General features: G+C 70.0%; 87 protein-coding genes, 3 tRNA genes and 3 pseudogenes (2 of these 93 running past the window's edge). 44 read left to right on the top strand and 49 right to left on the bottom strand.

The genetic code is table 11. The features are described from left to right. Window positions 1-695: the 3' portion of a tRNA dihydrouridine synthase DusB gene (gene dusB / locus RNB18_RS26255; RefSeq protein WP_311716580.1), read on the top strand. 460 nt of this gene lie to the left of the window's left edge; 695 of the gene's 1155 nt are visible here — the last part of the coding sequence; its start codon lies beyond the left edge, outside the window; it ends in the stop codon at window positions 693-695. A gap of 178 nt (window positions 696-873) precedes the next feature. Here the strand turns inward: dusB and RNB18_RS26250 are convergent, their stop codons facing one another. The 3 genes from RNB18_RS26250 to RNB18_RS26240 all read right to left on the bottom strand — a co-directional run bounded on the left by RNB18_RS26250 (window position 874) and on the right by RNB18_RS26240 (window position 6163). Then, entirely contained in the window at window positions 874-2625 is a 1752-nt protein-coding gene (locus RNB18_RS26250) for an alkaline phosphatase family protein (RefSeq protein WP_311716579.1), read from the bottom strand. A gap of 176 nt (window positions 2626-2801) precedes the next feature. Next, on the bottom strand, window positions 2802-4742 hold the full coding sequence (locus tag RNB18_RS26245) for an amylo-alpha-1,6-glucosidase (protein WP_311716578.1): 1941 nt from the start codon (window positions 4740-4742) through the stop codon (window positions 2802-2804). Further along, window positions 4739-6163, bottom strand: coding sequence for an MGH1-like glycoside hydrolase domain-containing protein (locus tag RNB18_RS26240; protein ID WP_311716577.1), 1425 nt, complete (start codon window positions 6161-6163; stop codon window positions 4739-4741). Before RNB18_RS26240 ends, RNB18_RS26245 begins: the two co-directional genes overlap by 4 nt. Before the next feature lie 119 nt (window positions 6164-6282). Between RNB18_RS26240 and RNB18_RS26235 the strand changes: the two genes are divergently transcribed. Both RNB18_RS26235 and ppdK read left to right on the top strand, forming a co-directional pair. Continuing rightward, a complete protein-coding gene (locus RNB18_RS26235; protein ID WP_311716576.1) occupies window positions 6283-7485 on the top strand; it encodes an ROK family transcriptional regulator in 1203 nt (400 codons plus the stop codon). Between the two features lie 418 nt (window positions 7486-7903). Beyond that, window positions 7904-10624 (top strand): pyruvate, phosphate dikinase, encoded by a 2721-nt coding sequence (ppdK, locus tag RNB18_RS26230; RefSeq protein WP_311716575.1) that lies wholly within the window; start codon window positions 7904-7906, stop codon window positions 10622-10624. Window positions 10625-10761: 137 nt separating this feature from the next. Here the strand turns inward: ppdK and RNB18_RS26225 are convergent, their stop codons facing one another. The 3 genes from RNB18_RS26225 to RNB18_RS26215 form a co-directional block, all read right to left on the bottom strand. After that, entirely contained in the window at window positions 10762-11625 is an 864-nt protein-coding gene (locus RNB18_RS26225; protein ID WP_311716574.1) for an NAD(P)H-binding protein, read from the bottom strand. A gap of 227 nt (window positions 11626-11852) precedes the next feature. Further along, the gene (locus RNB18_RS26220; RefSeq protein ID WP_311716573.1) at window positions 11853-12044 is read right to left on the bottom strand and encodes a hypothetical protein; all 192 of its coding nucleotides are present in this window, start codon (window positions 12042-12044) and stop codon (window positions 11853-11855) included. A 104-nt stretch (window positions 12045-12148) separates the two neighbouring features. After that, a complete protein-coding gene (locus RNB18_RS26215) occupies window positions 12149-12517 on the bottom strand; it encodes a MerR family transcriptional regulator (protein WP_311716572.1) in 369 nt (122 codons plus the stop codon). Between the two features lie 64 nt (window positions 12518-12581). On the opposite strand from RNB18_RS26215, the gene RNB18_RS26210 reads away from it, so the two are divergent. After that, window positions 12582-13283, top strand: coding sequence for an alpha/beta fold hydrolase (locus RNB18_RS26210; protein ID WP_311716571.1), 702 nt, complete (start codon window positions 12582-12584; stop codon window positions 13281-13283). After that, on the top strand, window positions 13280-14095 hold the full coding sequence (locus tag RNB18_RS26205; RefSeq protein ID WP_311716570.1) for a TIGR03619 family F420-dependent LLM class oxidoreductase: 816 nt from the start codon (window positions 13280-13282) through the stop codon (window positions 14093-14095). The genes RNB18_RS26210 and RNB18_RS26205 overlap by 4 nt, the downstream gene beginning before the upstream one ends. A gap of 24 nt (window positions 14096-14119) precedes the next feature. Here the strand turns inward: RNB18_RS26205 and RNB18_RS26200 are convergent. The 3 genes and pseudogenes from RNB18_RS26200 to RNB18_RS26190 all read right to left on the bottom strand — a co-directional run. Further along, window positions 14120-14215, bottom strand: a pseudogene (locus RNB18_RS26200) (excalibur calcium-binding domain-containing protein); the annotation flags it as partial. 103 nt (window positions 14216-14318) lie between these two features. Then, window positions 14319-15785, bottom strand: coding sequence for a sensor histidine kinase (locus RNB18_RS26195; protein ID WP_311716569.1), 1467 nt, complete (start codon window positions 15783-15785; stop codon window positions 14319-14321). Then, complete coding sequence (locus RNB18_RS26190; protein WP_311716568.1) at window positions 15782-16486, bottom strand: response regulator transcription factor; 705 nt, start codon at window positions 16484-16486, stop codon at window positions 15782-15784. The genes RNB18_RS26195 and RNB18_RS26190 overlap by 4 nt, the downstream gene beginning before the upstream one ends. Window positions 16487-16681: 195 nt before the next feature. On the opposite strand from RNB18_RS26190, the gene RNB18_RS26185 reads away from it, so the two are divergent. The 3 genes from RNB18_RS26185 to RNB18_RS26175 are packed head-to-tail and all read left to right on the top strand — an operon-like array spanning window position 16682 to window position 20389. Further along, window positions 16682-17287 (top strand): carbonic anhydrase, encoded by a 606-nt coding sequence (locus tag RNB18_RS26185; RefSeq protein ID WP_311716567.1) that lies wholly within the window; start codon window positions 16682-16684, stop codon window positions 17285-17287. After that, window positions 17284-19431: a SulP family inorganic anion transporter gene (locus tag RNB18_RS26180; protein ID WP_311716566.1), complete on the top strand. Its 2148-nt coding sequence runs from the start codon at window positions 17284-17286 to the stop codon at window positions 19429-19431. The genes RNB18_RS26185 and RNB18_RS26180 overlap by 4 nt, the downstream gene beginning before the upstream one ends. A gap of 31 nt (window positions 19432-19462) precedes the next feature. After that, complete coding sequence (locus RNB18_RS26175) at window positions 19463-20389, top strand: oxidoreductase (RefSeq protein ID WP_311716565.1); 927 nt, start codon at window positions 19463-19465, stop codon at window positions 20387-20389. Between the two features lie 21 nt (window positions 20390-20410). On the opposite strand, the gene RNB18_RS26170 is transcribed toward RNB18_RS26175, so the two are convergent. From RNB18_RS26170 to RNB18_RS26145, 6 genes are all read right to left on the bottom strand, one after another. Next, complete coding sequence (locus tag RNB18_RS26170; RefSeq protein WP_311716564.1) at window positions 20411-21061, bottom strand: LysE family translocator; 651 nt, start codon at window positions 21059-21061, stop codon at window positions 20411-20413. 70 nt (window positions 21062-21131) lie between these two features. Then, window positions 21132-21893, bottom strand: coding sequence for an SDR family NAD(P)-dependent oxidoreductase (locus RNB18_RS26165; protein ID WP_311716563.1), 762 nt, complete (start codon window positions 21891-21893; stop codon window positions 21132-21134). Between the two features lie 72 nt (window positions 21894-21965). Next, on the bottom strand, window positions 21966-22550 hold the full coding sequence (locus RNB18_RS26160) for a TetR/AcrR family transcriptional regulator (protein ID WP_311716562.1): 585 nt from the start codon (window positions 22548-22550) through the stop codon (window positions 21966-21968). 46 nt (window positions 22551-22596) lie between these two features. Beyond that, on the bottom strand, window positions 22597-22947 hold the full coding sequence (gene nirD / locus RNB18_RS26155) for a nitrite reductase small subunit NirD (protein ID WP_057615701.1): 351 nt from the start codon (window positions 22945-22947) through the stop codon (window positions 22597-22599). Beyond that, on the bottom strand, window positions 22944-25538 hold the full coding sequence (gene nirB, locus RNB18_RS26150) for a nitrite reductase large subunit NirB (protein WP_280866938.1): 2595 nt from the start codon (window positions 25536-25538) through the stop codon (window positions 22944-22946). Before nirB ends, nirD begins: the two co-directional genes overlap by 4 nt. A gap of 1 nt (window position 25539) precedes the next feature. Beyond that, entirely contained in the window at window positions 25540-26754 is a 1215-nt protein-coding gene (locus RNB18_RS26145) for an NAD(P)/FAD-dependent oxidoreductase (RefSeq protein WP_311716561.1), read from the bottom strand. Between the two features lie 305 nt (window positions 26755-27059). On the opposite strand from RNB18_RS26145, the gene RNB18_RS26140 reads away from it, so the two are divergent. Further along, entirely contained in the window at window positions 27060-27842 is a 783-nt protein-coding gene (locus RNB18_RS26140; RefSeq protein WP_311716560.1) for a sulfite exporter TauE/SafE family protein, read from the top strand. 15 nt (window positions 27843-27857) lie between these two features. Beyond that, complete coding sequence (gene cpt / locus RNB18_RS26135) at window positions 27858-28403, top strand: chloramphenicol phosphotransferase CPT (RefSeq protein WP_311716559.1); 546 nt, start codon at window positions 27858-27860, stop codon at window positions 28401-28403. Here cpt and RNB18_RS26130 read toward each other — a convergent pair. Together RNB18_RS26130 and RNB18_RS26125 are read right to left on the bottom strand one after the other, a co-directional pair. Continuing rightward, the gene (locus tag RNB18_RS26130; RefSeq protein WP_311716558.1) at window positions 28387-29025 is read right to left on the bottom strand and encodes a class F sortase; all 639 of its coding nucleotides are present in this window, start codon (window positions 29023-29025) and stop codon (window positions 28387-28389) included. The genes cpt and RNB18_RS26130 overlap by 17 nt on opposite strands. Before the next feature lie 111 nt (window positions 29026-29136). After that, entirely contained in the window at window positions 29137-29655 is a 519-nt protein-coding gene (locus RNB18_RS26125; RefSeq protein WP_311716557.1) for a hypothetical protein, read from the bottom strand. Window positions 29656-29932: 277 nt separating this feature from the next. Between RNB18_RS26125 and RNB18_RS26120 the strand changes: the two genes are divergently transcribed. Beyond that, a complete protein-coding gene (locus RNB18_RS26120) occupies window positions 29933-30514 on the top strand; it encodes an NADPH-dependent FMN reductase (RefSeq protein WP_311716556.1) in 582 nt (193 codons plus the stop codon). 63 nt (window positions 30515-30577) lie between these two features. Continuing rightward, window positions 30578-31006, top strand: a complete 429-nt coding sequence (locus RNB18_RS26115) for a VOC family protein (RefSeq protein ID WP_311716716.1) — start codon at window positions 30578-30580, stop codon at window positions 31004-31006. 274 nt (window positions 31007-31280) lie between these two features. Here the strand turns inward: RNB18_RS26115 and RNB18_RS26110 are convergent, their stop codons facing one another. From RNB18_RS26110 to RNB18_RS26100, 3 genes are all read right to left on the bottom strand, one after another. Further along, a complete protein-coding gene (locus RNB18_RS26110; protein WP_311716555.1) occupies window positions 31281-32180 on the bottom strand; it encodes an aminoglycoside phosphotransferase family protein in 900 nt (299 codons plus the stop codon). 76 nt (window positions 32181-32256) lie between these two features. Further along, window positions 32257-32601 carry a hypothetical protein gene (locus tag RNB18_RS26105; RefSeq protein ID WP_311716554.1) on the bottom strand — a complete coding sequence of 115 codons (345 nt, stop codon included), beginning with the start codon at window positions 32599-32601 and terminating at the stop codon, window positions 32257-32259. Between the two features lie 102 nt (window positions 32602-32703). Then, window positions 32704-34359: a M4 family metallopeptidase gene (locus RNB18_RS26100; RefSeq protein ID WP_311716553.1), complete on the bottom strand. Its 1656-nt coding sequence runs from the start codon at window positions 34357-34359 to the stop codon at window positions 32704-32706. A 130-nt stretch (window positions 34360-34489) separates the two neighbouring features. On the opposite strand from RNB18_RS26100, the gene RNB18_RS26095 reads away from it, so the two are divergent. After that, window positions 34490-34912 carry a gamma-glutamylcyclotransferase family protein gene (locus RNB18_RS26095; RefSeq protein ID WP_311716552.1) on the top strand — a complete coding sequence of 141 codons (423 nt, stop codon included), beginning with the start codon at window positions 34490-34492 and terminating at the stop codon, window positions 34910-34912. 49 nt (window positions 34913-34961) lie between these two features. Beyond that, a complete protein-coding gene (locus RNB18_RS26090; RefSeq protein ID WP_311716551.1) occupies window positions 34962-35159 on the top strand; it encodes a hypothetical protein in 198 nt (65 codons plus the stop codon). Window positions 35160-35516: 357 nt separating this feature from the next. On the opposite strand, the gene RNB18_RS26085 is transcribed toward RNB18_RS26090, so the two are convergent. Next, window positions 35517-37598, bottom strand: coding sequence for a molybdopterin oxidoreductase family protein (locus tag RNB18_RS26085; RefSeq protein WP_311716550.1), 2082 nt, complete (start codon window positions 37596-37598; stop codon window positions 35517-35519). Window positions 37599-37900: 302 nt separating this feature from the next. On the opposite strand from RNB18_RS26085, the gene RNB18_RS26080 reads away from it, so the two are divergent. From RNB18_RS26080 to RNB18_RS26070, 3 genes are read left to right on the top strand one after another with little or no spacing between them, the layout of a single operon-like run. Continuing rightward, window positions 37901-39421: an amino acid adenylation domain-containing protein gene (locus RNB18_RS26080; RefSeq protein ID WP_311716549.1), complete on the top strand. Its 1521-nt coding sequence runs from the start codon at window positions 37901-37903 to the stop codon at window positions 39419-39421. Further along, a complete protein-coding gene (locus RNB18_RS26075; RefSeq protein WP_311716548.1) occupies window positions 39418-40665 on the top strand; it encodes a ferredoxin reductase domain-containing protein in 1248 nt (415 codons plus the stop codon). Before RNB18_RS26080 ends, RNB18_RS26075 begins: the two co-directional genes overlap by 4 nt. 12 nt (window positions 40666-40677) lie before the next feature. After that, window positions 40678-41445, top strand: a complete 768-nt coding sequence (locus RNB18_RS26070; protein WP_311716547.1) for an enoyl-CoA hydratase-related protein — start codon at window positions 40678-40680, stop codon at window positions 41443-41445. Window positions 41446-41501: 56 nt separating this feature from the next. Here the strand turns inward: RNB18_RS26070 and RNB18_RS26065 are convergent, their stop codons facing one another. After that, a complete protein-coding gene (locus RNB18_RS26065) occupies window positions 41502-42191 on the bottom strand; it encodes a SanA/YdcF family protein (protein WP_311716546.1) in 690 nt (229 codons plus the stop codon). A 211-nt stretch (window positions 42192-42402) separates the two neighbouring features. On the opposite strand from RNB18_RS26065, the gene RNB18_RS26060 reads away from it, so the two are divergent. The 6 genes from RNB18_RS26060 (at window position 42403) to RNB18_RS26035 (ending at window position 50836) form a co-directional block, all read left to right on the top strand. Beyond that, a complete protein-coding gene (locus tag RNB18_RS26060) occupies window positions 42403-43233 on the top strand; it encodes a sirohydrochlorin chelatase (protein WP_311716545.1) in 831 nt (276 codons plus the stop codon). Window positions 43234-43296: 63 nt separating this feature from the next. Then, window positions 43297-44535 carry a deoxyguanosinetriphosphate triphosphohydrolase gene (locus RNB18_RS26055; RefSeq protein WP_311716544.1) on the top strand — a complete coding sequence of 413 codons (1239 nt, stop codon included), beginning with the start codon at window positions 43297-43299 and terminating at the stop codon, window positions 44533-44535. Between the two features lie 155 nt (window positions 44536-44690). Then, window positions 44691-45956 carry an NAD(P)/FAD-dependent oxidoreductase gene (locus RNB18_RS26050; RefSeq protein ID WP_311716543.1) on the top strand — a complete coding sequence of 422 codons (1266 nt, stop codon included), beginning with the start codon at window positions 44691-44693 and terminating at the stop codon, window positions 45954-45956. Between the two features lie 29 nt (window positions 45957-45985). Next, window positions 45986-47893, top strand: coding sequence for a DNA primase (gene dnaG / locus RNB18_RS26045; RefSeq protein WP_311716542.1), 1908 nt, complete (start codon window positions 45986-45988; stop codon window positions 47891-47893). Window positions 47894-48041: 148 nt separating this feature from the next. Next, on the top strand, window positions 48042-49331 hold the full coding sequence (locus RNB18_RS26040) for an RNA polymerase sigma factor (RefSeq protein WP_266382389.1): 1290 nt from the start codon (window positions 48042-48044) through the stop codon (window positions 49329-49331). A 38-nt stretch (window positions 49332-49369) separates the two neighbouring features. After that, window positions 49370-50836: a hypothetical protein gene (locus RNB18_RS26035; RefSeq protein ID WP_311716541.1), complete on the top strand. Its 1467-nt coding sequence runs from the start codon at window positions 49370-49372 to the stop codon at window positions 50834-50836. On the opposite strand, the gene RNB18_RS26030 is transcribed toward RNB18_RS26035, so the two are convergent. The 4 genes from RNB18_RS26030 to RNB18_RS26015 all read right to left on the bottom strand — a co-directional run bounded on the left by RNB18_RS26030 (window position 50833) and on the right by RNB18_RS26015 (window position 56553). Continuing rightward, window positions 50833-52761, bottom strand: coding sequence for an ABC transporter ATP-binding protein (locus RNB18_RS26030; RefSeq protein WP_311716540.1), 1929 nt, complete (start codon window positions 52759-52761; stop codon window positions 50833-50835). The genes RNB18_RS26035 and RNB18_RS26030 overlap by 4 nt on opposite strands. Further along, the gene (locus RNB18_RS26025) at window positions 52761-54494 is read right to left on the bottom strand and encodes an ABC transporter ATP-binding protein (RefSeq protein ID WP_311716539.1); all 1734 of its coding nucleotides are present in this window, start codon (window positions 54492-54494) and stop codon (window positions 52761-52763) included. The genes RNB18_RS26030 and RNB18_RS26025 overlap by 1 nt, the downstream gene beginning before the upstream one ends. Window positions 54495-54663: 169 nt before the next feature. Further along, window positions 54664-56106 carry a xylulokinase gene (locus RNB18_RS26020; protein WP_311716538.1) on the bottom strand — a complete coding sequence of 481 codons (1443 nt, stop codon included), beginning with the start codon at window positions 56104-56106 and terminating at the stop codon, window positions 54664-54666. Between the two features lie 141 nt (window positions 56107-56247). Then, window positions 56248-56553 (bottom strand): YtxH domain-containing protein, encoded by a 306-nt coding sequence (locus RNB18_RS26015; RefSeq protein ID WP_311716537.1) that lies wholly within the window; start codon window positions 56551-56553, stop codon window positions 56248-56250. A 158-nt stretch (window positions 56554-56711) separates the two neighbouring features. On the opposite strand from RNB18_RS26015, the gene RNB18_RS26010 reads away from it, so the two are divergent. From RNB18_RS26010 to RNB18_RS26000, 3 genes are all read left to right on the top strand, one after another. After that, window positions 56712-56784 (top strand) — tRNA-Asn (locus RNB18_RS26010). A 6-nt stretch (window positions 56785-56790) separates the two neighbouring features. Beyond that, a tRNA-Asn gene (locus tag RNB18_RS26005) sits at window positions 56791-56863 on the top strand. Window positions 56864-57031: 168 nt separating this feature from the next. Next, window positions 57032-57105 (top strand) — tRNA-Ile (locus RNB18_RS26000). A 610-nt stretch (window positions 57106-57715) separates the two neighbouring features. Here the strand turns inward: RNB18_RS26000 and RNB18_RS25995 are convergent. Both RNB18_RS25995 and RNB18_RS25990 read right to left on the bottom strand, forming a co-directional pair. Further along, window positions 57716-58900: a serpin family protein gene (locus tag RNB18_RS25995; RefSeq protein WP_311716536.1), complete on the bottom strand. Its 1185-nt coding sequence runs from the start codon at window positions 58898-58900 to the stop codon at window positions 57716-57718. A gap of 51 nt (window positions 58901-58951) precedes the next feature. Next, window positions 58952-59485 (bottom strand): hypothetical protein, encoded by a 534-nt coding sequence (locus RNB18_RS25990; protein ID WP_311716535.1) that lies wholly within the window; start codon window positions 59483-59485, stop codon window positions 58952-58954. Window positions 59486-59666: 181 nt separating this feature from the next. Here RNB18_RS25990 and RNB18_RS25985 point away from each other — a divergent pair, with 181 nt between their 5' ends. Then, window positions 59667-60434 carry a DUF6585 family protein gene (locus tag RNB18_RS25985; RefSeq protein ID WP_311716534.1) on the top strand — a complete coding sequence of 256 codons (768 nt, stop codon included), beginning with the start codon at window positions 59667-59669 and terminating at the stop codon, window positions 60432-60434. Between the two features lie 106 nt (window positions 60435-60540). On the opposite strand, the gene RNB18_RS25980 is transcribed toward RNB18_RS25985, so the two are convergent. From RNB18_RS25980 to RNB18_RS25970, 3 genes are all read right to left on the bottom strand, one after another. Beyond that, window positions 60541-61485 carry a fumarylacetoacetate hydrolase family protein gene (locus RNB18_RS25980; RefSeq protein WP_311716533.1) on the bottom strand — a complete coding sequence of 315 codons (945 nt, stop codon included), beginning with the start codon at window positions 61483-61485 and terminating at the stop codon, window positions 60541-60543. Further along, window positions 61482-63083 carry an MFS transporter gene (locus RNB18_RS25975; RefSeq protein ID WP_311716532.1) on the bottom strand — a complete coding sequence of 534 codons (1602 nt, stop codon included), beginning with the start codon at window positions 63081-63083 and terminating at the stop codon, window positions 61482-61484. Before RNB18_RS25975 ends, RNB18_RS25980 begins: the two co-directional genes overlap by 4 nt. Before the next feature lie 125 nt (window positions 63084-63208). Beyond that, window positions 63209-64147 carry an MBL fold metallo-hydrolase gene (locus RNB18_RS25970; RefSeq protein ID WP_311716531.1) on the bottom strand — a complete coding sequence of 313 codons (939 nt, stop codon included), beginning with the start codon at window positions 64145-64147 and terminating at the stop codon, window positions 63209-63211. Window positions 64148-64315: 168 nt separating this feature from the next. Here RNB18_RS25970 and RNB18_RS25965 point away from each other — a divergent pair, with 168 nt between their 5' ends. The 4 genes from RNB18_RS25965 (at window position 64316) to RNB18_RS25950 (ending at window position 69602) form a co-directional block, all read left to right on the top strand. Further along, on the top strand, window positions 64316-64930 hold the full coding sequence (locus RNB18_RS25965; protein WP_311716530.1) for a TetR/AcrR family transcriptional regulator: 615 nt from the start codon (window positions 64316-64318) through the stop codon (window positions 64928-64930). 569 nt (window positions 64931-65499) lie between these two features. Next, window positions 65500-67713, top strand: coding sequence for an MMPL family transporter (locus RNB18_RS25960; protein WP_311716529.1), 2214 nt, complete (start codon window positions 65500-65502; stop codon window positions 67711-67713). 4 nt (window positions 67714-67717) lie between these two features. Further along, entirely contained in the window at window positions 67718-68899 is a 1182-nt protein-coding gene (locus RNB18_RS25955) for a sensor histidine kinase (protein WP_311716528.1), read from the top strand. 1 nt (window position 68900) lies between these two features. Beyond that, on the top strand, window positions 68901-69602 hold the full coding sequence (locus RNB18_RS25950) for a response regulator transcription factor (protein ID WP_311716527.1): 702 nt from the start codon (window positions 68901-68903) through the stop codon (window positions 69600-69602). Between the two features lie 262 nt (window positions 69603-69864). Here RNB18_RS25950 and RNB18_RS25945 read toward each other — a convergent pair whose 3' ends face one another. Together RNB18_RS25945 and RNB18_RS25940 are read right to left on the bottom strand one after the other, a co-directional pair. Further along, a complete protein-coding gene (locus RNB18_RS25945) occupies window positions 69865-73122 on the bottom strand; it encodes an NPCBM/NEW2 domain-containing protein (protein ID WP_311716526.1) in 3258 nt (1085 codons plus the stop codon). Between the two features lie 117 nt (window positions 73123-73239). Beyond that, window positions 73240-75684, bottom strand: a complete 2445-nt coding sequence (locus tag RNB18_RS25940; protein ID WP_311716525.1) for a SpoIIE family protein phosphatase — start codon at window positions 75682-75684, stop codon at window positions 73240-73242. A 137-nt stretch (window positions 75685-75821) separates the two neighbouring features. Between RNB18_RS25940 and RNB18_RS25935 the strand changes: the two genes are divergently transcribed. Next, window positions 75822-77285, top strand: a complete 1464-nt coding sequence (locus RNB18_RS25935; protein WP_311716524.1) for a benzaldehyde dehydrogenase — start codon at window positions 75822-75824, stop codon at window positions 77283-77285. 61 nt (window positions 77286-77346) lie between these two features. Here RNB18_RS25935 and RNB18_RS25930 read toward each other — a convergent pair whose 3' ends face one another. Further along, window positions 77347-78327 (bottom strand): FAD-dependent oxidoreductase, encoded by a 981-nt coding sequence (locus RNB18_RS25930; RefSeq protein ID WP_311716523.1) that lies wholly within the window; start codon window positions 78325-78327, stop codon window positions 77347-77349. 111 nt (window positions 78328-78438) lie between these two features. Between RNB18_RS25930 and RNB18_RS25925 the strand changes: the two genes are divergently transcribed. Both RNB18_RS25925 and RNB18_RS25920 read left to right on the top strand, forming a co-directional pair. After that, window positions 78439-79332, top strand: coding sequence for a LysR family transcriptional regulator (locus RNB18_RS25925; RefSeq protein ID WP_311716522.1), 894 nt, complete (start codon window positions 78439-78441; stop codon window positions 79330-79332). Between the two features lie 180 nt (window positions 79333-79512). Then, complete coding sequence (locus tag RNB18_RS25920) at window positions 79513-80577, top strand: LacI family DNA-binding transcriptional regulator (protein ID WP_311716521.1); 1065 nt, start codon at window positions 79513-79515, stop codon at window positions 80575-80577. Here RNB18_RS25920 and RNB18_RS25915 read toward each other — a convergent pair. The 4 genes from RNB18_RS25915 to RNB18_RS25900 form a co-directional block, all read right to left on the bottom strand. Next, complete coding sequence (locus RNB18_RS25915) at window positions 80540-81940, bottom strand: glycoside hydrolase family 32 protein (RefSeq protein ID WP_311716715.1); 1401 nt, start codon at window positions 81938-81940, stop codon at window positions 80540-80542. The genes RNB18_RS25920 and RNB18_RS25915 overlap by 38 nt on opposite strands. A gap of 5 nt (window positions 81941-81945) precedes the next feature. Continuing rightward, entirely contained in the window at window positions 81946-82806 is an 861-nt protein-coding gene (locus tag RNB18_RS25910) for a carbohydrate ABC transporter permease (RefSeq protein ID WP_311716714.1), read from the bottom strand. Window positions 82807-82871: 65 nt separating this feature from the next. Continuing rightward, the gene (locus tag RNB18_RS25905) at window positions 82872-83876 is read right to left on the bottom strand and encodes a carbohydrate ABC transporter permease (protein ID WP_311716520.1); all 1005 of its coding nucleotides are present in this window, start codon (window positions 83874-83876) and stop codon (window positions 82872-82874) included. Beyond that, window positions 83873-85282 (bottom strand): ABC transporter substrate-binding protein, encoded by a 1410-nt coding sequence (locus tag RNB18_RS25900; RefSeq protein WP_311716519.1) that lies wholly within the window; start codon window positions 85280-85282, stop codon window positions 83873-83875. The genes RNB18_RS25905 and RNB18_RS25900 overlap by 4 nt, the downstream gene beginning before the upstream one ends. A gap of 209 nt (window positions 85283-85491) precedes the next feature. Here RNB18_RS25900 and RNB18_RS25895 point away from each other — a divergent pair, with 209 nt between their 5' ends. Further along, window positions 85492-87069, top strand: a complete 1578-nt coding sequence (locus RNB18_RS25895) for a glycoside hydrolase family 32 protein (protein WP_311716518.1) — start codon at window positions 85492-85494, stop codon at window positions 87067-87069. 279 nt (window positions 87070-87348) lie between these two features. On the opposite strand, the gene RNB18_RS25890 is transcribed toward RNB18_RS25895, so the two are convergent. Then, a complete protein-coding gene (locus RNB18_RS25890) occupies window positions 87349-87762 on the bottom strand; it encodes a PIN domain nuclease (protein WP_311716517.1) in 414 nt (137 codons plus the stop codon). After that, a complete protein-coding gene (locus tag RNB18_RS25885; protein WP_311716516.1) occupies window positions 87759-88013 on the bottom strand; it encodes a type II toxin-antitoxin system VapB family antitoxin in 255 nt (84 codons plus the stop codon). Before RNB18_RS25885 ends, RNB18_RS25890 begins: the two co-directional genes overlap by 4 nt. 568 nt (window positions 88014-88581) lie before the next feature. Between RNB18_RS25885 and RNB18_RS25880 the strand changes: the two genes are divergently transcribed. Together RNB18_RS25880 and RNB18_RS25875 are read left to right on the top strand one after the other, a co-directional pair. Further along, a complete protein-coding gene (locus RNB18_RS25880) occupies window positions 88582-89706 on the top strand; it encodes an enoyl-CoA hydratase/isomerase family protein (RefSeq protein ID WP_311716515.1) in 1125 nt (374 codons plus the stop codon). A gap of 286 nt (window positions 89707-89992) precedes the next feature. Further along, window positions 89993-90811 (top strand): oxidoreductase, encoded by an 819-nt coding sequence (locus RNB18_RS25875; protein WP_311716514.1) that lies wholly within the window; start codon window positions 89993-89995, stop codon window positions 90809-90811. Between the two features lie 80 nt (window positions 90812-90891). Here the strand turns inward: RNB18_RS25875 and RNB18_RS54105 are convergent. Continuing rightward, window positions 90892-91014: pseudogene (locus RNB18_RS54105) on the bottom strand (IS3 family transposase); the annotation flags it as partial. A 583-nt stretch (window positions 91015-91597) separates the two neighbouring features. Between RNB18_RS54105 and RNB18_RS25870 the strand changes: the two are divergent. Further along, the gene (locus RNB18_RS25870; protein WP_311716513.1) at window positions 91598-91771 is read left to right on the top strand and encodes a hypothetical protein; all 174 of its coding nucleotides are present in this window, start codon (window positions 91598-91600) and stop codon (window positions 91769-91771) included. Between the two features lie 125 nt (window positions 91772-91896). Here the strand turns inward: RNB18_RS25870 and RNB18_RS25865 are convergent, their stop codons facing one another. Continuing rightward, window positions 91897-92094 (bottom strand): hypothetical protein, encoded by a 198-nt coding sequence (locus tag RNB18_RS25865; protein WP_311716512.1) that lies wholly within the window; start codon window positions 92092-92094, stop codon window positions 91897-91899. A 96-nt stretch (window positions 92095-92190) separates the two neighbouring features. Next, window positions 92191-92823 carry a TetR/AcrR family transcriptional regulator gene (locus tag RNB18_RS25860; protein ID WP_311716511.1) on the bottom strand — a complete coding sequence of 211 codons (633 nt, stop codon included), beginning with the start codon at window positions 92821-92823 and terminating at the stop codon, window positions 92191-92193. A 175-nt stretch (window positions 92824-92998) separates the two neighbouring features. Between RNB18_RS25860 and RNB18_RS25855 the strand changes: the two genes are divergently transcribed. The 4 genes from RNB18_RS25855 to uidA are packed head-to-tail and all read left to right on the top strand — an operon-like array spanning window position 92999 to window position 97966. After that, entirely contained in the window at window positions 92999-94291 is a 1293-nt protein-coding gene (locus RNB18_RS25855; protein ID WP_311716510.1) for a sugar ABC transporter substrate-binding protein, read from the top strand. Then, a complete protein-coding gene (locus tag RNB18_RS25850; RefSeq protein ID WP_311716509.1) occupies window positions 94288-95241 on the top strand; it encodes a carbohydrate ABC transporter permease in 954 nt (317 codons plus the stop codon). The genes RNB18_RS25855 and RNB18_RS25850 overlap by 4 nt, the downstream gene beginning before the upstream one ends. 1 nt (window position 95242) lies before the next feature. Continuing rightward, window positions 95243-96118, top strand: coding sequence for a carbohydrate ABC transporter permease (locus tag RNB18_RS25845; protein ID WP_311716508.1), 876 nt, complete (start codon window positions 95243-95245; stop codon window positions 96116-96118). 42 nt (window positions 96119-96160) lie between these two features. Next, the gene (gene uidA, locus RNB18_RS25840; protein WP_311716507.1) at window positions 96161-97966 is read left to right on the top strand and encodes a beta-glucuronidase; all 1806 of its coding nucleotides are present in this window, start codon (window positions 96161-96163) and stop codon (window positions 97964-97966) included. Window positions 97967-98197: 231 nt separating this feature from the next. On the opposite strand, the gene RNB18_RS25835 is transcribed toward uidA, so the two are convergent. Beyond that, on the bottom strand, window positions 98198-104335 hold the full coding sequence (locus RNB18_RS25835) for a LamG-like jellyroll fold domain-containing protein (protein WP_311716506.1): 6138 nt from the start codon (window positions 104333-104335) through the stop codon (window positions 98198-98200). Between the two features lie 558 nt (window positions 104336-104893). On the opposite strand from RNB18_RS25835, the gene RNB18_RS25830 reads away from it, so the two are divergent. Both RNB18_RS25830 and RNB18_RS25825 read left to right on the top strand, forming a co-directional pair. Next, on the top strand, window positions 104894-111430 hold the full coding sequence (locus RNB18_RS25830; RefSeq protein WP_311716505.1) for an RHS repeat-associated core domain-containing protein: 6537 nt from the start codon (window positions 104894-104896) through the stop codon (window positions 111428-111430). A 37-nt stretch (window positions 111431-111467) separates the two neighbouring features. After that, window positions 111468-111836, top strand: coding sequence for a hypothetical protein (locus RNB18_RS25825; RefSeq protein ID WP_311716504.1), 369 nt, complete (start codon window positions 111468-111470; stop codon window positions 111834-111836). A 154-nt stretch (window positions 111837-111990) separates the two neighbouring features. On the opposite strand, the pseudogene RNB18_RS25820 reads toward RNB18_RS25825, so the two are convergent. The 5 genes and pseudogenes from RNB18_RS25820 to RNB18_RS25800 all read right to left on the bottom strand — a co-directional run. Beyond that, window positions 111991-112161 (bottom strand): annotated as a pseudogene (locus RNB18_RS25820) (IS5/IS1182 family transposase); the annotation flags it as partial. 52 nt (window positions 112162-112213) lie between these two features. Beyond that, window positions 112214-113272 (bottom strand): vWA domain-containing protein, encoded by a 1059-nt coding sequence (locus tag RNB18_RS25815; protein WP_311716713.1) that lies wholly within the window; start codon window positions 113270-113272, stop codon window positions 112214-112216. Between the two features lie 96 nt (window positions 113273-113368). Next, the gene (locus RNB18_RS25810) at window positions 113369-113791 is read right to left on the bottom strand and encodes an ester cyclase (RefSeq protein WP_311716503.1); all 423 of its coding nucleotides are present in this window, start codon (window positions 113789-113791) and stop codon (window positions 113369-113371) included. 44 nt (window positions 113792-113835) lie between these two features. Further along, on the bottom strand, window positions 113836-114789 hold the full coding sequence (locus tag RNB18_RS25805; RefSeq protein WP_311716502.1) for an alpha/beta fold hydrolase: 954 nt from the start codon (window positions 114787-114789) through the stop codon (window positions 113836-113838). Between the two features lie 83 nt (window positions 114790-114872). Then, a protein-coding gene (locus RNB18_RS25800; RefSeq protein ID WP_311716501.1) for a 3-oxoacyl-ACP reductase family protein crosses the window boundary here: on the bottom strand, window positions 114873-115343 show its 3' portion. Its footprint extends 294 nt past the window's final position; 471 of the gene's 765 nt are visible here — the last part of the coding sequence; the start codon falls outside the window, past its right edge; the stop codon is at window positions 114873-114875.

Genomic DNA, 115343 nt, shown 5'->3' with positions numbered 1-115343 from the left:
AGATGCGCAAGGGGATCGACGACGATCACATGACGTATCTGGACGCCGGGCGGATCGCGGTCGAGGAGGGGGTCACCTCCATCGCGCTGCACGGTCGTACCGCCGCCCAGCACTACGGCGGCACGGCGGACTGGGACGCGATCGCCCGCCTGAAGGAACATGTGCCGGAGATTCCCGTGCTCGGCAACGGGGACATCTGGTCGGCGTCGGACGCGTTGCGGATGGTGGCGTCCACCGGCTGCGACGGGGTGGTCGTCGGGCGGGGGTGTCTGGGGCGGCCGTGGCTGTTCGCGGACCTGGTGGCGGCGTTCGAGGGGCGTACGGAAGACATCGCCCGGCCTTCTTTGCGCGAGGTGGCCGATGTCATGGTCCGGCACGCCACGCTGCTGGGGGAGTGGATCGGCGACGAGTCCCGCGGGGTCATCGACTTCCGTAAGCACGTGGCCTGGTACCTGAAGGGCTTCGCGGTCGGCAGCGAGATGCGCAAGCGGCTCGCGATCACGTCGTCGTTGGCGGAACTCCGGTCGGGGCTGGACGAGTTGGAGCTGGACCAGCCCTGGCCGACGGGCGCCGACGGGCCGCGTGGCCGCACGTCCGGCAACAACCGGGTGGTCCTCCCGGACGGCTGGCTGAAGGACCCGTACGACTGCGCGGGGGTCGGGGAGGACGCGGAGCTGGACACGTCGGGGGGCTGACCGGTCGGGTGCGGGTGCGGGTCCGGTGGGTGGGTCGGGGCAACGGCCCGTCCTGGCGCGGGTGACTGCAGCTCCACAGGGGCGCGGGGAACTGCGCGACCAGCCCTCACTCACCCGCAGCCGCCCGACAACCCGACCCGGCGCCCCCGTAGGCGCCCCGCCCAAGCCCAGCGCAGCGTCACCCCTTCGAGGGGTGCCGAGTCGAGCCGTACGCCGTCAGGAAGCGGTCTCGGAAGGAGCTCATCTTCCAGACCGGGGCGTTGTGCGCCGGCTTCAGGCCGTCCGTCCAGTTCCAGGACGCGATCTTGTCGAGAACCTTCGGGTCCTTGGCGACGATCGAGATCGGCACGTCACGGCTGGCGTTCTCCCCGCTGACCCGGGCGATCGGCTGGTGGTCGCCGAGGAAGACGAGGACCGTGTCGTCGCTGCCGTAGCGCTCCAGCCACTGGGTCAGTGAAGTGACCGAGTACGAGATGGACTTGCCGTACTCCTGCTTGGAGCGGGTGGAGTCGGCGATGATCTCGGACGGCTTGGTGCCCGCCTTCTGGATGCCCTTGAAGATCGAGCCGTCGCCCAGGTCGTCCCAGTCGACCATCTTCGGGATGGGCGCCCAGGGCTGGTGGCTGGAGGTCAGGATGATCTCGGACATCAGCGGTTTGTCGCGCTTCTTGCCGTGGACCTGGCGCTGGTAGGCCTCCAGGGCGTACTGGTCGGGCATCGTCGACCAGCTGAACTTGGGTCCCTGGTAGCCGAGTTGGAAGGCGTTGTAGACCTTGTCGAGGTCGTAGTACTTCTGCTCGGGCCAGCCCTTCTGGATGCCCGGCATCACCCCGACCGTGTCCCAGGCGCCGGTCTTCTTGAAGGCCTTGGTGAGGCTGAGATGGTCGCTGGCCATGACCGTGCGGTAGCGCTGCTGGTTGTCGATCCAGAGGCCGGAGAGGGTCGTCGAGTGGCCCAGCCAGCTGCTGCCGCCGTACGTCGCCGAGGTCAGCCAGCCGCTCTTCGCGTGGAAGCCGGCCTTCGCGAGGGCCGCGGTGCTGGTGTCGAGGGTCTTGTCCACGCCGGGCGCGATGGCCGGGTCCTCGACGGCGCTGCGGCCGTAGCTCTCGATGAAGGTGAAGATCATGTCCTTGCCGCGCAGGTCGGGCACCAGCTGGGAGCCGGGTGTGTTCCCGAAGGCGTCGACCTTGGCCACCTTCTGGAACTCCGCCTCGTCCCGCATGGTGTACAGCACCCGCTTGGCCTGGGTGGTGGCGAGCGCGGCGGTGTGTTCGGAGGCCAGCGGAGTGCCGAAGATCTGCAGACCGAGCGCGGCGCAGGTGACCCAGACGGTGGCCGCGAGGAGGGTGCCCCGGGTGGCGGTCTGCCGGTCCAGGACCAGCAGACCGCTCAGCCGGACCATCGCCAGCGCCATGACGGCCAGCAGCAGAAGGACCAGGACCACCGCGCCGACCGCGGCACCGACCGCCACTCCCTTGCCCATCGAGTCCGCGACGTACGACTGCGCGTCGTCGAGCAACTCCCAGTCGAGGACGACATTGAAAGGCCGCCCGAGGTAGTCGTTGAATCCCATGTCGAGCAGGTTCAGGATCGTCATCACGCCGAGCCCCACCCCGGACACCACGGCCACCACCAGCCGCGGCCGACGCGGCAGCGCCAGCGCCACGGCCGCCCCAAGGATCGCCTCCGCCGGAAGCCGCACGAACGCCCGCAGGTGCAGATAGGCGACCTTGTTCGGCAGGAGCAGGGCGCCCAGGACGAGCAGGGCGGCGAGGATGTTGAGGGTCCAGCGCGTGTTGCGTACGGCGGTGGGGTGCGCGTCCCGCCAGTGGACCAGACGCGCGCGCAGGGACGGCTTCTCGGCCGGCGTACCGTCCGCACCCGTCGCCTCGGCCTCGGGTGACGTGCTCTCTGCAAGGGTCTCGGACACCCGAGGGTCCTTCCGTACGGGTCCTGGTAGGAGGCGGATCCGATATGGGGTCTCGGATCCGCCACATTCCCGTACGTCCCGCTTCCGGCAGCAGTTCACCGATGCGGGCAAACACCGGGCAAACGCGTGGTCAACGGTCAGGTGAGGGCCTTTCCCACGGCCTCACCCGCGGAGCACTACGCGCCCCCCACCGCCGTCAGCAGCGCGAGCGGCGCCGCAGCGGACCGCGCCTCCCGCACACACGCGTGCGGGTACGGCACCGGCTCCCCATGGGTCTCCCGCCCGTACCCCGCCAGAACCTCCGGCAAGCGGTGCCCGGCGGACGTCGCCGCGTCCACCAGCCCGTGCGCCACCGCCCGGGCCTCGTCGTGCAGCCCGTACCGGGCCAGCCCCAGCGTGATCAGCGCGTTGTCGTGCGGCCACACCGAGCCCCGGTGATACGAGAGCGGGTGATACGCCGCCTGCCCGGCCGCCAGGGTCCGCACCCCCCACCCGGAGAAGAAGTCCCGCTCCAGCAACCGCCGCCCCACCAGCTCTCCGTACTCCTTGTCGAGCAGCCCCGACCACAGCAGATGCCCGGCGTCGGAGGCCAGCGCGTCGACCTGCCGGCCCTCGCCGTCCAGCGCGAGTGCGGGGAAGGCACGGTCCGGCATCCAGAAGTCCCGCTGGAAGCGATCGCGTAGATCCGCCGCGGCCTGTTCGAGGAGTGCCGCGTAGGTCTCGTCCTTCCACACCGTGCGCGCGACCCACGCGGTCCGGCGCAGCGCGTCGTACGCGTAGCCCTGGGCGCCCGCGGCCATCACCGGTCCGCTCGCCCGTGCTCCGTCGGCGCCGCAGATCGCTCCGGGGGAGTCCTTCCAGTTCTGGTTGGCGAGTCCGCCCTGGTCGGCGCGGTAGACGAGGTAACCGCGCGAGGTGAGTCCGCCGTGGTCGAGCATCCAGCCGATCGCCGCACGGGCGTGGGGCTCCAGGCGCCGGGCGAGCGGGAGGTCCCCGGTGTGTTCCACGTATGCGCCGAGCAGGATGAGGAACAGGGGGGTGGCATCGACCGAGCCGTAGTAGCTGCCGTACGGCACCTGTCCGAAGTGGGCCAGTTCTCCGTGCCGCACCTCGTGCACGATCTTGCCGGGCTGGGCCACGGAGGCCGCGCCGGTCTCGGTCGCCTGGGTCGCGGCGAGCGCGGGGAGCGTCGCGGCGGCCAGCTGGGGGCGGTAGGGGAGGGCGAAGAGCGAGGTGAGGAGGGCGTCCCGGCCCAGCAGGGTCAGGAACCAGGGGGCTCCGGCGGCCGGGACGCGCAGTTCCTCGCCGTCGGGGCCGGTCGCCGGTACCTGGAGCGAGGCGAGGTCGGCGAGACCGCGGGCGCAGGCGGCGGCGAGCTCCGGCCAGCCGGTCGGGAAGGCGATGCCCTCCACGAACTCGCCTTCCAGTGCGAGGAGTTGGTCGTTCAGCGCGGCCGGAGAGCTCGGTACCCGCCGGGCCCGCTTGTCGCCGTGCGGGCGGGCCATCACCCGCAGTGTCAGTTCGGCCGTGCCGTGCGGCTCCAGGTCCAGCGTCCAGACCAGGCGCCTGGCTCCGGTGCCCGTCTCCTCGACGCCATCCGGGGCGGGGTCGGCCGTCACCGTCGTACAGGAACGCCATTCGGCGCGCTGGTAGGTGAACTCCACGCCGTCGTCGAGGATTTCGCGGCGCCGGATCGCGCCGGTCTTCGTGTAGGTGCGGTAGTCGGAGCGGAGTTCGAACTGGTCGGTGAAGTCGGCGTCCGCGGTGACCGCGAGGCGGACCGTCGTCGGCACCGGGCGGTTGCTGGTGACCCGGAGGGATTCGACGAACGAGCCGTCCCCCACTGCCTGTTCGCGGAAGAGTGTGCAGGCGGGCGGCTCCTGGCGGCCGCCGCGCGGGACGAGGACACAGCGCGCGGTGTCGCCGTCGGCCACCGGCGACAGGGCCTCCGGTACCGCGCCGTCGACCGTGAGCTGCCAGCGGCTCAGGTGCCGGGCGTCGCGTACGAACAGCCCGTCCGGGGAGCTGCCGCCGCCCCGGACGCCGCTGATGTCCCCGCCGTCACCCACGGCAGCGAACGTCCCGCCGTGCACAAGCAGATGATGCCGGTCCGTCATCGCCGGATCCCTCCCTTGAGTCCCATGTCCGCCGTGACTGTGGTGTCGCTGTGCAGCAGGTCGAGCGCGAGCGCGGCGGTCCAGCTGAAGCCGGTCGCTCCGCAGGACTCTCCGGTGTACGGGTCGACGTACTCCGCGAAGTCGGTGGTCGCGGCGAGTTCGAGGGCCGACTCCCGCAGTGCGTCGGCCCGTCGGTGCTCGTCGTGGGTGCGCAGCCCGCGCTCCAGCAGCCAGGCGGTGTTGAACCAGGCCGGGCCGCGCCAGTAGCGGTGCGGATCGAAGGCCTCGCCGAGGAGGTCGTAGCTGGGGAGGAGGCGGGTGCTGGTGCCGAGGCCGAAGTGGGGGCCGGAGGCGGTCCGCACGACCGCCGTGACGATGTCCCGCGGGAGGCCGGGGAGCAGCAGGGGGAGCAGGCCGGAGACTCCACGCTCGGGGATCAGGGCGCCGCGCCTGTCCTGGGCGGACCCTCGCAGATCCCGGCACAGGAACATCCCGCTCGCCGGATCCCACAGCCGGTCCACCAGCGCCGCCGTCAGCCGCTCCGCGCGCGCGTGCCGGGCAGTGCCGGGCGCCCCCAGTTCGTCGGCGATCCGGGCGAGGGCGTGTTCGGAGGCGATGAGCAGGGCGTTGAAGGCGGGGTCCTCGACGGCGAACTCTCCGCCGCCGTCGGCGTATCCGGCGTCCCGGTAGTCCGTCGCCAGCCGCACGTACCGTCCGTAGTCCAGATCCGTCGGCCGGTCCTCGGCGGCTCCGTGGTCGAGGTCGGCGCGGCGGAAGGAGCGGGCCGGGGCCGGTGTGACGCGGGAGAGCGGGAGGTCCCAGGCGGGGCTGTTGTCCATACCCTGTTCCCAGGGGTGCACGACGGACGCGAGGCCGCCTCCGCCCAGGTCGCGGCGGTGCAGGAGGTAGCGGTGCCAGGCGGCCAGGCGTGGGTACATCCTCGCGAGGAAGCCGCGCGCACGGGACAGACCGGGGTCGGCGCGGTGGACCAGCCACACCGCCAGGGCATGGACCGGTGGCTGCACGATGCCGGACGTCTGTACGGTGCGCGGGGCGCCCGCGGCGCGCCCCGCGGTCGAGGAGCGCCAGAAGTCGGGGCTCGGGAAGTACGCGTCGAGCGGTACGGAGGGGTTGAAGACGATGTGCGGGACGCGCCCGTCGCCCCACTGGGCCGCCAGCAGCGTCTCCAGCTCCGTCTGGGCCCGCAGCGGGGAGAGGTGGCGCAGGCCGATCGCGATGAACGCGGAGTCCCAGGACCACTGGTGCGGGTACAGACCGCGCGAGGGCACCGTGGAGGCGCCGGTCCAGTTGCTCTCCAGCACCCTCGCCGCCCTGACGTGCAGGGAATGTGACGAGCCCGGCGGATCGTATGCGATCGAGCGCGCCGCGGAAGGGGTGATGAGCTGGGCAGTGCGATCCACTCGGGGCTCCCCGAAGACGTGTGACCGACCGGTTCGGTCAGGGCTACCGTAGGGTTACGTCTATTTAACACGCAAAACTCAGAATGTAATGCAGAGTTGAGAAACACAAGGGGGTGCGCATGACCGGACGGAGTCAGACCGGCGCCGGAGATCTGCTCGAACTGGTCCGCAGCGGGCGAGCCGTCACGCGCGGGGCGCTCCAGCAGGCCACCGGACTGTCCCGGGCGACCGTCGGCCAGCGCCTCGACCGGCTCTTCCGCGCGGGCTGGCTGCGCGAGGGCGCCGGGGGCCCCGTCGACTCCCCGCTGGGCGGCCGCCCCTCCATCACCCTGGAGTTCGACGACGCCCATGCCGTCGTCCTCGCCGCCGACCTGGAGACCCGGCACGCGCGCGCGTGCGTGCTGTCCCTCGCCGGCGAGATCCTCGCCGAGCACAGCGGCACCCTGGTGATCGAGGACGGACCGGACGCCGTGCTCGGCGAGCTGGGCCGCTGGTTCGCCGAGCTGCTGGAGAAGGCCGGGCACCGGGCCGAGGAGGTCTGCGGGATCGGGCTCGCCGTGCCGGGCCCGGTCGACCTGGAGAGCGGCCGGGTGGTCCAGCCGCCGATCATGCCCGGCTGGGACGGCTACGACATAAGAGGCCGCCTGTCCGGAGCCTTCACCGAGCACACCGGGACCGGTCCGGTCCCCGTGCTCGTCGACAACGACGCCAACCTCATGGCGTACGGCGAACAGCGCACGGCCTACCCCGACTGCTCGGCGTTCGTGCTGGTCAAGGTCTCGACGGGCATCGGCGCCGGAGTCGTGGTCGACGGTTCGGTCTACCGGGGCATCGACGGCGGCGCGGGCGACCTCGGCCATATCCGGGTCCCCGCGGGCGCGGAGGCGCTGTGCCGGTGCGGTTCCTACGGCTGTCTCGCCGCCGTCGCGAGCGGTGGTGCCGTGGCGCGGCGGCTGGCGGCGACCGGGGTGCCGGCGGCCTCGGGCTCGGATGTGCGCGACCTGCTCGCGTCCGGGCATCCGGAGGCGGCGGCGCTCGCGCGCGAGGCGGGGCGGCAGGTCGGGGACGTTCTCGCGACCGTCGTGACCCTGCTGAACCCCGGAGTTCTGATGATCGCCGGAGATCTGGCCGGCACTCCCTTCCTCACGGGCGTCCGGGAGCTGCTGTATCAGCGGGCGCTGCCCCGCTCCACCGCCCGGCTGGAGGTCGTGACCTCGCGGCTGGGGGAGCGGGCCGGGCTGATCGGGGCGGGTGCGCTGGTCGTGGAGCATCTGTACGCGCCCGAGCGGATCGAGGAGAGGTTGCTGGCCATGGGCGTATGACGTCCGTGTTTCCGCCTCTGCTTCCGTCCGAATGCGCGTCCGCATGGTGAAATCCGGCACCCTGTGGCAGCGTGATTCTCGCCACCCTTGAGAAGGGTGCCGCTCGGATGAGCGGATCTTGGGCGACTGCACTTCTCCAAGGGGTGGCACTCAGTGCCACCCCTTGATCGTTCATCGATCGAAATCAGGCGTGCGAATAGGCGCTCGAATGAGCGGTTAGGAGGGCCTGTGGGGATTGCCGCGTTCAAGAAGTGAAAACATCCGCCGCTTGTCGCTTGCCAAGCTTTGACTTTCGATCCGCTGGCGGACGACTGGTTACGGGCGTATGACGCCCGAGTAGACGTACCCAGACGCCTTCGATCTGGGTATGTTCCTCGCCGTCAGGGCAGCCACCGCGTCCTCGAGGGAGTCGAGACCCGTGTCGGAAAACAAAGAACCCCACGTAGCGAAGTTCGTCTACGACTTCACCGAGGGAAACAAGGACCTCAAGGACCTCCTGGGTGGCAAGGGCGCGAACCTCGCCGAGATGACCAACCTGGGACTCCCCGTTCCCCCCGGCTTCACCATCACGACGGAAGCCTGCAAGGTCTACCTGGACAGCGGCGAGGAGCCCGCGGCACTGCGTGACGAGGTGAGTGCGCACCTCGATGCGCTGGAGCAGCGCATGGGCAAGAAGCTCGGCCAGGCCGACGACCCGCTGCTCGTCTCGGTCCGCTCCGGCGCGAAGTTCTCGATGCCGGGAATGATGGACACGGTCCTGAACATCGGTCTCTCCGACAAGTCGGTCCAGGGGCTCGCCAAGCAGGCCGGCGACGACCGTTTCGCCTGGGACTCCTACCGACGGCTCATCCAGATGTTCGGCAAGACCGTCCTCGGCGTCGACGGCGACCTCTTCGAGGAGGCCCTCGAGAAGGCCAAGGAGGCCAAGAAGGTCACGGTCGACACCGACCTGGAGGCCGCCGACCTCAAGAAGCTCGTCACCGCCTTCAAGAAGATCGTCAAGAAGGAGGCGGGCCGGGACTTCCCGCAGGACCCGCGCGAGCAGATGGACCTCGCCATCCACGCGGTCTTCGACTCCTGGAACACCGACCGCGCCAAGCTCTACCGCCGCCAGGAGCGCATCCCCGGCGACCTGGGCACCGCGGTCAACGTCTGCTCGATGGTCTTCGGCAACCTCGGCCCGGACTCCGGCACCGGCGTCGCGTTCACCCGTGACCCCGCCTCCGGCCACCAGGGCGTCTACGGCGACTACCTCCAGAACGCCCAGGGCGAGGACGTCGTCGCGGGCATCCGCAACACCGTCCCGCTCGCGGAGCTGGAGCAGATCGACAAGAAGTCGTACGACCAGCTGATGCAGATCATGGAGACGCTGGAGAACCACTACAAGGACCTCTGCGACATCGAGTTCACCATCGAGCGCGGTCAGCTGTGGATGCTCCAGACCCGGGTCGGCAAGCGCACGGCGGGTGCGGCCTTCCGGATCGCGACCCAGCTGGTGGACCAGGGCCTGATCGACGAGGCGGAGGCGCTGCAGCGCGTCACCGGCGCCCAGCTCGCCCAGCTGATGTTCCCGCGCTTCGACGAGAACACCAAGGTCGCGCAGGTCGGCCGGGGCATCGCGGCCTCGCCGGGCGCGGCCGTCGGCAAGGCGGTCTTCGACTCGTACACCGCGGTGAAGTGGTCGCGCTCGGGCGAGAAGGTCATCCTGGTCCGCCGGGAGACGAACCCCGACGACCTCGACGGCATGATCGCGGCCGAGGGCATCCTGACCTCGCGCGGCGGCAAGACCTCCCACGCGGCCGTGGTCGCGCGCGGCATGGGCAAGACCTGTGTCTGTGGCGCGGAGGAGCTGGAGGTCGACACCAAGCGGCGCCGGATGACGGTTCCGGGCGGACACGTCGTCGAGGAAGGCGACCTGATCTCCATCGACGGCTCGTCGGGCAAGGTCTACCTGGGCGAGGTCCCGGTCGTGCCGTCGCCGGTCGTCGAGTACTTCGAGGGCCGGATGCACGCGGGCGCCAACGACGCCGACGAGCTGGTCGAGGCCGTGCACCGGATCATGGCGTTCGCGGACCGCAAGCGGCGCCTGCGAGTGCGGGCCAACGCGGACAACGCCGAGGACGCGATGCGCGCCCGTCGCTTCGGTGCCCAGGGCATCGGCCTCTGCCGTACCGAGCACATGTTCCTCGGTGACCGCCGCGAACTGGTCGAGCGGCTGATCCTGGCCGACACGGAGACCGAGCGCGAGGAGTCGCTGAAGGCGCTGCTCCCGCTGCAGAAGCAGGACTTCGTGGAGCTGTTCTCGGCGATGGACGGGCTGCCGGTGACGGTACGGCTGCTGGACCCGCCGCTGCACGAGTTCCTGCCCGACATCACCGAACTGTCGGTCCGCGTGGCGTTGGCGGAGTCCCGTCAGGAGCCGCACGAGAACGAACTGCGGCTGCTCCAGGCCGTGCACCGGCTGCACGAGCAGAACCCGATGCTGGGCCTGCGTGGAGTGCGCCTCGGCCTGGTCATCCCCGGCCTGTTCACCATGCAGGTCCGCGCGATCGCGGAGGCGGCGGCGGAACGCAAGAACGCCAAGGGCGACCCGCGCGCGGAGATCATGATCCCGCTGGTGGGCACGGTCCAGGAGCTGGAGATCGTCCGCGAGGAGGCCGACCAGGTCGTCGCGGAGGTCGAGGCGGCGACGGGTGTGGAGCTGAAGCTGTCGATCGGCACGATGATCGAACTCCCGCGCGCCGCGCTGACCGCCGGTCAGATCGCGGAGGCCGCGGAGTTCTTCTCCTTCGGCACCAACGACCTCACCCAGACGGTGTGGGGCTTCAGCCGGGACGACGTGGAGGCGAGCTTCTTCACGGCCTACCTGGAGAAGGGCATCTTCGGTGTCTCCCCGTTCGAGACGATCGACAAGGACGGCGTGGGCTCCCTGGTGAAGCTGGCCGCCGAGGCGGGCCGCAAGACCCGCCCCGACCTCAAGCTCGGCGTCTGCGGTGAGCACGGCGGCGACCCGGAGTCGGTCCACTTCTTCCACGAGGTGGGTCTGGACTACGTCTCCTGCTCCCCGTTCCGCATCCCGGTGGCCCGCCTGGAGGCGGGGCGCGCGGCGATCACGGCGAACGGCAGCGGCCACCGGTAGGCCCCGGCCGGGCCACTGGACCCCGGATCCGCCGCCCGTCCCCGACCCTCATCCGATGGGCGGCGGCTCCGGATCACGAAGAGAGGGCGGCACCCTTGTGCGGGGGTGCCGCCCTCTCTCTTCGCGTGGCGTGCGATTCATATGGCGCGCAAGGCGGTCTCCAGGACCTCGTGGACGGTCCTCGCGGGGTGGCCGACGGTGGCTTCCAGGGTGGGGTCGGTGGTGTTGAACTCGCCGTTGCGGGACGCGGCGAACATCGTCAGGGCGAACTCCGCCACCGGCCGTGGCATCCCGCCGGCGACCGCCGCGGACGTCCACTCGTCGTCGTCCATGACGACTCGGGTGACGGTCCGGGCCGTGAGGTCGCCGAGGATGCCGGCGACATCGGCGAAGTCCAGCGTGCGGGGCGCTGTCAGCGATGGCGTGATTCCTTCGAGTACGCCGTCCTCGGCCAGGGCGACGGCCGCGGCTTCCGCCAGATCCTCGTGGGCCGTCCAGGACACCGGACCGTCCTGAGGCACGGCGAGTGTGCCGGTCTTGAGCGCCATGGCGAGGTACGGGCTCAGGGCGGAGGCGTAGAACCCGTTACGAAGAGCGGTGTAGGGGACTCCTTGCCGCTCCAGATGCTCCTCGGTGGCCGCGTGGACGCGCTGCGGCGGGAAGAGCGACGTGGGGGAGGCGGCCTGGTGGCTGGTGTACAGGATGTGCCGGGCGCCCGCTTCCCGTGCCGCGTCGACGGCGGCGCAGTTGGCGGTCAGCGCGCCGCCGCCGCGAATGGCCGCGGAGACGACCAGGAGCCGCTCGGCGCCCTCGAAGGCGTGCTTCAGCCCGCCGGGCTCGGTGAAGTCTCCCGCCCGGACCCGGACGCCGCGCTCGGCGAGATGGGCTGCCTTGCCCACGTCGCGGACGCTGACGCCGATCCGGTGGGCCGGTATCCGCTCCAGCAGGCGGTCGACGATCAGTGATCCGAGGTGGCCGGTGGCTCCCGTCACGATCAGCATGCGTGTCTCCAGTCCATGATGTTTCCAGCGGAATAAAAATAACGGTATCACTGATAATTCCGCTGGCTCCGTCGATTGCGGGTCCGGCGATACCATCGTCGACGCCCTGCTGGATGCCGCCGCGGAGCATGTCTTCGCCGAGCACGTGGCCCCTCGGACGACCCGGTGGAAGACCTCCGCGCCGGATGGCACACGCAGATCGACTTCGGTCCGGCGAACCCGTACGCCTACGGCCTGTTGCTCGACCCGGCTCGTGCGCGCAAGGGTGGCACCGTCGGCTCCGGTCTCGGCGAGGTCGCGCGGTTGTCCTTGCCGGTGTCCTCGGCGGTCGCCGCCTCGTCGTGGGCCACGCAGTCCGCGGGCGGTTGGTCGCAGCCGATGCCGTCGCCGTCCCGGTCGAGATCGGTGCCGTGGTGCACGTCTTGCCCGGCCGTGTAGGCCGCGCTGCAGTTCCCCGTGACGCGAACGTGACGTGACCGGAAGGTAGCCCTCCGCAAGGACTCCTCCAGGGTTCGCGACCGCCTCAGCGAACCCGCTCCTGCCGCGCCTCGGTCGCCTCACGGAACTCGGCCAGCGCGGCCCGTCGGCGGCGCAGGTCCTCGATGTCCGTGTCGAGACGTTCCAGGTGTACGGCCATCGTGCGCAGCACCTCCGGGCAGGGCTCGATCCCCGGCCCGGCGCCGGTGGCGCACGGCAGCATCTCGCGGATGGCGTCGGTGGTCAGTCCCGCCGCCAGCATGCCCCGGATGCGGGCGACGACGTACGGGGCGTCGGGTGCGTAGACGCGGTAGCCGCTGGTGTCACGGTCGGGGCACAGCAGGCCCTGCTCCTCGTAGTACCGCAGCAGTCGGTGGGCGACTCCGGTCTGCCGTGACAGCTCGCCTATCAGCACTGACTCTCCTCACTACGCCGGGGACTTGACCCTCACACCGATGTGATGGGTCAACGTACGGGGCATGCGCGATTCATTCCCCGCCCTCCCTTCCTCCGCCCTCCCTTCCCTCGCCACCACCGTCACCGGCACCGGCCCGGGGCTGCTGCTGGCCCATGGCGCCACCGGCAGCATCGAAGGCAACTTCGCGCCGGTGCTGCCCGCCCTCGCCGCCGCCCACACCGTTGTCGCCCCGGACTATCCCGGCTCGGGCGAAACCCCGGTCGCCGACGTCCCGCTGGACCTCGACGCGCTCGCGGACTCGGTCGTCGACGCCGCCGTACGGCACGGCGTCGAGCGGTTTGCGGTGCTCGGGTTCTCGCTCGGCACGCTGGTGGCGGTGCGTGCCGCCGTACGGCATCCCGAGCGGGTGACGGCGCTCGTGCTGACCGCCGGATTCGCCCGGCCCGACGACCACCTGCTCGGCCTGATCCCCGGTTGGCGGGCCGAGGAGCCTCCCGCACTCCAGCCGCACCTCGACATGGTCCACTCCCTCGACATCACCGCCGACCTGGCCGGGGTCACCGTCCCGACGCTCGTCGTCGCGACGACCGCCGACAGTCTGGTCCTGCCCGAGGGATCCCGCGCCCTGGCCGCCGGGATCCGGGGTGCGCGGTACGCGGAGATCGACAGCGACCACGTGGTCATGGTCGAGCGGCCAAAGGAGTGGCTGAAGCCGGTGCTCGGCTTTCTGGACTCGCTCTCGCAGGGCGGTGAGGGGGAGTGAAGCTCCAGGTCGTCCTTCCGAACGAGACCGCGGGCGCCGACCCGCGCCAACTCGCCGACCTGGCACGACAGGCCGAGGACCTCGGCTACGACACCGCATGGCTTCCCGATCACCTCCTGCCGCCCGGCGAGTACGGCCCCGTGTACGGCGGGGTCCTCGAACCGCTGGTGACGCTGGGGTGGCTGGCCGCCGCGACCGGCCGGATCAGGCTGGGCACCTCCGTGCTCGTCCTGCCCCTGCGCAGTCCTTTCGTGGTGGCCAAACAGGTCGCGACCCTTCACGCGCTGTCCGGTGGGCGGATCACCCTGGGGGTCGGAATCGGTTGGGACGAGCGGGAGTTCACCGCCCTCGGCGCCGACTTCGGCAGCCGGGCGGCCCGCACGGACGAGGCGATCGCGCTGCTCCGGCACCTGTTCGAGGTCGGCCGGGGTCCCTTCGAGGGGCGCTGGTACGGCTTCGAGGCGGGCGTCTTCGAGCCGCGCCCCGTGGGTCCGGTACCGGTCATGACCGGCGGTGTCACCGACGCAGCCCTGCGCCGGGCGGCCCGCTGTGCCGACGTCTGGCAGGGCGTGGGTCTGGACCCGAAGGCATTCGGTGAACGCCTGGCCTACCTACGGGCCCACATGTGCGACCGCACGGTCTCTCCCGGCACCCGCCTCGACTGGTCCGCCCCGAACCGCACGCCCGGCGAGGCCGCTCGCATCGCCGAGGCCTTCCGGGGCGCCGGAGCGGAGCACTTGGCGGTGCACTTCGGCGCCCCGGACGGATACGCCCACCGCATGGCCGCCTTCGCCCGAGCGGCCCGTCCCTGATGGGGTCGGGGTCACCTCATCGGCTCAACTGTCATCGGCCACCCCGTCGTTGTCCCGGTCCAGGTGGGAGGCGTGCCCCGGAACGCCTCGGTGGATCGGGGCGGCACCGGCGGCGCGGGCCTCGGTGCGCGCGAGAGCGGGTAGGACGTACCGCTACCGGCTCACTTGGGAGCGGGCCGAGAGGCGGACGGCGGAGCCGGTGGCTCCTCCCTGCCGATGCCCCCTACGCCCGCACCACCGGCGTCTCCCTGCGTCGCTCGCTTGCCCGGCCCGGAAACTGTCCGCCCGCCGGCGGCCCCTGTGCCGACGGCAGCCGGACCACCGCGTCCAGTCCGCCGGTCGCTGCCGCGCGCAGGCTCGCCTCGCCGCCGCTCGCGTGTGCCAGCCGCTGGACCAGGGCGAGTCCCAGACCGGTGCCGCCCTTGGGGGCGCCCGGTGCGCGCCAGAACCGGTCGAAGGCGCGGGCGCGCTCGTCGGCCGTCATGCCGCGACCCTCGTCGGTGACGTGCAGGTCCACCCAGCCGGGGCGGAGGGCGCGGCGGGACGGGGCGTACGGACGCAGTTCCACGGTCACCGTGCTGCCGGCCGGTGAGGCGCGCAGGGCGTTGGAGAGCAGGTTGTCCAGGATCTGCTCCACGGCGCCCGGGAGCGCGAGGACCGGACCCCCGCTGCCCGCGAACAGAACCAGCGAGACGCCCTGCCGGCCGTAGAGCGGCAGCCAGGTGCGGTGCCGCTCCGCGCAGACCTCGCCGACGTCCACCAGACCCCGCGTCGCCGCGTGTTCCTCCAGCCGGGCCATCGCGAGCAGCCCCTCCACCATCCGGGCCAGCCGGTCGGTCTCCGTCACGGCCGCGGTCAGGCTGCCCCGGCCGCGCGCGGACACGCTCGGCTCCAGGTTCTCCAGCCGCAGCCGCAGCGCGGCCAGCGGCGTCTTGAGCTGGTGCGAGGCCTCGCCCGCGAAGGCGCGCTGAGCGTCCAGAAGATGGGCGAGCCGGGCCGCCGTACGGTTGAACGCGGCGGCCAGACTGCGGACTTCGGGCGGGCCTTTGGTCACCGCCACCGGCGTCGCGCGGCCCCCGTCCGCCAACTCGTGTGTGGCCCGCTCCAGTTCACGGATGGGGCGGCCGGTCCAGCGGGCGATGCCGAAACCCACCAGGACGACGGCCGTGAGGACACCGAGCCCGCCGAGGGCGAGCAGCAGCCACACGTGGTGGACGCGCTCGTGCACCATCCGGGTGGGGACCGTCAGCCACACGGCACCCTGAGCGCCGTGGCCCATGGGTGCGGCGACCGACAGGTACTCGACCCCGCCGATCGTGGAGGTGCGCGCGTCCGCCGTCGACGCGCCCCGCAGGGCCGCCACGATGCCCGGTCGGGAGGCCAGCGCGGCGGACGCCCCCTCGGACAGCGGGTGCGAGGAGGCCAGCAGAGCGCCCGTCCCGTCCACGACGACCACCTTCCCGCCGATGCGCGCGGCACAGTGGACCACCCGCTGGGGCAGGTCCCGCTCGGCGCGACCCGTCTCCAGCGCCAGCGCCGCGTACGCGGAGACCGACTCGGCCTCGTCCCGCGCGGCGCCCACCACCCGCTCCCGCTCGCCGCGTGAATACACGAACCCCAGCGGGATCTCCAGGCAGAGCAGCACCAGAACGGCCAGAGTGAGATAGCTGAGCAGGATCCGGCGCGTCATGCCGGCCCGGCCGGTCCGGTGTGCACCGCCAGCCGGAAGCCGACCCCGCGCAGTGTCTGGATCCAGGCCGGATGTCCCAACTTCCTTCGCAGCGAGGCGACATGGACGTCCAGCGTCTTCGTCGGACCTTCGTAGAACGGGTCCCAGACCCGGTCCAGGATCTGCTGCCGGGAGTAGACCGCGCCCGGGTCCTCGGTGAGCAGCGCGAGCAGGTCGAACTCCTTCGGCGTGAGCGGTACTTGGGCCTCGCCGACCCAGACCTGCCGGGTACGGCGGTCCACGGCGAGCGGACCGGGTTCGGGCGCGGGCGCCGCCGCGGGCGGCGGGACGGCGGCCTCCTGCGTGCGCCGCGTCCGCCGGGTCACGGCCCGCACCCGGGCCACCAACTCCCGTACGCTGAACGGCTTCGGGAGATAGTCGTCGGCGCCCAGTTCCAGGCCCAGTACCCGGTCGGCCTCCTCCCCGCGCGCACTGAGGATGACGATCGGGACGTCGGAGACCTCACGGATGCCCCGGCAGACGTCGATGCCGTCCATGTCCGGCAGCCCCAGGTCCAGGAGCACGACATCGCCGTACGGCCCTCTCAGTCCCTCGGTGCCGGTGGTCACGTGATCGACCGTCAGGCCGAAGTGCCCGAGGCCCTCGGCCAGGGGTTCGGCGATCGTCTCGTCGTCCTCGATGAGCAGCACGCGCAGGCCCATACGTCTTATCTCTCCCACCCGAATTCATATTTTCCACCCTGTGCCCGACACGCTACAAGAAGCAGGCGCGTACCGGGAGTCGGGAAAAAGAATGTCCTGCTCCTGGCCGCACTCTGGCCCGCTTTTAACCTTCCTCTGTACATCGCCCCTCTACGGTGATGCGCACTGGTCGAACTCCCAGCTCAGGAGGCTGCTTTGAAGGCATTGCTGGATCGTGCGCGCTCGTTCAGGCGACGCGTGGATTTCGAGAGCGGCGAATACCGGAAACTGGCCGAGGGGCAATACCCGGAGGCGCTCTTCATTACCTGCTCGGACTCACGGGTCATCCCCGCGCTCATCACCGGAGCCCGGCCCGGTGAGATATTCGAGCTGCGCAATGCGGGCAATATCGTGCCGTCGTACGGACAACACGCGGCCGGTGGTGAGGCCGCCACCATCGAGTACGCACTGGAGGTGCTCGGGGTTCAGGACGTGGTCGTGTGCGGTCACTCACACTGCGGGGCGATGGGGGCGCTGCGCTCCGGCGACGACCTGACCGCGCTGCCCGGGGTGGACGCGTGGCTGGGCCTGGCCCGCCCGTCCCTGGCCTCCGTGCTCACCGGCGCCCCCGACGATCTCGAGCTCTCCGACGTCGTCCAGCGCAACGTCGTCAACCAGCTGGCCGCGCTGCGGAGTTACCCCGTGGTGCGGCAGCGGCTCGACACCGACCGGCTGCGGTTGCACGGCTGGTACTACGAGGTCGACACCGGCCAGGTGCACGAGCTCGACGAGGACGGCCGCTTCCGGGTGCACGCCGGATGAGCGGGGCACATGCGCGGGGGCGGGGGGACAGGGCCGCGCCGAAAGGCCGTAGGGAAACGAGCAGTTCGGGGCAACCGGCCGACTCGCGGGAGCCGAGGAGCCCCCAGACATCCGGGGGCCCACAGGCACCCCAGGGCTCACAGGCACCCCAGGGTCCACCGGCACCCAAGGGCCCGAAGGGTGACCTCGGCACCGAGATCACCGCCTCCCTCGTCGTGTTCCTCGTCGCCCTGCCGCTCTGCATCGGGGTGGCCGTCGCCTCCGGGGTCCCGGCCGAACTGGGCATCATCTCCGGGGTGATCGGCGGACTCGTGGTCGGCGCGGTCCGCGGCAGCACCCTGCAGGTCAGCGGTCCCGCCGCGGGGCTCGCCGCGCTGGTGGCGGAGACGGTCGCCGAGCACGGGGTGGCCATGCTCGGGGTGATCGTCCTGTGCTCGGGAATCCTCCAGGTCGTGCTCGGTGTCGTACGGCTCGGGCGGATGTTCCAGGCCATCTCGATCGCCGTCGTGCAGGGCATGCTCGCCGGGATCGGGCTGCCGCTGATGTTCAGCCAGGCCTATCCGATGGCCGACGACAAGGCGCCCGGCACGCCGATCGAGAACATGGCCGGGATCCCCGGGCTGCTCGCGAACGTCCTGACCGACCGGCAGGCGATGACCGCGCTGCTGCTCGGCATCGTCACCGTCGTCCTGAGCTTCGTGTGGAAGAAGGCGCCGGGGCCGGTCAGGAAGGTCCCGGCCGCGCTGGTCGCGGTGGGTATCGGGATCGCGGTCGCCGCGCTGCCCGGGGTCGAGGTGAAGACCCTCCAGGTCGGCAACCTGCTCGCGGCCGTACAGGTGCCGGGCGCCGAGCAGTTCGCGGGTCTCGCCGACGCGGCGATCATCACGTCGATCCTCACCTTCACGGTCATCGCCTCGGCGGAGAGCCTGTTCACGGCGGCGGCCGTGGACCGTATGCACAGCGGTCCGCGCACCCGCTACAACACCGAACTCGTGGCCCAGGGCGCCGGGAACACGGTGGCCGGCATCCTCGGCGCGCTGCCGATCACGGCCGTGGTCGCCCGCAGTTCGGCGAACGTCCAGGCGGGCGCGAAGACCCGGCTCTCCCGCACCCTGCACGGTCTATGGCTGCTGGCCTTCGCGCTGCTGCTCCCGCAGGTCCTCGCGCTGATCCCGATCTCCGTGCTGGCCGGGGTCCTGGTGCACAGTGGCTGGAAGCTGCTCGCGCCGGAGGAGTTCCCGAAGATGTGGCGCCAGGACCGGGGCGAGTTCGTGGTCATGACCGTCACCACGCTCGTCATCGTGGCGACCGCGCTGCTGGAGGGTGTGCTCGTGGGGCTCGCGGCCGGCATCGTGCTGGCCGCCCTGCGCATGTCGCAGACCGTGATCCGGCACCACATAGAGGACGACACCGCGAAGATCGTCATGGCCGGCAACGCGACCTTCCTGCGCCTGCCGAAGGTCATCGAGGCCCTGGAGTCCGCAGCCGCCTCCGGCAAGCCCCGCATCCGCCTCGACCTCACCGGCGTGACCCACCTGGACCACGCCTGCCGCAGCCAGGTGGAGGAGTTCACGGCCCAGCAGCGGGGGAGGGGGCTGCGGGTGGAACTGCTGATGCCAGGGCCGGGGGTGGTCGCGGCGGCCTCGGCGGCCACGACCTCGCCGCCCGACGCACGGACCGTCGGGACGGCGTCTGGGAGCGCTGGGATGGTGGGTGCGGGGGTGACGTCCGCGGGTGCGGGTGCTGGGGCGGCGTCCGCGGGTGCCGGGGCGCAGGGTGCCGGGGTGAGCGCGGTCGACGCCGGGGCACCGGGCGAGTGGGCCTTCGGGGGCAGGACCGTCGCCGAGCCGGCCCTCGGCGACCAGGTCTCCGACACGGCCGTCGGCGGCGAGGGGCACGCATTCGATACGGGGGCCGCCCGACCCGGAGCCGCCGCCTCCTGGCCTGACATTTCCGACGCCCACGACTTCTCCGCAGCCGGGGCTGACGAGGCGCCGGGCACCCGGCCCGACGGCTTCCGCACCCCGGCCTCCTCCGCAGCCGAGACGTTCGTGGGTGAGCCGGGACCCGGGGTCGAATGGTTCTACCTGGACACCAGGCCCGTACCGGAGGATTACGCGCCGCGCTCTCCGCTCATAGGCTGAGCCCCACCCCGTCGGCGGAGGGAGCTCGGTCATGTCCGGCTGGAACGAGAAGGCCATCCCCGATCAGAGCGGACGCGTGGCCGTCGTCACCGGGGCCAACAGCGGGATCGGGTACGTCACCGCGCGGGAGCTGGCCCGTAGGGGTGCCCGCGTGCTGCTCGCCTGCCGCAGCGAGGCGCGCGGTGCCGGGGCCGGGGAGCGGCTGGTCGCCGAAGTACCGGGCGCGGCGGTGCAGTTCGCCCGCCTGGATCTCGGAGACCTGTCCTCCGTACGGGAGTTCGCGGCGGCGTACCCCTACGACCGCCTCGACCTGCTGATCAACAACGCGGGCGTGATGGCGCTGCCGTACGGCACCACGGCGGACGGCTTCGAAACGCAGTTCGGCACGAACCACCTGGGCCACTTCGCGCTGACCGGCCTGCTGCTGCCCACGCTTCTCGAGACACCCGCCGCGCGCGTCGTGACCGTCTCCAGCACGGCGCACGCGCTGGCCAACATCGACATCGACGACCTCAACAGCGAGCGCCGCTACCGTCGTTGGGTCGCCTACGCCCGCTCCAAGACCGCCAACCTCCTCTTCGTCCACGAACTGGCCCGCAGGCTGGCGGCCCACGGCTCGGACGTGGTCGCGGCGGCGGCGCACCCCGGCTACGCGGCCACCAACCTCCAGACGGCGGGCCCGAAGATGGCGGGCCGCAGGGCGGCGGAACGCTTCATGCGGGTCGGCAACCGTTTCTTCGCCCAGTCCGCCGACGCCGGCGCCCTCCCGACCCTCTACGCGGCCACCGCCCCCGACGTACCGCCCGACTCCTTCACCGGCCCGTCCCTGGCAGGGTGGCGCGGTTCCCCGGCCCCCTCCTGGCGGGCCCCCTGGACCCGCGACGACCGGGCCGCCTCACTCCTCTGGGCCGCCTCGGAGGAGCTTACGGAGGTGACGTACGACGCCCTGAAGGTCTGAGCCCGCTGAGGCCCTGAGCCCTCAGTCCTTCCGGCCCGTCACCGCCACCGTCACACCGAGGCCGATCATGGTCAGTCCGCCGACCCCGCCCACCAGGGAGAGGCGGCGCGGCGAGCGGGCGAACCAGCCCCGCGCGGTCGCCGCGACCAGTCCCCACACGGCGTCGGAGACCAGCGCGATGACGTTGAACACCAGCCCGAGCAGCAGCATCTGCGCGGCCACATGGCCCTCGCCGCGGTCCACGAACTGCGGCAGTACGGCGGCGAAGAACACGATGGTCTTGGGGTTGGTCACGCCGACCGCGAACCCCTCCCAGAACGTCCGCAGACCGCCGTGTCCCGCCGCCGCAGCCGTCACGTCCTCGGCGAACGCCGCGCGCAGCGACCCGCGCCCGCGCCACGCCTTGACGCCCAGGTACACGAGGTAGGCGGCACCGGCGAGCTTGAGCGTGGTGAAGACCAGGACCGAGCGCTCCACGATCGAGCCGACCCCGAACGCGACGGCCAGCACCAGCACATAGGCGCCGACCGTGTTCCCCGCCACCGTGGTCAGGGCGGCACGCCGGCCCTGAGCGAGTGCCCGGCCGATCACGAACAGCACGCTGGGTCCGGGGACCACGATCAGCAGGAACGACATGGCCGCGAAGGCGAGGAGACGGTCGGTGGGCACCATGGCGCCATGCAAACACGGGGGACCCAAGCCCTCCAGCGGATTTTCTCCGGCCGATCTTCGCCAGTGGACGTCAGGCCGTCGCCCCGCTGTCCACCACCAGGTCGGTGCCCACCACCGACGAGGCGTCGTCCGAGGCCAGGTACAGGACGGCGGCGGCGATCTCGGACGTGGTCGAGACACGGCCCAGGGGGAGGGTGGCCTTCGCACGCTCGGCGCGGTCCGCTTCCGTCTCGCCGGGGCGCAGGGACATCGGGGTGTCCACCGCGCCGGGGCTGACCGCGTTGATGCGGACGCCCTCGTGGATGTGGTCCAGGGCCGCGCCCCGGGTGAGGGCGGAGACGGCCGCCTTGGTGGCGGCGTACGCGGCGGCGCCGGGGGCGCGGGTGTGGGCGCCGAAGGTGGAGGCGAGGTTCACGATCGCGCCGCCGGAGGGCTGCGAGCGCATCTGGCGGATCTCCGCCCGGAGCGCCAGGAACATCCCGGTGAGGTTGATGTCGAGCTGCTCCTGCCAGTCCGCCGACGACAGTTCGGCCAAGGGCTGCCCGCCCCGGAACACCCCCGCGTTGTTGACGGCCACGTCGAGCGAGCCGAAGCGGTCCACCGCGGCGTCCACGACGGCCTGGATCTCGGCGTCCCGCGCGACGTCCCCCGTCACCATGAGTGCCTTCCCGCCCGCCTCCTCGATCAGCCGGACCGTTTCCGTCAGCGGCTCCCGCCCGCGTCCGGCGACGACCACCTGCGCACCCTCCGCGGCGAACGCCAGGGCGATGGCCCGGCCGATTCCCGAGCCCGCGCCGGTGACGAGAGCGGTCCTGCCGATGAAGCGCGTCATGATCTCCCCTGATTCTTGACCGATCGGTTCAATATAGCGGCAAATAAGGGGCGCCGCCCGCCCTGAAAGGGTTCAGTCGAGCAGCGCCAACGCCTGTTCCGCCGCGTCCCGCACCCGTGCCGGGTCCGCCGACGCCTTGCCGACGACACGCAGCCCCTGGAGCAGCACCAGCAGCATCCTGGCGAGAGTCAACGGGTTGCGATCCGCAGGCAGTTCGCCCTGCGCCTGCGCGCGGACCAGTGCCGAGTGCAGCACGGTCTCCAGCTGGTCCCAGTTGCGCTCGACGTGCCGCGCGGCAGCCGGGTCGTGCGGGGCCAGTTCGGCCGCCGCGTTGGTGACCATGCAGCCGTTCCGGCGCAGTTGCTCGTCGGCGGCCTCCGTGGCGTACCGCCGTACGACCGCCCGCACGGCCGGCAGCGCGGGCCCCGGCTGGGACAGCTCCCGCACGATCGGCGGGAGTCCTGCCCGGTCGTAGCGGTCCAGGGCCCTCAGATACAGCTCGTGCTTGCTGCCGAAGGTGGCGTAGATGCTGGCCCGCCCGATGCCGAGGTGCTCCACGAGGTCGGACATCGACGTCGCCTCGTAGCCGCGCCGCCAGAACAGCTCCAGAGCTGCCTGCAGCGCGGCATCGGGATCGAACTCCTTGGTCCTGGCCACGTATCGCAGCCTAGACTTATCGAGAACGGTCGGTCAAGAAAGGTTCCTACGCCGCCCGCACCGCGTACGTCGTGATCCGCACCGACTCGTCGTCCAGGCACTGCCCGGTCTCCAGGTCGAAGCGCTGCTTCAGCAGCGGTGAGGCCACGAACGGCCGTCCCTGGTGGGTGCCGGTCAGGCCGCGGGAGAGGACCGCCGCGCCGCCGAAGGGGTCGCGGTTGTCGACGGCGTACAGGTTGCCGGCGCGGTCGCGGAACAGGGCGGCCTGACGGCCGTCGGGCAGCAGGGCCGCCACGCCCCGGCCGGGGAGCAGCCGGGCCAGCTCGCAGACCGCGAACCAGTCGTCGTTCAGCTGGAGTTCGACCTTCAGGTCGGTGGTCTCGGGTGCCAGAGTCATCGCTGGGCGCTTCCTTCCAGGGGGCGGTGGCCGATGGTCAGCAGCGGCAGGTCGGGCTTGATCTGGTCGCGCTCGGCGACGAAGCCGACGACCGGGTCGGGGGTGTCGGGGGCGTTCACGAAGGACACGAACCGGGCGAGCTTCTCGGGGTCGTTGATGGTGGTCGCCCACTCGTCGGCGTAGTGCGCCACGTGGGCCGTCATCAGGGACTCCAGCTCCTCGCAGATGCCGAGGGAGTCCTCCACGACCACGTCACGGACGTGGTCCAGGCCGCCGGGGATGCGCTCCAGCCAGGTCGAGGTGCGCTCCAGACGGTCCGCGGTGCGGATGTAGAACATCAGGAACCGGTCGATCAACTTGATCAGTTCGGCGTCCGAGAGGTCCTGGGCCAAGAGGTCCGCGTGGCGGGGGGTCGCGCCGCCGTTGCCGCCGACGTAGAGGTTCCAGCCGTTGGAGGTGGCGATGACGCCGAAGTCCTTCGACTGGGCCTCGGCGCACTCGCGGGCGCAGCCGGAGACCGCCGACTTGAGCTTGTGCGGCGACCTCAGGCCCCGGTAGCGCAGCTCCAGGTCGATCGCCATGCGGACCGAGTCCTGGACGCCGTAGCGGCACCAGGTCTGGCCGACGCAGGACTTCACCGTGCGCAGGGACTTGCCGTAGGCGTGGCCGGACTCGAAGCCGGCATCCACCAACCGGGTCCAGATCAGCGGGAGTTGCTCGACGCGGGCGCCGAACATGTCGATCCGCTGGCCACCGGTGATCTTCGTGTAGAGGCCGAAGTCGCGGGCGATCTCACCGATCACGATGAGGCCCTCCGGGGTGATCTCACCACCGGGGATGCGCGGGACGACCGAGTACGAGCCGTTCTTCTGGATGTTGGCGAGGAAGTGGTCGTTGGAGTCCTGCAGGGACGCCTGCTCGCCGTCCAGGACATAGCCGCTCGCGCCGATGGTCGGGGCGAGGGAGGCGATGATCGAGCCGACCGCCGGCTTGCAGATCTCGCAGCCGTCGCCGCCCTTGGCGCCGTCGCGGCCGTAGCGGTCCAGGAGGTCCTGGTAGGTGTTGATGCGCAGGGCGAGGACGATCTCGTAGAGCTCCTCGCGGGTCTGCGAGAAGCAGCCGCACAGGCCCTTGTCGACCTCGACGCCGGACGCCTCCAGCTCGGCGGTGACCAGCTGGCCGAGCACCTTGACGCAACTGCCGCACGTCGTACCGGCCTTGGTGCACTTCTTCACCTCGGGCACGGTCGTGCACTGGTGGTCGGTGACCGCGGCGCGGATCGTGCCCTTGCGGACGTTGTTGCAGGAGCAGATGATCGCGTCGTCCGGCAGCGCGGTCGGGCCGAGCTGGACCGACTCCCCGGCACCGGCGGGCAGCACCAGCGACTCGGGCTTGACCGGCGGGACCGAACCGGTGAACGCCTTCAGCGTGCCGTACGCCTCCGCGTCGCCGACCAGGATGCCGCCCAGCAGCGTGCCGTCGCGGCCGATGACCAGCTTCTTGTACAGGCCCGCACGCGAGTCGGAGTAGACGACGTCGAGGCAGTCCGCGGTCGCGCCGTGCGCGTCACCGAAGGAGGCGACGTCCACACCGAGCAGCTTCAGCTTGGTGGACAGGTCGGCGCCGAGGAAGGCGGCCTCGTCGGAGGCGATGGTCGCCGCGGCCGTCTCGGCCTGCTCGTAACCGGGCGCCACCAGGCCGTACACCCGGCCGTCGGCGGCCAGCGCGCACTCGCCGATCGCGAAGACGTGCGGGTCGGCGACCGTACGGCACTGCTCGTCGACCGTGATGCCGCCGCGCTCGCCGACCGTGAGGCCGCAGTCGCGGGCCAGCTGGTCGCGGGGGCGGACACCGGCGCTGAACACCACCAGGTCGGTGGCGAGTTCGCTGCCGTCGGAGAGCTTCATGCCGGTGACGGCACCCTCGGCGTCGACCACGATCTCCTGCGTGCCCACCCCGGTGTGGACGCTCAGGCCCATCTCCTCGATGGTGCGCAGCAGCGCCGCGCCACCGCCCTCGTCGACCTGCACCGGCATCAGCCGCGGCGCGAACTCCACGATGTGGGAGGTGAGTCCGAGACCCTTCAGCGCGCCGGCCGCCTCCAGACCGAGCAGACCGCCGCCGACCACGGCACCGGTGGTGCGGGTCTTCGCGTACTCCTCGATGGCGAGGAGGTCCTCGATCGTGCGGTAGACGAAACAGCCCGCGGCGTCCTTGTTGGGGACCGGCGGCACGAACGGGTAGGAGCCGGTGGCGAGGACGAGGGTCTCGTACGCGAAGACCTGCCCGGACTTCGCGGTGACCGTCTTCGCCTCGCGGTCGACGGCAACGGCGGGGTCGCCGACGTACAGCTCGATGCCGTGCGTCTCGATGAACTCCATGTCCGTCATGGAGAGGTCCTCGGGCGTCTTGCCCGAGAAGTACGAGGTGAGCGCGACGCGGTCGTACGCGGGACGCGGCTCCTCGCACAGCACGACCACGCGGTGGGTGGCAGTCATGCCGCGCTCGGCGAGTGCTTCGAGGAAGCGCTGGCCGACCATGCCGTGGCCGACGAGCACGATCGTGGGGGTGGGCCCCGGGGTGGCGGTCATCTCAGGAGCCTCCATCGTTGGTGAGCAGGTGGAGCAGCGGGCCGCCGTCGGAGGGGAGCGGCTCTGCTCCCTCCCAGGCGCGGGCGAGCGCGCCGACGGTGCCGAGTTCGCCGACGAGAACCCCGCCGACCAGGCGGTCGTCGCGCACGACGACCTTGCGATAGGTGCCGCGGGTGGCGTCCGCGAGCTGGACGACGTCGTCGCCCGGGAGCGCCTCGGTCTCGCCGAACGCCGCCAGGTCGAAGGCGGTCTGGCCGGGCAGTGTGAGCCGGGTCAGCGAACGGGTGCCGGTGTAGCGGGCGTTCACCCGACCGGCCAGCAACTCGGCGAGCACATCGGCCTGTTCGAGGGCCGGGGTGGCGAGGCCGTAGACATTGCCGTCGTGCTGGGCGCAGTCGCCGATGGCGTGGATGTACGGGTCGGACGTGCGCAGTTCGTCGTCGACGACGACTCCCTTGCGGACCTGAAGGCCCGCGGTCTGTGCGAGACCGACACGGGGGTGGACCCCGCAGGCCAGGACCACGATCTCGGCGTCGAGGGCGTATCCGTCGGCCATCTCGACCGAGCGGACCGCGCCGCCGACGCAGCGCACGTCACGGACGCGCAGATCGGTGTGGACCTCGACACCGAGGTCTCCGAGGTGGCGCCGGACCAGCTTGGACGCGCTCGGGTCGAGCTGGCGCTCCATCAGCCGCTCGGACTGCTGGGCCAGCATGACCTGGGCGCCACGCTGGGCGAGCGCGCGGGCCGCCGAGACCCCGAGGAGCCCGCCGCCGATCACGACCGCCTTCACTCCCGGCCGGACAGCCTTGGACAGACCCAGGCAGTCGTCCATGGTGCGGAAGGCGTGGACACCCTCCGGCAGCTCGTGGTCGGGGGTGAACAGACCGCGCAGCGGCGGCAGTACCGGGTTCGAGCCGGTGGCCAGAACCAGCCGGTCGTATGCGATCTTCGAACCGTCCGCGCACTCGACGGTCCGCGCCTCGCGGTCGATGCCCAGGACCCGGGCACGGGTCAGCGCGGCCGGCGCCGGAAGCGCGATCACGTCCGGGGTGTACCGTCCCGCCAGCACCTCGGCGAGGAGCACCCGGTTGTACGGGCGGTGCTCCTCCTCGCCGACGAGCGTCACGGGCGTGCCGAGCTCTCCGAGCCGCCGGGCGAGCCGGACGCCCGCGAGCCCGGCGCCGATCACCACCACACGCGTATTCGAGGTCATGTCTAGGAGCGTGCGTTGCGGGTGTTACCCGACCGCATCACGTCTGTTTCCCGCGGGGAACGCTGCCCTCAGCAGATGCCGGGACCGGATGTGAGGGTTCGGCACGGACAGCTGGTGCGCACTGTGAGGAGGGCCGCGGGGCGGGCGTCGGTGCCGGTGAGGGCGTACGCCGTGGTCTACGACCCGTCCTCTCTCGGCCCCCTGTGCAGCGGCCCCGTTCCACCGCCGTGTGACGGTACGCACGTTCCGCCGCCGCGATCACACGGCGGTCCAGGGTGTCCCCGGGGTCCCTTAGGGTCGCGATCATGCCCGACATATCGCTGACCATGATCGTCGTTTTGTGCGTAGCAGCCCTCGCCGCAGGCTGGATCGACGCCGTGGTCGGCGGTGGAGGGCTCCTTCTGCTGCCGGTCCTGCTGCTCGGCCTGCCGGCCGGCACCCCGGCCGCGTACGCGCTCGGCACCAACAAGGCGGTCGCCATCGTCGGCACCTCGGGGGCCGCGGTGACGTACGCCCGCAAGGCCCCCGTCGACGTACGGCTGGCCGTCCGCATCGGGATCGCCGCCGTCGCCGGCTCCTCGGCCGGCGCCTTCCTCGCGGCGGGGATGAGCACGGAGGTGCTCAAGCCGCTGATCATGGTCGTACTGCTGGGTGTCGCCGCCTTCGTCATCCTGCGCCCCGCCTTCGGCACCGCCCCCGCGACCGGCCCGGCCACCCGCCGCCAGATCCTCGCCGCGATCGGTCTCGCGGGCCTCGGCATCGGCTTCTACGACGGTCTGATCGGCCCCGGCACCGGCACGTTCCTCGTCCTCGCCCTCACCGCCGTCCTCCACCTCGACCTGGTGACCGCCTCCGCCACCGCCAAGATCGTCAACTGCTGCACCAATGCGGGCGCGCTGGCGACGTTCGCCTGGCAGGGCACCGTCCTGTGGCGGCTCGCCGCCCTGATGGCCCTCTTCAACCTCGCGGGCGGCATGCTGGGCGCGCATACGGCACTGAAGAAGGGCAGCGGGTTCGTGCGGGTCGTCCTGCTGACGGTCGTCTTCGCGCTGGTGGTGAATATTGCGTACGAACAGTGGCTCGCCTGAAGCTACCGTGGCGCCGTGACGACTCAGGTGATCGTGCTCAACGGCGGTTCCAGCTCGGGCAAGTCCGGGATCGTGCGCTGTCTGCAGGCGGTCCTGCCGGACCCGTGGCTGGCCTTCGGCATCGACGGGTTCGTCGAGTCGATGCCCGCCTCGCTCCAGTCCTCCGGCACGGGCATCGAGTTCGCGGCGGACGGCGGAGTGAGCGTGGGCGAGGAGTTCACGCGGCTGGAGGCGGCCTGGCGGGCCGGGGTCGCCGCGACGGCCTGGGCGGGCGCCCGGGTGATCGTCGACGACGTGTTCCTGGGCGGCGCGCACTCGCAGGACCGGTGGCGGAAGTCGCTGGACGGACTGGACGTGCTGTGGGTCGGTGTCCGGTGCGAAGCGGAGGTGGCCGCCGGGCGGGAGATCGTCCGGGGCGACCGGTCGCGGGGGATGGCCGAGAAGCAGGCGGAACTCGTCCACCAGGGCGTGGTCTACGACATCGAGGTCGACACCACCCACACCGAGGCCCTGGACTGCGCGCGCACCATCGCCGAGGCGGTCGTCAGCGGTCCCCCGTGAGATGCGCGAACACCACCACGTTCCCCCGGTAACCGGTCGAGCGCGAGTAGCCCCCGCCACAGGTGATCACCCGCAGTTCGGGCCTGTTCGCGGCGCCGTACACCTTCTCGTCGGGGAAGTCCTTCGCGTCGTACGCCTCGACCGCGTCCACCGTGAACACCGCGACGCTTCCGTCGCGCCGGTCCACCTCGATCGCGCTGCCCTTCCGGAGGGCGCCGAGGTCGTAGAAGACCGCGGGTCCTTCGGCGTTGTCGACATGCCCGGCGACGATGGCGGTGCCCGTCTCACCCGGGGTGGTGCCGGCCTCGTACCAGCCGGCGAGGTTCTTCCTGCCGGTCGGCGGGACGTCGAGGCTGCCGCTCCGGGTGAGGGCGAGGCCCATCAGCGGCGCGTCCACGCCGATCGCGGGGATGCGCACGCGGTCCGGCGGGGACGGCGGCAGGGCGGGCGCCGCGGCCCGACGGGTGTCCACACCCGAAACCCGTCCGGCGTGCGCCTGGGCCGCGGACGGCTGCGGCGGAGCATGTGTCTCGGCGCCGCTGCGCAGCAGCCACGCGCCGGTGCACAGGGCCACCACGGTGACGCCCGCTATGACGGTGTTGCCGAAGCTGCGCTTGCGCACGGGAACCTCCTCCTCGACGGCCTGCCCGTCCCCCTCCGGGCCGCGAGGGGCGTCGGGCCCGGAGGGGGAGGGGACATGCGGTACCGGCGGACGGACAGCGGAGGGTGTCCGTCAGATCCCGTCGCCTCTCGCCCGGCGATGCAGGAGCCAGGTACCGCCCGCGGCGGCGACGGCGAGAGCCGCCACACCGGCCGCGGTCTGCACGGGATCGGGGCCCAGAGCGCCACCGACCCCCGTCTTCACACTTCCTCTGGGATGCACCTGCTGACGCTGCGAGGTCAGCGTGACCACCAGGTCACCGGTCACCCGCCGGCCGCCCTCCGCACAGGTCGCGGCGATCTCGTACGTCCCCGGCTGCGCGCTCGGCGGCACCCGGAACTGTCCGATCGCGTCACCCTCGTGCGTGCTGGGCGCCATCGTGAAGGAGTCCGCGCCCACCGCGCTGGCGTCCCCCTGCGCGGTACCGCCGTCCCCGCACGCGGCCGTGTTCACCGTGACCTGACCGCCCGGCACCGCGGACGACGGGAACACGTCGAGACCGTCCGAGTCCCCCGCGTACGCGGGCGCACAGACGAGACCCGCGGCGACGACGAGCGCGCTGCCGGTCAGCAGCCGGGCGGTGGGGCGCATGATGCTCCTTCTGGCTCTCGAGGGGATCCCTGTGCCTTCGAGGTAAGTGGCAGTGGGCCGAGCCCGCTTCCTGAGAGTTCGTCAGAAATGTGGTGAATGGGTGTCAGATCGCTGTGCCCCGGGCCGGTCCGGCCGGAGTTTCAGCAGGTCATCGCCGTACGGCGGGCAGGTCGCCGAAGAGAACCCGAAGAGTGCCGGGCGCGCGTGTGAACGGGTGACCCGTCGTCCGTGATCCGCGCTTGACCTCAACTTTGGTCGAGGTATCAGGCTGTCCCTCATGCAGACAGACACCGCTCCTCTCCACGTCGCCCTGGTCATCGGCAGCAACCGCCACGGCCGCTTCGGCCCCGTCGTCGCCGACTGGCTCCTCGACCGCCTCCGCGACCGCGACGACCTCGTCCCCGAGATCGTGGACGTGGCCGAGACAGACCTGCCCATGACCATGGCGCCGAGCCCCGAGGCGACCGCCGCCCTCGCCTCGGTGACCCCGAAACTCGCGTCGGCGGACGCCTTCGTGGTCCTCACCCCCGAGTACAACCACTCGTACCCGGCCGGCCTGAAGAACCTGATCGACTGGCACTTCACGGAGTGGCAGGCCAAACCGGTGGCCCTCGTCTCGTACGGCGGCATCTCGGGCGGCCTGCGCGCGGTGGAACACCTCCGCCAGGTCTTCGCCGAACTCCACGCGGTGACGGTCAGGGACACGGTGAGCTTCCACAACGCCGGGGGTTCCTTCGCCGACGGTCGCCCGAAGGATCCGTCGGGCCCGGACGCCGCGGCGAAGACGATGCTGGACCAGCTGGTGTGGTGGGGACGGGTGCTGAGGGAGGGGAGGGCCGCCATGCCGTACGGAGGGTGAACGGCGGGCGGTCGGGGATGTCGCGCCGGGCTGCCGTATCGGCGCTACGGTGAGGCGATGGGCATGGAACAGCGCATCACCCTGATCACGCTGGGCGTCTCGGACCTGGCCCGTTCCAAGGCCTTCTACGAGGCTCTGGGCTGGCGGGGCCAGGAGGTCGCGGAGACCGTCTTCTTCCAGGCCGGGGGGCTGGGCCTGGTCCTGTGGAGCCGGGAGAAACTGGCGGCGGACTGCGGCCTCGAACCGGGCCCGGCGTACGGCTTCGGCGGTATCGCCCTCGCCCACAACGTCCGTTCGGAGTCCGAGGTCGACGCCCTCCTCGCGAAGGTGGCGGAGGCGGGTGGCACCATCACCAAACCGGCCGCGGTGAACGAGATCGGCTTCTACTCCAGCGCCTTCACGGACCCGGACGGCCACGCCTGGGAGGTGGCGCACAACCCGGGCTTCCCCCTGGCGGAGGACGGCACGATCACGCTTCCGGACTTCGGCTAGGGCCCCTGGAGGGCGCTCCGACGGCGTCGCCGCCGGTCCCCGCCGGTCGCCCGGCGAGCGACGTCGGCCTGGTCTGCCGGACAGGTCCCGGGCGGATCTGGCCTAGGCCGCGGCGAGCGCTTGCTCCACGGCCCGCATGCCGACCGCCGCGAGCACGGGGTTCTTCCCGCCCCGGTAGTAGTGCACCGCGCCCACCCCGAAGCGCAGGGCCAGCCGGGCCCCGGCCCCGGAGGCGTCGGCCTGGTCTGCCGGACAGGGCCCGGGCGGATCTGGCCTAGGCCGCGGCGAGCGCTTGCTCCACGGCCCGCATGCCGACCGCCGCGAGCACGGGGTTCTTCCCGCCCCGGTAGTAGTGCACCGCGCCCACCCCGAAGCGCAGGGCCCAGCCGCGTCCCCGCTCCCAGGTGGCGTCGTCGACTTCGGCCGCCGCGCGGAACAGCTCGCGGCTCTCGCCGTCGAACAGCGTCCACGCCGGCAGCATGTCCGCCGCCGGGTCCCCGCTCCCGAGGCAGCCGAAGTCGATGACCGCGGTGAGTCGGCCGTCCTCGGTGAGCAGGTTGCCGGGCAGGAGATCGGCGTGGAGCCAGACGGGTTCCCGTTCCCACTGGGGCAGTTGGAGGGTCTCGTCCCAGAGCCGGGTCGCGCGGTCGGCGTCCAGGATTCCGTCGGCGTCGAGTTCACGGATCGCGAGCCGGGCGTAGTCGTCACGCCCGGGGAGGGGCCCACCACGGAAGGACGTCGGCGCACCGGTGGCGTCGACCTCTCGCAGTGCGACGAGGAACCGCCCCAACTCGACGGCCGCCTCCGTGTGTTCGCGGATCGGTGAGTCGTAGGCGTTGTCCCCGGCCAGCCACCGGTACACGCCCCACGGAAGCCCGTACCCCCGTCCCGGCTCCCCCAGCGCCAACGGCTCCGGCACGGCCAGCGGCAGATGCGGTGCCAGCCCGGGCAGCCACAGGTGTTCCAAGGAGATCTGCCCCGCCCCACCGGGCAACCGGGGCAGCCGTACGACCAAGTCGTCCCCGAGCCGGTACATCGCGTTGTCGGTCCCGGAGGACTCGACCCGGCTCACGGAAAGTCCGTCCCACTCCGGAAACTGATCCGCGATCAGCCCCTCGACCAGCGCCGCGTCGATGTCGAGCTCGTCGGCGTGCATCTTCGTGGTGGCGGACATGCGGCTCCAGGGCAGGGAGGCGGGCATCGGCGGTGGAGCCTAACCGCGCGCCCACGCCCGATGCCATCGCTTTTCGTCAGCCCTCCCGGCCCGAGAACCCCTCCGCCAGCGCGCGATGCCGTGCCGCGACCTGCTGGGCCTCGGCGGGGGTGACGGACGAGCCCGGCAGCCGGCCGATACGCTCGATCTCGTCGGCGAAGCGCAGATGCTCCGACCGGGCGTGCTCCCGGCAGGGCAGGCACGTCACGTGGTCCGGTCGCGGCGAGGTCATGGCGTACTGCGCCCGCAGTCCGCACCCGGTGGCGACGACGCTCGGCAGGTCCCCGGCCAGGCCGAACGTGGCCGCGAGCATATTGCGGACGGCGGCCTCGCCACGGACCACCTTCACCTCGACATGGATGTGCGGGTCGTCCTCGCCCAACCGTCCTCCTCGCCCAACCGTCCTCCTCGCTCAACCGCCCACCTCAGCCGACGGGTACGGCCGCCCAGGATCCCGGGGCGGCCGTGTCACACGCAAGAGCTCTCAGTTCACGTTCACCGCGCTCCAGGCCGCCGCCACCGCGTTGTACTCCGTGGAGCCCGCGCCGTACAGGTCCTTCGCCGCGTTCAGTGTGGCGGTCCGTGCCCCCGCGTAGTTCGTGGAGGACGTCATGTAGACCGTCAGTGCCCGGTACCAGATGGCGCCCAGCTTGTCGCGGCCGATGCCGGTGACCGTGGAGCCGTTGGAGGTGGGGGAGTTGTAGCTGACGCCGTTGACGGTCTTGGCGCCGCTGCCCTCCGCCAGCAGATACGCGAAGTGGTTCGCGACGCCGGAGGAGTAGTGGACGTCGAGGTTGCCGACCGAACTGCTCCAGGAGTCGGCGGAGCTGCCGTCCTTGGAGGGCTTGTCCATGTAGCGCAGGGCGTCGCGTCCGAAGCCGGAGCGGACGATCTTCTCGCCGATCAGATAGTCGCCGGTGTCCGAGGCGTTGCCCGCGTAGAACTCCACCAGTGTGCCGAAGATGTCGGAGGTCGCCTCGTTGAGGCCGCCCGACTCGCCCGAGTACGTCAGCGCCGCCGTCTTCGAGGTCACGCCGTGGGACATCTCGTGGCCCGCCACGTCCAGCGACACCAGCGGACCGAGCTGCGTCCCGTCACCGTCGCCGTACGTCATGCAGAAGCAACTGTCGTCCCAGAAGGCGTTGTTGTAGTTCGTGCCGTAGTGGACGCGGTTGTAGGAGCCCTTGCCGTCCCCGCCGATGCCGTTCCTGCCGTGGACGTTCTTGTAGTAGTCCCAGGTGACGTCGGTGCCGTACTGCGCGTCCACCGCCGCCGTGGCCCGGTCCGCGGTCGCCCCCGTCCCCCAGTGGTTGTCGGCGTCGGTGAACACGGTCGACGGCGCCCGGCTGATGCAGATGTTCAGGAAGCACAGGTCGGTCTTGTTGGCCGCGTCGCCGGTGTAGGTGTTCCCGCGGGTCGCGTCCTTCAGCTGGTACGTCGACCCCGACTGTGTCGTCTGCAGCGAAACGGTCCCGCTGTACAGCGACTTGCCGTCGCCGGCCGCCTGCTCGATGCTGTCCCACGCGTCGATCTGCGCACCCGTCCGCGCGTCCGTCAGCACCGTCCGCGCCACCGGGTTGCCGAGAGAGTCCTGTGCGACGGCGTTCGTCTGCCAGACCAGCTTCGGCGCCCCGTGCAGGGCGTCGACGACCAGCTGCGGCTTGGCGGTCAGTCTCTTCAGCGTCTCGCCGAGGTTGGCGGCCTTGAGGGCGTTCGCCGCGAGGTCGGCCGCCTTCGGGGCGGACAGGACGGGCGTGACGCTGGAGAGGGATATCGCGCTTTTCGTGGCGCGCGAGGAGCTCTTGTACGCCCCGCCCGGAGTCAGGTGGACCACGAAATCGCCGCCCAGTACGGGCAGTTGGCGGTAGGTACGGTCGTAGCGGACGTGCTGTGTGCCGTCGGCGTCGACGATCACGTCACGGACCTTGGTGTCCTGGGCGGAGGTGAGGCCCAGCGCCGAGGCCCGGTCGGCCAGGACGGAGGCGGCGTTCTCGAGCGCGGTGGCCCTGGTCGGCCTGTCGGCCGCACCGGCGGCGGGGGAGAGGGCGGCGGCCAGCAGGGTGGCGGCGGTGGCGGCGACTCCGGCGGTGGCGAGACGGCGGGAACGGGCACCTCGGACGTACGGCCGTATCCGACTCATCGGTCTCCTCTGAAAGGCGCCAACGGGGCGCGTGGGGGTGGCGCGGACGTTGACGAAGATTTAAGAGGTCATGACAAGCCGTGTCCATACCGCGTCACGTGCAGGTTTGTGAGGGGAGAGAATCGTTTCTGTGACCCCTGCGAGACTCCCGTTCTTCGTCTACGGCACCCTCCGCCCCGGCGAGGCCAACCACGACCTCTTCCTGCGCGGCCGTATCCGCTCCGAGGAGCCGGGCCGACTCACCGGCGCGCTGCTCTACGACGGTCCCGGCTATCCGTACGCCGTCGAGGAGACCGGGGGAGAGGTCAAGGGGGAACTCGTCACCCCGCGGGCCGACGCCTACGCCGAACTGCTCGTTGCCCTCGACGAGTTGGAGGAGTACACCCCGGGAGACCCGCGCAACCTGTACGAACGGGTCGCGCGTGAGGTGACCAGGACCGCCGACGGCACGGCCGTGCACGCGTGGGTGTACGTGGCCGCGCCCTCCGTCACGGCCCGCCTGCGGGCGCGCGGCAAGCTGATCGAGAGCGGCGACTGGCTGTCCCGCCGCTGAGCGGCGCGAGCGGTGTGAGTGACCGTCCCGCAGGGGGCCGCTTCCGAGCTTGGCTGTCGCCGTCGACCCCGACGGGAAGGACACGCCCCGGCGCACCGGCACGGCGTCTGCCCTGGCACACCAGCCCTGGCGTATCGGCTCGGCGTCTGCGTTGGTCTACCGGCTGGGCGTCTGCCCCGGGCGGCGCGCCCTGGTGCACGGGCTGGGCGTCCGCCTCAGCGCACCTGTCCGGACGCACCGGCCCTGACGCACCGGCTCGGCTTCCGCTCCAGCGCACCTGTCCTGACCGCACCTGTCCTGACGCACCGGCCCTGGCGTACCAGCTCGGCGTCCGCTCCAGGCACCCGCCCTGGCGCATGGGCCGGGCTTCCGCCTTGGCGTACCGGCCGGGCGTCCGCCCTGGCGCCCCGGCCCTGGCGTACTGGCTCGACGTCCGCCCTCGGGCACCCGCCCTGGCGTACTCGGCGTCTGCGTTGGTCTACCGGCCGGGCGTCCGCTCCAGCGCACCGGCCGGGCGTCCGCCCCCGGCGCATCAGCCCCGCGCTCGCAGCGCGACGCCCCAGCGGCTCGTATCCATCCCCGCGAGCCAACAGCCGCACAGACCTTACGACTTGACCGCCTCCACCCGCACCGCGCACGCCTTGAACTCCGGCATCCGGGACGTCGGGTCCAGTGCCGGGTTGGTGAGGGTGTTGGCGCGGCCCTCGCCGTACCAGTGGAAGGGCATGAAGACGGTGTCCGGGCGGATGCCGAGCGTGATGCGGGCCGGTGCCACGGCCCGCCCGCGCCGCGAGACCACGGCGACCGGGTCGCCCTCGGCCGCTCCCAGCCGCTCCGCGAGCCGCGGGTGCAGCTCCACGAACGGCCCCGGCGCGGCGGCGTTCAGCTCGTCCACCCGGCGGGTCTGCGCGCCGGACTGGTACTGCGCCACGACCCGGCCGGTCGTCAGCAGCACCGGGTACTCCTCGTCGGGCTCCTCCGCGATCGCCCGGTGCGAGACGGGGACGAAGCGGGCCCGGCCGTCCGGGGTGGCGAAGCGGTCCAGGAAGAGGCGCGGGGTGCCGGCGTGCACCACCGTGTCCTCTGTCGGACACGGCCAGAACACCCCGTTCTCCTTCGCCAGCCGCCGGTAGGTGATCCCGGAGTAGTCGGCAGGGCCGCCCGCGCTCGCCCGGCGCAGCTCCTCGAAGACCTCCTCGGGGTCGGTCGGGAAGCCCTTCTCCACCCCGAGGCGGTCGGCGAGTTCGTGCATGACCTCCAGGTCGCTGCGGATGCCGTCCGGCGGTGTGATCGCCTGTCGGCGCAGCAGCACCCGCCCTTCCAGGTTGGTCGTCGTGCCCGTCTCCTCGGCCCACTGCGTGACCGGCAGGACCACGTCCGCGAGGGCGGCCGTCTCCGAGAGGACGACGTCACAGACGGCGAGGAAGTCCAGGGACTTGATGCGCTCCTCGATGTGCGCGGCGTGCGGTGCCGACACCACCGGGTTGGAACCCATCAGCAGCAGGGACTTGATGTCCGTGCCGAGCGCGTCGAGCAACTCGTAGGCGCTGCGCCCCGGTCCGGGGAGCGAGTCGGGGTCCACGCCCCACACCTCGGCGACATGCGCCCGTGCCGCCGGGTCGTCCAGCTTGCGGTAGCCGGGCAACTGGTCGGCCTTCTGGCCGTGTTCGCGCCCGCCCTGTCCGTTGCCCTGCCCGGTCAGACAGCCGTAGCCGCTGAACGGCCGCCCCGCCCGCCCGGTCGCCAGGCACAGGTTGATCCACGCGCTCACGGTGTCGGTGCCCTTGGACTGCTGCTCGGGCCCGCGCGCGGTGAGCACCATCGCGGACTCGGGCTCGCAGAACATCCGTACGGTCTCCCGGAGCTGCGGCACCGGAACCCCGGTGATCCGCTCCACGTACTCCGGCCAGTGGGCCATCGCGGCGGCCCGCGCGTCCTCCCAGCCGGCCGTGCGCTCACGGACGTACTCCTCGTCGACCAGCCCCTCGGCGACGACCAGGTGCAGCAGACCGAGCGCCAGCGCGAGGTCCGTCCCCGGCCGGGGCATCAGATGCAGGTCGGCCTGTTCTGCGGTCTTGGTGCGGCGGGGGTCGATGACGATCAACGTGCCGCCGTTCTCCTTCAGTTCGGTGAAGAACCGCAAGGACGGAGGCATGGTCTCGGCGAGGTTCGAGCCGACGAGGATCACACAGCCGGACTTCGGGATGTCCTCCAGCGGGAAGGGCAGCCCCCGGTCCAGTCCGAAGGCCTTCATGCCGCCGGCCGCCGCGGACGACATGCAGAAGCGCCCGTTGTAGTCGATCTGCGAGGTGCCAAGGACGACCCGCGCGAACTTGCCGAGCGTGTACGCCTTCTCGTTCGTCAGGCCGCCCCCGCCGAAGACCCCGCACGCGTCCGGGCCATGCTCCGCGCGCGTGCGGGACAGCCCCTCGGCGATCCGGTCCAGTGCCTCGTCCCAGGTGGCGGGCACGAGTGTGCCCCCGGAGCGCACCAACGGGGAGGTCAGGCGCACCCGGGACGAGAGCACCGCGGGTGCCGTACGGCCCTTGCCGCACAGCGCCCCCCGGTTCACCGGGAAGTCCGCGCGCTCGCTCACCTCGACGGTCCCGTCCGGAGCGGGGGTCAGGTTCATGCCGCACTGCAGGGCGCAGTACGGGCAGTGCGTGGGCGTCGCGGTGTTCTGCATGCCTTTCAGCGTGCTTCGGCCGTGTTACGCCGAGGACGGCTCCGTGTTACGCGGCCAAGACGGCGACCTCCCGATCGGAGCCCAGGAGCGGTGAGGCGCATACTCGCCCACCTGAGAGTCGTCGCAGGGCGGGACGGAAGTTGCCTGCGATGTGAAAGACGCCACATGTGGCGCATTCAGTTGCGTGTTTGGCCGAGCACGCATTGTTGAGAGTTGAAAAACCGCGGCTACAGTCGAGCGCGGATCCAGCTTGGCGCCAGGCAAACCGTCATGCGAGAAGCCAGCCAGGAGGTTCCCCCAGCATGTCTCTGCGCCATTTGGCCCCCCGCGACCGGCACCTCTTCCGGGTCTACGGCCACGGTCCCGCCGTCTGTGTCCCCGACCCGCTCGTCCACCGCGCCGTCGAGCGCCGCGCGGCCGCCACCCCGCACGCCGTGGCCGCCGAGCACGCGGGCGCGACGATCACCTACGGCGAGCTCGACCGGTACGCCGACGCCCTCGCCACCCGTCTGGTCCGCGAGGGCGTACGGCCCGGCGACCACGTCGGACTCTTCGTACGCCGCTCCATCCCGATGCTCGTCGGCCTGCTCGGCATCCTGAAGGCGGGCGCCGCCTACGTCCCCCAGGACATCGGCCTCGCGCCCCCGGCCCAGCTCGCCCATGTGATCCGCACCGCCCGCACCCGGATCGTCCTGACCGTCGCCGAGCACGCGTCCCGCGTCCCGCGGGGCCCTCACATGATCACCCTCGACGAACCGCTGCCGTACGAGCCGGCGAGCGCGCCCCCGCCGACCGTGCGCCCCGACGACGGCTGCTACGTCCTGTTCACCTCCGGCACCACCGGCCGCCCCAACGGCGTGAAGGTCACCCACCGCAACGTCGCGGGCCTCCTTCTCACCGAACCGGGCGGCCTCGGCATCCGCCCCGGCGACCGCGTGGCCCACCTGCTCAACGTGGCCTTCGACATGGCGGCCTGGGAGATCCTCGGCTGCCTCACCCACGGCGGCACCCTCGTCATCCGCGGCCGGGACATCACCGCGACGGCCCGTACGGCCGACGTCCTGATCGCCACCCCGACCGTCCTGTCCGGCATCGACCCGGCCGTCTGCCCGCGCGTCCGCACGGTCGCCGTCGCCGGAGAGCCCTGCCCGCGCCCCCTCGCCGACCGCTGGGCCCGCCAGGCCGCCTTCTACAACTGCTGCGGCCCGACCGAGACGACCATCGTCAACACGATGAGCCGCCACGACCCGGTGGCCCCCCGGCTGACCATCGGCCGCCCCACCCCCAACAACACGGTCTACGTCCTGGACGCCGACCGTCGCCCGCTGCCCATCGGGGCGGTCGGCGAGATGTGGGCGGGCGGCGACTGTGTCTCGGCGGGCTACCTGGACAACCCCGCGCTGAACGCCGAGCGCTATGCCCCCGACCCCTTTCTCGGCGGCGACCACCGAATGTTCCGCACCCGCGACCTCGGCCGCTGGACCCCCGACGGCGAGCTCGAACACCTCGGCCGCACCGACGACCAGGTCAAGGTCCGCGGCTTCCGGGTCGAACTCGACTCCGTCTCCTCGGTCCTGGAATCGGTCGAGGGCTGCGCCCGCGCGGTGACCCTGAAGCGGGATGCGCGGACCCTGGTGTCGTTCGTCTGCCCGGCGGACGTGGACCCCGACGTGGCGAGGCGGGCGGTGGCGGAGACGTTGCCGTACTACTGCGTGCCCGAGAGTGTCATGACCCTGACACACCTACCGGAGACCGACCGCGGCAAGATCGACAAGCAGGCCCTGCTGCGGATGGCCGACGAGCGGTTGGCGGTGGCCCGATGACGACCGCGCCCGTGCGCGAGACGACCCACCTCCCGCCTCTCACCTCCGCGGCGAGGCGGCTCCTGAAGCACCCGCGGCTGATGCACTACAACCGGCTGGCCGGACTGGTGATCGCGGCCAACCTGGCCTTCCTGTGGGCGGCTTGGCCTCTGTCGACGCGGACCCTCGGCCACGCGGCGCTGGCCAACCTCGCCCTCGCCGTGATCGTCCGCCAGCAGTACGTCGTCAACCTCTTCTTCCGGCTGGCCACTTGGCCCCCGACGACCTGGCCGCTGAAGATCCGCTGGACCCTCGGGAAGGTCTACCACTTCGGCGGACTGCACGTCGGCGGAGCACTGGCCGGGACGGCCTGGTTCCTGGCGCTGACGGTCATGACACCCAACGGCCCCCTGATGGCAGTTGGTTGGACCCTGCTGGCCCTCCTCGCGCTCATCATCGCCACCGCCCTGCCCCCGTTCCGCTCCCGCCACCACGACCACTTCGAGAAGGTCCACCGCTTCGGCGGCTGGACGGCCCTCGCCCTGTTCTGGACGCACACCCTGTTGTCGTCCGCGGGACCGCCGTCACTGGCGGTGCTCGCGCTGGTCACCTTCAGCGTGGCGCTGCCCTGGCTACGGCTGCGCAAGGTGGCCGTACGCCTCGAACGGCCCTCCTCCCACGTCGTGCTGGCCCGCTTCGACCACGGCGAGACCCCTTTCGCGGGCTCCTCCACCGCGATCAGCCGCAGCCCGCTGAGGGAATGGCACTCCTTCGCCAACGTCCCCGCACCCGGCGAGCCCGGTTTCCGGCTCACCATCTCCCGGGCCGGCGACTGGACGGGCGCCTTCATCGACGACCTGCCGGCGAAGGTCTGGGTGAAGGGCATCACCACGGCCGGAGTCGCCAACATCGAGACCCTGTTCACGAAGGTGGTCTACGTGGCGACCGGCAGCGGCATCGGCCCCTGCCTGCCCCACCTCCTCGCCGCCGAGGTCCCCTCCCGCCTGGTCTGGGCGACCCGCGACCCCCGCACCACCTACGGCGACGCCCTTGTCGACGAGATCCTCGCCGTCCAGCCGCACGCCCTGGTCTGGGACACCTCACGGCGCGGCAAGCCCGACATGGTGCGCCTCGCGTACGAGGCCTACCGGGACTTCGGCGCCGAGGCGGTCATCTGCATCTCGAACAAGAGGCTGACCTGGCAGGTGGTGCACGGCCTGGAGCGGCGGGGGATCCCGGCGTACGGCGCGATCTGGGACTCCTAGAAGGGGATGTCGATGAACAACCTGAAGCTCGAACGGCACGGCGGGGTCGTGACCGTACGTCTGCACCGCCCGCACGTCCGCAACGCGCTCAGCTCCGAGTTGCTGTCCGAACTCCTCGACGCCCTGCGCCCGTTGGACGAGGATCCCGAGGTCGGCTGTTACGTCGTCACCGGCTCGGAACGGGTCTTCGCGGCGGGAGCCGACATCAAGGAGATGGCCGGGAAATCGGCCGTGGACATGGCGGCCGACGACTACTTCGCCGCGTGGGAGGAGTTCGCGGATCTGCGCACCCCGAAGATCGCCGCCGTCAACGGCCATGCGCTGGGTGGAGGGTGCGAACTGGCGATGATGTGCGATCTCGTCATCGCGGGGGAGTCGGCCGTCTTCGGACAGCCGGAGATCAAGCTGGGCGTGATCCCGGGCATCGGCGGCACCCAGCGCCTGACCCGCCTGGTCGGCCACGCGAAGGCGATGGACCTGATCCTCACCGGCCGCACGATGGACGCGCGGGAGGCGGGACGCTGCGGTCTCGTCTCCCGGGTCGTACCGGACGACCGGGTCCTGCCGGAGGCCCTGGAGGCAGCCGCGACGATCGCCTCGTACGGGCGTACGGCGGTCAGGGCGGCCCGTGAGTGTGTGCACCAGGCCCTGGAGACCGGCCTGCGCGACGGCGTCCGCTTCGAACGCCGGGTCTTCCATGCCCTGTTCGCGACGGCCGACCAGAAGGAGGGCATGACCGCGTTCCTGGAGAAACGCGCTCCGCGCTTCACCGGTAGGTGATGGCCGGCCCGGGAGGCGGGGCGCCACGCCCCGCCTCCCGGGTCACCTCAGCGGCCTCAACGGTGGGCCGAGGCCAGCGCGTCCGAAACACCCGGCTCCTTCGGTCCCAGGAACCGCGGATCCGGCCGGACCACCACGTCCAGGGCCGCCTTGCCCGCCGCGAGGAGCTCCCGGGTGCCGCCGTAGTACCAGGTGGCGTCGTGCTTGGCGTCGACACCGATGCCGTACGACGTGACACCCGCCGCCTGGCAGAGCGCGACCGCGCGCCGGATGTGAAACCCCTGGCTGATGAGCACCGCCTTGTGGACGCCGAAGATCTTCCTGGCACGGACGCAGGAGTCCCAGGTGTCGAAACCGGCGTAGTCGCTGACGATCCGCGTGTCCGGAACGCCGTGGCGGGTCAGGTACGCGCGCATGGCGTCGGGCTCGTCGTAGTCCTCACGGCTGTTGTCGCCGGTGACGAGGACGACCTCGATCCGGTTCTCCCGGTACAGCTTCGCCGCCGCGTCGAGCCGGTGGGCGAGATACGGCGACGGCTCGCCGTCCCACAGCCCGGCACCGAAGACGACGGCCACCTCGGTGCGCGGCACGTCGGCCGTCGTCCGCAGCCGGTCACCCGTCACGACGTACATCCAGGTCGACGGCAGCAGCGCGAGCACACACCCCGCCATCACGGCCTGCACGAGCCTGCGCCGCCCGGCACGCGTGCGTGGCAGGCGGGGTCTGCGCACCCTCGGCAGTCGCATGGACGGTCCTTCCCCGGTCGGCCCTTCGACAACGAGAGACGTACCGTCAGGCCGATCGGTTCGCCCGCCGGTGCGTGACCAGCCTCACTGACCTACGAGAATGCGCAGGTCACACCGCCTCACACCGCAACGCCCCGCATGGTGAACCGTCGGAAAGCACGCGTTATTGCCGTGAAACGGGGTGGCAACCTCAGGCCGTCACCATCGTTCCATGAACCGGATCAGCAGCCCGCTCGGCCTCGTCTCCCTCGACGACAGGCGCCGCCCCGAGCCGCCCGCGCTCGTCCTGGTGGCCCACGGCAGCCGCGACCCGCGCACCCTGAACACGGTCCACAGGCTTCTGGACCAGGTCCGCGAGCAGCGCCCCGGCCTGCCGGTGCACCTGGGACACATCGAGCTGAACGAACCCCTGCTGCCGGACACGCTGGCGTCCCTGGGCACGGCGGAGGCGGTCCTGGTCCCCCTGTTGCTCAGCCGCGGCTACCACGTGAAGCGCGACATCCCGGAGATGGCGGCGGCCTCCGCGGCACGCACGCGCGTGGCCGCCCCGCTGGGCCCGCACCCGCTGCTCGTGGAGACCCTGCACGCCCGCCTGATCGAGGCAGGCTGGGGCACAGACGAGGAGACCCGCCGTACCGGTGCGGTGGTCCTCGCGGCGGCAGGCTCCCGCGACCCCGACTCGGCCGTGGACACCCGCCGCACGGCCCACCTTCTGTCGGACCGCCTGGGCGTCCCGGTCGTCCCGGCCTACGCCTCCGCTGCGACGCCGACGGTCGACACGGCGATCCGCGCACTGGCGGCGCGAGGTCGCGACAGGGTGGCGGTGGCGTCGTACTTCACGGCCCCGGGCCTGTTCGCCACGCAATGCGCGGAGAAGGCTCCGTGGATAGCGTCGGCCCCCTTGGGCACGCACCCGGCGATGGCCGACCTGATCCTGCATCGCTACGACCAGGTGGCCAACCTCAGGGGCGCGGGGCCGTGTCAGCTTGCGGCTCCGCCGCGGGGCGCGACCAGCCACGAACTGCCCGCACTCGCCGTATAACCGGCACCCGGCACCCGGCAGACTTACCGGCGAATTGTCAGTCCCTGCCCGTACTGTCGAGACATGCCGTACGACCTGCAGTCAACCGAACGCTGGGCCTCAGAACCCGACAAACGCCCCGGCCGCACCGCCTTCCAGCGCGACCGTGCCCGGATCCTCCACTCCGCCGCGCTCAGAAGGCTCGCCGGCAAGACGCAGGTCGTCACACCAGGAACCCGCAGCCACGCCTGGGACGCCAGCCCCCGCACCCGGCTCACCCACTCCCTGGAGTGCGCCCAGGTCGGCCGTGAGCTCGGCGCGGCGCTCGGCTGCGACCCCGACCTGGTCGAGGCCGCCTGTCTGGCCCACGACCTCGGCCACCCCCCGTTCGGCCACAACGGCGAACAGGCGCTGAACGAGTTCGCCGACGACTGCGGCGGCTTCGAGGGCAACGCCCAGTCCCTGAGGCTCCTGACCCGCATCGAACCCAAACGCTTCACCGACGAGGGATCGGTGGGACTGAACCTCACCAGAGCCACCCTCGACGCCGCCACCAAGTACCCCTGGCCCCGCGGAGCGCAGTCACGGAAGTTCGGCGTCTACGAGGACGACCGTCCCGTCTTCGACTGGATCCGCAAGGACGCCCCGGGCACCCGCACCACCTTCGAGGCCCAGGTGATGGACTGGGCCGACGACGTGGCCTACTCGGTCCACGACGTCGAGGACGGCCTGCACGCGGGCCACATCGACCCCAACTACCTGCACGCCGAACCGGAACGCCGGGCCGTCTTCGAGGTGGCCCTCGGCCGGTACGTCCCCGCGGACACCGACCCGGCGGAACTCGCGGAAGCCCTCGACCGCCTCCAGGACCAGCCCTGGTGGCCGCACGGCTACGACGGCTCGGCCGTCGCGCAGGCCCGCCTCAAGGACGCCACCAGCCAGCTCATCGGCCGTTTCTGCCTGTCCGCCGAAGCCGCGACACGCGAGCGGTACGGCACCGGGAGACTCACGAGATACGACGCCGAACTCGTCGTACCGCACGAGACCCGCCTGGAGTGCGCGGTCCTCAAGGCCGTCGCCGACCGGTACGTCATGCAGCGCGCCGAGCAGGAGCGGCTGCGGGCCGACCAGCGGATCGTCGTCGCCGAACTGGCCGAGGTGCTCACCGTCCGCGCCCCGGACGGCCTCGAGCCCCAGTTCCGCGCGCTGTTCGACGACGCGCCGGACGACCGGGCGCGCAAGCGGGTGATCGTCGACCAGATCGCGTCCCTCACCGACGCGTCCGCCCGTTCGCTTCACGCCCGTCTCACGGGACACCTGTGATGCTTGCGGGACACAAGTTGTGTGAAGGAGACGGGAGTGACGTGAATCGAGACCGAATGTGACCCTCCGTGGCCTGATCGGGCCACTCCCTCTTCCCCCATCACACTCCGTGCGGGACGCTCCCATGTGGCGGCACCCTTACGAGGAGGCATCAAGTGGTCGACGCGGATCAGACATTTGTCATCGTCGGAGGAGGTCTCGCCGGCGCGAAGGCGGCCGAGACACTCCGCACGGAGGGCTTCACGGGCCGCGTGATACTGATCTGTGACGAACGCGACCACCCCTACGAGCGCCCGCCGCTCTCCAAGGGCTACCTCCTCGGCAAGGAGGAGCGCGACAGCGTCTTCGTCCACGAACCCGCCTGGTACGCGCGCAACGACATCGAGCTGCACCTCGGCGAGACCGTTGACGCCATCGACCGTACGGCGAAGACGGTCCGCTTCGGCGAGGACGGCACCGTCGTCCGCTACGACAAGCTGCTGCTGGCGACGGGCGCGGAGCCGCGCCGTCTGGACATCCCGGGGACCGACCTCGCGGGCGTCCATCACCTGCGCCGCCTCGCCCACGCCGAGCGTCTCAAGGGCGTCCTGGCCACCCTGGGCAGGGACAACGGCCACATCGTGATCGCCGGCGCCGGCTGGATCGGCCTGGAGGTCGCGGCGGCGGCCCGGGAGTACGGCGCCGAGGTCACCGTCGTCGAGCCCCTGTCGACCCCCCTGTACTCGGTTCTCGGCCCCGAGCTCGGCAACCTCTTCGCCGAGCTGCACCGCGAGCGGGGCGTCCGCTTCCACTTCGGCGCGAGACTGACGGAGATCGTCGGGCAGGACGGCATGGTCCTCGCGGCCCGTACCGACGACGGCGAGGAGCATCCCGCGCACGACGTCCTCGCGGCGGTCGGCGCGGCCCCGCGCGTGGCTCTCGCGGAGGCGTCCGGGCTCGAACTGGCGGACCGGGCGCACGGCGGCGGTGTCTCCGTGGACGAACAACTGCGCACGTCCGACCCGGACATCTACGCGGCGGGCGACGTGGCCTCCTTCCACCACGCCCTCTTCGGCAACCGGCTGCGCGTCGAGCACTGGGCCAACGCGCTCAACGGCGGCCCGGCGGCGGCGCGAGCGATGCTGGGCCGCCAGGTGACGTACGACCGGGTGCCCTACTTCTTCTCCGACCAGTACGACCTGGGAATGGAGTACAGCGGCTGGGCGCCCCCGGGCTCGTACGACGAAGTGGTGATCCGGGGAGACGCCGGGAAGCGGGAGTTCATCGCCTTCTGGGTGAAGCAGGGCCGTGTGCTGGCCGGGATGAACGTCAACGTGTGGGACGTCACAGAGCCGATTCAGGGACTGATCCGATCCAGGGCTCAGGTGGACACGGAGGCGCTGGCGGACCCGCACGTTCCCCTCGTCAACCTCGTCCCGTAGGTGTCAGTACCTCCCCGTAGACTTCACGCGTGGCAGGACGGATCAACGACGAGGACGTGAAGGCGGTACGGGACGCGGTCCCGATCGACGCCGTGGTGTCCGAGTACCTCCAGCTGCGCAACGCGGGCGGTGGCAACCTCAAGGGCCTGTGCCCCTTCCATGACGAGAAGTCGCCGTCCTTCCAGGTCAGCCCGAGCAAGGGGTTCTTCCACTGCTTCGGCTGCCAGGAGGGCGGCGACACCATCACGTTCGTGATGAAGGTCGACCACCTCACCTTCTCCGAGGCGGTCGAGCGCCTGGCAGGCCAGGCCGGCATCACCCTGCGGTACGAGGAGGGCGGCTACAACCCCTCCCACCAGCGCGGCGAGCGCATCCGCCTGGTCGAGGCCCACAAGATCGCCGCCGACTGGTACATGGAGCAGCTGGCCACCGGCCCGGAGGCCGACACCGGCCGCCAGTTCCTCGCCGAGCGCGGCTTCGACCAGGCCGCGGCCGCGCACTTCTCCGTCGGCTACAGCCCCCAGGGCTGGGACCACCTCACCCGCTTCCTGCGCGGCAAGGGGTTCACCGACAAGGAGCTCCTGCTCTCCGGTCTCTCCCAGGAGGGCCGCCGCGGCCCCATCGACCGCTTCCGCGGCCGGCTGATGTGGCCCATCCGCGACATCGGCGGAGACGTCGTCGGCTTCGGCGCGCGCAAGCTCTACGAAGCGGACAACGGCCCGAAATACCTCAACACGCCCGACACGGCGATCTACAAGAAGTCCCAGGTCCTCTACGGCATCGACCTCGCCAAGAAGGACATCGCCAAGGTGTCCCGCGCGGTCGTCGTCGAGGGCTACACCGACGTGATGGCCTGCCACCTCGCCGGCGTGACGACGGCGATCGCGACCTGCGGCACGGCCTTCGGCAGCGACCACATCAAGATCCTGCGCCGGCTGCTCATGGACAACGGCTCGGCCCGCGTGATCTTCACCTTCGACGGCGACGCGGCCGGCCAGAAGGCGGCCCTGCGCGCCTTCGAGGACGACCAGAAGTTCGCCGCCGAGACCTACATCGCGATCGCCCCTGACGGCATGGACCCCTGCGAGCTGCGCCTCGCCAAGGGCGACGAGGCGGTCGCCGACCTGGCCGAACCCCGCACCCCGCTCTTCGAGTTCGCGCTGCGCCAGATCGTCGTCCGCTACGACCTCGACACCCCCGCCGGCCGCGCCGCGGCCCTCGACGAGGCCGCCCCGATCGTCGCCCGCATCAAGAACAGCGGCGCCCAGCACGAGGTCGCCGTCCAGCTCGCCGGCATGCTCGGCATCCTCGACACCCAGTTCGTGGTCAAGAGGGTGGCCCAGCTGGCCCGTTGGGCCCGCGACCGCGGCGGCAGGGGCCCGGCCCCGTCGGGACGCGGCCCGCAGCAGCCGTCGTACGACGGAGCCCACCGTCCCGCGGTCTCCGGCCCCGCCCTCACCCTGCGCAACCCCGTCTACGCCACCGAGCGCGAGCTGCTCAAACTCGCCCTCCAGCGCCCCGAGCTGGTCTCCCCGGCCTTCGACGCGTACGGCATCGACGAGTTCACCGCCCCGCCCTACGCCGCCGTACGCCAGGCCATCATGGACGCGGGCGGCGCGGAGTACGGCGTCCAGGACTCCCAGGACTACCTCGTCCGGGTCCGCGAGGCCGCCCCCGACGACGCGGTCCGGGCCATGGTCACGGAGCTGGCCGTCGAGGCGATCATGCGCAAGACGGTCGACGAGAACTACGCGGGCGACCAGCTCGTCACCGTCCGCCGCCGCGCCGTCGACCGCCGCATCCAGGAGATCCAGGGCACCCTGATCCGCCTCGGCTCCGGCGGCGACCCGGCCCACCTGGCCGCCGTACAGAACGAGGTGTGGGTCCTCCAGCAGTACGGCCAGGCACTGCGGGAGCAGGGCGCGGCCGCTCTGTAGCGCCGGTTCCCGTACGCCTTTCAAGTGGTTTCGCGGCCGTTGGTCTGCCTACTCGTAAGGCAAAGTAACCAGGCGGTCACGGACCGGACTCAAAAAGTCCCCGCACGCCCCTCGTGGCGGCGATGTGTCGTACTCCACACTGGGTCCGGTGCCTGAGTCCTCGGAGCGCGGCCGATCCGCCCCCAGCGGGTCCCAGACCCCCGCGGTTCCGCTCATCGCGTACGGGACGGACAGCGGCGAGGCCGCCGACTCCGCCCCCGAAGTACCGCTGCCGCACTCCTTGGCAGCGATCATCCTGGAGGTCGCCCCCGTGCAGACCCAGACCCTGACACAGACCGAGAACGGTACGGACGACACGACAGAACAGGACGCCGAGACCGACGTACTCGTCGCGGTGCCCCCGCAGAGCCGTGTCGCGCACCACCCCGAGGCGGAGCCGGACACGCCGCCCGCGGAAGCCCTCGAGAACGTGGAGACCGAGCCGGTCGAACCGCCCGAGCCGCCCCGCGGACGCGTCGACACCGGCGGCCCGTCCTCGGACCTGTTCCGCCAGTACCTGCGGGAGATCGGCCGTATCCCGCTGCTCACCGCGGCCGAGGAGGTCGACCTCGCCCGCCGGGTCGAGGCCGGACTGTTCGCCGAGGAGAAGCTGAGCAACGCCCCCGACCTGGACAGTCAGTTGGCGCTCGATCTGGACCGCCTGGTCGTGCTGGGCCGCATGGCCAAGCGCCGCCTCATCGAGGCGAACCTGCGTCTCGTCGTGTCCGTCGCGAAACGGTACGTCGGCCGCGGCCTGACCATGCTCGACCTGGTTCAGGAAGGAAACCTGGGCCTGATCCGGGCGGTCGAGAAGTTCGACTACGCCCGCGGCTACAAGTTCTCCACCTACGCCACCTGGTGGATCCGCCAGGCCATGTCCCGGGCCCTCGCCGACCAGGCCCGGACGATCCGAGTCCCGGTCCACGTCGTCGAGTTGATCAACCGGGTCGTCCGCGTCCAACGCCGCATGCTCCAGGAACGCGGCTACGAACCGACCCCGGAAGAGGTCGCGAACCAGCTCGACCTCGCCCCCGAGCGCGTCAGCGAGGTCCTGCGCCTGGCCCAGGAACCGGTGTCGTTGCACGCGCCGGTCGGTGAGGAGGACGACGTGGCCCTCGGCGACCTCATCGAGGACGGCGACGCCGCCTCGCCGGTCGAGTCGGCGGCGTTCCTGCTGCTCAGGGAGCACCTCGAGGCGGTGCTGTCGACCCTGGGCGAACGCGAGCGCAAGGTCGTCCAACTCCGGTACGGCCTGGCCGACGGCCGCGCCCGCACCCTGGAGGAGATCGGCCGCATCTTCGGAGTGACCCGGGAGCGGATACGCCAGATCGAGTCGAAGACCCTGAACAAGCTGCGGGATCACGCTTTTGCGGATCAGCTCCGGGGCTATCTGGACTAGGTCGGCCGCCCGCAGGGCGAACGGATGTTCTGGCTAAGGTGCACCACAGCCACGTCGACGGCGTACCCGTTCTGAGGTCCTCCCGGCCCGGACCGCTCCAGGCCACCCTGCGCTTCGGCGTCGGTGCCCGTGACGAGACGTGTCGCACGCGGGACGTCACTCGCCTGGTCGCCGCCCTCGCGGCGCACGAGACACGACGACGGCTCCCCGAAACAGCGGAGCCCGTCGTCGTGTCCACCGGAGTCGACGAAACCCGGTTCACCGTCTCGGGCACCCCTCAGGAAGTCGCCGACATACTGAGGACCCTCTGTCGTGCCCTGGGCGAGCCGCCCCCCGACCGGCCCGACGAGACGGCGTACAGCTGCGACGAGGCGGCCGTGTCCCTCCACCCGCTGGCTGCCGCCGCCCTCAACGCCCGGTACGGGGCGCAGGCCACCGGCCTGCTGGGGCAGGAATGGGCCTCCTGCCCACCGCCGACCCCGGACATGCTGCGGACGCACGCCGCGACCTGGTTCACCCGCGCCAACGCCGTCCTGACCCTGGCTGGGCCCGAACCCGTCGGCCTACGGCTACCGCTGCCGCCCGGCGAACGCCCGCACCACTCGGCACCCGAGGCCCGCTACCCGCGCGCCTCCTGGACCCACCGGACGATCGAGGGCGTCGCCGTCTCCGTGGAGGCCCCCGCCGGGTCCGCGGCCGTGGCGGTCGCCCACCGGATCCTCCGGGAACGAATGACCGCCGCCCTCGCCCGCCGCTCGACGTCCGCCGCTCCGGCCGAGGCGGCCACGGTGCCGCACGACACCGACGCCGACGTCCGGCTGCTCTTCACCCCGGCCACCACCGACGACGCCGAGGAGGTCGCCGCGACGGTGTGGTCGGAGGCGTTGCGCCTGGCCAGGATCGAACCCGCGCAGGACGAGGTGGATCGGTACCGCGGCGGCCCGGAGAGTGCCGGGGCCCAGCCGTGCACCCTCGATGCGGCCGCCCGCACCGAACTGTTCGGGACCCCTGGTCTCATGGAGGGCGTCACCCCCGGCGACGTGCGGGACGCCTGGCAGCGGGCCATGGCCGGGGCCCAGCTGGTCGTACCGGACGGCCTGCTCCTCGACCTGGCCGGACCGGACGGCCGCCGGCTGTGGTGCACGTCCTGCTGGACCTGGGACGAACTCCCGCCGTGGGGTGAGGCGTTCCGCGAGCCCCTGGTGAAACGAGCGTTCCGCCGTGCCGGAGAACGCCATTGGACGGTTCTGACGCCCGACTCGGTGGTGACATGCCGTACCGGCGCCTATCACGCGCTCCGATTCGACGATGTCGTCGCACTGGAACGGTGGGGCCCCGAGCGGGTCCTGATCGGCCGGTGCGGCTGTGACATCGGCAGCGACCCGGCCTGGTACCGGGGCGGACGGCGGCTGATCCACGCCCTGGACGAGGCCGTCCCGGCGGAGCTCGCCTTCGACGGCGCCGAAGGGGGCCGCTCACACGAGGAACGGCCCCCACGCGCCTAGTCCACCTCCGCCACCGCCTGCGCGAACTGTGCCTTGTACAGCCGTGCGTACGCCCCGTCCGCCTCCAACAGGTCCGTGTGCGTGCCCTGTTCGACGATCGAGCCGTTCTCCATCACCAGGATGGTGTCGGCGTCGCGGATCGTCGACAGGCGGTGCGCGATCACGAACGACGTGCGGCCGTGGGCCAGTTTGGCCATCGCCTTCTGGATCAGGACCTCCGTACGGGTGTCCACCGAGGACGTCGCCTCGTCCAGCACCAGGATCACCGGGTCGGACAGGAACGCCCGGGCGATGGTGATGAGCTGCTTCTCACCCGCGCTCACCCCGCTGCCCTCGTCGTCGATCACGGTGTCGTAGCCGTCGGGAAGGGTCCGGATGAACCGGTCCGCGTGGGCCGCCCGGGCCGCCTCCTCGATCTCGCCCGGAGTGACCTCCCGCGAGGCGCCGTACGCGATGTTCTCCGCGATCGTGCCCCCGAACAGCCAGGTGTCCTGGAGCACCATGCCGATCCCGGCGCGCAGGTCGTCCCGGGACATGCGGGCGATGTCCACGCCGTCGAGGGTGATCCGCCCGCCCGAGACGTCGTAGAACCGCATGAGGAGGTTGACCAGGGTGGTCTTGCCCGCACCCGTGGGGCCGACGATCGCGACCGTGTGTCCGGGTTCGACCTTCAGCGAAAGGTCCTCGATGAGCGGCTTCTCGGGGTCGTAGCGGAAGGAGACATGCTCCAGAGCGACCCGTCCGCGCAGTTCCTCGGGCTTCGCGCTCGACACCGGGTCCGCCTCCTGCTCCTCCGCGTCCAGGAGTTCGAAGATCCGCTCGGCCGAGGCGACACCCGACTGCACGAGGTTCGCCATCGACGCGACCTGCGTGAGCGGCATCGAGAACTGCCGGGAGTACTGGATGAAGGCCTGCACGTCACCGATGGACAGCGAGCCGGACGCGACCCGCAGCCCGCCCACGACCGCCACCAGCACGTAGTTGATGTTCGAGACGAACATCATCAGCGGCTGCATGACCCCGCTGTTGAACTGCGCCTTGAACCCGGCCTCGTACAGCGCCTCGTTCTGCTCGGCGAACTGCGCGGCCGACTCGTCCTGACGGCCGAACACCTTCACCAGGGTGTGCCCGGTGTACATCTCCTCGATGTGGGCGTTGAGCTTGCCCGTGGTGCGCCACTGCTGCACGAAGTGCGGCTGCGAGCGCTTGCCCACGCGCGTGGCGACGACGAACGACAGCGGCACGGTGACCAGCGCGACCAGGGCCAGCAGCCAGGACACCCAGAACATCATCGCGAGCACACCGATGATGGTGAGCAGCGAGTTGATGAGCTGGCCCATCGACTGCTGGAGGGTCTGCCCGATGTTGTCGATGTCGTTCGTCGCCCGGGACAGGACCTCGCCGCGCTGGCGCTTGTCGAAGTACGACAGCGGCAGCCGCGACAGCTTCGTCTGCACGTCCTCGCGCATCCGGAACATCGTGCGGTTGACGGTCCGGTTGACCAGCCGCGTCGCCACCGCCATCAGCAGCCCAGCGACGAGGAACACCCCGACCGCGAACAGCAGCACATGTCCTACGGCGGTGAAGTCGATGCCCTCGCCGGGCGTGAAGTCGGTGCTGCGGAGCATGTCGGCGACCTGACCGTCGCCGCGTTCCCGCATCGACGCGAGGACCTCCTCCTTGCTCGCGCCGGAAGGCATCTGCCGTCCGATGATGCCCGCGAAGACCAGGTCGGTGGCCTCGCCGAGGATCTTCGGCCCGACCACGTTGAGGCCGACGCTCAGCACGACGCAGAACAGCATCGCGTAAAGGGTCAGCCGCTCCGGCTTGAACTGGGCGAGCAGCCGCCTGCCCGACACCTTGAAGTCGATCGACCGGTTCTCGGGACCGGTGCCGGCCATCATGCGCCCCATGGGCCCGGCCATCAGGCAGCCTCCGCTTCCGTGAGCTGGGAGAGCACGATCTCCCGGTAGGTCTCGTTGTCCGCCATCAGCTCGCGGTGGGTGCCGGTGCCGACGACCCGGCCCTCGTCGAGGACGACGATCCGGTCGGCCTCGCGGATGGTGGCCACCCGCTGGGCGACGATCACGACGGTCGCCTCCGAGGTCTCCTCGGCGAGCGCCGCGCGAAGGGCCGCGTCGGTCGCGTAGTCGAGGGCGGAGAAGGAGTCGTCGAACAGGTAGATCTCCGGGCGCTGCACAAGCGTGCGCGCGATGGCGAGCCGCTGCCGCTGACCACCGGAGACGTTGGTGCCGCCCTGCGCGATGGGGGAGTCGAGGCCGTTCTCCAGCCCGGAGACGAAGTCCTTGGCCTGCGCCACCTCCAGCGCGTGCCACAGCTCCTCGTCCGTGGCGTCCGGATTGCCGTAGCGGAGGTTCGTGGCGACCGTGCCCGCGAAGAGATACGGCTTCTGCGGCACGAGCCCGACGGTCTCGGCCAGCAGCACGGGGTCGACCTCGGCGACGGCCACCCCGTCGACGAGCACCTCGCCGTCGGTCGCGTCGAACAGCCGGGGGACGAGCCCGAGCAGCGTGGACTTGCCGCTGCCGGTCGAGCCGATCACGGCGGTCACCTCGCCGGGCCGGGCGACCAGGTCGATCGACTTGAGCACCGGTTCCTCGGCGCCCGGGTAGCGGAAGCCCGCGCCCCGGATCTCCAGATGCCCGTGCCGCCGCAGCTCGCGGACGGGAGCCAGGGGAGGAACCACGCTGGAGGAGGTGTCGAGGACCTCCTGGACGCGCTCGGCGCACACCTCCGCGCGCGGCACCATCATGAACATGAAGGTGGCCATCATCACGGACATGACGATCTGCATCAGATAGGCGAGGAACGCGGTCAGATCACCGATCTGCATCCCGCCGCTGTCGATCCGGTGGGCACCGAACCACACCACCGCGATCGAGGACAGGTTCACCGTCGTCATGACCACGGGGAACATCAGCGCGAGCAGGTTGCCGGTCTTGAGGGAGATCTCCGTCAGATCGCTGTTCGCCTTCCGGAAACGGTCCTCCTCGTACGCGTCGCGCACGAACGCCCGAATGACCCGGTTGCCGGTGATCTGCTCGCGCAGCACCCGGTTCACCGTGTCGAGACGTACCTGCATGGACCGGAACAGGGGCCGCAGCCGCCGCACGATCAACGTCACGCAGATGCCCAGCGTCGGCACCACGGCCACCAGCACCCCGGACAGCGGCACGTCCAGGCCGAGCGCCAGCACGATGCCGCCCACGCACATGATGGGCGCCGACACCAGCAGGGTGAACGTCATCAGGGCCAGCATCTGGACCTGCTGCACGTCATTGGTCGTACGAGTGATCAGCGTGGGCGCACCGAACTGGCCGACCTCGCGCGCCGAGAACGACTGCACCCGGTCGAAGACCGCCGCCCGCAGGTCCCGGCCGAGCGCGGCGGCGGTCCGGGCGCCGTAGAACACGGCCCCGATGTTGCACACCACCTGCACCAGCGAGATGCCGATCATCAGGGCGCCGAAGCTCAGGATGTAGCCGGTGTCTCCGTTCACGACGCCGTGGTCGATGATGTCCGCGTTCAGCGTGGGCAGGTAGAGAGTGGCGCAGGTCTGCAGGAACTGCAGCAGCACCAGGATGGTGATGGGTTTCTTGTAGGGCCTGAGATAGGTCCGCAGAAGTCGTATGAGCACGCTACGTCTCTCGGAGTCGGCGACGGGGCGAGTGGTTGCCCCTGGCCCCTATCGTCGGACACCCCACCCGTGTTACCTCAACCGATTAAGCCGACAGCAGTGCCTCGTACGGCCTTACGGGTCCTCGTGGGCCCGGACTCCTACCGGACTCTTACGTTCCGCCACTTGCCTACCGGAACGCTCCCGGGTAGGTCTGCTCCCGCACCGACACGTACTGCTGCCGCACCGCCTGCCCCACCGCCAGCTCCTCGCCGGGCTCCAGGACCTGCGCGGCCGGGCCCTGCCACATCGGCGGAGTACGCGGATCGAGCGTGCCCTGCGAGACCCCGAGCGCCCAGGCCGCCTGCCGGGCGGCACCGATCGCCGCGTAGTCCGCCGGCTGCGGCACGACGACCTGCGCGCCGAACAGCGCGGGCGCGGCGGCCTGTACGGCGGACAGCTCGGCGGCGGCCCCCAGCAGGAAGACCCGCCGCACCTCGACACCCCGCCCGCGCAGCACGTCGAGCGCGTCGGCGAGCCCGCACAGCATGCCCTCGAACGCGGCCCGCGCCAGATGCTCCGGCTTCATCGACTCCCGCCGCAGCCCGCTCAGCGTCCCCGCGGTGTGCGGCAGGTTCGGCGTCCGCTCACCTTCCAGATAGGGCAGCAGTACGAGGCCGTGGGAGCCCGGTGTCGACTTCATCGCCAGGTCGGACAGGCTCTCCAGATCACTGAGGCCGAGCATCTCGGCGGCCCCGCGCAGGGTCCGTACGGCGTTCAGGGTGGTGACGACGGGCAGGTGCATGCCGGTCGCGTCGGCCAGGGAGGTGATCATCCCGCTGTTGTCGACGAGGGCCTCGGGGTGCACGGCCATCACGGACCCGGAGGCGCCCAGCGACACCACGGCGTCGCCCAGCCCGATCCCGAGCCCGAAGGCGGCGGCCATGGTCTCACCGGTCCCGGCGGAGATCAGCAGCCCCTCCGGGGTCGTACCGGCCGCGTCCGAGGGACCGATCACCTCGGGGAGCATCGCCTGGTGGCCGAGGGCCAGCTCGACGAGGTCGGCGCGGTAGGCGCCGGTGGCCGCGGACCAGTAGCCGGTGCCGGAGGCGCCGCCGCGGTCGGTGGTCCTTCTGACCGGACGGCCGAGGAGCTGCCACACCAGCCAGTCGTGCGCCTGGAGGAGCACGGCGGTGCGCAGGGCGGCGTCGGGCTCGGTCTTGTTCAGCCAGCGCAGCTTGGTGACGGGCTGCGCCGCCTGCGGCACACACCCCACCGCCTGGGCCCACGCCTCGCGCCCGCCGAGCGCGTCGACGAGGTCGGCCGCGGCGACCTGCGCGCGCTTGTCGCCGCCGGCCATGGCGGGACGGACGGTGTTGCCCTGGGCGTCGAGGGGTACGACGGCGTTCTGCTGCGACGACACGCCGATGGCCTGCACGCCCTCGAGGAGACCGCCGCCGGCGGCTTCACCGAGGGAGAGGAGCCATGCCTGGGGATCGACGTCGGATGCGCGGCCGCCGCCTTCCACCGGGTGCGGGGCATAGCCCTGCTTGAGCACGGCACCGGTGTCTGCGTCGCAGACGACGATGCGAGTGAAATCGGGTGAGCTGTCCAACCCGGCGACTATCCCCATGGCGCAAATTCTATGGGCGTAGCGTCGTAGGGGCGCGCACGGATTCGCGGGCGCGGGACCGCAGTGACCGGTCGCACCCCGCGGAGGAGCCGCGGGGCGGCACAGCCCCGCGGCTCTGGGTGGTGTGCGTCACTGTCGGCTTCAAGTGCTGCTGGTGCCCCAGTCGTCCTCCGGCGCACTGTTCGGGTTGCGGTCCCGGAGCGAGCGCACCCGCTGGGTCACGGACTCCGGCACCCGGTCGCCGACCTTGTCGCTGACCGCGTGGTAGGCCTTGCCGGCGAACTGGCGGCCCTGCTGCGCCGCCGTCTCCGCGGTGTTGCGGACGGCGGGGTTCTGGGAAACCTGGCGGGCGGACTTCTTCAGCTGTTCGTAGCGCTCGCGCCCGGCACGGGTGCCCAGCACGTAACCCAGAGTCAGTCCGACCACGAACGTGAGCTTGTAGCGCATGGCGGCCACCCTTCCCTTGTGTAGGTCTCCGGTGCGATGTCGGTGTCGGGGGAACCGATTGGCGGAGCACCCCCCTGCTTGCGCTAATGTATGTGTCGCAGCGAGCGCCCGCCCCCTGGCGAATACCCAGGGAGGTACGTTCGATGCAGACGAGGCAATCCTCCGTAGCTCAATTGGCAGAGCAGCCGGCTGTTAACCGGCAGGTTACTGGTTCGAGTCCAGTCGGGGGAGCTTCGATCTTCCGTAGCTCAATTGGCAGAGCAGCCGGCTGTTAACCGGCAGGTTACTGGTTCGAGTCCAGTCGGGAGAGCAGGAAGAAGGAGGACCCCGATGGGGTCCTTTTTCATGTCCGCCGCAACCGTGCAGGTCACGGCGTAGTCCTCAAGGGCATGCGAAGTCGCCCCTGCGAGGCAGGAGATCGTATGAGCGGCTATGCTGCGGCAGACGGCGCGCACGCATGTACGCGACACGCCGCTATGGGGCGGTAGCTCAGCCGGTTAGAGCAGCGGACTCATAATCCGTCGGCCGTGGGTTCGAGTCCCACCCGCCCCACCTGCGTAGGCTTCTGACCTGCGGAAACGTTCCTTGTGAGGTGTTGGAGCGTCAACTTTCGCCCAACGGACTGAATCCGCTGCTCACGACTTTGGAGTCCGGAGCCGCTCGGGGGAGCTTCAACCTCTCTGACCTGCGGCGGAGTGGGTGATCAAGGTTGTCGCCGGCCTCTGGGGTGGCTGCCCTGAGGCTCGATACCGAGATCCAGGGGCCAGGCAGGGGCCGGGGCGACGCCGACGTGTCCACGCCGACGGTGTCCCCGGGCCGGTTCGTTGTCCCATTTGTTTGTTGTTTGGGCATGGGGGTGCCATCCACGGCGCGGCCAGTCGAGTACCGAGCGGGCAGCGGAGGGGGCGCAGATGCCGGTACGTCTGGTGCGCAGGCAGGGGTAGGGCGACGCCGGCTGTTGGGCTCGGCTGCGGCCCGGGACGGCGGCGGCCGGGGCGGCCGGCACGAGCGTCGCGCCCAGCAGCCCCGCGAGCAGGACGGCGGCGGATCTCCAACTGCCCGAGCGTGCGCGTTTCTTCACCATGTGCGTCCCCTCTTCCCCAGGCGCACCTCTGTACGCCGACGTCACAGGCGAGGGTTGTAGGGCCCCGGCCCTTCAAAGTCATTCGAGTGGTGGGCCGGGGACCGGGGCCCCGGGACGGCCGGCCTGGTAACCGCCGAGCAGGGGGATCACGCCGCTCTCGTCCAGCACTGCGACGGCGAACGGCCGGTCGAGGCGCACCGGGACCGTCCGCAGCAGCTGTCCGGGGCCGTCTAGATAGTTCCGGTTCGCCCCGGACCGGTCCTCCGCCGGGCAGGCCGCGGTCCTGGAGGACATGCCCTCCTCGCCGAACCGTACGACGCAGCTCTGGACGACGCGTTCGCAGTGGACGGGCTCGGAGAACATCCCGGGAAGTTCGGATGCCGAGAAGACGCGGTCCACGCCCAGCGCGGTCAGATGGGGCGACGCATCGATGTCGCCGGACAGCCAGAGACGCGGCAGTTCCAGAAGCACCGCCTCGGGGCGTCCCGTAGCCCGACTCCCACGGAGTACCTTCCCGTGAGCGGCCGGGGCCCATGCTGCCGCCAGCACCTCCGCGGGCGGGACCTGCCGGTTCTCACCCAGTGCGAACCGGACCCTGACGGGTCCCGCGGCGGGCACCGCTCTCCCGCCCGCCGCACGGGCCCGCAGTTCGATCACCGTGACCCGGCCGCGCGGCCGCACGAGGGTCCAGGCGTCCTCGACCGGCACTTCCGCGACCATGGCGGGCACGGGGTGAGCCACTCCCCTCACATCGGTGAACAGGAGCTCACGCGTGAAGCACGGATCGAAGGGCCGCTCCCACTCGGCCTCCAGCGCGACCGTGCTGACGAGCAGGGCACAGCGCGCGGGATCAGCACGCTGCGGCGCCCAGCTGAGCGGGGCGTTCGTGCCGGGCGCCCACCGGTGCAGCCCACTCGGGCCGTCAAGGCCGGGCTGCCCGACCGTGATGCCGTACGAGCGCGTGTGAAATTCCGGCCGTGGCCGAACCTGGCTCAGCATCCTCGTCGCGGTGACGAACACATCGTTCCGACCGAGTTCGCGGACCGCTGTGCCCTGCGCACCGACCGGACCGACGACTCCACGCAGTTCGTCGCGAGTAGCCCCGTCCGCGCAGGCCTCCAAGGCTGTCAGTGCCAGCCACAGAGCGGCAGGCGAGCAGATCACATCACGCCCGCCGTGGGTCGCCGGGTCGTCGAAAAGCGATTCCAGCCACAGCTCGGCCAAGGCAGAGATCGCCTCCGTGCCGTTGTTCTCCGCTTGCACAACCCCCCCTCTCTCGCTCGCAGGCCCACGGGGGCGGTCTTGGACGCTCCGTCAGGTGTCGTTGTCCCGGGACGAATTCCCGGAACCACGCCTGAGCGCCTCGTGGTGCAGCCGCTCCATCTCGTCGGCGTGGGCGCGATCAGCTTCCTCCCCGGAGAAGGTGACGAGCACGCTGCCGTCCGGTGCCTTCACGATGTCCTGCGTTCCGTTGCGGAGGTACTCCCCGCTTCCGGACTGCCAGCTCCTGCTGGTGATGGAGACCTCGGACCAGCGAAAGGACCGCAGGACACCGCGGTGGGCCACCACCACGCCATCCTCGAAACAGTACAGACGAGGCACGGGACCACCCGGCCGCCGACGAAAGGGAAGCACCGCTGCGCCGCCGAAGCACAGCGCGGTGAGCACGAGCAGGTCGATGACGGGCAGCATGCCGGGCGATGCGTGACCGCCGGAAAGGAGGCGCTTGACTCCGACCGCCGAGAACGCTCCCATGAGGACGCCCATCGGCACGAGGGCGAAGACCGCGTTGGTGTAGGCGGGGCATGCGAACGTCACGTACCGGCCGTAGCCTGCGACCGTCCCCATCGTCATCGCCTTGTCACGTTCCCGCACAGAGCCTCCCCGAACGCCCCTCGACAGGCCGTACACTCCGCCCCTTGCGGACAGCCCGCGCGATCCGGGGCAGTGGCTGAAATACCGCCTGTGGCCCATAATTTGGACCCGTTGAGCCATTACGGCAAGGGGACGTTTCATGGGACCGAGAGCCATGGCGGTAGCTGCACAGGAACTGGGACTCGGCGCTTTCGGAAGTTTGGTGGAGAACAACCCCAAGCGTCCTGAATGGGCCGCGATCGTTCCCCTGTCGCTCGTCGGTCTGGGCGCGTTCGCCTTCGGCATCGCGATCGCTGCCGAAGGCGAGCGCCAGGACGGCACCTGGTACAACGGACTGCCCATGCTGGCGATGGCGGCGTTTGCGCTGGGGCTGGCCTGCTGGTTCCTGCTGCGTCGCAGGCCGCCGAAGACATGGGTCGCCTGGTACGAGCACGGCGTCCTGCGTCAAACTGCCGACGATGAGCCGGAGGCGTGGGGCTGGGACGAGATCGACCAGGTCGCCAGGCAGGACGTACAGGTGGTCAAGCAGTTCGGCAGCTATATGAAATACCGGCTGCTGGTGGTACCGGAGGCCGGTGGCCAGATCGTCGTGGACAACACGTACGGCGGCGTCCTCCCATTCACCGAGGGGCTGACCGACACATTCAGCCGCTCGCGGGTGAAGAAGGACGCGGGTCGGCTCAATGCGGGTGAGCGCGTGGACTTCGGTGGCATCATCGACATCAACACGGGAGGCCTCGGGAAGGGTAGTCGGCGGCTCGGATGGCGCGAGGTCGAGCGGATCGACCTGAAGAACGGCAGCTTGCACATCCATCGGCGTGGCGACGCGAGACCTTGGATGGCTCTGCCCGCGGTCGGCTTCCCCAACCTGTTGGTCTTCCTTACCCTCTGTGACGTGCTGCAGCGCCAGAACAGCGCATGACAACCGGACCCCGTCGAACACCCGCAAATTCCGGCACACCGCAGGGGGTGGAGGCATCAGGCGGGGGAGAGCCGTCACTCCGGCCCGCCCCCACGAGTACGGGTGGTCATCCCCTGCGGCGGGCAGATGGCAGACGGATTGGGGCGACGCCCTCGACGACGGTGTTGCTGATGGTGCCGATGCCCTCGACCGTCATGGTGACGATGTCGCCGGGGGCCAGCGGCGGGGGTTCGAAGGTGCCGTTGCGGCCCCAGAGTTCGGCCAGGCAGCCGCCGTTGCCGCAGGTGCCCGAGCCCAGGACATCGCCGGGGCGGATCCAGGTGCCGCGGGAGGCGTACGCCGCCATCTCCTCGAACGTCCAGGCCATGTTGGCCAGTCGGTCCTGGCCGACGGTCTCGCCGTTGACCTGGACGGTCAGTGCGAGGTCGAGGAAGCCTTCCGGGTTGCGGTGGGCTTCGAGTTCGTCGGCGGTGACGAGCCAGGGGCCGAGGGTGGTTGCGGTGTCCTTGCCCTTGGCCGGGCCGAGTTTGACCTTCATCTCGCGGCCTTGCAGGTCGCGGGCGGACCAGTCGTTGAGGATCGTGTAGCCGAGGATGTGGTCGCGTGCCTTCTCGGGGGTCAGGTCCCGGCCGGCCTTGCCGATGACGGCGGCTACTTCGAGTTCGAAGTCGAAGCGTGCGCAACCCGGCGGTACCGGCACGTCGTCGTGGGCGCCGATCACCGCGTACGGGTTGGTGAAGTAGAACGCGGGGGCTTTGTACCACTCATCGGGGACGGTGTCGCCGTATCCCTGGGCGATGCCCGAGACATGGCTCTCGAAGGTCATGTAGTCACGTACGGTCGGCGGTTGCAGCGGCGGCAGCAGCCGTACGTCGGCCAGGGGCAGCGGCAGGGAGCGGGTCAGGGCGCGTTCGCCCGCCCCGCGCAGGAACCGCTCGCCCTCCATGACCAGATCCAGCAGTTCGACGGGGTGTTCGAACGGGTGGACATGGTCGCCGGTGACGGCTCCCGGGTGCGGTTTCCCGTCGTGGACGAAGGTCGCGAACCTCATGCCGCGCTCCCTTCCGCCTCGGCCGGCCGCGTGCCGCTGGGCCCGAAGCCGACGAAGACGGCGGCGATCACAGCGGCGGCCGCACAGGCGACGGCGGTGAGGATCAGTCCGTTGTTGTAGCCGTGGGCCAGGGCGTCCGTGGTGTACGGGGCGAGCTTGGCGCTGAGCGGGCCGAGGTCGGCGCTGTGCAGGGCGAGCGGGCCGCCCTCGTGCAGGACGGCGGACGCGATGCCGTGCTCCTTGGGGGTCAGGCCTGCGTCGGCGAGGCTGCCGGTGAGCTGACGCGCGGCCATGCCGAGGGCGACGGCGCCGACGACCGCCGGGCCGAGGGTCTGGCCGAGGTCGCGGACCAGGCTGGTGGTGGCTCCCGCCATGCCGGTCAGCTTGGGCGGTACGACGTTGACGGCAGCGGCGGTGAGGGCGGCGACGACCAGACCGAAGCCGACACCGTTGAGCACGAGCGGCCCGAGCAGGGGGATCAGGCCGCTTTCGTGGATCGGCACCGCACGCAGCCACAGTTGCGCGCCGGCCAGCGAGACGAACCCGGTGACGAGCATGGGGCCGGGGCCCACCCGGTGCAGCAGCCGGACCAGCAGCGGCCAGATGAGCGGGGTGACGCCCTGGATGACCAGGAAGGGCACCGCGGCCGGGAAGGGGTTCTGGTGCTGGATGACGCCGAGGCGGATGCTCAGGTCGTACGCGCCGCCGAGGAAGCCGAACATGCCGATCACCGCCATGGCGGCCGACGCGGCGAAGGCCGGGATGCGGAACAGCTCCAGGCGCAACATCGGGGCCGCGCTGCAGCGCTCCACCAGCACGAACGCGACGATGAACACGGCGAAGGCGACGAAGGACGCGACGACGGGTGCCGAGCTCCAGCCGTCCGACGGGCCTTGGATGATGCCGTACAGGAGGGCGAGCATGGCCACGGCGATGGCGATCTGGCCCGGCCAGTCGAGCGAGCGGCCCTCGGGGGCACTGGACTCGGCGGCCAGCAGCCAGGCACCCACCGCGGTGATCACGGCGAGCACGCCGGTCACGCCGAACGCCCACTGGAAGGAGGCGTGCTCGACGATCCCGCCGGACATCAGCGGGGCGAGGAAGGCGCCGAGCGACAGGGCCGTGGTCCAGGAGGCCAGCCCCTTGGCTCGCGCGGCCGAGGTGGTCGTGATCGCGGTGATCATGGACAAGGAGGCGGGGAAGAGCGCGGCGGCTCCGATGCCGGAGATCGCCTGACCGGTGATCAACTGGGCTGCCGAGTGCGAGGTGGCGGACACCAGGTAGCCGACGGCGGACAGCAGCGTCGCGCCCACCACCAGTTTCTTACGGCCGTACAGGTCGCCCACGACGCCGAAGGTCAGCGCGAGGACGGCGGCGGGCACCAGGAAGGCGTCACTGATCCAGGTCAGTTCTCCGCCGGACGCGTGGAGGGTGCGCTGCATGACGCCGTTGATCGCGGCGGGCAGGACCAGTCCGATCTGGGCCAGGCAGACGGCCAGACAGGCGGCGATGATCGTGCCGGTGTGGCGTGCCGTAGCGGCCGGTGGGGTATCGGACGACGGGGCGGCGGGTGGGTCGTAGGCGGGGATGGAGACCATGTCTCCTCCTTGGCAGGGTTGGCGGGACGTACGGCCCGAGGGGACGGCGGGGAGTTGGGCGCATCGGGAGGGGCGGTGCGCCGGTCGCGGAGGGTGGGGCCTCGTCAGGGCAGGCGGGGGCGTCGTCAGACGCGTGGGCAGAGCTCGGCCATGCAGCCGAACAGCCCGGGGCCGTCGAGTGGGGGCAGGGTGGGGTCGAGCTCCCGGTAGACGGTGTGCACGTTGACGGCGAGGCGTTCGCTCTCGTGCAGGTCTGCGAAGCGGCCCAGGCGGATGTCGCGGGCCGCGTCCATGGCCGGCATTCCGGCGGTGAAGCGGGCGGTGGCCTGCTCATGGACGTGTTCGAGGTAGTCGCGGATCTCGCGGACGGCCTGTTTGGTGGTGACAGGGCCGTGGCCGGGAACGACGATGTCGGCGTCGAGGCCGAGCAGCAGGTCGCAGGCGGCGAGCCAACGGGTGAAGGGGCCGTGCCAGACGATCGGCGCCGCTCCGGCGAAGACGATGTCGCCGGTGTAGACCGTCCGGGCCTGCGGCACGTGCACGATCGTGTCTCCGGCGCTGTGTGCGGGGCCCACGTCGATGAGGCGGACCTCGGTGCCGCCGATGTCCAGGGTCGTCTCACCGTCGAAGATCCGGTTCGGGAGGGCGGGTTCGACGCCGGCGTAGTCGAAGCGGCCGAAGATCCGGTGGGCGAAGCGTCCGGCAGGGCTCTCCATGCTGGTCAGCGCCAGCATCTCGGCCGGACCCACCTGACGCATGTCCGCCACGGACCCGCGGGCCGCGATGATCTCGGCGTGAGCCACGAGCTGGTTGCCGAACCAGTGGTCGCCGTTGCCATGGGTGTTGACCACGGTGGCGATCGGCGCGGTGGCGGTCAGCGGCGTCAGCGCGTCGAGCATGGTCATGGTCAGCCGCAGATCGTAGAGGGTGTCGACGAGCAGTGACTCGCCCCGGCCGGTGATCAGCCCGGCGTTGCTCATGCCCCATCCGGACTCGCCCGCGATCCAGGCGTAACAGCCGTGTCCGAGCTCGACACAGCCTGTCCGGAATATCACGGAAGCCACGTTGCCTCCTGTTCTTGTCCCGTGTCAGATAGCGAGACTTAAGTACATTGATGGACTCGAGTCCATCGATGGCCGCTAATCTAAGAAGGTGGTGGGGCGGCGTCAATACCCGTGCGGCCATGTGCTGTACTGACGACCATGAAGATCCCGGAGGCAGGAGGCGAAGTGGTGTCCACGCCCGCAGCACCGCCCGCCGGACGCCGGGAACGCAAGCGACAGCAGGTGCGCGACCACCTCTACGCCGCGGCACTGCACTTGTTCGTCACCCAGGGGTACGAGGCGACGACCATGGACCAGATCGCCGAAACCGCCGACGTCGCCCGGGCCACCGTCTTCAACCACTTCTCACAGAAGGTCGGATTCCTCGAGGAATGGGGAGCCCGCCGCCGCGCCCGCGTCAACGAGATCCTCGGCTCCCAGCACGCCGAGGACCTGCCGGTCGGCGACGGACTGCGCCGCTACCTGAAGGAGATGGCCGACCTCAACGTCGCCTCCCGCGCCGAGACCACCGTCCTGATGGACGCCTCCGCGCGGTACGGCCGCCTCCTCCAGGACCCGTCTCTGGAGATCGAACTCGCCAGGATCGTCGAACAGGGTCAGCAGCGCAGGGAGATCAGGGCGGACGTCGACTGCGACCAGGCCGGACAACTGCTGGCTGCCTGCTACTTCACGACAATCCTGCGCTGGATCCGAGAGGAACCAGCCTCCTTCGACCTCCACCAGCGACTCGCCGGCGCGCTCGACATCGTCCTGCTGGGCCTCCTCGTCGGCGAAGCGGCCTGACGCGGCACATCACCCTCGCCCAGCCGCACGCGCAGAGTCGAACCAACCATTCAGTCAACCTGCGCCCTGGGCTTTCTGGTGGGCGGCCTGACTGCTCCTCGCCTTCCCCGCGTGCATCCTCGCCTCTCGGCACCTTTCTCCAGGCGGCTGCCGGGGAGGCGTCGTTGCCTACGTGCCGCTGTGTGTCGGAAGGAGAATCCGTTGCGGGTGAGTCCAAGACCCTTTTGCGAGCTGGCGGGAACGGCCCCCACGTTGCTTGAGGCCGTCCATCTTGGACGCGTTCGGGACGCGTTCGGAACACAAGGATAGGAACAGACCGACAAAGAGGAACGAGGGGTGCCGGAGCGTCAACTCCGGCTCGATGGAGAAAATCCGCTGCGCGCGTTGTTGGAACCGCGCGTACGTCCAGCCGCTCGGAAGTTCCGGACCCGTCGATCAAGGACCCTTCGGCCAGCGCGGAGGACAGCCGTTCGGGCGGCCCGGTCCGGCCGGGTCCACCAGTCGGTGGACCCGAGGTTCAACCTGTCGAGGCTGTCGGCGCGAACCCGCCGCCGACCAGCATGGACGACATGAGGAATCTCCCTGTACGCATGGCTCGTTGGAGCGCCGGACACCCGTGGCGCGCGATCGTCTGCTGGCTTCTGTTCGTGGTTCTCTGCCTGGGCGTGGGCATCACGGTCGGAGGCAACCCGGCCACCACGGAGGACTTCCGCATCGGTGAGGCGGGCCGGGCGGAGGCGATGGCCGCCGAGGGCGGACTGCAGCAGCGTCCCGTCGAACGCGTCCTGATCACCGCGCGCCCCGGGACCGGCCCGCTCGACCTGACCGCGGCCGACGCCGCCGCCAAGGACGTCGCCGAGCGGATGCGGGGGCTTCCTGAGGTGCGTTCGGTGGCCGCCCCGGTGCGTGCGGCGAACACAACCGCCGTACGGGTCGACGTCACCATGAAAGGCCCGGAGCTGGAGGGCAAGAAGCACGTCGACGCGCTGCTCGCCCAGACCGCCGAGGTCCAGAAGGCCAACCCCGGGCTGCGGGTGGAGGAGACCGGGTCCCCCTCGATCAGCAAGGGCGTCGACAAGCTGCGCGGCGACGACCTGTCCCGTACGGAGGTGATCGCGCTGCCGGTCACGCTGATCACCCTGCTGCTGGTCTTCAGCTCCGTCGTGATGGCGCTCGTACCGCTGCTGCTCGCGCTCTCCTCGATCGCGGCGGCCATCGGCCTGTCGATGCTGGCGTCACACGTCTTCCCGGACGCGGGCATCGGCACCAACGTGATCCTGCTGATCGGTCTGGCCGTCGGCGTCGACTACACCCTCTTCTACCTCAAGCGGGAACGGGAGGAGCGGGCCAGGTCGGGCGGCCGCCTCAGCCCGCAGGCCGTCGTGGAGCTGGCCGCAGCCACCTCGGGACGCGCGGTGGTGCTCTCCGGCCTCGCCGTCGCCGTCTCCAGCGCCACTCTGTTCCTCGCGGACGACGTGATCTTCTCCTCGATCGCCACCGGCGCGATCGTCGTCACCCTGGTCGCCGTGCTCAGCTCGCTGACCGTACTACCCGCCCTGCTCGCCACGCTCGGCCGGCGAGCGGAGCGCCGGGCGGTGCGCAAGGAGGCCCGGGCGGCGAAGCGCGGTCAGGCCGTACGGCCCACGAAGCAGCCCAAGACCGGCCCCGGCCGCCTCACCTCCGCGGTACTGCGCCCCGTCCGCAAGCACCCCGCCGCCGTCCTGACCGTCACCGTCCTCGCCATGCTCGCCCTGGCGGCCCCGGTGCTCGGCTTGAAGCTGACCGACATGGGTCGTGAGACACACTCGCGCTCCATTGTCGCCATGCAGACCTACGACCGTCTCAACGCGGCATTTCCCGAGCTGAAGTCCATGCACCAGATCGTCGTACGCGCGGACACCGACCGCTCGCCCGAGGTGACCGCCGCCCTGCGCGAACTCGCGGCGGACGTGAAGAACGACCCGCGGCTGAGCGGAACCTCCAAGCTGTCCACCTCGCCGGACCGGCGGATCAGCATGCTCCAGCTTCAGGTGCCGTACTACGTGAGCACCGACCAGGCCCAGTCGTCCCTCAGGGACATCCGCGACACCTTCGTACCGAAGACCGTCGGCAAGGTGGCCGGCGCCGAGACCGCGGTGACCGGAGACGTCGCCCGGTACACCGACTACCCCACGCACCAGGAGCAGAAGCTGCCGCTGATCATCGGTGCTCTGCTGCTCGTCACCTTCGTCATGACGGTGTGGGCGTTCCGCTCGCTGGTCCTCGGTGTGGTCGGCATCCTGCTCAACCTGCTCTCGGCCGCCGCCTCCCTCGGTGTGCTGGTCCTGGTCTTCCAGCACACGTGGGCCGAGGGGCTGCTCGACTTCGACTCCACCGGTTCGATCGGCTCCCGCGTCCCGCTGTTCCTGTTCGTCATCCTCTTCGGCCTGTCCATGGACTACCAGGTGTTCGTGATCAGCCGGGTGCGGGAGGCCGCCCTGAACGGGGTGCCCACCCGCAAGGCCGTGATCGACGGCATCGGCAGTTCGGCCGGCGTGGTCACCAGCGCGGCGGTCGTGATGGTGACCGTGTTCGCCAGTTTCGCCGCCCTGCACCTGATCGAGATGAAGCAGATCGGCTTCAGCCTGACGATCGCCGTACTGCTCGACGCCTTCGTCATCCGGATGCTGATCCTTCCGGCGCTCATGCTGCTGCTCGGTGAGGCCAACTGGTGGCCGTCACGCGGAATCCGCAAGGCCCAGAGCCCGATCCCGGCCTCCTCCGCCCTGCAAAAAGTAAGCTGAGCCAATGACCGAGCGGCCGCCCAACGACCCTTACCCGTCAGGCACGTTGCACCTCTGGAACACCATCTCCTGGGTCCTTCTCGGCCTGCTGCCCACGGCCGTCGCCGTACTGGACGCGCAGGAGGCGAAGAAGTACTGGTCGTTGGGCCTGCTGGTCCTGATCGCCCTTTGCTACGCGATCGTCCTCGCCCTGCCGCGCAACCCCGTGCTGCGCCCCAATATGTTCCTCGTACTGCTCTCGCTCGTCATGGGAGGCATCTCCTACCTGCTGGGAGGTGCCGCCGCCTTCTACGTCGTCTCCCTTCCGCACTTCTGGATCTTCGTACGCGGCCCGCGTCCCTCGATCGTCCTCAGCGGCCTCGGTGCGGCGACCACCGTGTTCGGCGGCACCCTGCGACAGGGCTGGAGCCCTCAATTCCTCACCGGGAACAACGTGTTCACGGTCGTCGCCTATGCGGCGGGCGTTGCCCTCGGCCTCTGGCTGCACCGCTTCATCGCACAGCACAACGCACGCACCGAGCAGCTGGCCGCCGAACTGGACAACGCGCAGCGGGAGTTGGCGGAGGCCCACCAGCGGCAGGGGGCGGCGGCCGAACGCGAACGCATCGCCCGCGAGATCCACGACACACTCGCCCAGGGATTCGCTTCCATCATCGTCCTCGCGGAAGCGGCCCGTTCCGCCATCGCCACGGACGCCGAGAAGTGTGACCAGCAGCTGCTTTCGATCGCGCAGACCGCACGCGAGAACTTCGCCGAGGCGCGGGTGCTCGTCGGATCGGCCCCGCAGAGCGGTGTCGCCGCGGGCTCGGTGGCCACGACGTTGCGCAGGACCGTGGACCGGTTCGCCCAGGACACCGGGCTCTCCGTCACCACTGAACTGGCGGACGTCGACTGCGACCAGACGACGCGCATCGCGCTGTTGCGCTGCACCCAGGAATCCCTCGCCAATGTGCGCAAGCACGCGGCCGCCACCACGGTGGGGGTCGTCCTGACCCGCCACCCGCACGGCGTCGAACTCGAAATAACCGACGACGGCCGGGGCTTCGTGGTCGACGAAGCCAAAGGCTTCGGCCTCGTCGGAATGCGCAAACGGCTGGCCGAGCTCGACGGTGACCTGGCCGTCACCAGCTCCGTCGGCGACGGAACCCGCGTCCTCGCGATGATCCCCACGAACAGTCAGGACTGACATGGCCGAGCTGACCGACCAGGCCGCAGCCGATGAGACGACCGCGGCGGAGCAGGACAGAATCCGTGTGATCGTGGTGGACGACCACACGGTGATGCGCGCGGGAGTCGTCGCCCTCCTGGCCGACGAGCCCACCGTCGCCATCGTCGGCGAGGCGGGCAACGGCAGGGAGGCCGTCGAACTCGTCGAGGCTCTGGCTCCCGACCTGGCGCTCATCGACCTGCGGATGCCCGTCCTCGACGGCGTCGCCGCGACCGCGGAGATCGTGGCCGGCAAGGCGCCGACCCGGGTGCTCATCCTCACCACGTACGACACGGATGTGGAGATCGAGCGCGCCGTCGAGGCCGGCGCCATCGGCTACCTCCTCAAGGACACCACGCGCGAGCAACTCGTCGACGCGATCAGGTCCGCCGCCCGGGGCGAGACGGTGCTGGCCCCCAAGGTCGCCGAACGCCTCGTCGCACGCATACGGCGGCCCGCCCCCGTGTCCCTGACCGGCCGGGAACTGGACGTCCTGAACGCGGTCGCCGACGGCCTGTCCAACGCCGACATCGGCAAGCGCCTGGTCATCGGGGAGGCCACGGTGAAGACCCACCTCCTGCGCGTCTTCGCCAAGCTCGACGTCAGCGACCGTACGCACGCGGTGGTCGTGGCCCTGGAACGCGGGCTGCTGGTACGCCCGGACCGGGACAAGCGGACATAGGGCCCGCAGTGGTTCCAACGCTTCCGTGAAGAGGCGGAGCCTCGCACGGCCGGTAAAGCAAACGCTGCGCGCGGGGATTCAGGGGGTGGCAGGGACCACGCAGGGACCGCAAGGACAGGAACCAACCGACAAGGAGTGCCGAGCATGGAACCGACGGACAGATACGTCGGATCGCTTGCCGAGTATCTGCATACTCGGCAAGCGATCGACAAGAGCAGGCAGACGGACGGGGTCCCGTACGAGGACACCGTGCTGCCCCGCTCTACCCCGCGCAGTCGAGCCGGGCGTCGGCCCAGTCCGCGTGATCGTGGGCGTTGCCGTCGCCGCCGTCCGCGATCACGAGGTGCAGTTGCTGGGCACCGGTGACGTCGAGGTCCAGGGGCAGGGGCTGTGAGGTGCCGGTGAGCACGGGGGTCGTGGTCAGCGTCCGGCCGTCCGCGGTCACGGAGAAGGTGGCCGAGCCGTACGGGGCGACCTCGTCGTCGATGCCGACGGTGGCGGTGAACCGGCTGCAGTTGCCGCCGAGGAAGAACGCCACGTCGCTGTCGGTGTGGGTGCCCAGCCCCTTGGCGTGGACGGTGCCGCGGATCGTGATCGGCAGTCCGTCGCCTGCCGCCTGCTCGCCATTGGAGGAGTCGCGTTCCACCGGGCCCCAGCCGTTGCTGCTGGAGACGAACGACAGGTCGCTCAGGTAGGGGCTGCCGGTGGGCGGCGGGATCGGCACCTCGGTCTTCGCGGTGCCGTACGTCCAGTGCTGCACGCCGCCGCGGACGTAGGTGGCGAGCGGCGAGAAGGTGACCGAGACAGGGGTGGCGGCGGCCGTGGGGGCGGTGACGGTCCAGCTCGCGGTGACCGAGTGGCCCGGGGTGACCTTCGCGAAGGTCGTCGGTGTGGTGGCGGCGACCGTCCAGCCGTCCGGGGCACCGGGCCGCAGGGTGAGGCCGGTGGCGGCGTCGCCCGAGGCCGGGACGGTGAAGGTGGTCTTGAGGGTTGCCGACTCGCCCCGGTGGATGGTCGCCGGGAGGTCGGCGGCGAGTGTGGCCGGGGCTTCGGCGGCCTGCTTCACGGGGGTGATGCTGAGGTTGTCGAACTCGTCGGTCTGGTAGCCGACCACGCCGATGCCGACCTGCCCGGAGGCGTACGCGGAGTCGTCCACCGCGCCGACCTGCTTGCCGTCGACGCTCGCGGTGATCGTGGTGCCGCTGAAGCTCAGGGCCAGTTTGTGCCAGCTGCGGGTGCCCAGTGCCCGGGTGGTGCCGTCGGCGAGTGTGGCCAGCCGGCCGCTGGTGTCGCTCTTGACCACCGACCACTTACCGGTGTCGGCGACTCGCAGGAAGTAGCCCGCCTGGTGGGACTGCGGCCGCTGCTGGTCGCCCGCCCGGCCCATGAGTTCGACCGTGCCGGACTGCTCCAGGTAGACGTCCGAACTGACCGTGTAGTTCTTCCAGTCGACGTCGCCGAGGAGGGCGAACGCGTCGCTGTCGTCCTGCCACTCGATGGGCTGCTGCGCGGCCATCTGCCGGACACACTGGCCGGAGCGTCCGCCCTTGCACGGCGCGATCTCGAAGGAACCCTGCATGTCGGACAGGTACTTCGCCTCCCGCCCGGGGGTCTTCTGCTCGAACGAGTCGCTGTAGGGGAGCGCGAGGTGGCCCTGCTTCGGGCTGACGGCGCTGCCCTTGCCCTGGCCGGTGGTGGTGGTCAGGGAGTAGACGTAACCGGGCTTGAGGGTGACGCTGAAGTGCCCGTCCTTGGGGGTCACGTCACCGGTGTGCACGAAAGCGCCGGAGGTGCCGGCGGACTTGAGGTCGGTGGCCCAGATGTGCACCTTGCCGGTCGGCAGTCCGCCGCTGACCGTGAAGTCGGCGGTCTGGGAGGCGCTCGCGGTGGAGGTCTCCAGGATGGTGCTGTACGCCGAGTTGTCCGGCGCCTTCAGGGTGACGTAGCTGCCGTTGACGCGGTCCCCGCCGAGGTAGCCGCTCGCCTTGTCGACGAACTTCCAGCCGGGCTGGGTGACTTGGGTGACCTGGGCCGTCGTCCAGAGGCTGGTGCCGATGTCGTACGCCCCGGACCAGGGCTGGTTCGCCACCGCGAGGCCGACCGTGTCGTAGGGCAGGTTGGGGTAGATCGCGGCCAGCAGCGGCCAGTTGAGGTACGCGGTGAACTTGCCGTCGAGGTAGCCGCGGGTGATGGAGCGGATCAGGGCGCCGGCGCCGGTGTTCTCGTCCAGGGAGCCGTTCTCGCTGGCCCACAGGGGCTTGCCGGTCGCCTGGGCGGTGGCCGAGCTGGGGCAGGTGTTGGCGCTGCCGCCGTCGCCGCCCTCGCAGGGGTAGTGGACGCCGACGACGTCGACGGACTTGGCGAAGTCCGGGTTGGAGGCGATGTCGTCCGCGACGTCCAGGCCCGAGTCGGCCCCGACGATCTGTATCGGGAGGTGCTTGGCGGCGAGCGTCGCGTGCAGCTTCTCGTACCAGCCGATGTCGTAGCCGCGCTCGTTCCAGCCGCCCAGGTAGTCGATGTCCAGGCCGTGCTGGCGGGCGCAGCCCAGCCAGCTGGTCAGGTAGTCGATCATGTCCTGGGACCAGAAGTCGCCGCCGCCGGGGGAGTTGTCCGTGTTGCCGATCCAGCCGGGGGCGCCCCAGGCGAGGCCGTACAGCTTGATGTGCGGGTTGCGCTTCTTGGCCTGCTCCATCAGCCACCACTCGTAACCGCTGTCGCAGTGCACGGTTCCCTTCGTGTGCTCGATGCTGGGCTCGGACCCGTCGGTGGAGTTGGTGTCGCCGCCGATCTCCACCTTGAGCATCTGCAGGGCGGCGCCGTAGCCGGGCTTGAAGAGGTAGTCCAGGATCCGGCTGCGCTGCGGCTCGGGGTAGTTGATGAGCAGCCGTGAGTTGCCTCCGCCGCCGCTGATGGCGCCGATGCCGTCGAAGGTGCGGCCTGTGCCGGCACCGTCCACGGCGACGTCGGTCTTGCCCGGAACGGGTGCCTCACCGACGAAGTCGATCCGGTCGACGGCCAACGCGGTGCCGCTGGAAGCGGCGTTCTTCCGGCCGGTCGACGTGAGCGTGAAGGTGTGCGGGCCGTCGGGCAGCGTGGGGCTGGTCCACACGGGGACGTCACCGGTGCGGGTGGCGCTGTAGAGGTCGACGTCGACGGGGGTGCCGCCGTCGACGGAGACGGCGCCGATGCCATGGCCGGGGTCGGTGATCGCGCGGAAGGTGAGCTGGGTGCCGGTGAAGGCGAAGTCGACCGACTCGCCGGTGGTTTCGGTCCAACTGTTGGTGCCCTCGTAGGGATTGGCGGGTGCGCCCTCTCCGCTCGCATGCCCCCAGCCGGAGCCGTGGTAGTCGAACTGGTCCCGGCCGCTTCCCTGGACGGCGTCGTCCACCGTGACGGTGGTGGTGGCGGTGGTGGCCGTGTCGGCGGCCCCGGCCTTCGCCGTGGGGGACAGCAGGAGCGCAAGTGCGGTGAGGACCACGGCGCCCAGTCTGGGTGCACGGCTCCGTGTGGACTGGGACATACGTGCTCCCGGTGTTACAGGGGTGGCGGAGGGAACAACTCCGCACACCGTGCTACAGGCGCCCACGCGGTCGGGCAATGTTCCGGACAGAATTCAACAGAAGATTGCACGGTGCTTTCAGGCCGTGGGGAGGGCCTGTTCGGCCCAGATCGTCTTGCCGTCGTACGTCTGGCGGGTGCCCCAGCCCTGGGTGAGCTGGGCGACGAGGAGCAGGCCGCGGCCGCCTTCGTCGAAGGTGCGGGCACGGCGCAGGTGGGGGGTGGTGCTGCTGGCGTCGGAGACTTCGCAGATGAGGTTGCGGTCCCGGATGAGCCGGAGCTGGATGGGGGCGCCGCCGTAGCGGATGGCGTTGGTGACGAGTTCGCTGACGACCAGTTCGGTGACGAAGGCGGCCTCGTCCAGGCCCCAGGCGGCCAGCTGCCGACGGGTGTTCTTACGGGTGTCGGCGACCGCTGCGGGATCGGCCGGCACGTCCCAGGTGGCGACATGTGCCGCGTCCAGGGCGCGGGTGCGGGCTATCAGCAGCGCCACATCGTCGGCGGGGCGGTCGGGGAGAAGCGTCTGGATCACGGTGTCGCAGGTGGTCTCCAAGGACGCGGCCGGCCGGGCCAGCACCTCGCGCAGCGCGTCGAGGCCTTCGTCGATGTCGCGGCCACGGTCCTCGACGAGACCGTCGGTGTACAGCGCGAGGAGGCTGCCTTCGGGCAGTTCGATCTCGGTGGCTTCGAAGGGCAGGCCGCCGAGCCCCAGCGGCGGACCCGCGGGGATGTCGGGAAACTCCACGGCGCCGTCCGGGGTCGCCACCGCGGGTACGGGGTGGCCCGCGCGAGCCAGGGTGCAGCGCCGGGAGACCGGGTCGTAGACGGCGTACAGACAGGTCGCGCCGATGTCGCCGACGGTGCCGGCTGTGCTTTCGGCCTCGGCGGACAGATGGATGACCAGGTCGTCCAGGTGGGTCAGCAGCTCGTCGGGCGGGAGGTCGACATCGGCGAGGGTGCGTACGGCGGTGCGCAGCCGTCCCATGGTGGCCGAGGCCTGGATGCCGTGGCCGACGACGTCGCCGACGACGAGCGCGACCCGGGCGCCGGACAACGGGATCACGTCGAACCAGTCGCCGCCGACGCCGGCCTGCGCACTGGTGGGCAGGTAGCGGGAGGCGACGTCGACGGCGGCCTGCGGGGGCAGCCGTTGCGGCAGGAGACTGCTCTGCAGGGTGAGGGAGGTGCGGCGCTCACGGTCGTAGCGGCGGGCGTTGTCGATGCAGACGGCGGCCCTGGCGGTGATCTCTTCGCCGAGGAGCAGGTCGTCCCGCTCGAAGGGTTCCGGGCGCCGGTGGCGGGAGAACGTCGCCACGCCGAGGGTGATGCCGCGGGCGCGCATCGGCACGGCCAGCACCGAGTGGAAGCCGTAGCGCCGCATCCGCTCGGCTCGGTCCGGGGTCTGGCTCGCCACCCGGTCCATAGCGGAAGCGGTCACGTCCTCGATCAGCGGTCGGCCGGTGCTCAGGCACCTGGCCGCGGTCGACTCGTCCGGGTAGGCGGCCACTGTTCCGCGCTCCACCACGACCTCGGGGCAGCCCTCCAGGACCGACTGGTAGGCGACACGGCGCAGCATGACCGGGCTGGGCGGCGAGCTGGCGATTGGGTCGTCGCCGCCCTCGATGGCGGGAAGCAGGTCGACGGTGACGAAGTCCGCGAGGTGCGGGATGGCGACGTCGGCCAGTTCCTGCGCGGTCCGGGCCAGGTCCAGGGTGCTGCCGATGCGGATACTGGCCTCGTTGAGCAGGGCCAGACGCCGTCGGGCCAGGTGCTCCTCGGTCACGTCGTAGGCGGAAAGGAGCACGCCCCGTACCGTTCCGCCGGCGTCCTTCACGGGGGTGAGCGACGTCGACCAGATGCTCTCGCTCGCGTGGCCCGCCAGGCGCAGGACCTGCTGAAGATGCTGCTGTTCTCCGGTCTCCAGCGCCCGCCGCATGCACTGTTCCGTCCGGTCGCCCTCCGAGTCGACCACGATCTCCGACACCCGAAGCCCCTGCATCGCCGCTTCGGGCAGGCCGATCACCCGCTCCATGTCCGCGTTCGCCCGGCGCAGCCGCAGGCCGGTGTCGTAGAGCGCCGACGTGGCCGGGGACTGGGTGAACGCCCACCTCAGCAGCGCGTCGTCCTGGAGGGGCGGCGACGGCCGGGCCAGGGGGGAGACCAGGAGCCACTCGCCGCCCCCGTCGTCTTCGGAGTGGGGTTCCCGGCGGTGGGCCAGCAGGTTCACCGTGAGGTGGTGGCCGTCCGAGTGCAGGAGAGTCGCCGCCCCGTTCCACCTCGGCAGCGTGTGCAGGGAGCGCAGCGCCTCGGAGGGCGGCTCCCCGGCGAGCAACGGCGCCGCGGGCCGGCCGATGACCTCCGCGGACCGGTATCCGAGCAGCCGCCGTGCGCCCTCGCTCCACCCGGTCACGATGCCGTTCGGATCCACCGTGGCTCTGGCCGTGGCCGACTCGTCGACGGGGTCCTCCGGCTGCCGCGCCACCCGGTCGTCGTCGGCGGCTTCAGAACCCGTCATCACGTTCATCGGCCCTCACCTCGGTCTTTCCACCGTGCGTCCCGGACCGGCCGCGAGCAACCGACGGGGAAGTGGTTGAACATATAAGCTTAACGAGGTCATAAGTCCCAAAAGGCTACCAATGCATCGATGATGGGGGTCCTGCCATGACTGCCACCAGCGAGGGGACGTGGCCGGACGCGGCCGATTGGACCGGGAAGATCTACAGCGGCGGCTGGCGGCAGTCCGGGGGCGGGACTCAGCCGGTGAACGAACCCGCCACGGGAGAGCGGCTGGCGGAGGTGGGTGTGGCGGCGCCCGCGGATGTCGACCGGGCCGGGGCCCTGGCCGCCCGGGCTCAGCGGGCCTGGGCCGAGACGGCACCCCAGGAGCGCGCCGAGGTCCTGCTCCGCGCCGCTCGGGCACTGCGTGACCACAGCGGGGCCGTCCGCGAGTGGATCGTCAGGGAGTCCGGGGGCGTCCCGGCGAAGGGCGACTACGAGATCGCGGCCGGACTCAGCCAGCTGGCGCAGGCCGCCGGGCTCGCCTCGCTGCCTCGCGGCGAGATCCTGAGCCCGCCGACACCCGGCCCGGCCAGTTACGCGTGGCGGGTGCCGCTGGGCGTGGTCGGTGTCATCAACCCCTGGAACGCCCCCCTGCTGTTCGCCATGCGGGCCCTCGCGCCCGCCCTCGCGCTGGGCAACGCCGTCCTGCTCAAACCCGATCCCCACACACCGGTGTCCGGCGGCGTCGTCGTGGCGCGGCTGTTCGAGGAAGCCGGACTGCCCGAAGGGCTGCTCCACGTCCTGCCCGGAGGACCCGGCACCGGTGCGGCGGTCGTGGCCGATCCCCACGTCGCCATGGTCGTGTTCACCGGCTCCACCGAGGCGGGACGGGCGGTCGCCCGCGCCGCGGGCGACGGGCTCAAGCGGGTGGCCCTGGAACTGGGCGGCAAGAACTCGATCGTCGTGCTCGACGACGCGGACATCGACGCCGCCGCGGCGGCCGGGGCGATGAGTTCCTTCGGCTATCAGGGGCAGGCCTGCGTCGCCGCCGGACGTCATCTGGTGCACGCCGACATCGTGGAGCCGTACACCGAGGCACTGATCGGTCAGGCCAACGCGCTGCGGGTCGGCGACCCCCGCGAGGAGGGTGTGGCCCTCGGTCCTGTGATCAGCGAGCGCCAGGCCGCGAACATCGAACGCATCGTGGACGCGAGCGTGGCCGCCGGGGCACGGGTGCTGGCCGGCGGACGCCGCGACGGGCTGTTCTACCCGCCCACCGTCCTGGACCACGTCGAGCGGACCATGCCCGCCTTCACCGAGGAGATCTTCGGGCCGGTCGCCCCTGTCGTCGCCTTCCGTACCGACACGGAGGCCGTCGAGATCGCCAACGACACCGCATACGGCCTGACGGCGGCCGTGCACTCCCGCTCGGTGCCGCGGGCCGCGGTCATCGCCGAGCGGTTGCGCACCGGCATGGTGCACCTCAACGACGTCTCCGCCAAGGACGCCGCGAACGCCCCCTTCGGCGGGATGGGAGCATCGGGCAACGGCTCCCGCATCGGCGGCACCGCCAATCTGGAGCAGTTCACCCAGTGGCGCTGGATGACGGTGACCGAGGGGGTCTGACGGGCCGCGGTACCGGGGGTACGTGTGGGCCCGCACGAAGGGCAGCTGCGAGCGGCAGGGCTCATCCCGGCCGAACGGCCGCGCAGACAAGGGCGGTTGCGGCGTCCGCGCAGCCCCACGCAAGGGTGACTCCGGCGCCTCCATGGCCGTAGTTGTGCACCAGCCGCCGTACCTGGCCGTGAGGGTCCGGGTCGGCCTCCAGGCGGACGCCGCCCTCTCGATACGGCCGCAGGCCCACCCGGTGACCGAGGACCGGTACGCCGGCCAGTTCCGGCAGCAGTTCGGTGCAGCGGCGCAGGATGGCGGCGGCGGTGGCCGGGGACGGCGTGGTGTCCCACTCGCCGATCTCGAAGGTGCCGCCGAGGACGATGTCCGTGCTGCGAGGGTGGACGTAGGTGTAGCCGTCGGCGTTGTCCTCGTCGCGCACGGACGTGTGCAGACCGGGGTTGGCGACGAGGACCAACTGCCCTCGCACCGGCTGCACTTCGGTGTCACCGCACAGGGCGCGGGCGCCCAGGCCGGAGGCGTTCACCACCGTGGGAGCCCATACGCCCGCCTGTTCCAGGGCGTCGATACGGCGATGGATCAGCGTGCCGCCTGCCGAGCACAGGCTCTGCTGGAGCCAGGGCAGATAGCGGGACATCTCCACGGACGGAACGGTGAACGCCCAGCCTCCGGTGAAGGGGGCCTGGACTTCGTCCCTCCGCAGGGCCCGGAGGCCGGGAAGGGCCGCGGCCCACCAGGGGACGTCATGGGCCGGGTCACGCAGCAGCATCCGGGTGGGGCGCATGACCACGCCGGGCACCCCGTTCGCTGCCTGGCGGGCGAACTCGTCGTAGGTGTCAGTGGCCCACCCCAGGACGCGCGCCTCGAACCGTGTACGGGTCGGATACCAGACGGCCGCCGCGACGGAGGACGTCGTCACGATCGACGGCTCGGCCGCGACCACGGCGACGCGGGCACCGGTCTGCTGCAGGCGAAGTGCGGTGGTGAGCCCGATGATCCCGGCGCCGACAACGACCGCGTCGAACCTGTCGCTCATGCTTCCCCCCCCTTGATCGCCGAACCGCGTGTTTCCCACTGTCGGCGCGGAGTTGACGACCTGTCCAAGACCAGTCATGCGCAATGCCATAAGAACTGCTTATAGTTGAGGATGGACTTGCGGCGGCTGCGGTATTTCCTCGTGCTGGCCGAGGAGTTGAACTTCACGCGGGCCGCGCACCGGCTGCACATCGCCCAGCCTGCCCTGAGCCAGCAGATCAGAGCGCTGGAAAGGGACATCGGCGCCCAGCTACTCGAACGCAACAGCCGGGGCTGCCGGCTGACCGTCGTCGGGGAGGTCGTGGCCCGCGAAGCCGGCGAACTGCTGGCCCACGCGGCCGCGGCGCAGGAACGGATCCGTGCGGCCGTCGGCGGGCGGCAGGGGCAGCTGCGCCTGGCCCTCACCCGGTCCGCCCGCGGCGGGCACGTCGACGCCCTCATCGCCGCGTTCCGTGCCCTCCATCCGGACGTGGATCTCGTCATACGGACAGGGTGGACGGCGCACAACATCACCGAGCTGCTGGCCGGGAGGCTGGATGCCGCCTTCGTACGGCCCCCGCTGGACGATGCGGGCCTGGAGTTCCGGCACATCGCCCGCGAGGAACTCCTGGTGGCCGTCCCCGCGGGTCATCCGCTCGCCCGCGAACGCAGGCTCACCCGCGGGCGCATCGCCGCCGAACCCGTGATTCTCTGGCCGCGCGAGAACGCCCCCGGAATGCACGACCTGATCTCCCGGCAGCTGTGGCCCGACGGCGGGCCGCGCATCGTGCGGGAAGAACCCGACGACGAGCAACTCCTCCTCAGCGTCGCCGCGGGCACCGGCATCGCCCCGGTGCCCGAGGGACGTGCTCGTGCGCTGCGCATTCCAGGGGTGCGGCTCAAACACGTGACCGCACCCATGCCCACCGTGGACCTCGCCCTGGCCCACCGGTCGGCGAACGCCGCACCGGCATTGGGAGGGCTCCTCAGCCTCGTCGACGCCCTGGCCGGGCCGTCGGCCGACTGACGTCGGCTACCGACCGATCAGCACGTCCATGTGTGCCGGCAGCCGCGAGGGACGGCGGTCGGACGTCCACGGGCGCACGGCGACCTGCACCCCGGCGTGCCGAGGTCTGCGGCGGCGGGCTCCGCGACATCTCCCGCGGGTAGGCTGTGCCTGATCAGGCACAGGCGGCGGGGACGAGGCATGGGCGGGGTCGAGAAGACGCGGGGTGGCGGGGCCGAGCGGGCGACCTCGAGGGATGTCGCCCGGCTTGCCGGGGTGTCGCACACGGCCGTGTCCTTCGTCTTCAACGGCCGTGCCCAGGGCAACCTCTCCGCCGAGACGCAGGAGAAGATCCGCAAGGCGGCCGAACAGCTCGGCTACCGGCCGAACGCGGTCGCCCGTGGCCTGCGCCGGAGCCGTACCGCCGTGATCGGTCTGGTCACGGACGAGATCGCCACCTCACCGTTCGCCGGGCGGCTGCTGCGCGGGGCCATGGACATGGCGTGGAGCAGTGAGCACCTGGTGCTCACCGTCGACTCCGGTCAGGACCCGGTCGCCGAGGACGCGGCTGTCGCCGAACTGCTCGACCGGAGGGTCGACGGGATCATCTACGCGGCGCTGTCGTTGCGCCGCGCCCGAGTCCCGGAAGGGCTGCACCGCACGTTCGCCGTGCTCGCCAACTGTCTCCCCGAGGACGGCTCCCTCCCGGCCGTCATCCCCGCCGAGCGGGCCGGTGGCCGCAGCGCCGCGCGCGTCCTGATCGACGCGGGCCACCGCCGTGTCGCCCTGGTGGGCGGTCTGGACGACATCGCGACCGCGGAGCGGCTGCGCGGCTTCCGGGACGTGCTGCGGACGGTGGGGCTGACCGCCGAGAAGGACTGGATCCTGCGGACAGGAGGGGAGATCGCCGCCGGGTACCAGGGCGCGCTGCGGCTGCTGGACGGTGTTCCCGCCCACCGGCGGCCCACGGGGATCGTCTGTTACAACGACCGGGTCGCCGCGGGCGTCCTCCACGCCGCCGCGCGCCTGGGCCTCGACGTGCCCGCCGAGCTGTCCGTCGTCGGCTATGACGACCAGGAACACATGGCGGCTTTCCTCACCCCGCCCCTCACCACGGTCGCTCTGCCCCATCGCGCGATGGGAGAGACGGCCGTCCGCCTGCTCCTGGACGCCATCGACAGCGGGACCGCGCCGCCGGTCACCACCCGGCGGCTGGAGTGCCCCGTCGTCACGCGGGGTTCGGTGGGACCAGCTCCCAGCCCGTGACCTCGACGTCCGTCCCCGGCACGGTCAGCTCCGCGATGTCGTCGTCCCGTCGGTACACCCGTTCCGTCGCCGTCGCCCGGTCACCCGCGAACAGTTCCAGCAGGGAGCCGTCCACGAGGATCCGTACGGTGAGGGTCTCGCCCGGCGGGGTCGGCAGGACCAGCGGGGCCGTGCCGTCCGGGCGGGAGCGTGGCCAGGCCGTGCGGTCCAGGGTCACCGAGCCGGACGCCGGGTCGAGTCGCACGGTCAGTTCGGCCCCGGACGCGGCCCGCAGCAGACTCACGGTCGTCGCTGAACGGGCAGTCACCAGCAGGTCGTACGCGAGGGGGAGTGGCCGGTGCGTTCCTGGTGCGGCCGTGAACGGGACGGCCGCTCGCAGTAGTTCGAGCTCCGGAGCCGGTACGACCCGTAGCGTGCCGTCCTCGTGGGTGTCCATCACCCGGGGTGCCGTGAGGACGCCGGACCAGCCCGCGCGGTCCACCTCCTCGGGCGGGCGGGACTCCCAGGACCAGCCCCAGAGCAGGGCGCGGCCGGACTCCGTGTCCTGGAGGACGGAGGGGGCGTAGAAGTCACGGCCGAGGTCCAGCGGGCCGCCGCCCGTACCCGCCGCGAACCTCGGTCCACCGTCCGCCTGCTCCACCAGACGGCCCGTGGCGTACGCGGTGCTCAGCGGGTCGCCGTCCCACAGGGCCACCGCCAGCACCCAGTCGCCCCCGGGGGTCGCCCACAACTGCGGGCACTCCCAGCCGATCGCCCGCTTGCCGAAGGCGCGGGCCGCCGCCGGGTCCCGGCCGTCCAGCAGGACCCCGGCGAACCGCCAGTCGTACAGGTCCTCACAGTCGTACACCAGGACGGACGGCGTGCCGTCGGCGTGGCCGGCGCCCATCAGCGCCCAGCGGCGTCCGGCGAAGCGGAAGACGAAAGGGTCCCGGAACATCGTCACGTCCAGGCCGGGTGGTGGGCCGGCGACCACCGGCACCGGCAGTTGCTTCCACTTCTGGAGGCCGTCGTCCTCGGCCACGGCGAGACAGATCGCGCTCAGGCCCTGGTGGTCGTGGTCGATCCCGGAGTACACCGCTGTCGGTACACCACCGTCGTCCACCACGCAGCCGGACCAGCAGCCCGCCTCGTCCGGGCCGTCGGGCGTGGGGCGCAGGGCGATCCCGTGGTCGTCCCAGTGGGCGAGGTCGGGGCTGGAGGCGTGGCCCCAGTGAACGTTCGTGTGCACGGGGGCGTCGGGGTTGTGCTGGTAGAAGAGGTGGTATCGATCGCCCCAGCGGAACGGGCCGTTCGGGTCGTTCATCCAGTTGGCCGGCGGGCGGACCCTGAAACGCGGGCTGTCGGCGTCGGTCGACCGGCTCACGGAACTCAACGATTGACTCCTGCGGATGTGATGCCCTCGCGCAGAGGGCGCTGGCCGACGACGAACACGGCGACGGCGGGGATCATGGAGAGGACGACTCCGGCGAGGACGACGGAGATCGAGCCGGTGCCGAGGTTGCCCTGGAGGGAGACCAGGCCCAGGGGCAGCGTGAGGTTCTCGGTGGAGGTTTCGAGGATCAGCGGCCGGAAGAACTCGTTCCAGTGGTAGTTGAAGGCCAGCACGCCGACGATGGCGAGACCGGGGGCCGCCAAGGGGGCGTACACCGACCGGAAGACGCGCCACGGACCCGCGCCGTCGATCATCGCCGCCTCGCCCAGGTCCTTCGGCATGCCCAGGAAGTACTGGCGCATCAGGAAGGTGCCGAAGGCCGTCGGGAAGGCCGGGACGATGAGGCCGAGCAGGGTGTCGGTCAGACCCATCGTCTTCAGTTCCAGGAAGACCGGGACCATCGTGACCTGCAACGGCACCATCATCGTGGCCAGGACCAGCGCGAACAGCGACTTCTTGAAGCGGAATTCGAGACGGGCGAAGGCATAGCCGGCCAGGCCCGCGGTGATCATCTGGCCGGCCGCGATCAGCGCGGTCACCAGGGTGGAGTTCAGGGCGTACAGCCAGACGTCGATCTGGTCGAAGACCCCGCGGTAGGCGTCGACGGTGGGGTCCGTGGGGATGATCTTCGGCGGCAGGTCGAAGGACTCCGCCGGCGTGCGGAGTGACGTCGACACCGTCCAGATGACCGGGCCGAGCGTCAACAGGGCGCACAGCGCCAGGCCTGCGATCCGGCCCCAGGGCGCCAGGCCGTGCCGTACGCGTGACGCGGTGGGGCTCGTGCGGGGACCCGGCATCGAACCCGCTGCCGAACCCGATACCGAACCCGAGAGGGAACTCGTACTCATCTGACTCACCCGGCTCACTGGTAGTGGACGTAACGCCGGCTGAGCCGGAACTGGAGTGCGGTGACCGCCATGATCAGGGCGAAGAGCAGGACGCCCACGGCGGACGCCTCACCGAAGCGGAGCTGCTCGAAGGCCGTCTCGTAGATGACCATCACGACCGTGCGCGTCGAGTCGCCGGGACCGCCCGCCGTGAGGACGTACGGCTGCTCGAAGACCTGGAGGGCGTTGATGATGCCGACCACGGACGCCACCAGCAGCGTGGGCGACAGCAGCGGCAGGGTGATGGCGAGGTGTTTGCGCACCCCGCTCGCGCCGTCCAGCGAAGCCGCCTCGTGCACCTCTTTCGGGATGTTGTTCAGGCCGCCGACGAACAGCAGGAAGGAGAAGCCGAACTGCTGCCAGACGTACGCCAGGACCACGGCCGCCATCGCCCCGTTTTCCGAGGTCAGCCAGGGGACCGAGGGGATACCGACCGTGCCGAGGAGCCAGTTCACGGGGCCGAAGTCCTGGTTGAACAGGTACTTCATCACCACAGAGATGGACGCGGCGGACAGCACCAGCGGGAAGAAGAACGCCGAACGGAACACGGACCGCAGCCACTTGGGCATCCGGCCGTTCACCGCGATCGCCAGCACGAGTGCGATCAGCAACTGGAGTGCGACCGCGAGCACCATGAAGACGAGCGTGTTGCGGAAGGAGATGAGGACCGTCGAATCGGTCAGGATCTCACGGTAGTTGGCCCCTCCGGCCCACCGCGGGTCGTCGATCACGTCCCACTGGAAGAGGCTGAGGACGACCGAGCCGACGATCGGTACGACCGTGAAGACGACGATGCCGACGACGGTGGGCGCGAGGAACAGTACGGCGAGGAGGCGGGTGCCCCGGGTGCGGATGGTGGTGGCGGCCGTGGACCCGGATGCCCTACGGGTCTGACCGGTCCCGCGGTTCCTGCGGTTCCTGCGGTTCCTGCGGGTGCGGGCGGGCTCCGGCCCCACGGGCCTGATCTCGGTGTTCGTCACACTTCACGCTCCATGGCCTTCTCCAGGTCCCCCTGCAGCCGGCGCAGCGCGGGACGCACCGCGCCGGGGCTCGCAAGGGCGGTTCCGGTGTGCTTGATCAGCAGCTGCTCGACCTCGTTGACCTGCGGCGGGGCCGGGATCGGGCCGGTGGTGGGGATCTTGTCGAGGGTGTCGTAGAAGACCTGCCAGTGGGCCGGTCCTGTCTCCCGGTAGCGGGCCTCGTCGACCATGGAGCGGCGGGCCGGAGTGGTCTGGTTGGCCGCGAAGAGCTGGGTCATCACGTCCTTGCGGGCGGTGTACTTGATGAACTCCCAGGCCTCGTCCCGCATCTTCGACGTGCGCAGCATCGCGTACCCGGCGGCGCCGAACTGGTGACGGCGGGTACGCCAACGCGGGAAGTACCGCACGTCGTAGTCGGCCGGTTTCATGCCCGCCTGCTGCAGGCCGCCCGCCCAGAAGCCGCCCGCGGGCGTGACACCGACGCGGCCGGTGGAGAAGACGCCGACGAGGTTGCGGCCGTCGCCGCCCTCCGGCCGGGTGCACAGGTCCTCCTGGACGAGGGAGGAGAGGTAGTCGTAGACCTCCGCGACGCGGTCGGAGTCGGCCAGGGGTGTCGTCCACCGGTAGCCGCCGCCCCGGCCGCGCCGCTGTGCCTCGGGATAGAAGGAGTTCCAGAGCCAGTCGCCGCCGGGGGCCTTGGACTCGGTGAGGAGGTTGGTGTCGTTGGCGAAGAGCCAGGGGACCACTCCGCCCCACAGCCGGTTGGTCCAGAAGTACGGGGTGAACCGGTCGCCGTTGCTGCGTTTCATCGCGCGCAGCAGCGTGGTGAAGTCGTCGCGGGTCCAGTCGTCGTCGGGGAGGTCGGCACCCGCGCGTGCGAGGACCCGGCTGTTGAGGTACATGTCGGCCGCGTTGAACTCGACCGGCAGCTGGTGGAGGCTCCCCTCGTACATCATCGACTCGACCAGCGAGGGATGGACGTCGGCGAAGTACGTGCGCAGCTCGGCCGCGTCCCGCTTCGCCCACCTGTCCAGCGGTACGCCGAGCCGCTGGGCGAAGAGCTGCACGCCCTCGGTGGCGACGTACACGAGGTCGGGTGCCGTGCCCGCGGCGATCTGGGTGAGGATCTTGGAGAAGAAGTCCGACCAGTCATAGGCCTGTACGGGGTTGATGCGGATCCTGATGTCGGGGTGGACCTCGCGGAATCCGTCGCGCAGGGCGCGTTGTGCCTCGGGGTTGAAGGCGGAGCCCAGGGTCGCGATGACGAGCGAGCCGTCGTCGCGGCCGGGGATGTCGGCGCCGGTGAGGCGATCCCAGCCGGCCGCGACACCGGCGAGAGCGGCGGCTCCGGCGCCGTACGCGCCGTAGCGCATCAGGGCCCGTCGGGAGAGGAGCGAGTCGGTCATCGGCGAGCCTAACTCGTGTTAGCCGAAGTTGGATTCCATGATGATGAGAACCCCGCCGCGGCTCTGTCAAGGGATGCGCGCAGATGGGAAGTTACCGAATCGGCCGGTGCGCGAGGGCTTGACCTTTAACGAGTTAGGTATACGGTTCCGGTCCACAAGAGCCGCGTCCCGACGACGACGTCGGGGAAGGGAGCCGCACGATGCGTGGCATGAAGAGGAGTTCGCTCGGCCTGGGAGAGGCACTGTCCAGGCGGTCGCTGCTGACGGCCTCGGCCGTCGGCGCCGCCGGTGTTCTGCTGCCGGACCTCGTGAGACCGGCGGTGGCGGTGCCCCGCGCGGCGACGGCCGCGTGCCCGGGCAGCTATCGCGCCGAGTACCACTTCACGGTCCCCGACCAGTGGATGAACGACCCGCAGCGCCCGATCTGGATCGACGGCGAGTACCACTACTACTACCTCTACAACCCCGACTACTCGACGGGCGGCACGACGGCCGGCACCGCCTGGCGCCTGGCCACCAGCACCGACCTCGTCTCCTTCACCGACCGGGGCGTCGCCGTGCCGAAGGACACGACGCCCAACGGCGATGTCTGGTCCGGCTCGGCGGTGGTCGACACGGACGACACGGCGGGCTTCGGCGCCGGCGCGGTGATCGTCCTCGCCACCATGGCGGCCGACGATGTCACCCAGGCCCAGTACCTGTACTACTCGACGGACGGCGGCCGCACCTTCACGAACCACGGCACCGCCCCGGTCCTCGCCAACCCCGGCGTACGGGACTTCCGCGACCCCAAGGTGATCCGCGACGAGGAGCGCGGGCGGTGGGTGATGCTGCTCGCCGAGAACGACAAGGTCGGCTTCTACCACTCCGCCGACCTCAAGGCGTGGACGTACGTCGGCGGCTTCATCAAGGGCGGCATCGGCGTCCTGGAGTGCCCCGACCTGTTCCGGATCAGGGCGGACGACGGGACCTGGAAGTGGGTGCTGGGCGTCAGCGCCAACGGCAAGGGCTCCGGGCTGCCGAGCACGTTCGCGTACTGGACGGGTTCCTTCGACGGTACGACCTTCACCGCCGACGCGTCCGATCCCCAGTGGCTGGACCATGGCTGGGACTGGTACGCGGCGGTCACCTTCGACAAACGTGACGCGAGCGGGGTCCAGGACCCTGACGCGCGGTATGCGATCGGCTGGATGAACCACTGGGACTACGCGAACACCACGCCCACCATCGAGTGCGACGGCTTCAACGGCACCGACTCGATCGTCCGCGAGGTACGGCTGAACCACGCGTCGGGTACGTATTACCTGGCGTCCCAGCCGGTGGCGGCCCTGGACGACCATGTGTCGCGCACGGTGGACCTCGGCGACATCGCGGTCGACGGCACACGACCGCTCGACTACACGGGTACCGCGTACGAGCTGACCTGTGAGATCACCTGGGACCAACTGGTGGGCGCCGGCCTCCAGTTGCGGCGGTCGTCGGACGGTGGGCGGCACATCGACGCGGGCGTCTACGGCGACTACGCCTTCGTCAACCGCGGTTACACCGTGAGCCCCGACACCTCCGGCCGCTGGCAGGAGAGCCGCACGCCGTTCGACCTGTCCGCCGGCACGGTCCGCCTGCGGATCCTCGTCGACCGCACGTCCGTCGAGATGTTCGTCGACGACGGCCGGTACGTGCACTCGACCGAGGCCTTCCCCGACCCGTCCGACACGGCTCTGGCGCTGTTCACGATCGACGGGCAGGCGGTGTTCCGGAACGTGGTGATCCGGGAGTTCACGGTCTGAACCGTCGGGGAGGTGGTCGGGGCTGCCGACGAGCGGCGCGCCAGGGTAGTCGTTCTGACCTGTGCTGACGTGTTCGCTCGGCGCAGGGGTAGGGCTCTGCAGGTGGTTCGAGCGAAGGGCTGTGCCGCCTGGTGATCTCCGCGTCCACGCCCTGCTGGGGGTGGCAGGCGCCGTGCACGCGGTGGTCTATCAGGGGTGCGGGCCGTCGTCGGTGGCGTGCTGCCTCTGCGAGGGCGGTCGGTGAGAGGCTTGCCCGCAGTCCGTGCGGCCGTGCAGGCCTTACCGCCTGAGGTCGATCATGCGGACCGGCTGCCCTGTCGTGCGGGCGATGGTCTCGAAGTCGCGGTCGTAGTGGAGCAGGGTGAGTTCTGCTTCTTCCGCGGCGGCCGCCACCAGGAGGTCGACCGGGCCCGCGCTGCGGTGCTCCCCTTTGGCGGTCAGTTCTTCCTGGATGATGCGGGAACGGCGGTAGACGCCCTCGGGCATGGGGCACCAGGTGTAGTGGGTGTCGAGTGCAGCCTTCAAGCGGGCGCGGTCTGTGGCTGAACGGGCCGAGTACAGGACTTCCAGTTCGGTGAGGTCGCAGATCGCGACGAGGCCGGCGGCGATCCTGTCGTCCCATTCGGCCGTGTTCTGGCGGAGCAGGACGCGAGCGAGAGCGGAGGTGTCGATGAGGTAGTCGGCGACGCTCACTTCTCCGCTCCAGTGCCGTGGACGTCACCGGCACTCGTGGGGCGGTACGAGTGCTTGTTCAGCAGCAGGTCCATATCGAGGGCCCCGTCGGCCACGAGTTCGCGGGCCTCTTCGAGGGAGCGCAGACGCCGGAAGCGGGCCGTGACCTCTCGGAGGGCGGTGTTGATCGTGTCGCGCTTGGTGGTGGTGCCCAGTTCCTTGGCCGCTTCTTCCAGTGCCTCGTCGTCGAGATCGATGACAGTACGGCTCACGATGCGCCCTCCTCGCTCATGTATCAATTGAAGTGTATCAAGATACAAGATCCTTTATATAGTCCTGGAAGGGGGGCCGAGGCTGTTGTCCTGTGGAAGGCCTGCCGCATCGCGCTCACCCTGGGTCGGCTGGGCGCAGGTCCTCGGGGGTTCAGGTAGGGCTGCGCAGGGTTGAGGGCTGCAGCCGCTACCGACGATGATGTCGATGTCCACGCCGCGTCCGGCGCCGTCTCTTTCCCGGTATTCCAGCTGGTGGTTGGCACCGTCGACCAGCACGATCCGGCGCGGCCGGGCGTCGGGTCGCGCTTCTCGGCCTGGTCGAACAGCATGGTGACCATGGCGGCGGTGGAGTGCTCCAGGGAGGCATCAATCCGGCGGCCTGCTCCTGGCGCCGTCGGTAAAGCTCCCCTGCTTGAAAGCTTCATGGCGGCTGCCGCCGGAGTGCTCGTGCCACCTGCGTTCCACACTTCGCCATCTCGGTGACCGATACGATGACCGATTCGCTCACAGCTCGCTGTCCGTAGCGTCGGGCCTGGTCAGCGCACTCGCGCGCACCGCGGGAGACGGCATGGCGACCGCGATCATCGAAACCGGAAGCAAGGACCGGACCACCGCGTCGGCACGCCCCGTGCACACGGAATGCGTCGCCGTCTCAGGGGAGCGTGACCCGCGCGAGCGCCGGAGACCGTCGACCACAGCCGACTCACCGGAGGACCACATGGACACGTCGCGAAGTAGCTCGCAGCCCGCAGGACACATTGACGTCGAGGGCCACGCAGGGGTGCTTGTCGCTCGTCTCGACGGAGGCCCGCATGCGTTGTTCGATATCGAGATGTCCAAGCAGCTGAAAGAGCTGGTCGATCGTGCAGACCGCGATCCGGACATCCGCGCGGTCGTCTTCACCAGTAAGCATCCTGACCGCTTCTTGAGTCATTCTGATGTGCGCTGGCTACAAGGAGGTGGCACTGGATTCCCGCCGATCAACACGCGCCTGGCCAGGCTCGCAACGCGCACGGCGCGACTCATCAACCGAGTGCCGGTTGTCAGAACGCTCGTGGGGATGACTCGGCTCAAGACACTTCTGCAACTCGACGGCTTCCATGCCACCTTCCTGAAGATGCAGGCAAGCGGCACCATCTTCGTCGCGGCGCTCAACGGTTCGGCACTTGCCGTCGGCATGGAGATGGCACTTGCCTGTGATCTGCGCATCATGGCAGACGGGGAGCATGTCATCGGCCTGACAGAAGTCCTGCTCGCACTGACACCGGGTGGCGGCGGCTCTCAGCGACTGCCTCGTCTGATCGGTACTCAGCAGGCGTTGATCCCCATTCTCGAAGGCAGGCCGTTCACGCCTGCAGAGGCTCTCTCGCTCGGTGTGGTCGACGAAGTGGTGCCACAGGAACAGGTCCTCGCACGGTCGATCGAGCGCGCAGAGTATCTGAGCCTACGCTCGAAGAAGTCCCTCGGAGCCATCAAGCGATCCATCTACTTCGGCAGCACCCTGCCGATCGAGGACGGCTTGCAGTTCGAGCACGGCGAGTTCCTGGTCAGAGATCAATCGAAGGAAGGTCAGGGGCGGATGCTTGCGTACATCGCCACCACGGACGCCACTGGCGAGCTCCCTCTGATGAATCGTGAGGCATACGCGCGAGCACTCGCCGCCGGGGGGCTCCCAGGCAGCACCACCGAGTAGATCGGGCCGATGTGGTGACCTCATCCTGATCGGCGGTTCATCGCCTCGAGACGCGTGTCGAGGCGGCGACGACAGCGAAGCCGTACGAAATGTGGAGCGCCGCCACGGCCTGCGTGACCGGCCCGGCCGAAGGTCCGTCGGTCACGCCCCCGGTGATGCCATGAGCATGCAGATCCGCCAGCGGCAGTGCTGCACCTGTTGAAGCAGCACCCGGCAAGACCACTTGCCAACCGTCCGCCCCCATGTTTAGTATTACGGTCATACGACAATGGCTCTGGAGGCCACAATGACTACAACAAGCCGACCGGTGGCACTCGTGACAGGCGCGTCCACCGGTATCGGAAAGGCAGCCGCCCTCGCGCTCGCCGCAGCGGGTTTCGAGACGGTGGGAACGAGCCGGAAGACGTCGGGCGCCGACCGTCGCGACGGCGTGACGTTCCTCGCCCTCGACGTGGGCAGCGACGATTCGGTCGCTGCCGCGGTCAATCAGGTGATCGAGCGGTTCGGGCGGATCGACGTCCTGGTCAACAACGCGGGCATCGGCTCCTCGGGCGCCGCCGAGGAAAACTCTCTCGAGCAGGCCCAGCGCCTCTTCAACATCAACGTCTTCGGTGTGATGCGCATGGCCAAGGCCGTTCTCCCGCACATGCGCGCCCAGGGAGGCGGGCGCATCATCAACATCTCGTCCGTCCTCGGTTTCCTCCCCGCGCCGTACATGGCCACCTACTCGGCGTCCAAGCACGCGCTCGAGGGGTACACCGAGTCCCTGGACCACGAGATCCGCGAGTACGGGGTCCGGGCCCTCATCGTCCAGCCGGGCGGTACCAAATCCTCGTTCGAGGCGAACACCGTCGAGCCCGACATGCCCATGGAAATCTACGCGGAGCAGCGGCGCATCGCCGACAAGCTGGCGTTGGCGGTCAACGAGGAGGGCGACGACCCCGATGTCGTCGCGAAGGCGATCGTCGCGGCCGCCACCGACCCCAAGCCGAAGGTGCGGTACACCGCCGGCCGGCAAGCCCGGCTCGTCAGCGCGGCGCACCGTATCCTTCCCGCCGGGGTCTTCGACGGACAGATCCGCAAGACCAACAAGCTCGCCGGCTGAGATCTGCAGATAGTGAACCCGCCGACTCGTATATGCGGTAGTAGCGCGTGGTCGGGTTTGCTGCCCGTAGCGTGCCGCAGGGCGCCGGCCGGAGTGGTCATGACGGTTTCGAATTCGGCGGGTGTCGGTCGGCCGAGTGCGGCTTGTCTGCGGCGCCGGTGGTAGGTCCTCTCGATCCAGGCCGCGAACGCGATCCGCAGTTCTCACGGGTGGCTCAGGTCCGGCGGTCGAGGACGTTCTTCTACAGCGGGCTGAAGAAGGATTCCGTGGTCGAGGGTGGTCGGTGATATCGGTGAGCCACGGCCTTCTTGTTTCTGCCGCGCTTCTTGCGGCGAGGGTCGAACCACGCGTTCGCTCGTGTGGCCTGCTCGAACTGGCCATCGTTCACTGGCCGTTCAGGCCGGCAGTAGTAGGGCTGGCGGGCAGGTTTCAGGACCCTGCACGTGGCCGTGACGGGAATTCCGCCCGTGGCCGGCTCTTTCACGAGCGGGTAGCTCCTTTTCCCGGCAGATGAGCTTGCGACAGGTAGCCGCGGCCGACGCAGGACCTCATTCTCCTGCTCCAGCAGCTTGATCCGCCGACGCACTTTCCGTAGTGCGCTCCGAAGCCGGCGGCCACCTGCTCGACCGTCACGCCCGGGCCGCGGCTCCTGCAATCCGTACGGCATCCTCGCGGAATTCTTCGGGATACGCTCGGGCACAGCGACATCCTTCCCACCCGCCCCACAGGGCAAGCCAGTTCAGATGTCACCCGATCGTCCGTCCGACCCGGAAGTGACATTCGCACATGACTCGAAGCGAAATACGTGACGGGGGACTCCTCCTGTTCGTCGCGGTCCTGGAAGCGTCCCTGATCCTCGGCAGCAAGCTCCCCACGGCCTGGGTGATCGGAGTGACCGCCCTCTACCTGGCGGTCCTGCTGACCTACGTTCGAGCCCTCATGCGTCGTCAGCGGTCCTGACCAAGGGCCCGACACGGCACTTCGTCGAGTCGCTCCTCCCTCGGTTTGTCCGGCCGAGTCGGTGCAGGGGCCTTCGTATGCGCTGCCGGAGCGTTGGGCACCTCGGGTGAGGGGAGAAGCCCGGATCAGCCGTCGAGGCCGACCCGCCTGATCGCATTGACGTGGCCTTCGACCTCGGAGCGGTCGCGGCAGAGGGCGTCGACGAACCAGACCTGCCCGAGGTCGGGAGTCTCGGCCGGCCCGACCTCCCGCTGGAGTTCGAAGAGTCGGCCGAGTCGGCGTGATACGGCCGTCGACCGCGTGAAGTCGGGCGCCGGTCCCACCTGAGGCGCCTGACGCCTGACGCCGAACCGGACCCCCACAACGCACCGGGACGGGCGGGCGCGGCCATCTGGTCTCGAGGAGTAGAAGGTGTTGCTCTACGGGTGCCGGTCGCCGACGGCAGGATCGCCCAGCAGATCCTCCAAGCCGGCCGACATCCCGGCCAGGAGATCACGCCGCGGGTCGATGAGCCACTGGAGTTGGAGGCCGTCCCACATCGCGACAAGGGCCGCCGCGATCAGCTCGGGGTGCCTGCGGTTCGAGATACGTCCCAGGTCCTGGTCCCTGCCTACCGCGGTCGTGAAAGCGGTGACGACCCGCTCGTACCTGTCACGGAACCACTCGTGCGCCGGGTGATCGGGAGCCGAGGCCTCCGCGGCCATCAAGGCGAGGAGCCGCAGCATCTCCTGCCTTTCCAGGTTGCGGCGGACGTACCGCAGGACCGCGTAGGCCACACCCTTTCCCCGGCTGTCCGCCTCGAAGGACTCGATGCTCGCGGAGTCCGCGTTCTCGAGGACGGCCACGAGGAGCGCGCTCTTGCTCGGAAAGTGATGCACCACGCTGGTAAGGCTGAGGTCGAGCTGCTTGGCGATCTCCCTCAGGGACCCTCCACGGTAACCGCGAGCCGCGAACACGGCGGTCGCCGAGGCGACGATCTCGGCCCTGCGCTGTGCGCTCTTGGCATACGGGCCTCGGCGAGTGGCCGGACGGGCCGCCGTCTTCTCGGTCATACCCCCAACCCTAAGCGGGCGGTGCGGGGCGGTGTCCGGCCGATAATCCGCCAACATCACCCTCGCCGAAAGTGTGGCACCTGTTCGGTTTTCGCTGTACGGTCTCGCTGACCCACACCACGACGTGCGGTAGGGCCGCTCACGCATCCACCGGGTGGAGAGGAGACGGACAAGGATGTCCACCTCGCATTTGTCGAAAGCGATCATCGGCGGTCTGGCCGCCACACTGGTTCTGGCCGGTTGCGGCCGGTCCGACACACAAGGCGGCGGGGGCGCCAAGGGCGCTCCCATCAGCGACTCACCTGCCAAGGGCGAGATCAACGTCTGGGCCATGGGCACCGAGGGCGAGCGCCTGCCCGAGTTGGCCGCGCGCTTCCGGAAGGCCAACCCGGACGCGAAGGTGAAGGTCACGGCCATCCCGTGGCAGGACTACGCCAAGAAGGTCGAAACGGCGATCGCCTCCCAGGACACGCCGGACGCCACGCTCGTCGGATCCGCCGACCTGACGAACTTCGCCTCGACGGGCGGACTCGAGCAGGTGCCGGCCGGTCTCGTCGACACCTCGTCCTTCTACCGAGGCGCCGCTCAGAGCACCACTTACGACGGGGGCACGTACGGCGTCCCCTGGTATGTGGACACCCGCGTCCTGTTCTACCGCAAGGACCTGGCCCAGGCTGCCGGAGTCTCCGCGCCGAAGACCTGGAAGGAGTACGGCCCGTTCCTCAAGGCCCTCCAGAAGCAGGGCGCGAAGTGGGGCCTGGCGCTGCCCACCGGCGTGGCGGCGAGCTGGCAGGGCGTCCTGCCCTTCATGTGGCAGGCCGGCGCGCATCTCATGAACGAGAACAGCACCGAGTTCACCTTCGACACACCCGAGGCGCTCAAGGGGCTGGAGTACTACCAGTCGTTCTTCACGTCGAAGACCGCCACCCGCAACGGGGCGGTGAGTCTGGGGGAGATCGAGCCGCAGTTCGTCGCCGGTTCCACCGCCGCACTCGTCTCGGGCCCCTGGGAAACGGCACTGCTGAAGGGGGCGGGCGGAGCGGACTTCGTCAAGGACAAGGTGGGGGTCGCCACGCTCCCGAAGGGGTCGACGTCCAACGCCAGCTTCATCGGGGGAGGGCACTGGGCGGTGTTCAAGGACGCGAAGAACCGCGACGGTGCCTGGAAGTTCATCCGGTGGCTCTCCCGGCCCGACGTCCAGCAGGACTGGTACGAACAGTCCGGAGACCTTCCCGCCGTCCAGGCGGCCTGGGATGAGGGGAAGCTCAAGTCGGACCCGACGCTGGCCGTCTTCCGGTCCCAGCTCCAGACCGCGCTGCCCGGCCCGACCGTCACCACGTGGAAGCAGATCTCAGCGGTCCTCGATGCCGAGATCGAGAAGGTGGCCAAGGGGGTCTCGTCACCGAAGGCGGCCCTGGAACGGATCGAGGCGAAAGCGTCCGCGATCGGAACGGGGCAGCCCCGATGACCACGGCCACCTCCCTGAAACCCGCACGCGAGATGTCTTCCACCGGGCAGCCGACTCAGCGGTCGAGGCGGGGTTCCGGACGCCTGCGGCGCACCGTGGTCGCCTGGGCCTTCTGCTCACCCTTCGTCCTGCTGTTCGCCACGTTCGGCATCTGGCCGGTCTTCTCGTCACTGTCGATGAGCGTCACGGACATCACCAGCAGGGACGTGCAGACGCCCTTCAGCGTCAACTTCGTCGGCCTGGAGAACTACACCGCGCTCTTCGACGATCCCACCTTCGTACGCGCCGCATTGAACACGCTCTACTTCGTCGCCGTCGGCATACCGCTGACGATGGTGCTCTCCCTCGCCGTCGCCGTCGCACTCAACTCCGGGATCCAGCGTGCGAAGGGCTTCTTCCGGGTCGCCTACTTCGCCCCGGTCGTGACGAGCATCGTGGCGGTGGCGGTCGTGTGGAGGTACCTCTACAAGCCCGACGGGATGATCAACTCGGTTCTGTCCGTGGTGGGAATCTCGGGGCCGGACTGGCTGAACGATCCCCACTGGTCCATGCCCGCCCTCATAGTGATGGCGGTCTGGCGGCACTTCGGCATCCCCATGGTGATCTTCCTGGCGGGACTGCAGTCGATCCCGCCCGAACTGCACGAGGCGGCCGTGGTGGACGGCGCGTCCCGCTGGCGGGCCTTCCGCAGCGTGACCCTGCCGCTGCTCCGGCCCACCACGCTGGTGGTCGCCATCCTGCTCAGCATCAGCTACCTCCAGTTCTTCGAGGAACCGTTCGTCATGACGAGCGGCGGCCCCTTGGACAGCACGACCTCGATCAGCTACTACGCCTACCAGCAATTCGGCTTCGGGAACTACGGACTGGCATCGGCCGCGTCCTATGTGCTGGTCACCGCGATCGCCCTACTGAGCCTTCTTCAGTTCCGCATCTTCCGAGCGAGGGCCTGACATGACCGCCACCACGACAACGACAGGACCCGCCTTCCGGGACCGGCGCCCGCCCCGGCGGGTCCCCACCGCTCGTCTCGTTCTCTACGGCGCCCTCGTGCTCGGACTCCTCGCGACGCTGGCACCTTTTGCCTGGATGTTCCTCGGCTCGGTGAAACCGACCGGCGAGATCGTCGCCCATCCGAGTGCCTGGCTTCCCCGGTCCCCGACCTTCGTCAACTTCGAACAGCTGCTGTCGAAGCAGAACTTCGGACTGTACTTCCTGAACAGCACACTCGTCGCGGTGGCTTGTGTGCTGGGAAACCTGCTGTTCTGCTCGATGGCCGGATACGCCTTCGCGAAGATCGAGTTCGCGGGGAAGCGTCTGCTGTTCGGACTCGTCCTCACCATGCTGATCATCCCCGGCGTCACCACCTTCGTCCCCCTGTTCGTGCTCGTCAGCAACATGGGCCTGGGCAACTCCTACCTCGGGCTCATCCTGCCCTTCCTCGTGACACCGTTCGGCGTGTTCATCATGCGGCAGTTCATCCGGGACATCCCGGACGCCCTCGTCGAGGCGGCGCGCCTCGACGGTGCGGGCGAATCCCGGATCTTCCTCAGGGTGATCCTGCCGTTGACACGGCCGGCGCTGGCGACGCTGGCGATCCTCACCTTCCTCGCGCAGTGGAACAACTTCCTGTGGCCGCTCGTCATCGCGCAGACCGAGGACCACTACACGCTGCCCGTCGCCCTCGCCCTGTTCTCCACGGGAGCCAACGGCACCAACTACGGCCTGCTGCTGGCCGGGGCGGTCACGGTCGTCACACCGATCATCCTGCTCTTCCTCGCCCTGCAACGGCACTTCATCCAGGGCATCGCCAACACCGGCATCAAGTAGACCGTCGCGTCGACAGACGCACACAGAACAGGAGAACCAACCATGCTTCGTCCCCAGGACGGCCCCACTCGCGAACGCCGCTCTCTCGGCGGCCTGTGGAGCTTCCGCCTGGACGCGGAGGGTGCCGGCCGTGCCGAGGGCTGGTGGCGCTCGCAGCTCGCGAGCGCCGTGGACATCCCGGTGCCGGCCAGCTACAACGACATCTTCCCGGACAAGAACGTCCGTGACCATGTCGGGGACGTCTGGTATCAGACGCAGGTATGGGTTCCTGACCGGTGGGCGGGGGAACGGACGGTACTCCGCTTCGACGCCGCGACGCATCGCGCCGTCGCCTGGGTCAACGATGTCGAGGTCGCCCGGCACGAAGGCGGTTACACCCCCTTCGAGGCCGACGTCACGGCGCACTTGCGGCCGGGTGCCGAGAACCGTGTCACCGTCGTGGTCAACAACGAACTGACCTGGGAGTCGATACCGCCCGGCCGGGTGGAGGAACGAGCGGACGGCCGCCGGGTGCAGCACTACTTCCAGGACTTCTTCAACTACGCGGGCCTGCACCGGCCCGTGTGGCTGTACACCACGCCCCCCGTCCACATCACCGACATCACCGTGACCACCGGCCTGCAGGACGCGACCGGCCTCGTCGCCTACCGCGTGGACAGCACCGCACAAGCCGAAGAGCACGAGGTACGTGTCTCGCTGCGCGATGCCTCGGGGGTCGAGGTCCATGCCTCCACCGGCGCGGAGGGGACCCTCAGGATCGAAGACGTGCACCCCTGGGCGCCCGGAGACGGCTACCTCTACGAACTCGAGGCCACGCTGTGGAGCACCTCCGGCGACCTCGTCGACAGTTACCGGCAGTCCGTGGGCGTGCGCACCGTGGAGGTACGGGGCACGGAATTCCTGATCAACGGAACCCCGTTCTACTTCAAGGGTTTCGGCAAACACGAGGACGCCGCCGTACGCGGCAGGGCCCACGACGACACCCTGATGGTGCATGACTTCGCCCTGCTGGAGTGGACCGGCGCGAACTCGTTCCGCACCTCCCACTACCCCTATGCCGAGGAGGTGCTGGACTACGCCGACCGACAGGGGGTGGTGGTCATCGACGAGACGGCGGCCGTCGGCCTGAACCTGAACATCGCGGGAGGTGTTTTCGGCTCCGGCCGGAAGGCGTCGACGTTCTCGCCCGACACCGTGGGGGAGAGCACACAACGCACGCACCTGCAGGCGGTGAGGGAGCTCGTGGAGCGCGACAAGAACCATCCGAGTGTCGTGCTGTGGTCCATCGCCAACGAGCCGGACAACGTCCAACCGGAGGCGCGCGACTACTTCGCGCCACTGGCGGCCGAGGCACGCCGACTGGATCCCTCACGTCCCGTCGCCTACGTCAACGCGCTCATGGGCAAACCGGACCAGTGCGTGGTCACCGACCTGTTCGACGTCGTGCTCCTCAACCGCTACTACGGCTGGTACTTCGGCCCCGACGACCTGGCCACGGCCGAGACGGAGTTGGAGGCGGAACTGCGGCAGTGGGCCGCGCACGACAAGCCCATCGTCATCACCGAGTACGGATCGGACGCCTACCCGGGACTGCGCAGCGTCGTGCCCAGCCCGTGGACCGAGGAGTACCAGACCGAACTGCTCGACGTGTATCACCGGGTGTTCGACCGTGTCGACGCGGTCGTCGGCGAGCAGGTCTGGAACTTCGCCGACTTCGCCACGGCGCCCGGTGTCTTCCGCGTCGACGGCAACAAGAAGGGAGTGTTCACCCGAGAACGCCGGCCGAAGAGCGCGGCGTTCAGCCTGCGCGCCCGCTGGCGGAAGGCCGACGTCGACTCGGCGGACTGAACCCGGTACGCGGTCACGCCGACGCGGGCCCATCCGATGTACGACCGGATGGGCCCGTTCCCTGGTTCAGCACACTTGGCTCATTGCCTTCAGAACTCCTGAACATTGACTGACGCGAGCGCGTGCTTTTTGCGCGCTCGACTGGGAAACCCCAGCCGAGCGCCTCGCTGAACTACTGGACCTAGCCAGCTGACCAGCAGTGTTGCAACGCCCCTCGAATTGCGTCGTGACTCAGTGCAGGGCGCTGACCTCGGTCCCCGAGAGGGTCCGCGGGTAGACGTGGACGTCGGCGACGGAGCCGGGGAAGGCGAGGTACGGGGTCGTCGCGGAGGCGCTGTTGGCGCAGCCGCCGATGGTCAGGGGAAGACTGGAGTCGTACTGGGGGCTGAGGTTGGTGGCCGTGCCCATCAGAGTGCCGTTCTGGTAGAGGGACATGGTGCCGGTGTTCGGGTCGCCGGCGACCGGGGCGCGGTAGGTGGCGACGAGGTGGGTCCAGGCGCCGACGACGCCGGTGCCCGTGTCGCCCTCGGCGGTGGGGAAGTCGGAGTCGGGGGCGTTGCTGGTGGTGGTCTGGAACATCCAGCCCTGGTTGCTCTTGTCGTAGGCGATGTAGAACGCCTGGTGAGATGTGGTTCCCTGGCAGATGGCGGCCGTTCCCAGTGCCGAGTTGATCTTCACCCAGGCGGAGACGGTGTAGTCGCCGAGGGTGTCGACCGCGCTCTGCTTGCCCTTGAGGAAGCCGGTGCTGCCGTCGAAGGCCACGCTGCCGGACAGTCCGCTGGGTGCGTCGGTGCCGAAGGTGGCGCTGCCGGTGGAGGTGAACGGGTTGAGGGAGGCGGTGTCGGTGCCGTCGGTGCCGAGCTTCCACTCGTCCTCGGGCATGCCCTTGTCCCAGCCGGACGGCCCGATCACGCTGCTCGCGCCGGCCTGGCTCGGCGGCATCGCGTAGGGGTAGACCTGTACGTCGGAGACGGAGCCGGGGAAGGCGTTGTACGGCGAGGTCTGGTCCGGGCTGTTGATGCAGCCGCCGATGGTGAGGGGCATCGAAGAGTCGTACTGGGGCGTGAGGTTGGTGGCGGTGCCCATCAGGGTGCCGTTCTGGTAAATCGACATCATGCCGGTGCTGTCGTCACCGTCCACCGGTGCGGTGTAGGTGACCAGGAGGTGGGTCCAAGTGCCCAGGGCCCCGGTGCCCGTGTCTCCTTCCGCCGTGGGGAAGTCGGCGCTGTCGTCGTTGGTGGTCGTGGTCTGGAACATCCAGCCCTTGTTGCTCCGGTCGTAGCCGAGGTAGAAGGCCTGGTGCTGGCTGGTCCCCTCGCAGACGGCGGTGGCCGGATTGTCCGCCGAGTCGAGCTTCACCCACGCGGAGAGGGTGTAGTCGGCGAGGGTGTTGACCGCGGTGTGGTCGCTCTCCAGGAACCCGGTGCTGCCGTCGAAGGAGGACGCGGTGGCCGGGGCGTTGACGGCGTCGGGCCCGCTGGTGCCGAAGGTCGCTCCGCCGACCGCAGTGAAGGGGTTGTCCCCGCGGGCGTCGGTGCCGTCAGTGGCCAGCTCCCACTCGTTGTCGGGGGTGTCGCTGCCGGTGGACTGCGGGACGATCAGGTTCGGCGCGATGCTGACCGTACCGGTGTTGGTGGCGTCCAGGTACAGGCCGGCGAGGTCGTCGTAGTACGCGTCCGCCGGGTTGCCGTCCCAGAGGTCCGCCGCCTTGACGGTCGACGAGGTGGCCGTGCCGTCCGTGGAGACCGCAGCGGCGAAGTCGATGACCTGGGAGGAGAAGGTGTCGAGCAGGTACTGGTTCACCTGCTCACGTGCGGACTCCTGGGTCGCAGTGCCCGGGTGGATGGCGGTGAACGGCGGGATGGTCGCGAGGTAGACGGTGATGTTGGAGTTCTGCGTGATCGGCTGGTTGTTGACGAAGGTCTGTCCGTCATCGGTGCAGTACGAGCTCAACTCGCTGTTGAGCACGGCCAGTCCGTTCTCGACACCGGTGGCGCAGGCGTCGGCGGTGCCGGTGCAGTTGAGCAGGTCGGCGGCGCCGGTGGAGACGAGCACGGTCCGCACGTTGCCCTGCGCCAGGACATTGCGGTCCAGCGGGTTGAGCGCGTTGGTCGGGCTGCCGCTGTACGTGCCTTGGGGCAGCAGGTTGCCGTTCAGGCCGTAGCTGTTGGTGCCCGCGTTGAGCACGCCGTAGTCCACCGAGGAGTCCCCGTTGGGGTCGCCCACGATGGCGTTGGTGATGGCGTCGCTGAGGTGGTGCTTGCCGTCGCCGCTCGCCGTGTCGCCGTTGACGCTCTGGTCGCCGTAGAGGACCAGGGAGCCGGTGGGGGTGGAGACGGGGGTGGTGACGTCGATGCCGGCCAGGTAGGGCAGACCGCCGTACGTGGTCTGGGTGAACTTGCCGGCCGCGGTGTCGCCGGTGCGGTTGGCCGCGTCGCTGACCCACACGGGGGTCTGGGCCGCGCCGTGGCCGGGCAGGGCGGACACCGAGCCATGCACCTGCAGGCTGACCAGAACCGTCGCCTGCTGGCCGAGGTGCAGGGTCACCGGGTCGCTGGTGATGTCGCCGCCCGCCGGGATGGTGACCGTGGAGGTGCCGCCGAAGGCCAGCGGCACCGGTGCCGCGGCTGCCGTGGCACCGCCCGCGGTGGTGTCCTGGAGGGCGACGGAGGCCGCGTCGAAGGTCACCGGGCTGCTGCCCAGGGCGTTGGACAGGTGGATGCGGACGCCGTTTCCGTCGTCGGTGCCGATGCTGATGTGGGCCGGGATGCGCAGCGTCTGCCCGTTGACGGTGGCCGCGCTGCCGCCGGACTGCGTCACCTTGGCGGTGTCCTCGACGGAGGACCAGGTGCCGGCCCAGTGCTGGGTGCCGTTGCCGGTGACGGTCAGCGGCCGTAGGCCGATGCCGAGGACGTGCAGGCTGGGCTGGCCGGCCTGGACGCCGTTGGTGAACAGCGGCAGGGAGATGCTGCTGACGACCGACCCGGGGCAGGTCAGCGGGACGCTGACGGCGTAGACCTTCGGCCCCGGACTCGGGCTGGTCTGGGTGTTGTTGGCATGGTTCTCGTGGACCAGGGTCAGCGAGGCGGCGGAGGCCGGACCGGCCAGCCAGTCGGGCACCGTGTCCAGTGTGTAGGGCTGGTCGGCGGGGTTGCCGTCGGGGTCGATGCAGTTGTTCTTGGCGTAGGTGATGGTGCCGGTGGCGTTCTTGGCCGCGCCGCCGGTGGCGAAGGCCAGGAACACCAGGGCGTCACCGGTGTTCACCACCCCGCTGCCCGGCACGGTGACCGTCTGGCCGGAGGCCAGCATGTTGTCGTAGGTGCCGGTGCCGAACTTCGGCAGCGTGATGTTCGCGCCGTCCACGCTCACCGACTTGCCGCTCTGCCAGCCCGAAGTGCCGGTCAGGTCAGCGGAGTTGATGCTGTTGCCGGAGCCGTCGGCGTCGGCCGTACTGGTCGTGGTGGTGAAGGTGCTGGTCGCGGTGTTGTTCAGGCAGCTGCTCGTGGTGTTGATCGCGCAGGTCAGCGCGGGTGCGAGGCGCAGCACGTCGAGGCCGGCCTGGTAGCCGGCGGAGCCGGGGTTCTTGCCGGTGAGGCTGAGGGTCAGGGTGTGCACGCCCTGCTTGAGGGTGAGCAGCTGGCCGTTGGTGTCCTTGGGGATGCCGAGGTTGAGGAACCGGGTGGTGGTGTAGGCGTTGTAGGCGTCCAGGCCGCTGATCAGGGTGGCCTGGGTGGGTTTGCCCGCGTCCAGGACCAGGTTGTAGATGCCGTAGTCCTTGCCCCTGGTCAGGTTGGCTCCGAAGCTCCAGGGGCCGTCCTTGGGGATGTCGAAACTGAAGGTCGCACTGTCGCCGCTGCTGACCTTCGAGGTGGTGCTCTTGTTGGCCAGCATGGCCTGGTAGCCGTCGGCGAACTCGTAGCCGCTGTAGGCGGGTTGGCTGATCAGCTGGCCGCCCTTGGAGGTGGTGGTCGCCTTGGGTACCGCCGTGGTGGTGCCGTCGGTGTTGGTCGCCGTCCAGCCAGTGATCATCTTGTCACCGTATGCGTACGTCGGGGTGCTGGTGCCGGCGTAGAAGGCGTAGGCCGTCTGGGTGATGGAGGTCGAGCCGGCCTGGTCCACGGCCTTGGCGTACAGCGTGTGCGGGCCCGCCTTGGCAGGGGCGAAGACGGGAGAGGCGCTGCCGTTGATGACCGAGGTACCGGTGCCGGGGCCGTTGTCGGAGGTGACGTAGTAGACCTTGCCCGGCGTGATCGTCGTGCTGGTGGTCCAGTGCGTGACGCTGCTGCTGTAGACGGTGTTGCCGAGCGTGGCGTCCAGGGCGAACAGATAGCCGGTGATGTTGTTGGTGTGGTTGTTGCCGAGCGTGAAGGTGCCTTTGTCGCCGAAGGCGGCACCGATCTGCTTGGCCGGGAACTGACTCGAGGTCACCGTCGGGGCCGGGGGCGCGCTGGTGTCCACGGTGAAGGTCTGCGTCTTGGTCCAGATGCCCGCGCCGGGCCCGGCCCAGTAGCCGGCCGCGTTCTGCGCGGTGGCCTTCCAGGTGTAGGTGCCGTCTGGCAGGCTCGGCGTGGTCCAGTCACTGCCGTTGGTGTTGTAGCGGGCGCGCTTCTTGGAGTCCGTACTGGGTCCGAAGCCCTGGTGGATCAGGGTGCCCGAGGAGTTGAAGACGTTGTAGTCGATGCGCAGCAGCTCACTGCCGCCGGCCAGGTCGGGGTCGACGGCGCGCGCCGAGAGCGTGGGCGTGTGGGTCGTGGTCATCGTCTTGCCCATGCTCACGGTGGACGGCTTGACGGCCGGGGTGCCGGTGCCGTTCTTCAGCTTGGGCCGGTAGCTGTAGGTGACCGACATGGTCGCGCCGCCGCCGTAGGCGAGCTGCTTCCACTGCGTCGCGTCGTTCATGTCGGGCGACTGCACCATCAGCGTCATGCTCTTCCAGCCGCCGGCCGCCGCGCTCTGGGCCCGGGAGGTCACGTCGAACTCCAGCGACGGCGGGCTGACCCAGGAGTGGGCGCCGTCGGTGACCGGACAGGTACCAGCCTCGTGGCTCTTGGGGTTGGTGCCCAGCGAGCCGGTGCGGCCGCCGGGCTCGTGGCCCCAGTACAGCGAGGATGAACTCCAGCCGGCGGGACGGTCGGTGCCGTAGACGGCGGCCGGGGTGTCGGAGCAGGAGGCGGCGGACAGCTGCTTCACGTACAGAGAGGCATGGCTGACCACGGCACCCTTGATGCCGCTGGTGTTCATCTGGTAGTAGGTGCGGGCCCGCTCACCGTTTCCGGGGGTGTTGTTGTCCCACCCCTCACGCGCGTTGGTCGCACCCGAGGTGGACGTCGAGTTGTAGACGTTCCACCCGTTGTCGGAGATGCGGGCCCAGTCCAGCTGGGAGGGCCTGCCGCTCCATTCGGGGTCGACGTAGACCGGGTAGGTGGTGCTCTTGGCGGTCAGCAACTTCTGGTCCAGGCCCAGCAGTTGCTTCCCGTGCTTCAAGCTCAGCCGGACCTGGGCGCGATGTCTGCCGACCTTGGCCGCTGCCGTGTGCTCGGCACGCGGCGAGGCGAGTGCCGCACCGCCGTTCTTCTGGACGGCGCTGTCCCACATCAGCGCGGTGTCGCTGTGGAACACCGTCTCGCCGGTGCGCGGGTCCCTGGCCTCGGTGCCACCGTCGCGCGTGGACGCCAGCTTCAGATGATCCGAGGCGGTGGCGAGCGAGAGAGTCCGCAGCCGTGGATCGGCCGCCGCCTTGCGGGACTTGACCACGAGAATCGAGGAGTAGCCGGAGGCGTCCGCGGTCAACTGCAGGTCCACCTGCGGCAACACGTCGGGGTATGTGGCGGTGGCGCCGGAGACCACCGGCTCGGGCAGCTTTTCCGGCCAGGAGAAGCCCAGCCGGTCACTGCCGTTGCGCATCGTGACCAGCGCGTCCGAACCGCCTCCGGAGAATGCCACGTCGGTGACCGCGGCCCTGGGGGCCCAGGTGCCGTCGGCCCGTCGCACGAGTTTCGTGTCGATCGGCACCCACTTCCCGTGCAGACGGGTGCGCTGCGGCATCGAGGAGTCGGTGCGGGTGAAGGTGCCGTTCGGGTTGGCCACCACCAGCGTTGCGGTGTCGGTGAGTTGATCGATCGTCACCGGCTCGCCGGTCCTCTTCGCCTGTGCGGACGCCGCCTCCGTGGGGTTGAGGTGCCGGGTGGCGGACGAAGAGTTCTTGCTGTGCGACGTGGGCCGGTGCGAGGTGCTCGACGTTTTTGCCACGGCGTGCGCGGATGTCGCGCCGGCCAGCGAAGCGGCCGTCAACGCGGTGACGACGGCGGTGGCGATCGGTCGCAACAGCCGGCGTCCGGACATGCGCAGGCGTCTGGGATGGACGGACATGAAGGTTCGGGCCCTCCGCTTTCAGGCGGTTCCCCCCGTGGGCCCCGCGCCGGAGTGCATTCTGTGGGGCTGATGCGAGCCCGGTCCATCGTCGATCGATCGTCCGGGGTCCGTACGAGGCCCGTTTTTGGTGGATAGAGGTCAGCTTGGGTTCCGTTCTGTGTGATCCCTTTGCCTTACATGTGAAGGTCCTTTGCTTGTCGTGTTCGGTTCAGGCTCTAGCGTGAAGCGTCACGGGGGGCTTGATCGACTGTGCCTCCCTTTGGCGTGCGCTCGATCGCCCGTGTACCAGGGCGACTTCTGGCGCACCGTACGGGGAGGGGGTCGCGCACCATGGTGCGGAGAACGAGGTGGGGACGCGCGCGGCGGGCGATACGCCAACGGGGTCTGCGCCGTACGGCATACGTTGCGATCGGCGCCCTGCTGGTGGCCGGTCTGTTGCCCGCCAGTACCGCCACGGCTGCCTCACCGGCGAGCCGTCATGTGTCCCCTCCGGCCGCGCCCCACGACAAGCGCATCCCCTTTGCTCGCGCCACTCCCCGTCACGTTGCTGGACACATGGGCTTCCGGCACTTCGATCCCACCACCCACGCCCGGCTTCCACAGCAGGGCAGCGCCGTCGTCACCCTGCCCGGCGCGGTCACCATGACCCACCTGGCCGGCAGGGCGTCCGAAGTACGCGCGGGCCGTACCCCCCTTCTGTTCGCTCCCGTCACCGCTGAGCGCCGGCAGGCCGGTTCCGCCACCGGGTCCCAGCGTGTGCGGGTCACCGTTCTGGACCAGAAAACCGCACGCGCGGCCGGCGTCCACGGTGTGCTCTTCACCCTGCGGCGCACCAGCCCGGGCACCGGACAGATCGCCCTGCGCGTGGACGACTCGTCGTTCCGCTACGCCTTCGGCGGAGACTTCGCCTCCCGCCTGCACCTGGTTCAACTGCCCCAGTGCGCGCTGACCACGCCGAAGCTGGCCAAGTGTCAGACCCAGACCAGTGTGCGCACCGCCCCCGGCCCGCGGCTGTCGGCGCGGGTCGCCGTACCCGCGCCGACAGCCGCCACTGCGGATTCCGGCTTCGCCGCCCGTTCGGCGACGGCGTCGTCCACCGGCACGGTGGTCATGGCGGCGACCTCCGGCACGTCGGGCTCCTCCGGCGACTACTCGGCGACCAGCCTGTCCCCCGGGGGTTCCTGGTCGACCTCGGGGAACACCGGCGCCTTCACCTACAGCTACCCCATCGCGGTGCCTCCGGCGATCGGTGGCGCGGCACCGAACGTCGGCCTGTCCTACAGCTCCTCCACCCAGGACGCGCGCACCGAAGGCACCAACAACCAGTCCTCCTGGCTGGGAGACGGCTGGAGCTCCACCGAGAACTACATCGAGCGCACCTACAAGTCCTGCAAGGACGACTCCTCCTCCGGAGCTCCGGACAACGACGGTGACCAGTGCTGGGCGGGACAGATCCTCACCCTCTCGCTCAACGGCAAGTCCACCGACATCGTCTACGACGACGCCACGAAGACCTTCCGCCCCGCCGACGACGACTCCTCCACCAAGATCGAGGACCTGACCGGTGCCACGAACGGCACGGACAACAAGGAGTACTTCAAGGTCACCGAGGGCGGGTCGCAGTACTTCTTCGGCCTGAACAGGCTGCCGGGCTGGTCCAGCGGCAAGGACGAGACCAAGTCCGTGTGGAATCAGCCCGTTTACCACGCGCACAGCGGGGTGTCGGCGTGCCCGGACAGCACGACCTTCGCCGCCACGGCCTGTTCGCTCGGATACCGGTTCAACCTGGACTACGTGGTGGACGCGCACGGCAACGCCACCGCCTGGTACTACAGCCCGGAGACCGGCTACTACGGCGCGGACACGAAAGACACCGCCGTCGCCTACACGCGCGGCGGCAGCCTGTCACGGATCGATTACGGCATGACGTCCTCGACGATCTACTCCGGCACCGCCCCCGAGCAGGTCCTCTTCGACACCGGCGAGCGCTGCATCCCCGGCACCCCGTCCGGGAACACCTGCGCGGACACGCAGTTCACCCCCGCCAACGCCGCATACTGGCCCGACGTACCCGTGGATCTGAACTGCACTTCGGGCTCCAGCTGCACCAACCACAGTCCCAGCTTCTGGTCCCGTAAGCGCCTGACCTCAATCACCACGCAGATCCAGACCGGCGGGGCCACCAAGCAGGTCGACAAGTACAGCTTCATCCAGTCCTTCCCCGACGGCGGCGACCACGCCCCCACGCTCTGGCTGGATTCGGTCCAGCACACCGGCCTTGACACCTTGGGCGGCGCGTCGGGCAGCGCTTCGACGCCGGCGGTGAGTTTCGACCCGCCGCTTCAGCTGCCCAACCGGGTCGGCACCATCCCGCAGATGCCGCTGATGTACCACGACCGGATCCAGACTGTCACCACCGAGACGGGCGCCGAGACGACGGTCACCTACGACCGCCCGAACTGCTCCAGCGCCCCGGCCGGCGACCCCGACGACCCGACCGACGCGGCAGCGAAGACCTTCGCCTCCACCAACACCCTGTCCTGCTTCCCGGTGTACTGGACCCCGGACGGACAGCCCGCGCCGTGGCTGGACTGGTTCTACAAGTACAAGGTGACCTCGGTCGTCACGACCGATCCGCACAACTCCTACCAGGACGGCACCCAGCCGGAGCTGGAGACGGACTACGCCTACAAGGGCAACCCCGGCTGGCACTACGACGACAACGAGGTCGTCAAGGCCAAGAACCGTACCTGGGGCCAGTTCCGCGGTTACCCGGAGGTGGATGTCACCACCGGAGACCCGAACGTCTTCCACTACACCGACGGCGTCAAGGTCCACGACCAGAAGACGCTCGCGAAGACGTACTACTTCCTGGGCATGAACGGCGACACGCTCCCCGGCGGCAAGACCCGTTCGGTGCCGGACCTGACCAGCCAGGACGGTGCCACCTCGGTCGCCGACGACGATGCCCTGGCGGGTCAGACGTTCGAGACCGACACGTACACCAGTGTCACTGGCACTCTGGACAATGCCGTGGTCAACGTGCCCACGATCATCGGGCCCACTGCCAGCCGCAACCGCGGCGCCCTGCCGGACCTGACGGCCCAGATGCTGCGCCCCGCCAAGACGCTGACCCGTCACGCCGTGTCGTACGGCTGGCGCAAGACCGAGACCGACACCTTCTACAACCGGACTCTGGGCAAGTCGACCACCGGTATGCCGGTGCAGGTCGACGACCGGGGTGAGCCCACCGACAGCGCCAACGTCTCCAAGTGCACCTACACCCGCTACCTCACCGGTACCCCGAGCACCCTGGTGCTGCCCGCCGAGGTCATCTCCACCTCCCAGGACTGCTCCGGCGCCGGTGCCACCGCCAGCGGTGCCCTGCTCTCCGATGTCCGTACCTCTTACGACCACAATGCCTTTGCCTACGACGGCGACGGCCAGCAGAACCCAGCACTCCCCAAGGTCGGCGACGCCACGCTGGACCAACAGGCCTCAGCCGCCGGCGGTGCCACAGCCACCGCGTTCGTGGACCAGACCGCCACCAGCTACGACTCGTACGGCCGCACGATCAAGGCCATCCGCACTCCCCACTCGGCCTCCCCCGACGGCAAGAGCCTCGACCAGTCCGTCTTCACCTCCTACACCCCCGCCACCGGCGCGCTCCCCACAAGCAACACGACCATCACCCAGGCCACGCCCGGTGTGGACTGCTCCGCGGCGACCGCGTCGTCCAAGGACTGCCGGCTCACGAGCAGCACTCTGGACCCGGCACGGGGCCTGCTCACGGCCAAGACGGACGCGGCCGGTCTGCTCACCTCGCTCACTTACGACGCACTCGGCCGCCTGACCGCCGTGTGGCTGCCCAACGAGAGCAAGGCCAACGGCGCCCCGGCGAACTCGACCTACGCCTACGCCCTGTCACAGTCGTCTCCCTCGGTCGTCTCCTCCAACACATTGCTGGACAGCGGCAGTTACAGCACCGGCGAGACGCTGTACGACGCGATGCTGCGTCCGCTCCAGCTACAGGCGACCGCGGAGAACTCCACCACCACGGTCTCCGACACCGCCTACGACTCGCACGGCTGGACGGTCGTCAACAACAACGCCTACAACGTGGCCGGCAGCCCCGGGCACAGCCTGATATCGGTCTCACAGGTCTCCATCCCCGACACCACCGTCACGGACTACGACGGACAGGGTCGGGCAGACCTGGTCACCGAGGAACACGACGGGGCCAAGGCCTGGACGACGACCACCGCCTACACCGGCGACAAGACCGTCGTGCTGCCGCCCAAGGGCGCGGTCGCCACCTCCACGGTCGTGAACGCACGCGGTCAGACCACCGAACTCGACCAGTACACCACCGCACCCACACTGAGCGGGTCCGCGGCGGCGGGCTTCACCGCCACCGGCGGCACCCCGTCACCCACCACCTACGGCTACAACGACGCCGGACAGCAAACCCGGGTCACCGGTCCCGACAAGGCGGTGTGGACCTTCGGCTACGACCTCCTGGGCCACAAGAAGTCCCAGACCGACCCGGACGCCGGCAGCAGCAGCTACGGCTACGACGACGCGGGCAACCTGACGTCCACCACGGATGCCAAGAAGGTCGAACTCGACTACACCTACGACCTGTTGGGGCGCAAGCTCACGGCCACCGACAAGTCCAGGTCGGACTTCGAATTCGCCTCCTGGACCTACGACACCCTCCGGATCGGCCTGCCGACCTCGTCGACCCGCTACGTCCAGGGCACGACCGGCGGGTACACGGTGGCCACCACCGGCTACACCAGCCTGGGCAAGCCGACCGGCACCAAGATCACGCTGCCGGCGTCGGAGGCGCCGCTGCCGTCGACGTACACCACGACCTACACCTACACCATCCGCGACCAGCTGCCGGCAACCCAGACGGATCCGCGCACCCAGGGCCTGAACAGCGAGACCATCACGTACGGCCGCGACGCGCTGGGACACCCGGCCACGACGAAGAGCAGCGCCGGCGACTACGTCGACGCGTCGGTCTACACCAACTACGGTGAGCCGTCGCGGCTGACGTTCGGTGCGTCCACCAACCCGGCGTGGGCCACCTACTCCTACGACGACCAGACCCGGCGGGTGACCGACCGCCTCGTCGAGCGGACCCAGGCCCCCGGCCCGGCGGTCGACGACACCTCCTACACCTACGACACCGCCGGCAACCCCACCTCCAGTACCGACCATCAGTCGGAGTCCGGCAACACGGTCACCGACCAGCAGTGCTACAGCTACGACACTCTCGACCGGCTGACCGACGCCTGGACCGCCAAGGACAACTGCGTGGCCAACCCGCCCACGAGCAGCACCCTGTCCACCGCCGCCGGCTCGTACTGGCAGTCCTTCAGCTACGACGCGGTCGGCGACCGCAAGCAGAGCGTCGAACACGCCGTCGGCGGATCGGGCCCCACGAGCACCACGACCTACGCCGACGGCTGCACCACCGGCTGCAACTCCACCGGCGCCCAGCCGCACACCCTGACCGCCACCACCGGTGGCACCAACCCGACCAGGTTCGGCTACGACGAAGTCGGCAACCTGCACACCCGCACCCCCACCACTGGATCGGCCCAGACCCTGAACTGGGACGACGAGGGCCACCTGACCGAGGTCGACACCGGCGGCGCCAACCCCACCAGCACCAAGTACCTCTACGACGCCGACGGCAGCCAGCTCATCCGCCGCGACCCCGGCCAGACCACCCTCTTCGCCGGCGACACCGAGATCGTCGTCAATACCGGTGTCACTCCCAACGTCCTGCTCGGCGCCGTGCGCACCTACGCCCACGGCGGCTCGGGCGCCCCCGTGGCGGTCCGCTCCAGCCTCCCGGGCGGGGGCGTGAAGTACCTCTTCAACGATCCGCAGGGCACCGCTTCCCTGGCGATGGACACCACCACCCAACAGGTCGCCCGTCAGCAGTACACCCCGTACGGCCAGCCCCGCTCCAGCACCAACACCACCGCCTGGCCCGACCCCACCCACTCCTACCTGGGCAAGCCCCAGGACACCTCCACCGGTTACACCGACGTCGGTGCCCGCAAGTACGACCCGACCCTCGGCAGCTTCATCAGCCTTGACCCGGTCTTCGAAGCCGCCAGCCCCCAGGAACTCGGCGGATACGCCTACGCTGCCGACAACCCCATCGCCGGCAGCGACCCCACCGGACTCGAGTCGTGCTATCCGTCCGCCTACTGCTCCGGCAGCAACGGTACGTACGGCGACTACCACTCCGAGAACGACCCGGAATCAGGCAACTACCAGGGCTCCAGCCACTACTGCGACTCGCACTCCTGCTCCAGCGGCAGCGGCAGCGGCCACTATTGCGACGGATGCCATGGGACCGGCGCGGCCCCTGTTCCGGTCCCACCCCTGAAAACCGTCCAGATGTTCCAGCGGAAATATCCGAGCGTGGCGCAGATGGCGAACCAGGGGGACTACAACCCGCTGTACACCTACGCGGTCAACGTCGAGCTCTACTTCCGCGGGAGGTGCAGTCAGGACATGACCCAGGGCGGGTGCCTGGAACTCTCGCACTTCTACCACACCTGGGCGGATGTCGATGACATCCCCGAGAACCCCTGCGCCGCGGGCTCGCTCTGCGACATGCTGCCGCTCGTCCTGCTCGGGGCCGGTGCCGCGGAGGAGGAAGCGCCTCCGGCGAGGACCGCGCCGGAGCCGGGCCTGCTGTCGGGGAACGGCGGACTGGGCATGCTGGTCGATTCGACCAAGCAGTTCGATCCGAACGCGCAATTGCTGGCGAACAAACTCGGCGGTCGCGCCCAAGCCGAGTTCCTGCAACTCAAGGATTACGAATTTGATGCGGTCAGTGACGAGTATGTCGCCTCCGCGAAACCCGGAAACTTCAAGATCGGTAAGGCTTTCCGAGATCAGGCGAAACGAATGTACGAGGTATCTGCGGCCTCGGGTAGAACGCCGTACTTCCAGTTCGACAGTGAACCCTCCAGGGATGTACTGAACGCGATCAGGCGGTACGATTCGCGATATGGAATGCAGGCGGTGATTGATATCGGTCCACTGTCCGGTCAGTGAGAGAATGCCGCCTGAAATGTAAGGGAGAGCGATCGTCGTGGGTGTCCTCGTCCGGATCAGAGGCTGGCTGGAGTGCGATGACCAGCAGCTCGCCCAGGTCAGAGAGATCGTAGAAGCGGACGATGCCGACCGAACGTACAGCGGTGGCTGGGCCTTTCCGCCGAGGCAGTACAACTTCACCAACTGGGTCTTCTTCGGGGCCGAGATGCGCGCTCAGTCCGTCGACTGGTTTCTTGAGCGACTGCGGCGCGTGGCCCGGATTCCTGCCTCGGACGACGACGGTGACCTGATCACCGGCCTGTTCTTCGTCAGCCATGAAGTCGACGGCATGAGCGAGTGGCAGGTCCGCGACAGCACGGTGGTGTTCCAGGCCGCGGGCCAGGAATATCAATTCCTCGACGAATAGGGCGTCAGTGCCCGTGCGGAACTGTTGAGAGCGGTCAACAAAGGATTGTTGGACAAGGCCTGCCCGGCGTGCGGCCGGGTGGCGGGTGCGCGCTGCCTATGTTGCGGGGATCGCGCTCGTGGCGGGGGCTCGGACATCGGTAGCCGGACAGTCAGGACGTCGTGCGCTCGATGGCCTTGTCCGCGTGGAGGCGCCGGGGCTTGGGTTAGTCGCCGCGGTGGGGGTCGTGTCTCGTTCGGTGACCCTCGATCATGGGCTTGAGCCCTTCGCTGTCGTGGGTGTTGCCGGCCGAGACGCCGAGGAGGACGGGCAGTCCGTTTGCGTTCCCCCATGGACACGGCCGGCAGGACCGAACCAGCTCATTGTGTTGGCCGCTGTTAGAGCATGATGAGCAGGCGCGTCTTCGGCTTGAGTTTCCTGTTCACCGAACGGCTTTGTACGTAGACCTCCAACTTGGGGTTGTTCCCCGCCTTCACGGAGACGGTCCCCTGTACATCCGTACCGAACAAAAGGCTGCGTGCCGCGTCGCCGGTATAGGCGCGGTCGGTGTCCTTCTCGACCACGATGACTTCCTTGTTCTGCTGAACTTGAGCCCGGGCGCCCAGCTGGTAGTAACAGGAGCCACGTTCGTACGTCACGCCCGGATGCGAGTTGACGAAGGGGCGAATCTCGACCTCCTTGTCGACTTTCAGGAGCCGGTATTTGTCGGCCGGAATCGGTTCGAGGTTCGCCCGCACGTCGTCGACCGATATGTCCTGGCCGACGGCGAACAGGTTCTTCGTGCCGCGCACACCCTGCTCTCGCCCGCGGAGGAAGCTGGTGGCGGCGGCGCGCACGGTGCCGATCGCCTCCTCGACGCCCTTCTGGGAGTCCGCATCCCAGATGGCGATGTTGCCGGCCGGGAACCCGTAGTTCTGGGCGGTGCGCTTGGCCAGGGAGTTCGGCACGAGGATCGCGGAGGTCCAGTGGCCCGGAAGCCCCCGCATCTTCGCCGTGATCTTGTCGAGCCAGGGGCCGAGGATGGCCATGTCTCCGTCGTGCCGCCTGTCGCCGCCGGAGGCGTTCTCCTCACCGTCCGTGACGACGATCTGGAGGAAGCTGTGCTCGCCGTATTCCTCCCAGATATGGCCCAGGTCGTCCAGGGACTTCAGAGAAGCCTCGATGAGGGCGGTAGCGCCATTGTTGACCTGGTACAGCCCCCGCATGGACGGCAGATGCTTCACGTCCATGTCCCAGACCAGGTTATCCACCCTGTGATCGAAGGAATAGAGGCTGATCCGTGTCTCGTGGCCGAGGCTGTCCGACTCGGCCTTCAGCCCCGCCACGAACTCGTCCACCACCTGAATGAGTTGGCTCTGGTGCGGACGCATCGAACCCGAACAGTCCACTACCAGCGCGACGTGATTCACCTTGTGCTGGATCTTGTTTGCGGACACGTTTGTGCTCCCCCTCCGAGGCTCCCCGAATGATGTCTTCATTTTATGAGGAGGCACTGACAACGGCCCTTGAGGAAGGGGGATGCTCACCGACGCTCAGCGCACGTCGCCGGTGATCTGCATCTGAAGTTGCAGCAGCTCCTCGACGTGCCGGATCTCGACGATCCGGCCGTCGACCACCCGCGCGAGATCGATGCCGGAGCAGGTCACCTCACGGCCGGTCGCGGGCAGTCCGAACCAAGGGCCGGTGTGGGTCGCTGTGATCACCCACTGGGAGACCACCCAGCCGTCGTCCGTCTCGGCCTGGTAGACGATCTCGTGGTGAGCGTTGGTGAACCCTTCGCGCATGGCAGCGACCATCCCCTTCATCCCCTCGATCGCCGAGGGAGCCCCTGGGGGCAGGTTGTGGTCGATGAGATCGGGCGAGACCAGGGTGTCCAGTGCAGCGATATCGCCCGCGTCGAAGGCGGCGAACACGCGGGTAGGGACATCGCGGGCGGAAGGGGGTTGGCTGTTCATCAGGGGTTTTCCTCTCACCTCGGTGTGCCGGCTTTCGCAGTTGGTCAGGGGGTGGGGTGGGGGTAGAAGGCGTTGATTTCGGCCAGGACGCGGTCGGGAGCTTCGTGGAGGAGGAAGTGTCCGGCGCCGGGGACGTCGGCGGAGGTGGCGTCGGGGGCGGCGTCCTGGAGGGGCGGCAGGACCATCTCGGCGAGACCTGCCTGGGTGAGCATGCGGACCGGGATGGTCAGCGGGGTCTCCTGGAGTTTGGTGTTGTCGGCCTCGTCCTGGGTCTCGGTCCGGTAGAGCTCGAAGCCGGCGTGCAGGACCTGGGGGCGGGAGAACAGCCGGACGAACTCGGCCAGTTCGTCGTCGGAGATGTTCTCGCCGACGCCGGTCCTCATCCCCTGGAAGAAGTGCGTGAGGAAGGTCTCGACCCGGCCGGTGACCAGTTCCTCCGCGAGGGGACGCTGCTTGTTGAAGGAGAAGTGCCAGAACATCGACTCGATGGCGGCGAACTTCAGGTTCTTGCCGGTCAGGCCGTAGTCCATGAGGAACAGCCCCGACACCTGCTCGCGGTACTGGGCGGCCAGCGGATAGGCGACGCTGACGCCGAAGTCGTGGGCAACGACCTGCACGTTCTCGCGGTGACCGAGGTGGACGAGCAGCTTGTGGACGTAGGTGGCCAGGACCGTCTTGGCCCTGGAGGGCGGGTTCCCGGTCGAGTCGCCCAGGCCCGGCAGGTCGATGGCGATGACGGTGCGGCCGGGCAGCAGCGAGGGCATGATCGGGCGGTACTCGTACCAGCTCTGCGGCCAGCCGTGCAGCAGCACCATGACCTGCGGGCCTTCGCCACCGATGACGTAGTGCATCTGTACGTCGTCGATGGTGGTGAAGCCGTGCCGGAAGTGCTCGTTGAACTCGGCGTCGTCCTTGGTCGCCGCGTCGTAGCCGGGGCTGAGCGGCTCCTCCGACTCGACGGGTGCGGCGGCCGTGGAGGCTGTGGTGGAAGCGTTCATGGTGGTACGTCCTTTGCCGTGGGTGTCTCGGCCGAGCGTGAGCGTCGGGGTGTTCAGGGGAGTGCGGCCGCCCGGGTGGGCGGTCAGACAGCGATGCCGCCGTCGACGTTCCAGCTGGTGCCGGTGACGAAGTGGGCTTCGGGGCCGGCGAGATAGGCGACGGCACTGGCGATGTCGGCGGGCTCGGCGAAGTGGTCGAGCGGCATGAGCTGCTTCAGGGACTCCGCGTACGGCCCGGAGACAGGGGTCATGTCCGTAGCGGTGGGGCCGGGCTGCACGTTGTTGACGGTGATGCCGCGCGGACCGAGTTCGCGGGCCAGGCCGCGGGTGAGACCGGCGACGGCGGCCTTGGTCAGGGCGTAGACGCCGGCGCCGGGGAAGGGGACGCGGTCGACGATGACGCTGCCGATGGTGATGATGCGACCGCCCTGGCCGAGGTGGGGAGCGGCGGCCTGGACGGCGCTGAACACGCCCCGGACGTTGACCGCGATCATCCGGTCGAACTCCTCCAGCGGGAAGTCCTCGATCGGCGCGCCGTGGAAGACGCCGGCGTT

This window comes from Streptomyces doebereineriae (assembly GCF_031845645.1).
Lineage (GTDB): Bacteria > Actinomycetota > Actinomycetes > Streptomycetales > Streptomycetaceae > Streptomyces > Streptomyces canus.
This window is presented reverse-complemented; position numbering and strand designations above follow the sequence as displayed.

Bases quoted from the DNA above. Each gene is read 5' to 3' on its own strand.
- RNB18_RS26245 (WP_311716578.1), bottom strand. From the start codon at position 4,742: ATGACGGACCGGCATCATCTGCTTGTGCACGGCGGGACGTTCGCTGCC.
- RNB18_RS26235 (WP_311716576.1), top strand. From the start codon at position 6,283: ATGACCGGACGGAGTCAGACCGGCGCCGGAGATCTGCTCGAACTGGTC.
- RNB18_RS26225 (WP_311716574.1), bottom strand. From the start codon at position 11,625: ATGCTGATCGTGACGGGAGCCACCGGCCACCTCGGATCACTGATCGTC.
- RNB18_RS26210 (WP_311716571.1), top strand. From the start codon at position 12,582: ATGCGCGATTCATTCCCCGCCCTCCCTTCCTCCGCCCTCCCTTCCCTC.
- RNB18_RS26195 (WP_311716569.1), bottom strand. From the start codon at position 15,785: ATGACGCGCCGGATCCTGCTCAGCTATCTCACTCTGGCCGTTCTGGTG.
- RNB18_RS26190 (WP_311716568.1), bottom strand. From the start codon at position 16,486: ATGGGCCTGCGCGTGCTGCTCATCGAGGACGACGAGACGATCGCCGAA.
- RNB18_RS26180 (WP_311716566.1), top strand. From the start codon at position 17,284: ATGAGCGGGGCACATGCGCGGGGGCGGGGGGACAGGGCCGCGCCGAAA.
- RNB18_RS26175 (WP_311716565.1), top strand. From the start codon at position 19,463: ATGTCCGGCTGGAACGAGAAGGCCATCCCCGATCAGAGCGGACGCGTG.
- RNB18_RS26170 (WP_311716564.1), bottom strand. From the start codon at position 21,061: ATGGTGCCCACCGACCGTCTCCTCGCCTTCGCGGCCATGTCGTTCCTG.
- RNB18_RS26165 (WP_311716563.1), bottom strand. From the start codon at position 21,893: ATGACGCGCTTCATCGGCAGGACCGCTCTCGTCACCGGCGCGGGCTCG.
- nirD (WP_057615701.1), bottom strand. From the start codon at position 22,947: ATGACTCTGGCACCCGAGACCACCGACCTGAAGGTCGAACTCCAGCTG.
- nirB (WP_280866938.1), bottom strand. From the start codon at position 25,538: ATGACCGCCACCCCGGGGCCCACCCCCACGATCGTGCTCGTCGGCCAC.
- RNB18_RS26145 (WP_311716561.1), bottom strand. From the start codon at position 26,754: ATGACCTCGAATACGCGTGTGGTGGTGATCGGCGCCGGGCTCGCGGGC.
- RNB18_RS26140 (WP_311716560.1), top strand. From the start codon at position 27,060: ATGCCCGACATATCGCTGACCATGATCGTCGTTTTGTGCGTAGCAGCC.
- RNB18_RS26125 (WP_311716557.1), bottom strand. From the start codon at position 29,655: ATGCGCCCCACCGCCCGGCTGCTGACCGGCAGCGCGCTCGTCGTCGCC.
- RNB18_RS26120 (WP_311716556.1), top strand. From the start codon at position 29,933: ATGCAGACAGACACCGCTCCTCTCCACGTCGCCCTGGTCATCGGCAGC.
- RNB18_RS26115 (WP_311716716.1), top strand. From the start codon at position 30,578: ATGGAACAGCGCATCACCCTGATCACGCTGGGCGTCTCGGACCTGGCC.
- RNB18_RS26110 (WP_311716555.1), bottom strand. From the start codon at position 32,180: ATGTCCGCCACCACGAAGATGCACGCCGACGAGCTCGACATCGACGCG.
- RNB18_RS26100 (WP_311716553.1), bottom strand. From the start codon at position 34,359: ATGAGTCGGATACGGCCGTACGTCCGAGGTGCCCGTTCCCGCCGTCTC.
- RNB18_RS26085 (WP_311716550.1), bottom strand. From the start codon at position 37,598: ATGCAGAACACCGCGACGCCCACGCACTGCCCGTACTGCGCCCTGCAG.
- RNB18_RS26080 (WP_311716549.1), top strand. From the start codon at position 37,901: ATGTCTCTGCGCCATTTGGCCCCCCGCGACCGGCACCTCTTCCGGGTC.
- RNB18_RS26075 (WP_311716548.1), top strand. From the start codon at position 39,418: ATGACGACCGCGCCCGTGCGCGAGACGACCCACCTCCCGCCTCTCACC.
- RNB18_RS26070 (WP_311716547.1), top strand. From the start codon at position 40,678: ATGAACAACCTGAAGCTCGAACGGCACGGCGGGGTCGTGACCGTACGT.
- RNB18_RS26065 (WP_311716546.1), bottom strand. From the start codon at position 42,191: ATGCGACTGCCGAGGGTGCGCAGACCCCGCCTGCCACGCACGCGTGCC.
- RNB18_RS26060 (WP_311716545.1), top strand. From the start codon at position 42,403: ATGAACCGGATCAGCAGCCCGCTCGGCCTCGTCTCCCTCGACGACAGG.
- RNB18_RS26055 (WP_311716544.1), top strand. From the start codon at position 43,297: ATGCCGTACGACCTGCAGTCAACCGAACGCTGGGCCTCAGAACCCGAC.
- RNB18_RS26030 (WP_311716540.1), bottom strand. From the start codon at position 52,761: ATGGCCGGGCCCATGGGGCGCATGATGGCCGGCACCGGTCCCGAGAAC.
- RNB18_RS26020 (WP_311716538.1), bottom strand. From the start codon at position 56,106: ATGGGGATAGTCGCCGGGTTGGACAGCTCACCCGATTTCACTCGCATC.
- RNB18_RS26015 (WP_311716537.1), bottom strand. From the start codon at position 56,553: ATGCGCTACAAGCTCACGTTCGTGGTCGGACTGACTCTGGGTTACGTG.
- RNB18_RS25990 (WP_311716535.1), bottom strand. From the start codon at position 59,485: ATGGGGACGGTCGCAGGCTACGGCCGGTACGTGACGTTCGCATGCCCC.
- RNB18_RS25985 (WP_311716534.1), top strand. From the start codon at position 59,667: ATGGCGGTAGCTGCACAGGAACTGGGACTCGGCGCTTTCGGAAGTTTG.
- RNB18_RS25980 (WP_311716533.1), bottom strand. From the start codon at position 61,485: ATGAGGTTCGCGACCTTCGTCCACGACGGGAAACCGCACCCGGGAGCC.
- RNB18_RS25975 (WP_311716532.1), bottom strand. From the start codon at position 63,083: ATGGTCTCCATCCCCGCCTACGACCCACCCGCCGCCCCGTCGTCCGAT.
- RNB18_RS25960 (WP_311716529.1), top strand. From the start codon at position 65,500: ATGAGGAATCTCCCTGTACGCATGGCTCGTTGGAGCGCCGGACACCCG.
- RNB18_RS25955 (WP_311716528.1), top strand. From the start codon at position 67,718: ATGACCGAGCGGCCGCCCAACGACCCTTACCCGTCAGGCACGTTGCAC.
- RNB18_RS25950 (WP_311716527.1), top strand. From the start codon at position 68,901: ATGGCCGAGCTGACCGACCAGGCCGCAGCCGATGAGACGACCGCGGCG.
- RNB18_RS25945 (WP_311716526.1), bottom strand. From the start codon at position 73,122: ATGTCCCAGTCCACACGGAGCCGTGCACCCAGACTGGGCGCCGTGGTC.
- RNB18_RS25940 (WP_311716525.1), bottom strand. From the start codon at position 75,684: ATGAACGTGATGACGGGTTCTGAAGCCGCCGACGACGACCGGGTGGCG.
- RNB18_RS25935 (WP_311716524.1), top strand. From the start codon at position 75,822: ATGACTGCCACCAGCGAGGGGACGTGGCCGGACGCGGCCGATTGGACC.
- RNB18_RS25930 (WP_311716523.1), bottom strand. From the start codon at position 78,327: ATGAGCGACAGGTTCGACGCGGTCGTTGTCGGCGCCGGGATCATCGGG.
- RNB18_RS25925 (WP_311716522.1), top strand. From the start codon at position 78,439: ATGGACTTGCGGCGGCTGCGGTATTTCCTCGTGCTGGCCGAGGAGTTG.
- RNB18_RS25920 (WP_311716521.1), top strand. From the start codon at position 79,513: ATGGGCGGGGTCGAGAAGACGCGGGGTGGCGGGGCCGAGCGGGCGACC.
- RNB18_RS25910 (WP_311716714.1), bottom strand. From the start codon at position 82,806: ATGCCGGGTCCCCGCACGAGCCCCACCGCGTCACGCGTACGGCACGGC.
- RNB18_RS25900 (WP_311716519.1), bottom strand. From the start codon at position 85,282: ATGACCGACTCGCTCCTCTCCCGACGGGCCCTGATGCGCTACGGCGCG.
- RNB18_RS25895 (WP_311716518.1), top strand. From the start codon at position 85,492: ATGAAGAGGAGTTCGCTCGGCCTGGGAGAGGCACTGTCCAGGCGGTCG.
- RNB18_RS25880 (WP_311716515.1), top strand. From the start codon at position 88,582: ATGGCGACCGCGATCATCGAAACCGGAAGCAAGGACCGGACCACCGCG.
- RNB18_RS25875 (WP_311716514.1), top strand. From the start codon at position 89,993: ATGACTACAACAAGCCGACCGGTGGCACTCGTGACAGGCGCGTCCACC.
- RNB18_RS25870 (WP_311716513.1), top strand. From the start codon at position 91,598: ATGACTCGAAGCGAAATACGTGACGGGGGACTCCTCCTGTTCGTCGCG.
- RNB18_RS25860 (WP_311716511.1), bottom strand. From the start codon at position 92,823: ATGACCGAGAAGACGGCGGCCCGTCCGGCCACTCGCCGAGGCCCGTAT.
- RNB18_RS25855 (WP_311716510.1), top strand. From the start codon at position 92,999: ATGTCCACCTCGCATTTGTCGAAAGCGATCATCGGCGGTCTGGCCGCC.
- RNB18_RS25850 (WP_311716509.1), top strand. From the start codon at position 94,288: ATGACCACGGCCACCTCCCTGAAACCCGCACGCGAGATGTCTTCCACC.
- RNB18_RS25845 (WP_311716508.1), top strand. From the start codon at position 95,243: ATGACCGCCACCACGACAACGACAGGACCCGCCTTCCGGGACCGGCGC.
- uidA (WP_311716507.1), top strand. From the start codon at position 96,161: ATGCTTCGTCCCCAGGACGGCCCCACTCGCGAACGCCGCTCTCTCGGC.
- RNB18_RS25835 (WP_311716506.1), bottom strand. From the start codon at position 104,335: ATGTCCGTCCATCCCAGACGCCTGCGCATGTCCGGACGCCGGCTGTTG.
- RNB18_RS25830 (WP_311716505.1), top strand. From the start codon at position 104,894: ATGGGCTTCCGGCACTTCGATCCCACCACCCACGCCCGGCTTCCACAG.
- RNB18_RS25810 (WP_311716503.1), bottom strand. From the start codon at position 113,791: ATGAACAGCCAACCCCCTTCCGCCCGCGATGTCCCTACCCGCGTGTTC.
- RNB18_RS25805 (WP_311716502.1), bottom strand. From the start codon at position 114,789: ATGAACGCTTCCACCACAGCCTCCACGGCCGCCGCACCCGTCGAGTCG.